The sequence below is a fragment of the Butyrivibrio sp. TB genome, assembly GCF_900110805.1.
GTDB lineage: Bacteria > Bacillota > Clostridia > Lachnospirales > Lachnospiraceae > Butyrivibrio > Butyrivibrio fibrisolvens_C.
Genome location: NZ_FOER01000018.1, coordinates 1 through 102,878 on the forward strand (window position 1 = coordinate 1; position 102,878 = coordinate 102,878).

The following is a 102,878-nucleotide window of genomic DNA, read 5'->3' on the forward strand; positions in this document are numbered from 1 at the left end:
AGCGTTTGAGACTGCCTCTTATCTGGTTGTCTTTTTCTTCAAGCGTTTGCTTTATGAAATCTCTTTCGAGTCTGTTGAACTGAGCATGTACTCCTCTTTCAAACTCAGCCATCTCGAAAGGATTCTTTGCAAAAGATTCCTTAATTTTTACAAGTTTTTCTTCCACTTCTTCCCAAATTTGTTTTATACTGTCCATAAGGACACCTCCTGCATTTTTTGTTTTTGCCAACAAATATGTTAACACAGAAGGTTGTCCTTTTTATTGCGTACAATTATTTTACCATTATCTATTAATCCTACAAAAACTTTACCCTAGCTTCCTTACGGGAATAGAAGTACATTCCTTTTAATGTCGAGACTGAGTATATATTATCATCTTTTTTTAAAGAAGTGTTCCCCAATGCGACGAAATGCATCTTTTAGATGACAGATTGCATATTGCCAACAAATTTAGCCTCATGTCATAGGCAAAGACAGCTTTTAACGATTCAAATTGCTGCGTATGTTTGATAAGTTCGAAGTTACAGTTACTAAAAAATCAGGGCTCTGCCTTAATACAAGGCGAGCCCTTTATACCGATCTTTATATCAGTCTTTTTTTAGTCTTCGTATCCGTTCGGATTATTCTTCTGCCATCTCCAGGAATCTTCGCACATTTCGCGGATACCATTCTCAGCCTTCCAGCCAAGTTCCTTCTCAGCCTTGCTTGCATCTGAATAGCAGGTTGCGATATCTCCGGCTCTTCTGGGAGCGATCACGTATGGGATCTTGACGCCGTTAGCTTCTTCGAAGTTCTTGACGATATCAAGAACGCTGTAACCTACGCCTGTTCCAAGGTTGTAAAGTGAAAGTCCTGTGCCGGGTTCAAGCTTCTTAAGAGCCTTAACATGTCCCTTAGCAAGATCTACTACATGGATATAGTCACGAACACCTGTTCCGTCCGGTGTATCATAATCATCACCAAATACGTTAAGGTGATCAAGCTTACCAACTGCAACCTGTGTGATATAAGGCATGAGGTTGTTAGGAATACCGTTAGGATTCTCTCCCATAGTTCCTGACTTGTGAGCTCCGATAGGATTGAAGTATCTAAGAAGTACTACATTCCACTCATTATCCGCCTTCTGGATATCTGTAAGGATCTGCTCAAGCATATGCTTGGTCCAGCCGTAAGGATTGGTGCATACTCCCTTAGGGCACTCTTCTGTGATCGGGATGATGGCAGGATTGCCATAAACTGTTGCAGATGAGGAGAAGATGATGTTCTTTACATTATGCTTCCTCATCTCATCAAGAAGAGTCAATGTTCCTGAGATGTTGTTTTCATAATATTCCCAAGGCTTCTGAACAGACTCGCCAACTGCCTTAAGTCCTGCAAAATGGATAACTGCATCGATCTTCTCATTTGAAAAGATCTTCTCAAGATCCTCACGGTTTCTGATATCTGCTTCATAGAAAGGAACTTTCTTGCCTGTGATAGCTTCAATTCTGTCAAGAACCTTCATTGATGAGTTACAGAGGTTGTCCATAACTACTACATCATATCCGGCGTTCTGCAGTTCAACTACTGTATGGCTTCCGATATAACCTGTTCCACCTGTTACTAAAATTGTCATAATGTTTACCTCCTGGGATACACAAAAAACATATGTATGCTCACTATTACCAAACTCGCTCTTACTATCCGTAATTATAAATAACACGAGTTGGCCGTTCAATAACAACATGTTATGCAAAGCTGTCAAAATGTTAACAACCATACAAACGATAATAGCCATAATATAATCGTCTGAGGCATCATCGCCTTGAAAATCATATTATGGCTACCTTAACTTAGGCTTTAAATAGGCCTAAAGTATTATCAAAGCTCGATTCCATTGAGCTTGCAAAGCTCTCTTGCTGACTCTACAGAATCAACACCTGTAGCGTTCTTGATAGGTGCGAACTCTTTCTCTCTTACTACTTCGTAAGGAAGACATGAATCCAGCATATGGATCATATCAAGAACAAGCTGCTCGAACTTGCATCCGTTTGGCTTCTCCGGCTTAACAAGCTGCGCATTTTCATCTATATGAGGGATCTTCTTCTCAACTACGTGAAGAGGAAGTTCCTTAGAAGCTATCTCCTCAAGAGCCTTTTCATTGAAAAGATAATTAAGGATTACTCCAAAGTTATAAGCAGGATCGCCGTTCTCATCCTTGGCATCCATCATCTCCTGTGAAAGCTCGTAATACTCTACGATTGAAGGTTTACCATCTTCAAGGCACATAACACCAACCTTCTCATCAGGAGCATTCTTCTTAACAACCTTGGCACCAACGCTTACTCCGCGCTTAACTGTAGCACCTACGAAGCAAGGATCACAGATTCTCTGAAGTACGTTATCTACAGCAAATACATCGATCCACTCGATTCCTTCTGCATGGATGACATCAAGAAGGCCTGCTCTGATCATTGATGAGAACCATCCTGCATTACCGTTAGGTGATGTAGAGATGCGGTCCTTGCCTTCCATGTATACCTTACCTTCATAGTCAGAAGCAGGTGCCATATCCTGCTTGAAGAATGTAACCTTATCTTCAGGATATCCAAAGAACTTCTTCTCAGTCAGGAACTTAACTGTAGCTTCATGGTTCTTCTCACTTGTCATTATGAAAAGATGAATATAAGCTCCACCTGCAGCATTAACGCTGTCCATAAGGTTCTCAAAAAGTCTCTGGAAGATATATACGTTCTTGGTAAGACCTATATCATACATTCCCTTTGGATTGTCTGATCCAAGACGTGTTCCCATTCCGCCTGCAAGAAGTACTGCTGCTGTCTTGCCGGCTTTGATAGTCTCAATACCGATTCTCTCAAACTCTTCTCTGCCTGCTTCTATCTCAGGAAGCTGCATAGCTGCAAGCGGGCTGAACTTGCCGCGGTTGCCGCCCTTTCCAAGCTCTGAGCACTTAGAAAGTACAGCAAAATCTGTTTCATCTATCTGCTGCAGAAGTGCCTTTTTGCTTTCTTCTGAAAGCTCATCGTAGTATTTAAGGACATGCTCCTGTCCGTATTTTGCCAGTTTCTCTTTAGCCTGTTCTAAATTCATTTTTTCACTCACCTCCAAATTGGTTGCTGTCCACCATATTTTATATAGTGCAGCACCACTTACTCCCTTTTTCAAAATTGCCTATTTACTTTATCACATTTTTCGTAAAGTTTCCACTTAAGAGTTGCGCATGTTTTTTGCATTTCATATAAAAAAAGCGATTGATGTGCAACTTTTACCAAAACACAACAACCGCTCTTTTATAATAATCATTTAATTAAAACTAATCGAAAATCCCATATGCTAATGAGATTTTAATATACAGCAACTACAGGAGGTACGAGTCCTTCAGGTGCTATAAGTTTACCGTTCTTGTCAAATGTGCAGTCAAGGCCTGCTATGTTGATAGTTGCCCCTGCTACCATCTTGCCATCTTCTGCGAAGTAGAAGAATCCGTCGCCTATCTGTACGAATCCGATAACCATATGTCCATCTACAGGATCCAGCATGTATGTGCCATCCTTGGTCTTGTTAAGACCTTTAAGGATCAGACCGTCTTTGCCTGCGATATAGAAATTAACACCATCGCTAAACATCTGCCCTGCTACCATCTTGCCGTCTGCGCCGAAGAAGTAGTCGCCTACAAATCCTGTCTGCATCAGTCCTTCTGCGTTGAAGAAGTAGCTTGCCTTATCAATTGTTACATTACCAACTGCTGCTGCATGTGTCTTAGGATCGAAATAGTATACTCCGCCTGTTGCAGGATCTGTATAGAATCCGCTGACTGCTGCGCCGTCTGCGCCGAACATATATTTTGCTCCGCCAACTCCAAGCATACCAGTCTGCATTACAGCATTCTCGTTGAAATAGTACAGATTATTATTTATAGTCTGAAGTCCTACTACTGCAGTACGTGTTTGAGGCTCGAAGTAATAGGTCTTACCTGAAGCAGCATCTGTATAGAATCCTGTGTATGCCTTACCTTCTGCGTCGAAATAATAGATACCTGTATCAAGTCCTAAAAGACCTGTTCTCATGATACCGTCTGTGCCGAGATAGTAGAGATTATCTCCTATGCTCTGAAGGCCTGTAAGCATTACATAATCGTCGTTAAAATATCTTGTGCCATCAGGAAGTGGTACAAATCCCTTTACAGCCTTACCATCAGTACCAAAATATGTCTGGATGCCTTCTCCTACTGTAAGAAGACCTGTCTGCATGATTCCTTCTGCATCAAAGTAGTATCTTGAATTCTCTATATCAGCAAGTCCTACTTTAGCATTACCACCATTGGCAGGATCAAGATAGTACTGATTGACGCCATCGTTCATCCAGCCCTTCCATACAAGGCCGTTAGAAGCATCACAGAAATACTTGCCGCCTGCTGCCGGTCTGACCCAGCCCTTCTGCCAGCGGTAATTGTTGTAATAATATGTACCCTTGGCTGTTGTAAGGAATCCTTCAGGGATGATCACTGATGAATAATCTGTGAAGAGATAGTCCATATCAACTCTGCCGTTTATACCCGGAACTGAACCACTGCTCGTATACTGCCATACGCCATAGCTGTAAGGCATTGTATTGGTATCAGAGTACTGAGCTACCCATTTCTGCCATGATACATCGCCAAGACGCTGTACGTACCAGTTTCTGCTTGCATATACCATTGGCATATATCCTGCATCAGATACTATAGTACAGAATGTATTGACGATCGCCTGCTGCTGAGCCATATTAAGAGCCTTCTGGCACTGAGCTTCGATATCAATTACTACAGGAAAAGATACCTGATAAGGTGCGATAAGCTGTAGTAACAGACTTGCTTCACTAGCTGCCTGCTCCGGGCTCATAGCATATGTATACCAGTAAACACCTACTCTAAGACCTGCTGCTGCAGCGCCTTGAAGGTTATTGATATACTGTGTGTCGATAGTTTTGGAAGTTCCTACGCGAACAAATGCAAATGTGATACCACTATTTGCAACTGCTGTCCAGTTAATAGCACCCTGATAGTGAGATACGTCTATTCCTCTTGCTATTACAGGCGCTGCCTGTACATCAACAACCGCCTGAGGCGCCGCAAGTGCTGATGCAAGAGAAATGACAATAGCTGACAGCATAGCTGTTAGCCGTCTGATGACTTTTTTTGACATTGTCCTCCTCCTTTAATAAAGCTTTTTCCCTAACTGACATATATTATAATTATACCGATAAAAGGCTTTCCTGTGAAGACTAAGGAACAAAGTCATGGAGGGCTACTATCAAACTTTTACAAAAAAGGGTCTGTGCACCTTGTCATGCACAGACCCTTGAAAATCTAAACTATACCTTTTCTATAACCTTATTTTTTGTATAATTTTTATACTATCTAAGATTATGCCCAAGGATTCTCTGTAGGATACTTAACTCCTGCAGGCTGGTTGTAACCGATCTCTTCTACAGGTACACCGATGTACTTGAATACCTCGAAGAGCTGCTTGCCCCAGTTACCGAATGCAACAGCACCGTGGTGAGGGAAGTTCTTCTCGATAAGTACGTGTCTGTAGAATCTGCCCATCTCCTTGATAGCGAATACACCGATTGAACCAAATGACTTAGTTGCAACAGGAAGTACTTCACCCTGAGCGATGTAAGCACGAAGCTTAGAATCAGCTGTGCTCTGGAGACGATAGAATGTGATCTCACCAGGAACGATATCTCCTTCAAGTGTTCCGTTTGTAACTTCGATAGGAAGGTTACGAGCCATGATCTTCTGGTATCTCATCTCATGGAATGAAAGCTTGCTTGTGCATGTATTGCCGCAGTGGAAGCCCATGAATGTATCTGTGTGCTTGTAAGGGAACTTGCCCTCGATTGACTCTTTGTACATATCCTTAGGTACAGAGTTGTTGATATCAAGAAGAGTTACAGCATCGTTACTGATAACTGTTCCGATGAACTCTGAAAGTGTTCCATAGATATCAACCTCACATGATACAGGGATTCCTCTTCCTGTAAGACGGCTGTTTACATAGCAGGGAACGAATCCGAACTGTGTCTGGAATGCAGGCCAGCACTTTGTTGTAAGTGTTACGAACTTTCTGTAGCCCTTGTGAGCCTCGATCCAGTCAAGAAGTGTAATCTCATACTGAGCAAGCTTCTCAAGAACTTCAGGCTTCTTGTTGCCTGATCCAAGATCCTTCTTCATATCTTCTACTACTTCAGGGATACGAGCATCGCCAGCGTGGTTCTTGAAGCTCTCGAAGAGATCAAGCTCTGAGTTCTCTTCGATCTCTACACCAAGGTTGTAAAGCTGCTTGATAGGAGCATTACAAGCAAGGAAGTTCATAGGACGAGGTCCGAAGCTGATGATCTTAAGGTTCTGAAGTGCATATACAGCCTTAGCGATCGGAAGGAACTCGTGGATCATATCAGCACAATCCTCAGCATCGCCTACAGGATACTCAGGGATATATGCCTTTGTATTTCTAAGTGCAAGGTTGTAGCTTGCATTGAGCATACCACAGTATGCATCGCCTCTTCCGTCCATAAGGTCGTTCTGGCTCTCTTCTGCAGCTGCGCAGAACATCTTAGGTCCGTCGAAGTGCTTAGCAAGAAGTGTCTCAGAAATTTCAGGACCGAAGTTTCCAAGGAATACGCAGAGAGCTTCGCATCCGTTCTTCTTAACATCTTCAAGAGCGTTAACCATATCGATCTCGCTCTCAATGATTGTAATAGGGCATTCATAGATGTCCTTAGCATCATACTTGTCTGCATAAGCCTTAACAAGTGCTTTTCTTCTGTTTTCTGCAAGGCTAGCCGGGAAACAATCACGGCTAACTGCTACGATTCCGATTTTGATTTCTGGAATGTTGTTCATTTTTTTGCCTCCTACCTCTTATAACATTAACTTTTTCTTCTCAAGCCAATTACCAGTTGTACGGTATTACATGTATTTATTATTAATACAACTGATATACTATTTGTCTTTAATACAAAATTATTTTACAACACATTTTGAATTTTTAATGTTTAATTATTGCTATTTAGTCCTCAATTTTAATTTTCTATCTATTCAACAAAAAAAGAGCCTGGAAACTGTATAAAATAACATGTCTCCAAGCTCTTTTTATGTGTACAACTTATTATTTTTTGTTCGCTACATCGGATCTTATAAGGGCTCTCTTGAGCTTAGCTTCTGCAAGCATGACATCCTTGTCACCAAGTTTGTCTTTGGTTGCAAGTCGCTCCTGAGCACGCTTTTTGGCATCCATAGCTCTCTCAAGATCGATATCCTCTTTCCATTCCCATGTTGTAGCAACAACACGGCACTCGCCGTCCATGACATTTATCATTCCGCCCATGCAGGCAGCTGTTTTTACTGTTCCGTCCTCGAATTCAACCTTAGCAGGTCCCATGCCAAGTGCAGAGCAATAATTAGTATGCTTTGCCATAACACAGACATCACCGTCTATGGTGCGAAGGATAATCCTTGTAGCCTGTCCGTCCAGCTTACTCCCGTCAGGAGTAGCTATCTGAAGATGAAACGGAGTTGCCATAGCTCATCCCTCCTTCATCTTATGATTTCTTTGCTTTTTCGAAGGCTTCATCGATAGTTCCGCAGAAGAGGAATGCTGATTCAGGAAGCTCGTCACACTCACCGTTAAGGATCATGTTGAAGCCTCTGATAGTCTCTTTAAGCGGTACATACTTGCCGGGGATACCTGTGAACTGCTCAGCAACGCTGAATGACTGGGACAGGAATCTCTGAACCTTACGAGCACGGCTAACTGTAAGCTTATCCTCGTCAGAAAGTTCATCCATACCCATGATAGCGATGATATCCTGCAGCTCTCTGTATCTCTGAAGAACCTGCTGTACGCCTCTGGCTGCTTCATAGTGATCCTTACCAACTATCTCAGGTGTAAGGATACGGCTAGTAGAATCCAGCGGATCAACTGCAGGGTAGATACCCTGAGAAGCAATCTCACGGGACAGAACCGTAGTAGCATCCAGATGTGTGAATGTTGTTGCAGGAGCAGGGTCTGTAAGGTCATCCGCAGGTACGTATACAGCCTGAACAGATGTAATAGATCCGTCCTTGGTTGATGTGATACGCTCCTGAAGTTCACCCATTTCGGTAGCAAGTGTAGGCTGATAACCTACGGCCGAAGGCATACGGCCAAGGAGCGCCGAAACCTCAGAACCTGCCTGAGTGAAACGGAAGATATTATCGATGAACAGAAGCACGTCCTGCTTCTTAACATCACGGAAATACTCAGCAACAGTAAGTCCTGAAAGACCTACTCTCATACGAGCTCCCGGAGGCTGGTCCATCTGACCGAATATAAGAGCTGTCTTATTGATAACTCCTGATTCGCTCATCTCACCATAAAGGTCATTACCTTCACGGGTACGCTCACCAACACCTGTGAATACTGAATATCCACCGTGCTCTGTTGCTACGTTGTGGATCAGTTCCTGAATAAGAACTGTCTTACCAACGCCGGCACCGCCGAACAGACCTATCTTACCACCCTTAAGATAAGGGCAGATAAGGTCAACGACCTTGATACCTGTCTCCAGGATCTCACTTGCCGTCTGCTGATCTTCATAAGCAGGAGCCTCTCTGTGGATAGGCCAATAGTCTGAAGCCTGAATCGGCTCCTTGTTATCTACAGGCTCACCAAGGAGGTTCAATACCCTACCAAGGCACTCTTCGCCAACGGGCATCTTAATAGGTGCTCCGGTATCTTTGGCAGGAGTTCCTCTCATAAGGCCGTCGGTACTGCTCATGGCGATACAGCGGACTTTGTCGTCACCTATATGCTGGGCAACTTCTACTACCAGACGTGTGCCATTATTATCAATCTCAATGGCATTCATCAGATCCGGCAGCTGTCCATCTTCAAATTTGATGTCCAGTACAGGTCCCATTACCTGGGTTACTGTACCTATATTTTCTGTAGCCAATGATTATCTCCTTTATATTTAGACAAAAGATGTTTACAGTTACACGCTTCATTCCAGCGTTATGAACCGGATCCCGATACGATCTCCGTGATCTCCTGCGTGATAGCAGCCTGTCTTGCACGGTTGTAGTACAAGCTGAGATTGTCGATCATGTCGGAAGCGTTGTTGGTAGCATTCTCCATAGCCATACGGCGTGCACCCTGTTCGGATGCGGCACTTTCGCACATTACGCTGAAGATGATACCTGCTATATATTCCGGTATTATCGCATTGAATGTCTCTTCAGAACTCGGTTCATACATGATAACCTCACGACCGTTTTCTGACGGTGGATCCGGTGTAAACGGAAGCAGCTGCCAGGTCGTAGGTACCTGTGACAGAACCGATTTGAAGACAGTTCCGGCCACATGGATCTCGTCGTAGTCGCCATTTTTATAGCCCTGACATACGAGTCTTGACATTTCGAAGCAGTCACTGACAGATACTTCACCTACCAGCGGGAAAGCATCGGATATGATCTCCCTGTTTCTCTTACGGAAGTATTCCAGTGCTTTCTTACCTACAGGAAGGAATGCACATTCCTTACCTTTGGTTTCCTGTTCGATCATCCTGAACATGTTGGCATTGTAGCCGCCTGCAAGTCCTCTGTCTCCGCCAAATACGATATATAACCTCTTCTTGATCTCTCTTTTCTTAAGATATACAGAATCAAAATCAGAGTTTGAATTAGCTATATCGTTGAGCGTCTTAGAAAGGACTTCGTAATAAGGACGGCTGTTCTCTACACGTTCCTGGGCCTTGCGGAGTCTGGAAGAAGCTACCAGCTTCATAGCTCTGGTAATCTGCATGGTGCTCTGCACTGATTTTATGCGGAGCTTGATGCTTTTCATCGAAGCCATGTCAGTTCTCCTTTCCGCTTATGCATTCTTTGTAAACCGTTTTGTATACTCAGAAAGTGAATCCTTAAGAGCACCTTCGATCTCATCATCCCATGCGCCTGTAGCGGCAATCTTGTCCATTACGGCCTTGCCCTTTTCATTGGCATCAAGGAAATCATAAAGACCTGACTCATATTCTGCTACCTGAGCTGTGTCAACTTCCTTAAGGTAGTCATTGTTAACGGCATAAAGAATTGCTACCTGCTTCTCAACAGGAACAGGAGTTCCTCTGTTCTGCTTGAGAACTTCCACAATTCTGGCACCCTTATCAAGACGAGCCTTGGTATCTTCATCAAGGTCTGATCCGAACTGTGCGAAAGACTGAAGCTCTCTGTACTGTGAGTACAAAAGCTTGAGTGTTCCGGCAACCTTCTTCATGGCCTTGACCTGAGCATTACCACCTACACGGGATACGGAGATACCGGGGTTAACGGCAGGTCGTACACCTTCGTGGAACAGCTCTGTCTCAAGGAATATCTGTCCGTCTGTAATAGAGATAACGTTGGTAGGAATGTATGCTGATACATCACCTGCCTGTGTCTCGATGATAGGAAGAGCTGTAAGTGATCCGCCGCCTTTAGCTTCAGAAAGCTTAGCTGCTCTTTCAAGAAGACGTGAGTGCAGATAGAATACATCTCCGGGATAAGCTTCACGTCCCGGTGGACGTCTGATAAGGAGTGAAAGCTCACGATAAGCAACCGCATGCTTAGAAAGATCATCATAGATGATAAGTGCATGCTTGCCCTGATTCATGAAATATTCACCAATAGTAGCTCCTGCATAAGGTGCAATGTACTGAAGAGGAGCACCTTCTGATGCAGTAGCTGCAACAACTACTGTATATTCCATAGCGCCTGCTGCTTCAAGATTTGCAACAAGGTTGGCAACTGTGGAATTCTTCTGACCTATAGCTACATAGATACAGATAACATCTTTGCCCTTCTGGTTGATGATAGTATCTGTAGCAATAACTGTCTTACCTGTCTGACGGTCACCAATGATAAGCTCACGCTGACCACGACCTATCGGGATCATTGAATCGATAGCTTTGATACCTGTCTGGAGAGGCTCCTTAACAGGCTGACGTTCGATGATTCCGGGTGCTGTATGTTCGATAGGATCGAAACGTACAGACGTAATATCACCCTTGCCATCTATTGGCTGGCCAAGGGCATTGACTACTCTTCCGAGTACATCATCGCCTACAGGAACAGATACAACTTTTCCTGTACGCTTTACAATATCGCCTTCTTTAATTCCTACATCGGAACCAAGAAGGACTATTGAAATGCTGTTTTCTTCCAGATTCTGTGCCATGCCGTAAGTACCGTTAGAGAATTCTACAAGTTCTCCGGCCATACATTTTTCCATTCCGCTGGCACGTGCGATACCGTCACCGACCAGGATAACAGTTCCTGTCTCTGCCTGTTCGATAGCGGCGGAATAATGCTTGATCTGGCTTTTTATTATCTGACTAATTTCTTCAGGTTTCAGCGCCATTTCTCATCCTCTTATTCCTGCGCTTACTGCGCATACTTACCCTTTCAGGGTTATACAACTGTATCTTTGATGATGGAATTAAGAGCATCAATACGCTCTTTTGCTGTGCCATCATATCGCTTGCCATCCATGTCGAGACGGATACCGCCGATAAGCGCGGGATTGACATAGCAGGTCATATCGACCCTCTTGCCTTTCATCTTCTCAAGCTTATCGTGAAGGGCAGTTTTCTGAGCATCTGTTAGTGCTACAGCACTTGTAACGGTTGCTTCCACAATGCCATGGGCTTCATTGTAAAGTCTGCGATACTCTTTGGCGCAGCCCTTAACTTCGCCCATATATCCCTTCTCACACATGAGTTTTAGGAAATTCAGAAGGTAAGGCCACATGTCAGCTCCGAATGCTTCATCAAGGAGTCTGACCCTGTCATCCTTACTGATACTGGGTTCTGAAAGAAGCTTTTCGTAAAGGGGATTTTCTTTCATGAGAGAAAGAACTGTCCCAAGCTGTTCCAAAACCAGATCCGTCTGATTTTCTTCCGAAGCAAGCTCATATAAGCTTCCACCATATTTCTTGGCTGTTTCGGTCATCATATAGACGTATCTCCAACATTCTGAATGAATTCGTCAACTAGGTTCTCATGATCCTTTTCGTTGATTTCGCGGCCGATAACCTTAGACGCGATGCTCATTGCCATAGAACCGATCTCGTCTTTGGCATCATTGATCGCGCGCTTTTTCTGCTGCTCAATATCCTTCTCTGCCTGTCTCTTAATTGAGGCAGCCTCTGACTGGGCATCTGCAACGATCTTCTCGCTTCTCTTAGTCGCAGTACTTGTTGCTTCCTTGACTATACGATCAGCTTCGTCGTTAGCTCTGGAAAGACTTGTCTCGTACTGAGCTTTGAGATCAAGCGCTTTGGCCTTGGCTTCTTCAGCCTCTTTTAAAGGCTGGTCTACAAGTCCCTGGCGCTTGGCCAAGATGTCCATTACAGGTTTGTACAGGAACTTTTTGAACAAAAGAATCTGAATACCCAGGTTGATCAGCTGAACAACAATTGTCTGCCAGTCCAGCGAAACCAATAAATTGTATGTTGCTTCCATGGTATTCTCCTTTTCTTGGTTTAAGTGTCCTTGTTCCTGACCTTATTAAAGCTGTCCAAGGAAAAGACCAGGTGCAACGAAGATCAGAAGAAGACCTGTAACGAAACCGTAAATACCTGTTGTCTCTGAAAGAGCGACACCGAGGATAAGTGTTGATCTGATCTCGCCTGATGCTTCCGGCTGACGTGCGATTGATGAAACTGCTGCTGCTGCCGCATTACCTTCACCAATACCAGGACCTATACCTGCTATAAGAGCAAGTCCGGCGCCAATACCACATCCTGCAAGTGCAATACCTTTAGCTAATACTGTTAAATCCATATTTAATTCCTCCTAAGAATTATTCGTTACTGTAATAGGTTTATTGCCTGTAAGTAACTTATTCTGATGCCTGTTTAATGAATATACACGTAAGTGTACAGAAGATAAACGGCTGGATCAGTCCGCTGAACCAGTCAAAGTAAAGTGATGTCACAGCCGGTAAACCAATCTCAAGGATCGGAATATTAGCTGCAAGCCATCCTCCAACTACAGGGATAAGTCCCAGCAGCGCAGCACTGGCAAGCCCCAGTGAAGAATAGATCAGGGTTCCGATAACCATACCCGAAAGTATGTTGCCGAAGTGACGGCAAGCCATAGATATAGGCGTGGAGAATTCACTGATGATATTCATAGGTAGCATTACCGGCATAGGATCAAGATATCCTTTGAGATATCCGCCGAATCCATTAGCCTTGATTTTGTGCTTGGTTATGAGTATCAATACAATGATCGCCCATCCGGCCTCTGTTGCCAGGTCAGCAGTCGGACTCCAACATCCTCCTACAAGACTTATCATGTTGCTGAAAATAGCAGTCCCGAACAAAGCGCCAATGAATGGAATATAGTAGTCGAACTTATCGCCCATATTGCCTCTTACAAAGTTATTAAGAAGCTCTACTATCCACTCTGCAATGGCCTGCCTCTTACTGATGCCGGTTACCTTAAGATTTCTTCCAAGGATCCAGCAGATAAAAGACAATACGATCAGAACTATCCAGCCCATGATCATGGTCTGAGTGATGTGGATCTCCCCAATCGGCGAGTTTTCTACTATCGTATAGATCCTCGCGCCATGAAGATCAATGTCCATAAATCAGGATTCACCTCCTTTTACTCCGGGCTCTGAACCAACCTTGCCGGTCAGGTTCAGTTTGCCGGTTATTTGTAGTATATAAATAGCTAGTTTCGGGAAGAGAAGCGGTATCAGAGCGCTTATAACATTGATAAAGGGTACAAAAACAGAAGCTACAATCCATAAGCCCTGAAGCCCCATTCTCTGAGTGTAGCCTTTCTGAACGCCTCTTCTTACTTCTGCACCTCCATTCTGTGCCGCGTTGAGCGATCTCTGGAGAGAAACTGCCATCCAGATAAAGCAGATCATTCCAATAAGAGTACCGCCAACTGCACCGATAACAATAGTCACATCAAACGCGTATAAGCCGGTAAATGAAATCAAAAAACCGACCACGATCTCAATGACACACAAAATCCCGCAACAGGCAAAAACTCCTTTAACGAGTCCTTTGATATCATCATCTAAATGCATGAAACTTCCCTCCCCTTAAAATGTCCTCTTGAATCTGTCATAAGTAAGTGTCCACATTATTATATTTCGGCTAAAAAGCCTTTTTAGTAATGTTTGGAAAAAGAATGACTTTTTGGTTTGTTCTTGTCAGGGCGTTTCTGACCTTTCATGACTATTTTGGTGTAAAACTTCCAGAAAGTCATAAAGCCTGCGCCAAGACCGAAAAAAAGCCCAACAAAATAAATCCACATTCCAAATCCGAAATGTGTATCAAGGTACCAGCATCCTGCAAGACAAAGCAGCACGGGCATGATCAGATCAAGCCCCAGCTGGCCAACATATACAAGATATTTAAATGCATTAGACCAATCTCGCATATATACCTTTCATAATAAAAATATAAAAACACGCATGTTCACCAATATTTTAACATAGTGGTTAATTTATGTGCAAGGCTGTCACAAAAACGACAGTCTGTGTTCAAGCAGTCGCACTTCCCACTTGGACGGGCCGGCATCCCCGAAGTCTTTACAGGGGCAGGCCTGTCCAAGTGGGAAGTTTTTATTTTAAATAAAAAAGCCATCCCAACTTACCTAGGATGGCTTTTCGTTATTTATACATGATTAACCTCATGTCGCGAGTGAAACGAGTGACTAATGGTTCAAATTGATGGAGCTCGCGTCATCAATTTGGGTTTGAAAGTGGAACACTTTCAAACTTTACTCTTCTTCTGTAGCTGTAGTCTTGATGTGAAGCTCTTCAAGCTGCTTGTCTGTTACAAAGCTCGGAGCTCCCATCATTACGTCCTGAGCATTCTTGTTCATAGGGAACGGAATAATCTCACGGATTGAATCCTCTGCTGCAAGGAGCATTACCATACGGTCTACTCCGGGAGCGATACCAGCGTGTGGCGGTGCACCATAGCAGAATGCGTTGTACATAGCAGGGAACTTCTTCTTAACGTCCTCTTCACCAAGCTTTACAAGTTCGAATGCCTTGATCATGATCTCAGGATCGTGGTTACGAACAGCACCTGATGAAAGCTCTACGCCGTTAACAACAAGGTCGTACTGATCTGCCATGATAGTAAGAGGATCAACCTCACCTTTTTCTGCCTTAAGAAGGATATCAAGACCGCCTGAAGGCATTGAGAAAGGATTGTGGCAGAACTCAAGCTCTCCTGACTCTTCGCCTATCTCGTACATAGGGAAGTCTACTATCCAGCAGAATGCATACTGCTCTTTGTCCATGTGTCCGGGAACAGCTGCACCAAATGTCTTAACAAGTACACCTGCTGTCTTAACTGCAGCACCCTTTTCACCAGCAGAAAGAACTACAAGTGTGTTAGGCTCAAGTGAAAGTGCCTTAACAACTTCATCCTTCTTAGGTGCTACGAACTTGGAGATACCTCCAACAAGTTCGCCATTTTCATCTACTCTGAACCAGTAACCCTTATTACCTGACTGAACTTCTACAGCTTCCATTGTCTTGTCGATGAACTTACGGCTCTCATGGAAGTTTGATACTACAACAGCCTTGATAACGCCGTCAGCAAATGGAGCGAAGTCAGGTGTGCGAAGAAGCTCTGTAACATCTGTAACTGTAAGGTCGATACGAAGGTCAGGCTTATCTGTTCCATATTTCTCCAAAGCTTCAAGATAAGGAATTCTTACAAAAGGAGCACCTGATGCTCTGTCATATGTTCCATACTTGGCAAAGATTGGAGGAAGTACATCTTCGATTATTGCAAATACATCTTCCTGAGAAGCAAATGCCATCTCCATATCAAGCTGGTAGAACTCTCCCGGTGATCTGTCACCTCTTGCATCCTCATCGCGGAAGCAAGGTGCTATCTGGAAGTAACGGTCAAAACCTGAAACCATAAGGAGCTGTTTGAACTGCTGAGGTGCCTGAGGAAGTGCATAGAACTTACCAGGGTGCTTACGTGCAGGAACAAGATAGTCTCTGGCTCCTTCAGGTGATGATGCTGTAAGTATAGGAGTTGTGATCTCCATAAAACCGTGATCTATCATAGAGCTTCTAAGAGCTGCAATGATCTGTGATCTTAAGATGATGTTCTTCTTAACTTCTGGATTTCTAAGATCAAGATATCTATATTTAAGTCTTGCTGTCTCATCTGCTTCACGGCTGTGATTGATCTCAAAAGGGAGCTCATTGTAGCGACAACGTCCAAGAACTTCTACCTTCTCAGGGACAACTTCAATCTCACCTGTCTCCTGCTTAGGGTTCTTGGAGCTTCTCTCTCTTACAACACCTTCAACTGATATTGTTGATTCCTTGGTTATAGCCTTGAACTGCTTCATCATATCAGCATTTTCTGCTACAACCTGTGTTGTACCATAGAAGTCACGGATTACTACGAATCCAAGTTCTGCTCCGACTTCTCTGAAATTCTCAAGCCATCCGCACAGCTTAACTTTCTTGCCTGCGTCTGACAGCCTTAATTCTCCGCATGTATGTGTACGGGACTGCATCTTTATTACCTCCATCTACCTTAGGTGTTTTATGTCATACTGCTACTGTTATCTATTACCACCTTATGTTACAGCCAAAACAATTATCGTTTAATCGTTTTTAGCTTTTTTATGTTCTTATTAAATGCCAATCTATAATATCAGAAAAAAATAATCATTTCAACGCCTCAGTATATTAGCGAAATATGCGTTAAAAAGGGTGGATTAAAGGCTTAAAATTTGTACAAATTTTCTTTTATTTTTTTGTTGCAAATTATGGATAGAGGATTATAATAGAATCACCTGTAAACAATTTTGTAATATTTTGTAATAGTTCTTTGAGGTCCCGGTTTTTATGTCAAGCTTTAAATTTGTAAGTATAATAGCCACAGTTGTACTAACAGCAGCGCTTTCACTGCTTGCGACAGGTTGCAGTAATGGTATGTCAACCACCAAGGCTGCACAGAGTGACAGTGCGACTTTTGTAATATCTGAATCCGTTGCCTCAGAATCCGGTTCATATTATGACAATTAAAGACACATTTCTAAGTCCGGATTACTATCCCAGTTTCTCATGTAAAGGCCCGGAGTGCCGTCATACCTGTTGTAATGGTCTTACCATCAACATGTCCCAGCAGGAGTATTTCAAGCTGGTTGGTTTGTCATGCTCTGATGAGCTAAGACAGGGACTGGATCTTGCGATTAAACCTCTTTCAAATCCCGATCCATACAAATATGCCGAGCTGTGCCATGACTTTTTTGGTAACTGCCGTATGCTTATGGACAATGGATGGTGCCGCCTCCAATATGAATGCGGCGAGGATGTTATGACCTATGCCTGTAGGTATTTTCCAAGAAGCCCTCGTCTTAACATTGCGCCAAGAGTGTCCTGCTCCTGCGGATGTGAGAAGACCATCGAGATGCTGATGGAATCTGAAGATGGAATTAAGACTACATCTGGCTTATATTCTTTTGACCTGGCTGGTGAGGAGAAGAAGTCGGAAGCCTATACCAAAGATGAACTTGAAAAAATGCAGAACTGCCTCTTTGACATTCTACAAAATAAAGAGCTATCTTTAGATACCAAGATTGCAGATATTAAAGACTTTCTTGAAAGTAATAAGTCAAAAGAAATATCCGGCTTAATAAGCCAAGAAAACGATCATGCGAAATCCATTGATATTATAAAACTTAAAAAGATCGCAGAATTCGTCAAAGATCAGTACTACACAATGTCAGATTACTGCGATGCATTCCTTAAGGCTGCACAAAGTGATGATCCATCAGCTGCATTAGGGGAAGGCAGCGACAAGCTTCATTCCACGTTCCCTGATCTTGACATGTGGATCTGTAAGATGTTTGTAAATGATATCTTCTATACGCAGTTCCCTTATATCGGTGAAGAGATGTCTATGAAGCAAGCAGGTACTTTATTTGAATGCGAGATACGTTTTTTACAGATGTTACTGTATTCAAATGCAGAGCATATTACAAGTAAAGATGATCTTGTGGATCTGTGCATGTACTTCTTCAGAATGACAGACTTTACGCCTTTCTCTCATAATGCAATGGTACTTATGAAGTAACTGACACATTTTTTGTAAGCGCGAAGACTGAATTACATTTTTATCTTGAAATAAACAATACGACATCAAAGGACTTCTATGATATACATTAGCATCATAGAAGTCCTTTAATGTTATATGTTTGGCAAGTGCGAAGTTTCACTAAGATTCTCTCATTTAGTCTATCTCGAAGCTTGCTGCTACTGTATATGTATCGTAGTCTCCGGCGCCTCTGTAATCTGTAACTGTAAGTACTACTCTGTATGTTCCGGAAGGTAACTTGCCATATACATTCGCCCAGTTGATCTTGTACTCAGTAGTATCATCTGATGCTATGGTCATAGCGATATCTTCAAATACGACATCATCTATCATATTCGCTTCAACCCATCCGGAGCCTTCAAGCTTTTCAATCTTATAAGACTTGGAATATTCAAGGCTTCCTGTAACACTTCCGCCACTCTGGGTAAATACTACAGTTGCTCCTTTGGAAGATACATCTTGTACTTCAAGAGTAAGACCCAGATCATCTATATTACCTTCAAATAATACAGCTGCTTCTTCATTCATTACATCTGCCTGACCGGATTCTTTCGAAGAATCAAAATCCATGCCACCAGCTTGTTCATCATCCAAAGAGTTCTCCGAACCTTCCATGGTCTTTGGTTCCAGTGCTATAGTATCAGATCCATCACTGTCTTCCTCGTCATAGCTACCAGCTGCTCCTTCCATAACTCCTTCACCCTCGTCAGAATCTTCTACCTTATACTCTTCTGCATCACTATATATATTTTCGCTCTCGTCTGCCGCCTCGTAAGATGAACTTGGAGCATCTACGTAGCTACTGTCAGCTGATTGATAGGACGGCTTAACATTGATCCATACCACATTGATAACTGCAAAGCCAAGGCATACCGCCGCTGCAACAGCCACATAGCTTATTATCTTCTTGCTATAGCTTCGCCTTTTTGATGATCTTATATCTGTAACCTTTGATTCATCTTCATCAAGGATTTCCTGTATATACTTATCATCTATGTCACTCATGGCCCTTAAAAGGTCTTCTTTGGATTTTTTCATATCGTGACACCTTCTTTCTCAAGATAATCCTTTAATTTATTACGGGTTCTTAATAGCGTCATCTTGACTTTGCTTTCTGAAAGGCTGTACTTATCTGCAATCTCGGATATGTTATATCCAAAATAATACCTTCTTACGAAGATCTTACGCGTAAGCTCTTTTTGATCAGATAAGAATTTATTAAGTATCTCGCTAAGCTCTCTAGCCTCCTGACTATTACCTGCCTTGTCATCAGCTATCACTTCCGCAAGCTCATCAAGTAGTACTCCCACCTGCGCATTACCTCTCTTATCTGCGTGCATCATATCGTACCTGTCAAGGGACAGATTCCTTACTATCTTGGACAAAAAGGCAGAGAATACATCAGGCCTTTGCGGAGGTATTGCATTCCAAGTCTTAAGATAGGTATCATTCTCACACTCATCCGCATCCTCAATACTATGAAGGATGCGCATGGATATACTCTTTAAGAGCCTTCCGTATTTATTTTTGGTCTGCACCAAGGCATCCTCGTTCCTTGCAAAGTACAGTTCGATGATCGCACTGTCTTCCATAAGATTTCCCATAAAAATTTGTCCCCTCTTACTATAATGACGGAATGAAAGTGCTATACGTCACTAATTCTTTCATCCATATATTTATGAACGCAGTCCCTGATCTTCTGCATAGCTTCCCGAGTTTTCTCATTATGACTTTCAAAAGAAAGCATCTGCTCGATGTATCCCTGCCTCATTGCTTCTGCTACGCTGGCAGGATATACAAGCCCATATACAAGTGATATATGCCCTACGAGATGATCAATAGATGTTACTGTATGGCATCTGTTGACATTAAGGTGAGCCAGAGAATCTTCCAGAACCTTAGGACTTATATCATCTGTATAAAAAGCTTCCATCGTGGTATTGTAGATCTCATCCATAGGGAAGTCGCAATTGACTTTTAGGATATCAATCTTGTCCGCATCCCTTAATATCTGTGAATACATAAGCTCTCTGTCTGTAAGTGCCTTGGGAAGTTCGTACACATTGTGGAGCCTTATAGCTTTCTCCATAAGCTTATCTTCGCTTGCATCATCTATATAATCACGGACGTAACCATCTATAAAAAGAATATCTGCGCTTAAAGCTGCGTGATTGACGGAGATAGAATCTTCGAAAGTATTAAAACGCCTTAGCTGTTCGAATCTTCCAACATCATGGAACATACCAAGAAGCCATGCAAGATCAACATCTTCCCGGCTTAACTTAAGACTTTTTGCAATCATATCGCAAAGGTCCGCTACCCTGTATGTGTGCTCAACCTTGAGCCTTACCTTAGTATCTGTAATATCATAATCAGCAACGTAATCGGCAAATACGCTTTTAACTTTTTCTCTGTCTATTATCATTTTCAAATCTTCTCTCAATCCTTAGCTTATAAAACAAAAGCACCGGAAGTTTCCAACCGGTGCCTTTTAAACTTCACTATATGATTTTAATTTATAGACCTATATCAATCAAGCTTTAGTATAAGCTCTAAGATTCGCTTGCCGCAGGTCTCCATCTCTTCTCTTGTCAGGAGCTTTTTCTTCTTGGCTTCAAGTAGGCGTTTAGGGAATCCGTTGGCCATCTTGACATCGTTGCCTGCTGCTACTTCCTTGTAGTGCTCGCCGTGTCCCCACCAGTCTGTTGTAACCATACCTTTGAAGCCCCACTCATCACGAAGGATGTCTGTAAGAAGCTCGTGGTTTTCTGATGCACGCACGCCATTGATCGCATTGTAGGAAGACATTACAGTCCATGGATCAGACTCTTTTACCACGATCTCAAAAGGCTTTAAGTAGATTTCGCGGATAGCTCTTTCGGATGCACGTGAGTCGCTCTCGTTTCTATTGGTCTCCTTGTTATTAAGTGCAAAGTGCTTGACAGATACAGCTATACGGTTGGACTGCACGCCTCTTACCATTGCTGCTGCCTGCTTACCTGCAAGAAGAGGATCTTCTGAGTAGTACTCGAAGTTTCTTCCGCACAGAGGACTTCTGTGGATGTTGATAGCGGGAGTAAGCCATACTGCGATATTGTTCTCTTTGACCTCTTCACCTGCTGCCTTACCAACTTCATATACAATCTCAGGATCCCAGCTGCATGCAAGAAGCGTAGAGCAAGGGAATGCTGTAGTATGAACCATGGCTTCAGGCTGTATTCGTAGACCTGCAGGACCATCAGCTGTCATAGCATTAGGAACGCCAAAGTCAGGGAAGTTACCAAAACCAAATGTATTGGCAACGCCTGTATTGGGCTGGCCTCCAAGAAGATCTGCAAGATCCTCGTCAGTAAACTGAGCTATGAACTCATCAAGTGATATCTTACCTTCTGCCACCTCAATAAGCTGGTGTTTTGGAGCTTCACCCCACATAGGAAGCGCATCTACGCGCCTTACCTGAGGCTTAAATCCCATGTTTTTCTCAGGATTTGCAGGAAGCTTTGTAGCATTTATATCTCTAGCCTTGAAAGTCTTGAGCTTCTCGAAAGTTCCGTCTGCACGAAGTCTCTTAGGAAGTGACACAGGCGCAAGACGCTCTGTAAGCTGCTGCGTAACAGTATCCTTAGCAAGTGTTACTACATTTACGCAGATAAGATTTCTTGAAGATGTTCCAAGGAAAATACCGTATTCACCCTTTTCAAGAACATATGCAGACTTACAAACCTTGCCTTCATCATCATATGATGCCATCTGGCTTACAGGGAATGAGATGCAGACAAGTTCTGACTCTCCGGGCTCAAGAACTCTTGTCTTCTTATATCCTGCAAGAACCTTGGAAGGCTTGCCAAGCTGACCCTGTGGAGGACAGAAATACACCTGAACAACTTCACGTCCCGGATATGAACCTGTGTTTCTAACACGTGCAGTAGCTGTGATATATGCCTTCTTGACATCAGATGACTTAAGCTCTACATTGTCAGGATCATCTTCGAATGTAAAAGCAAACTCTGCATCCTGTTCGCATACCTTACTCTTATCTTCTACTCTTGCTGCCGGATCTACGATCTGGAACGAAGTGTATGACAGACCATAACCAAAAGGATATACAACCTTATCAGCTGCTCCCGGAATGGTCTCAAAGTATCTGTAACCTACATATATATCTTCTGTATAGTTAACATAATCATTGGATTCATGGAATCCTTCTGTAGACGGATAGTCTGTAAGGTCCATGGCAAAAGTATCTGACAGCTTACCTGAAGGTGTTCCTATGCCGCATAAAAGCTCAGCTTCTGCAGCGCCGCCTTCCATACCTCCCTGGAATGCCAGAAGGACACTCTGGATCTTCTTCTCATCTGCAAACCACTTGGTATCTACAACTCCGCCTACGTTCAATACTACAACAACCTTAGAGAAAGCCTTGATAACTTTTTTGACCATGTCTTCTTCAGCCTTGGTAAGGTAGAAGTCGCCTCTTTCAAAGAGCTTCTCTGACTCTTCTACAAGCGGTGATACCCAGTCTTCCTTGCGGCCTTCAGCTGCCTTGGTTCCAGCTATCTTACGATCCCAGCCTTCACCTGAGAAGCGGCTTATGGATATAACTGCTACGTCAGCTTCTATCGCTGCCTTTGCAAGAAGATCCTTAGGAAGTTTAGGTTCTTCCAGCATTCCCGGAACTTTACCTTCTTTGTACTGCTTCTCTACATTATCTCTGTAAAAAGAAGCTGTTTCTTCGTATACAGATACGTATTCAGGAAGTGCTTTAAATCCGTCATAAATATTGTGAACGAAGGATACTGTTACATCTCCTGATCCTCCGCCGCCTTTAACAAAATCGAAAGTTCCTTTTCCAAAAAGAGCAACCTTGCTTCCCTGCTTTAATGGAAGTACAGACTCCTCATTTTTAAGAAGGACCATACCCTCTTTGGCCGCATTCTTGGAAAGCTCTATATGAGCCTTGCTCTCTGTAACCCTCTCTTTTCCCTCATAAAGAGGAAGATTTGGAAGGTAGTTGATTCTACTCCACTTATTCATGTAACGCCTCCATAATATTTATATAACGAGCTACTGCGACAAAGTGTCAATCACTCGTCCCAGCCCTCTGTATATCTGAAATGAACACATATGTTTCTTACAAATTCTCCATCTGAAAGCTTGAGCTCAGATTCATCTGATACAGAAGGAAGATGCGGTGAATCTTCTTCTGTAAGCTCAACTCTGATATAGTCATACAGCACTGCCTGAGCATCGTCTATAGCTGTATTGATATCCCTGCCTTCAAATGTCACCTTATCAAGATCCGGAAAATATCCCTCAAACTTTCCGTTTTCTTCTTTAATTACTGATGGATATATAAATGTCATATAAAAATCCTCCCTCTTTACTTAGATTCGATATCATATAAATAACTTTCTATATCCCTTATTTCATTCCTTAGACCAAAGATACGCATATGCCTGTGTTCTTGCAGCAAAAGGCTGTGTCTTTAACAGCTCTCTTACCTGAGCCTTGGTATACCAGCCGGGTTCTATCTCCTCAACACTTGACGTGCTCTTCCTGAACTCGCCTCTTGCTGTGCCAACAACGCATACGTTGACTTCGTTAGAGAAGCCGACCGCGCTGTAGGATCTACCAATATGATCATCTATGGATATAAGCTCAAGTCCTGTTTCTTCCCACAGCTCACGCTTTGCAGCCTGATCAGCAGTTTCTCCGGGATCTATTAGACCTGCCGGAAAGTTGTATATCCAGTCATCAACTGCAAGCCTGAATTCCTTATTTATAAGAAGTCTTTCATGAGACTCGTCCTGTATTATAAGTACAACAGCATCCGGATCATTGTTATGAAGATCATCTTCATCTTTGATATCAGGATTTCGACTTATGATCTCATATATCTTCTTCTCATGATCTATGGTTTCGTATTCTACATCATAGCGGGTGATAAATTTGCCCTGTTCGAGCTTCTTTATTGATTTATATTGCATCTTACATGCTTCCTTTAATCAATATTCATATTATGAGGTAGTTGTCAAAAGTTCCATCACTTCGAACCATTAGCCGCTCGTTTCACTCACGACATAAGGTTATTTATATAATAAATTACATAGCCCCATATACTATCTGGCGAAGTCCTCTGATAAAAGCAGGATCTGCGCCGCCGTCAATCTGTGACATATACATGATTATAAGATCTTCTTCAGGATCCACACAGAAATATGTTCCGGCTTCTCCTGTAACTTCTATAGCACCAGCAGATCCATTGGATGCCGCTTTAATAGGATCTATGAGTACATTATAATAGCAGCCATATCCATAACCATCTCTTCCAAATTCCCTTAGCTGATCATCTGTAAGATGATTGGATGTCATGAACTGATAGGTTCTTCTTCCTATAAGCTCTTTGCCATGGAAAGATCCCTTATTAAGCAGCATCTGGCAGAAGTGCTCATAGTCTTCTACTGTAGAATATAGTCCGATTCCGCCTGACTCATACCATGGCTCATCGAAGGGAGCTTCCATTTCGAATCTTTGAAGCGTGCTTGCGTCTGCTCTTGTAACCTTGCCATTAGCATCAGGTCTTCCCATCATTACTGCCTGTCTGAATGCCTTATCACCATCAATCTTAAAGTCTGTCTCTGACATGTTAAGGGGTGTGAAGATCTCTTTGGCAAGAAAATCTGAGAACTTCATTTCTGACACTATCTCAATTATAGCTGCCAGAATATCTGCACTAAGACCGTAATGAACAGATGTTCCGGGATCAAACATAAGGACAGATTCTGCAAACTTGGAAGTTATATCTATATTGCTTTTCAGTATTCCTGACCTCTTCTGAACACGGGCTTCGCGGTAAGCTTTGCTCATAGACTGCCCTGCCTGACCATAATCTCCGGGCAGGACTATTCCGGAAGTCATATTGAGAAGGTCCCTTACTATAATCTGCCTGTCAGGATTCTTGAATCCGCCTACAGATGCGACCTTCACATCAGCAAATGAAGGAATATAGGTGCTGACATTCTCCATTAGATCCAGCATTCCTCTTTCATACAGGATCATTGTCGCCAGAGCTGTAATAGGTTTGGTCATGGACATAATACGATAGATACTGTCTTTTCTGTCCATTCCAAAATTGTTCTCATAGACTCTTTTGCCATTGTGCTCTATTATAATTGTCGCACCGGGTATGCTGGCGGCGCGCTTTTGCATATAATCATCAAGCCTTGTAAGCTTTCTAATGTTCATTTAAATAATTCCTCCGAAACTATTGGTCATTAATTTCAATTTCATGATCATTGATCTTTTCAAGATTCTCATGAAAAATTATATTACAACCCTACCAACAAGGACAATCCCAAAAGATTCTACCTGTTTATTACTCTAAAAACTTCACAAATATGTAGTGGCCTATCTGTTTTTATAAACCAAAACAGATAGCAACCATACTATTGCTATCTGTCTTATGATTATATTATTTCTATTTTCTTTTTTCTTGCTATTTTTTGCTCTTTGTCAGGGATTATTTTTTCTTTTTCTTGTCTTTTTTCTTTTTCTTGTCTTTCTTCTTCCCTTTGTCCTTAAAGAGCTCATCAAGAGCCATATCGAAATCTTCTGCGCCCTCGGCAGGTACTCTGATGATTCTATTATCGCCTTCATCATCAAGTACATTAAGATCTACAAGTACAGGATGTTCTTCCTTGAAGCTTGTATCTATGCGGTCTTCTTCCATCGCGTCTGACTTCTTCATCTTAGGAAGAGAATACTTGCTTTCAAAATAGAATACAGCCTGCTCGAATTCCTGATTCTTCTCGGCTCTTACCATTTCAAGGTATCCGTGAGTATCGAAACCGTCCTCGCTTACCTGAATGATGGCTGCTGCGATATTGGAACAGTGATCTGCGATCCTTTCAAAATCGGTACCGATATCAGAAAGGTCGAATCCAAGATCTACAGTACACTTACCCTTACGAAGTCTTCTTACGTGACGGCGCTTAACTTCCATATGAAGTCCATCTATAACTTCTTCCAAAGGCTCAACGGTCTTGGCAAGCCTTACATCATTGTTCTCAAATGATTTGAAAGTAGTAGATACGATCTCTTTGACAGCTTCTGCGAAGATCTTAACTTCTTCCTGAGCCTTGCTGGAGAACTGTCTTTCGTTCTCACGCATCCTCTGAGTTACCTGTGCTATGTTAAGAGCATGATCTGAGATACGCTCAAAGTCGCTTATAGTATGAAGGAGTACTGACAATGTATGGTTATCTTCAGGTGCAAGATGATGCTGGCTGACTTTCATGAGATAGGTATCGAGCTGATCTTCATATCTGTCGATCTCTTTCTCAAGATGCTCTACCTCTGCACACTTCTCTCCATCAAACTCATCAATAAGTTCCATTGCAAGGAAAAGAGACTTCTGTGCCAGATTCTCCATTGTAACTGTAGCATTCCTTGCCTGCTCCAATGCAAATGGAGGATTGGAAAGGAAGCGGTCGTCCAGAGTAGTGATGCCGCGGCTTTCTTCCAGTTCTTTTTGTTCCCTATCATCAATAGGGATAGTACGAAGTGCCATAGCAACAAGTATGCCTGAGACAGGAACCATAAGAGGTGATGCCACAAGGTTTACAAGTGTATGTATGATAGCAGGACCTGAGTAACTTGCCATATCATCAAGGAAAGTAAAGTGAACGAATGCATTGATGAGATAGAATCCCACCATGAAGGTTCCTGCCTTGATAATATTGAAATACAGATGCATAAGAGCAGTACGCTTACCGTTCTTGCCAGCTCCTACAGAAGAAAGAATAGCTGTGATACAGGTACCAACTTCAGCTCCCATGACTACAGGGATACACATTCCATAGGTCATCATGCCTTCACCGGCAAATGTCTGTACTACACCGATAGTACCGGCGGATGACTGGATTATCATAGTAAATGCCATACCGATGATGAAGCCGATTATAGGATTAGAGAAGCTTCTAAGGAAGTTCTGGAACTCTACACTTTCCTTAAGAGGTGCAACTGCTTCAGACATCATGCTCATACCGAACATAAGAACTGAAAATCCAAGAAGGACTGTTCCGATATTTTTCTTTTTCTCAGATTTAGAGAACATTAGGAAGACAATGCCGACAAGTGCAAGGAAAGGTGTAAAAGAAGTAGGTTTTAAAAGATTAGTAAAGAAGTTACCACCTTCGATTCCGTTAAGAGACAGAATCCAGGCAGTTACAGTAGTACCAAGATTGGCACCAAGTATAACATTAACAGCTTGTGTCAGCTGCATGATTCCTGAGTTAACAAGGCCTACAACCATAACGGTTGAAGCTGATGACGACTGAACAAGAGCAGTGATACCTATACCAAAAAAATAGGCAATCCATCTTCTGGAAGTCACCTTGGCAAGGGCGCTTTCAAGCTTACCTCCTGCTGCCTTGGTAAGGCCTCCGCTCATAATATTCATTCCATAAAGGAACATCGCAAGTCCGCCGATAATGCCGGCGATCAGTTCAAAAATTTCTGTTGTATTCATTTGATCTCCGTTGTGGTCTTATCTTTGACCACCAATTATTTAATCCCTTCGCCTGATTTACACATTTATCATATTCGATGAAACTAAAAATTACAATAAAATGACGATCAAAATCTTAAACAGATATTCACTTTTATTTTACTAAATTTTGTTAATTTTGTCCTCTATTCCTATTATCATAACCCCCTGAGCCTTACCTTTTATGCCACAGTTTTGCAATAAGTCCTTCATAGATCTGTATAGAGCTTTGCGACCGTTTGTATTATGAAGTACCAGAAAATCGCCCTGCTTGGTGATACACATAGTATGAAGGAAATCGTGAAGACGGTCCTTATTATTAAATATAGTAATGATGCATACGTTGCACTTTCTTGCTATCTGGGCGTACCTTCTCTGATCAGTAGCCGTTTTTATATCAAAACCCCTTTTCCTAAAAAAATCCGCTATAGACTTAGGGCCTGTACCGAATTGCCCCGCCATGGTGATCCCGCTGTTTTCAAATATGGATATGAGATTAGGAAGTGAAGGGGATCCTTCACTTCCTGCTTCATTAATTGAAAGAGCCTTAAGCGCATTGTATACTGCAATTACTCCGCACCCGGATTCTGCCATGGTTGAGGCGCCGTAGTACATATCTTTATATAGATTCTGATCCTCTATGAAGCCTCTATCTCTATCTATCCTAGATATATGGTTTTCAAAAGCAGACAGGTTCTTGTCAAAGTTTCTATCAATGCATTTCTTCCTTGAATAGAAACGGAGCCTGTACTTGCCCTTCATTGGGACTGTGAACCACAGTCCCGTTTTTCCTATAGCACTAAATAAGTTAAAAAAAGGTCTTACTGCTCTTCTAACAAGGCTATTCATCGTCCTTACTCCATGCAATGGCACATCTTACAGCTCTGTGCCATCCCTTGAGAAGCTCTATACGCTTTTCATCTTCCATCTTGCATTCGAACTTCCTGCCAAGCTGCCAGTTCCTTGTGACATCTTCCTTGTCTTTCCAATAGCCAACTGCTATACCGGCAAGATATGCTGCTCCAAGAGCTGTAGTCTCAATGCATTTAGGTCTGTAGCTTGTAACTCCGCAGATATCTGACTGGAACTGCATGAGGAAGTTGTTGGCGCTGGCACCTCCATCAACTCTGAGCTCTTTTAAAGGACATGCAGCATCTTCCTGCATAGCTTTAATAACATCTGCTGACTGATAACATATGGATTCAAGTGTTGCTCTTATGAAGTGCTCTTTCTTGCAGCCTCTGGTGATACCTACTATAGTACCTCTTGCATATGGATCCCAGTATGGAGCTCCCATACCTGTAAATGCAGGCACAACATACACTCCCGATGTGTCCATGACATTGTCAGCATACTCTTCAGACTGGGCTGATGACTTGAGCATACGCATCTCATCCCTTAGCCACTGAATGGAAGCTCCTGCTACGAATACGCTGCCTTCAAGGGCGTATTCGACTTCACCTCCAATACTTGCTGCTATAGTTGTGATAAGACCATGCTCTGACTTAATAGCATCCCTTCCTGTGTTCATGAGAAGGAATCCGCCTGTTCCGTAGGTGTTCTTGACCTGTCCCGGTTCGAAACAGTTCTGTCCAAAAAGTGCAGCCTGCTGATCTCCTGCTGCTCCTGCTATCCTTATAGGACCACCAAGAACAGAAGGATCAGACTCGCCATATATGCAGCTTGAAGGCTTAACTTCAGGCATCATAGACATAGGAATGTCAAAAAGCTTCAAAAGCTCTTCATCCCACTGGCATGTATGTATATTAAAAAGCATAGTTCTTGATGCATTGGTATAGTCTGTTACATGGACCTTGCCTTTAGTAAGGTTGTAGATAAGCCAGCTATCCACATTACCAAAACAAAGTCTTCCTTCCTCAGCCTTCCTTCTTGCTCCCGGTACGTTTTCAAGTATCCACTGGATCTTGGTTGCAGAGAAGTATGCATCAGGAACAAGTCCTGTCTTATCCCTTATCTTATCGGACAGTCCCTGCTTTTTGATATTCTCTATAATATCGGCTGTACGCCTGCACTGCCATACTATTGCATTGTAGACAGGATCACCGGTCTCCTTGTCCCATACAATAGTTGTCTCACGCTGATTGGTGATGCCGATAGCTTCTATATCCTTGGCAGTAGCGCCTACATTGGCCATAGCTTCTATTGCAACAGCAAGCTGTGATGACCATATCTCTCTTGGGTTATGTTCTACCCAGCCGGGCTGCGGATAGTACTGCTGAAATTCTTTCTGCGCCATAGATGCGATCTTGCCTGATCTGTCAAACAAGATGCAACGAGAAGATGTAGTGCCCTGATCAAGGGCTAAGATGTAACTTTCCTGTGACATAGTTTTTTCCCCTTTACCTCTTTATTATGAAGCTGTCCACTTAAGCCTTACATAACGCCCCCGTTTATCCGGCCCAAGTGACACGCGTCCATCCGTAATATATGTTCCGCCGTATATATCTTCTTCTATTTCTACTTCATCTACCACTTTGAATCCAAGCTTCTTGCATAGATGAATCGATACTTCATTTTCTTTTTTTACAAGTGTCTGGACTTTATCAAACATAAGTACCTGTCTGCCATATTCCATGATGGCTTCGCAGGCTTCTGTGGCAAAGCCCTTTCTTTGCCATGGCACGCCTATAAAAAAGCCAAGCTCAGGCTCATCAAATCCGCCTCTTACGCTAAATCCCGCGCGGCCGATAAGCTTTCCATCTTCTTTACTTACAAGACTCCATACACCAAAGCCCATGAGAGAGTATACCTTTTCTATATAATCCTTCATGTACCTTTTTTCATCAGCAGGATCTTCGAAGAGTCCTTCCATGTACCTTGTCATGGACGGCTCTGCATATATCTCATATAGAGCGTCCACATCCTGGACTGTGGTCTCCCTTACAAGGAGCCTATCCGTCTCCAGTATGTCCCAAGGCTCCCTTGCCTGTCTTTGATACGCTTTGATCAAAGAATCTGCGTCTACATCATCTATCTCGCTGAAGATATACTGAGCTCCTTCAAATGATATACCCTGCTTAGACACAGGAGTTATCATTCCGCAGGCATAAGCACCTTTACTTTTTATATATGCAAAGTCATCCGGATCATCACATAGGAAAAGAACTTCTCTAACGCTTTGGGGAAGCTTGTCAGATTCCATAGCAGCCTTTGTGCTTCCTACGTACAAAGCCCATATATCCTGGATTCTTTGAGATGATATTGTCTCAAGCAAGATCCCATAATCTGCAAGATAAGCTTTCTCTTCTTCCAGCTCTTTAAATGATGAATCTGCATTATCATGAAAAATATAAACTACTCTTTTAAGCATATATGCTACTCTCTTCTGGAAACTATTTTACCACATCTGGTGTACTGATTCATTTGTAACCTGGTAAGTTGTAAGAACAAAACTTCTATATACTATTCTATCAAAAAAAGTATCTGTAAATGGTATCGCAACTGCGATATTATAACAAAAATATAATAATTCGCATCATATATACTTATTGTACATGTGCCAATCATAAACAAGAACTTTAAGGCAATATTTCTAAGAGATATATCAACTAACGATGATGGAAAATGTCTTCTACTGATTACCTTAATATTTTGTTAACAATTTGTTTTACGTTTCTTTACGCCAAATCATTTATTGGTCACACTGATGCGATACACTAATATTGTCAGATGAAGCAATACTAATAAAAAACTTTTTCATAATAATGCCAGGTAAGTGGGGACTTACCTGGCATCCTCCCTTTTATAGGGGTCTTTTTTATTAATCCTGTAACGTTCTGCTTTACCCTTCGATCGCTTCCGGTAATTCGTCGCTGCTCCAATTAGGATCATTGGTATATAGACTCTTGGTATCATAAGAATATATCATAATATAAATTCTTCCATCTTCGGTAATGATCGCTGTGTAACTTTCTGCTGTAGTTGGAATCGTACATTCTATATATTTACATTCTGTGCCATCGTATAATTCTTTTGCCGATGAAGTCACACATCCATCAGTCGTTCCATACCAAAATGGAAAATCATACTGATCAGATCCTATCAATTCTTTTATTGCAGAAAGCTCATCTTCTGTATATGTTTCAGCAGCAATATTATCATTTATATATACCGGCTCACCACGGGTATAGTCGTGGTCGGGAGATACATTCATTCCCATTAGTCCAAGGCCATAATCAGATCTTACATACATATGGTCACCATCAAGCACGAATATCATATATCCATCACTCATAGTATCATCCAGATCATCCTGACAGCATATTGCCATAGAATCGCTGACCCAATATGCCTTTCCACTTATTTCTCCATCATGGGTATAATAATAACACTCTCCATAAAAAGAAAATCCATACTCATTCTGATCTGTAATAGAAAATGACGCAGTCACAGAAGTTCTACAATTTGTTGCATTCCACTCGCCTTCGAAATCCTTTGCATTATCTATTTTCTTAATATCTTTATACAAAGCTTCCATATCTAAATTGCACAGATTATAAGTTGTCACATTTCGACATACATCATGAATTGTACCATCATCAGGTATCCTGCCTGTAACATATTCGCTTAGATCCTTGGAATAACTAAAGGAATCTCCGTTATCCTCAAATATCCTAACCTCTGTACGTGGGATAACCCCTTGCGGGCCGGCTCCTGTTTCATATAATATCCCAACGATCACTTCGACCTTCTCATCGTCATTTATATCCTTAAATGCAACAAAAGAGATTCCATCCACAAGCCCCGATTCTCTGATGTCATTTTCATAAACAGAAGGCATTTTATAAATAACACTATCGCCTTCCATAAGATAAAATGTTACATCCGCCAAAGGACTTATGTTGTCATCTGGTGAGCAGGATACAAATCTTACATCTCCCCATCCATTAAGCTGTATTTCAAATGATTGATCTTCTATGATCCTTGATGCATCAATTTCTACAGAAGTCTCATTCACATCCGGTTCTGCTTGAGTAGTATCTGATACTGCTTCGTTATTCTCATCTTGCATTTCTTCTATTATCACGCCTTTATTATCTAAAGTATCTACAGGAGATGCATTCTTTGAGCTACATCCAGCCAAAAAACATATTGCGCATGATAATGATAGTATTGTTATTTTTCTTCTCATATTTGCCTCGATTCTTAAAAAGTACAGACAAAACAATACTACATTATATATCAAAATCATAGTTAAATTATAATTAGTTGAAGAATTTCGAACACAATTATTTATTCGTGCGATTATACGATACCTGTGTCATATAAACCCTGTTCCCATCATAGAAAAATAGGTTAAAAAAATAAAAACGCTGCTGATTATAAAATGTAATTAATGAATTGGATTTATTCTAAAAAAATGCATGGCGATCTGGTCTGATCGCCATGCATTTTCTATTACAAGATATCGATATATTCTCCGGCAAGTGCCTTGTTCATACTACGTACTGCGCAGAACTTACCGCACATACTGCAGGTATCACTGTGATCATCTTCAGGAGCGCGGCTGTCTCTTATAGCTTTGGCAGTTTCCGGGTCAAGAGCTTCTAAGAACTGAGCATCCCAGTCGAGCTTACGCCTTGCATCAGCCATCCTGTCATCCTGGTCTCTTGCACCGGGAAGTCCCTTTGCAATATCCGCAGCGTGAGCAGCGATCTTACTTGCGATTATTCCCTGACGGACATCTTCTACGTTAGGAAGAGCAAGGTGCTCAGCTGGAGTTACGTAGCAAAGGAATGCAGCACCTGAAGCTGCGGCAATAGCTCCGCCTATGGCAGCTGTAATGTGGTCATATCCTGGAGCAATATCAGTAACAAGTGGTCCAAGTACATAGAAAGGTGCACCTTTACAGATAGTCTGCTGGACTTTCATATTGGCTGCAATTTGATCCATAGGAACATGTCCGGGGCCTTCTACCATAACCTGTACATCCTTATCCCAGGCTCTCTGAGTCAGTTCTCCAAGTCTTAGAAGCTCTTCAATCTGGCATCCGTCTGTGGCATCTGCAAGGCATCCCGGTCTGCAAGCATCACCAAGACTTACAGTTACGTCATGTTCTCTGCAGATATCGAGAATCTCATCATAATATTCATAGAAAGGATTCTCATGTCCTGTCATAGCCATCCATGCAAACACAAGACTTCCGCCCCTGCTTACGATGTTCATCTTACGACCGCCATCTCTTATCTGGCTGATGGTCTTACGTGTGATTCCGCAGTGAAGAGTTACAAAGTCTACGCCGTCCTCAGCGTGAAGTCTTACAACATCAATGAAATCCTGGGCAGTAAGCTCAGCAAGGTCCCTTTGATAGTGGATCACGCTGTCATATATCGGAACAGTTCCGATCATGGCAGGGCACTTACTGCACAGAAGCTGTCTGAAAGGCTGTGTATTACCATGGCTTGAAAGGTCCATGATGGCTTCTGCGCCAAGATCTACAGCACTCATAACCTTCTCCATCTCGATATCATAGTCCTTACAGTCGCGGCTTACACCAAGGTTGACGTTGATCTTGGTCTTAAGCATGCTACCAATTCCGCTAGGCTTAAGACCTTTGTGGGCAGGATTTGCAGGGATTGCTACCTGGCCTTTGGCAACCAGATCCCTGATATATTCTTCTGTCCTTCCTTCATCTTTTGCAACGATCTTCATTTCGGGAGTTATGATTCCCATGCGTGCTGCTTCCATTTGTGTGTGATACTGTCTGTTCATGAATTCTCCTAATCTATTATGTGTTATATGTTACAGAAATACATATTCAATTTCGAGCAAGCTCGAATCGAAATGACTTTTGGCCCTTACGTCATATTTATGAAATTGAAATATTATGTGAACTATTGCTATCTTCTGAATATGAGCGTTCTGATACATTAGCTGTCATATGCCACAAAGGACCTGACCCCTTGCCTAGATTTAGACCTGCAGCGATTGCTTTGCTCAGATAATTCTTAGCTTTTGAAATCGCTATTTCCATAGGATCTCCCTTGGCAAGGTATGATGCAATCGCGCTTGAAAGGGTGCACCCTGTTCCATGAGTATTGGGATTATCAATCCTTGGCGATGTATACCAGAAGTATGAATTATCAGTCTTATACAATACATCAGCAGATGACTCATCACCGCTCATATGACCGCCTTTTACAAGGACACAGCAGCCAAATGTTTCACCCATTATCCTTGCTGCTGCTAGCATGTCTTCTTCGTTAGATATGCTGGATAGTCCTGATAGTATCATTGCTTCAGGGATATTCGGGGTGATAAGATCAGCCTTTGGAAGTAAGAGCTTGCATAGACTATCGATTGCTTTTTCATCGATAAGTTTTGCTCCGCTTGTAGCGACCATAACAGGGTCTACTACGATATTCCGGGCATTATATTCAGAAAGTTTATCCGAGATTACTTTGATAAGCTCGCAGTTAAATGTCATTCCGACCTTGACAGCTTCCGGGTATATATCTGTAAATACCATATCGAGCTGATCAGAGAGGATATCAGGTGTGACCTGCATGATGCTCTTAACACCTGTTGTATTCTGGGCAGTTATCGCTGTTATAGCGCTCATACCGAATACGCCGCAGGCCAACATTGCCTTAAGATCAGCCTGGATTCCCGCACCGCCCGATGAATCGCTTCCTGCAATTGTAAGTGCTGTGTGTTTTATCATATTTTAACCTCATGTCGCGAGCAAAGCGAGTGACTAATGGTTCAAATTGGTGGAGCTCGCGACACCAATTTGGGTTTGAAAGTGGAACACTTTCAAACTTAACCTCATGTTTTTAACTCTATGTTTTATATCCAGAGTGATTTTTTATGTAAAAGAAATGGAAGAGATATTATGCCTTGGACCTGATAGAATCTGCATCATCAAGTAGAGCTGTAAGTGTATTGATGGCATGGGTCTTGTAAAGGACTGTGATAAGGAGCGCTGCTATAACAGTTCCTCCTACAGTACTTACAAGGAATGGAACGACATAGGTAAATAGAGCAGCTTCTTTTCCCATAACAAGGCTTGCAACAGGGAATGCAATGATGCCTCCAAGTATGCCTGTTCCTACAACTTCAGCTATATAAGTAGGAATAAACTTTCTGGATATCTTGTATACAAAACCGCAGCAAAGGGCACCTACCATACTTCCGGGGAATGCAAGAAGAGTTCCTGTTCCAAGAAGGTTTCTGATAAGAGATGTACAAAACGCTACCAGTACACCGTACCATGGTCCAAGGAACACAGCGCTCAGTACGTTTACCATATGCTGTATGGGGAAGCACTTGGATGCTCCTATGGGAAAAGAAAATGTAGACAGTGATACTGCAAGAGCTACAAACATTGCAGCAACAACAAGTTTTTTAACTTCAACTTTTTTCATGATAAAAAATCCTCCTTTGCCTTCCGGCTTAAAATATTAGTCTGTTTCTCTATATCCAAAGCACTGAAAATGCCTGATATTATAGCTACTCCCGCTATCCCGCTTCCTGTAAGAAGATCCATATTGGAATCATTGATACCGCCTATGGCTACAATCGGTATAGAAATGTTTGAGGTGATCTCTTTATAGGTTTCAAGGCTTGTAAGAGGCGTGGCATCCTTCTTGGTTGAAGAACCAAAGGCAGCTCCTACTCCCAGATAGTCAGCACCACATGTTTGAGCTATCTTTGCTTCCTCAAGGTTATGGGCTGTTGCACCTATTATGTAGTCTTTACCAAGGATGCTCCTTGCCTTGCTTACAGAAGTGTCGTCCTGTCCGACATGAACTCCTGCAGCCTTTACTTTAAGGGCAACGTTAACATTATCATTGATAATAAGAGGGATATTGTATTTATCACATACTGATTTTATAGATTCTGCTCTTTTAATATACTCATCATCTGATATATTCTTTTCACGAAGCTGGATTATTGTGGCGCCTCCAAGGATTGCCTTTTCTACGGCTTCTTCCAAAGATTTGCAATATAATGATTCTTTTGAAGCTTTATTACTATTACAAGAGTTATCTTCTAAGGAGGATTCACTGCAAGAATCGTTGTCATTTAAAATCCAGCTTCTATCTGTAATGGCATATAGATTAAGATCACTTTTATCGAATCGGTATCTCCAGGGTTTATCAAGAAGGCTGAGTTCATCAATGAGAGTATTACGATAATTCATCGTGCCTATATTCCTGCTTCCATATACCCTACGTTCAGCTTTCCTTGCACAGCTTTCATAATCCCTAATGCAGCTTTCTACGCTGTCTATATCAGTTATGTTCTCTTTTCTTCCAGTAGCAAGATAGGCCCCAAGAAGAGCAGACATCATACAGCCTGCACCTGTAAACTGCTTTTGGAAGATAGATCCTCCCGGATATTCTTTATAGAAATCGTCTCTTGCAGATACTACAGTTACTGTTTCTCCGGAGATTACAATGATAGCGTCAAGCTTTTTGGATATAGAGATAACTGCATCCTTACTAAATCCAAGGCCGGCATCTTCAACCCCGGAAACTGAATGAATCATGGATTGTAAATCTGCACCAGAACATCTTTGTGATGATCTTGAAGGCTTTAGATACGATTTTAATGTACTGGATATATCATCTGATTCATTTGATGGTACGGCTGCTATATCATATACTTCATCTGATTTACTAGATGTATCATTATCAATCACAGAGCAAAGGTTCATGATCTCCGAAGCATTGCCTCTTATGCAAGTAACATGAATCTTACTAAGCAGATCCTTAATATTTGCTTTTCTAAAAGTAGATGCGCCAACTCCGACAGGATCGAGTACGATTGGTATATTTTTAGTATTGGCACTAATCCCTGCAAGTCTGAAAGCTTCATATCTGTCTATAGATGGAGTTCCTGTATTTAGAACGAGAGCGTCAGAGGATGATGTTATCTCAGCTACTTCAAGTGGACTATCCGCGCCTATTGCAGCAGCACCTAATGCAAGTACTGCATTAACGGATATCTCAGCAGTTATATTATTAGTGATAATGTGAATCTGAGGATTGTGTTTTCGTATAAGACTTTTCATATTCATATCGCGGCTGGCTGAATATGTGCTAGATTCCTCATACCTGAGGATAGAAGGAAAGCTTTGTACTATAGATGTTCGCAGTTTTAGCTTACATACAACATTTAGTACCGCTTCATCCATAGAGATACTCTTTATTCAATAAAGAAATCTTATCGAATAAAAAAGCGCCATCTAATTGGATGGCGCTAAGTATTGCTATAGTTACAAGTAGAGTGCTACTTGTCGACGATTCCTACGTTGGCATTATCCAAATCAGGTACAGGGTCGTGTTCTTCACACCTCTCAGCCGGTAACCAGCTCCCCTTGTCATGTATTAAATTTTATACATAATTTCTTTACGTGCTACTGTAGTGTAGCACTAGTTATGGATTTTAGCAAGGAGCGAAAAATATATACGCTACTTATATCTTTCGACATTTTTCTTCCTATTAAGTATTTTTCTTGTTTGTCCTGCAACTTATCATCTGCTTTGGATAACGTTAATAGCCCTATGGCGAACCATAGGGCTAAATCTATCTAATACATGTTACATATTATAGATGTACTTATTTGCAACGCAAATTATCTTTCAGGAAGTTTCTCCGGTTCCGGATATGTTACGCCGAAAGTATCAACTGTAACACTCTTCATCTTCTGCTCGCTAACAGGTCTGTCGTTCCAGTCTGTCTGAGTCTCAGCGATAGTATTAACAACGTCCATACCCTCAGTAACCTTACCGAATGCAGCATACTCGCCGTCAAGATGAGGAGCATCCTTGTGCATGATGAAAAACTGAGAACCTGCAGAATCAGGGATCATAGTACGTGCCATAGACAGTACACCGGGTGTGTGCTTAAGGTCGTTCTTAAATCCGTTATGTGAGAACTCACCCTTGATTGAGTATCCAGGGCCGCCCATACCTGTTCCTTCAGGATCTCCGCCCTGAAGCATGAAACCTTTGATTACTCTGTGGAATATAACTCCGTTGTAGAATCCCTTATTTATAAGAGAGATGAAGTTATTAACTGTGTTAGGAGCGATCTCCGGATAAAGCTCTGCTTTAATAACATCTCCGCTCTCCATTGTGATCGTAACTATAGGATTTTGATTAGACATTTTATGATTCCTTCCTCTTTATATTATTATTTTCATATCACGGAACTTTAATTGCAACAGCACGCGGTATATTGCTAATCTCTACTTTCGTATGCTCACCGCCGTATTCACCGTCTCTTGTCCATGCAACGGGAATATCTGATTCGAAAGTGATATGGCTTAGTTTGAAGCTTATGAGATCATTACTACTAAACTTGTTGTTACCAAGAAGTGCTCCTACAAGATTAGGCAGCTCTATAAGACTCTGAGGTCTTCTTACAAGTGTAACCTCGTACTCGCCATCATCAAGCCTTACGTTCTTGCCGGTTATATTCTGAATGCCGCCAACCTGTATAGAATTAGTAACCATACCATAGATGAACTCATCTTCTATCACAGTACCATTACCATAGGTTATCTTCATATGATAAGACCTTATATCCTGAAGTTCTTTGACACTTTGAAGGATATAAGCGGCATGCCCCAGAGCATTTTTTAGTGTCTGGTCCGTAGAATACGATATATCTGTAAATATGCCAAAAGCAGCACAATAAACGAAATTCTTATCGTTCATCGTACCGACATCGCACATAAACTCACTACTTTTCACTACTATCTCAGCAGCCCTTGTCATAGACGAAGGGATCCCAAGACTCTTTGCAAAATCATTGGTAGAACCGGCCGGGACATAACCTATCGGCACTTTGACATTAGAATTCATCATGCCGGAAACCACTTCATCCAAAGTACCGTCTCCGCCACAGCACACAACTATATCATAGCCATCATCACGTTCACGGACACGTCTTTCGCCATCTCCCTGACTCTGAGTAGGATATGCAGTAACTTCATATCCTGCTTTGGTAAAAATATCTATCAGATCAAGGAGATGTCCTCTTATAGTAGCCTTCCCGGCATGAGGATTATAGACAAATAACATTTTTTGAGCATTCATATATTAATAGTCTGCCCTTTTATAATATTTTTCAGGCCAGTGAAGTAGCACCCTCAAGATAGTTGGCCATATCTGCTACAGCAGCAGCTTCGTCACTGCCTTCAGCGATAACGTCTATCATTTCACCACTCTTAAGATTAAGAGTCATCATACCCATTATGCTCTTGGCGTTAACTTTTCTTTCCTGTACTTCGATGTGAATAGTGCTGTCATACTTGCTTGCAACCTGTACAAGTTCAGCGACAGGACGTGCTTCAAGTCCGTGTGGCAGTTTGATTTCAATAGATTTTTTAATCATAACTCCTCTTTCCTCTGCGCTTTTTAAGCGTACTAAAACCTTACTTCTATCAGCCTCGCAGCTTATCTGCAAGTTCGCTGAGTTTACGAAGTCTGTGATTGACTCCGGATTTACCGACAGGTGGACGTAAATATCCTCCAAGCTCGGACAATGTTGCTTCCGGATGTTCGAGTCTAGCCTCAGCTATGGCCCTAAGGCCTTCTGAGAGTTTTGCGATACCGTAATGCTGCTCGATATACATGATGTCATCCAGCTGCCTTGAAGCTGCTGTTGCAGTCTTGGCAATATTGGCAGTCTCACAGTTAACGCGGCGGTTAACGGAATTGCGCATATCTTTCAGAATCCTGAGATTTTCAAGATTCATAAGACCTACGTGGGCTTCCATTATATTAAGAAGATCTACAATCTCCTCGCCCTCTTTGAGATATACTACGTAATACTTCTTCCGAGGTATCAGCCGACCCTTAATACTAAAGTCCTCAAGAACATCAAGAAGCTGATGTGCCTGATCTTCATTGTCACATACAAATTCCATATGATAAGACTTTGTCGGATCTGATATCGAACCGGAGCAGATAAACAGGTCTCTAAGGAAAGCTCTCTTGCAGCACTGACTGCGCAACAAAAGAGGACTCACTACTCCGTTTGGAACCCGAAGTGTCCCGTCCCCATCGATTTCCTTAAGCGCCATGAGTATCGTCTTCAAAATGCCGCTATCAAGATCTACCTTCTTGTAATAGCGCCCATTTACGTGTAACTCTCGTTCCGTCTCCAGAATATCAGTATCTATATTAAATGCTTTTTTTAATATTGTAAAGCATTTTCTAACCGAAAAAACGTTATCTGTTTGCATGAAGAGCGATAATTCCTGGCTTTGCGGATCTTTTTCCAATATGCACTCCATACGAAATATGACCGCAAGTCCGGCCAACTGGCAATGCCTTGCTTTTCCTGTATGGGTTATAAGCTCTTCTTTTACATCTGTAGAAAAAGACATATCAGTCCTTCCTCATTTCTGTCAGGCTTGGGGCGGAACAAAGCTCTTTCTGGCCTTGTCCACATCTCGGTGGAAAATCTTAAGTCCATAATTGCCCTTGCCATACATTCTGGCAAAAAGTTCATTGGCTATCGTAACGCTTCTGTGCTGGCCTCCGGTACAGCCTATAGCTATTACAAGCTGATACTTACCTTCCTTGATATATCCCGGGATCAGGAATGTAAGCATATCTTCAAGCTTGTCCACAAACTGTCCGCATTCCGGGAAGCTCTTGACATAGTCCTGAACCGGCTTGTCATTACCTGTCTGATGACTAAGCTCTTCTACATAATACGGATTTGGAAGGAATCTTACATCGAATACAAGATCCGCATCATCCGGTATTCCATATTTAAAGCCAAAAGAAAGGATCGTGACTATAAGATTATTATAAGATGCATTCTCTACGAAAATACGATTAAGTTCTATCCTTAGCTCCCTTGTAAGAAGTTTGGATGTATCGATTATATAATCCGCCTTCTCCTTAAGTCCTGAGAGAATCTCTCTTTCTCTTTTGATTCCATCTTCTATCCTGCCGCCTGCAGCCAGTGGGTGAAGGCGCCTTGACTCTTTGTACCTTTTGACAAGAACCTGATCGCTAGTCTCCATGAAGAGGACTTCTACAGGGACTCCCTTTTGCCTTAAGGAATCTATCATGGCTGGAACCTCGCGGAAGGCTTCGCCGCCTCTTACGTCCATACCAAGAGCCACCTTGGTAATATCGCTCTCCGGTACCAAGATCAGTTCTACGAATTTCTCTATTAAAGATATGGGGAGATTGTCTACGCAATAATATCCCGAATCCTCAAGCATGTGAATCGCGGTTGACTTGCCGCCGCCGCTCATACCTGTAACTATAACAAAGCGCATATAAATCTCCTTTCAAAATCGCTATACATTTTTGAATCAAAGATTCAAAAATGCCGTAATAGAGTAGGTTGAGTTCACCTTCGGTGAAGGCTCTATTACTACCCTTTACCCCTTATTCTTTACTCAAAATCTCCAAGAAGGATCACTTCTGTATCCAGCTCTACGCCGCTAGTTTCAAGCACTGTTTTCTGGACGTGTCTTATTACATCTATAACATCCCTGGAAGTTGCTCCGCCTTTATTAACTACAAATCCGCAGTGCTTGTCCGATACCTGTGCTCCGCCTATGGCAAATCCCCGCAGACCTGCATCTTGTATCAGCTTACCTGCAAAGTACCCTTCAGGCCTTTTGAAGGTAGATCCTGCACTTGGGAATTCAAGCGGCTGCTTGTCTCTTCTTCTTGCAGCATAATCAGCCATCGCTTCTTCTATGGCCTTTTTATCTCCATTAAAAAGAGTAAAGGTAACTCCAAGAACATAAAGCTTCTCATCGCCTATCCTGCTGCCTCTGTACCGAAGCTTCATGTCATCAACAGACATAGTCTCTACATGTCCGTCCTCAAACATAATATCAGCTGACTCTACGACATCCTTCATCTCAGACCCGTAAGCGCCTGCGTTCATACGAAGGCATCCGCCTACAGATCCCGGAATACCTGCAAGAGCTTCCATTCCTGTAAGTGAATGTTTCAAAGCTTCCTGCGCTACCTTGGAATTAAGGACTCCGGCGCCTGCCAAGATACGGTTTCCATCTACTTGAAGTGTGTCAAGCCCGCTCATAGATATGATAACTCCGTGATATCCATTATCGGATACCAGGAGATTACTTCCATTACCTGTGACAAAAAAATCTATATTCTCTTTTTTGAGAACCGTAATAAGCTTAGAAAGCTCATCCTTAGAACTTATTCTAATAAAATAGTCAGCAGGCCCACCTGTTCTGAATGTAGTGTGCCTGCTCATAGGTTCATCCCCAAGGATATTCTCCTTGGGGATGATTGCATTAATCTGATCAAGTATTTCCTGATTCAATATACTTCCTCCGATTGACGAAGATGATTGGTTCGTTATCAGGAGTTAATTTTCCTTGGAAAAACTAATCTCCGGGAGTTAATTTTCCTTGGAAAATTAATCTCCTACAGGCCCGGTTTTTGGGCCGAGAGTTAAATTTTCAAAGAAAATTTAATCTCCTATGACCATCTTCGCTGCGCCGCAGATACCTGCGTTGTTTCCAAGCTCTGCCAGAGCAAAAGCTGTCTCTTGGCAGCCTTCAAATACATACTCTTCAAATGATGGCTTTAAAAGATCAAAGATAATTTCTCCGCACTTTGATACTCCGCCGCCTATTACTATAACTTCAGGATTAAGGATTGTAGCACATATAGCCAGTCCTTTTCCCAGATAGTAACCATACTTCTTAGTGATCTCTACAGCAAGCTCATCTCCTGCCTTGGCAGCATCGAAGATTCCTTTACTTGAGAGCTGTCCGCGTCTAAGTACAGAATCCTTATCTGTTGCTCCCAGTATACGTGATGCAAGAAGTACTATACCTGTAGCAGATGCATACTGTTCGAAACAGCCCTTATTGCCGCATCCGCACTTTTTAGTCTCATTGTCTTCTATATGGATGTGTCCGATCTCTCCGCCGGAGCCTGCAACACCGTTAACAATCTTGCCGCCGATGATGATACCACCACCAACACCTGTTCCAAGAGTTACCATGAGCATATCGCTATGTCCGCGTCCACCGCCTCTCCAGGCTTCACCAAGAGCTGCTACATTGGCATCATTGCCGGCTTTGACAGGAAGCTCGACAAGCTTTTCAAGTTCTTCCTGAAGATTCTTTCTGCCCCATCCGATATTAACTGCCTGGAATATAACTCCGTTACTGTCTACAGCGCCGGGAGCTCCTACTCCGACACCTGCAATATCCTCCTTGTTAAGTCCCTTTTCTTCGATCTTAGCCTTGATTGAAGAAGCGATATCCGGCAGAATGTTCTCTCCATTATCTTCTGTTCTTGTGGGTATCTCCCAGCTCTCTTCAATGTTACCCTCATAGTCCAGAAGACCCATCTTTACAGTCGTTCCGCCTATATCAACTCCAAATGCATACTTCATTAATGTAATCCCATAACCTTCCTATAAAATTTAGTCATCGTCCTCATCTCCATGATGCTGGAGTGAATTCTGCACTCTATTATAAAGCTCCTGAGCAGCATTATAACCCATCTTCTTCTGACGGTGGTTAACAGCGGCAGATTCGCATATAACCGCCAGGTTTCTACCGGGTCTTATAGGGATTCTGTGACATACGATCCTGTTGCCAAGATATTCTGTATACTGCTCCTCAAGTCCCAGTCTGTCATACTCCTTGTCCTTGTCCCAGTCTTCAAGCTTGATGACAAGGTCTATAGCCTTACTGTCACGAACACTTGATACACCATAAAGTGTCTTGACATCTATGATTCCGATACCTCTAAGCTCGATGAAGTGTCTTGTGATATCAGGCGCACTTCCAAGAAGAAGCTCGTCACTTATTTTCCTAAGTTCTACTACATCATCGGATACAAGTCTGTGTCCACGCTTAATAAGCTCAAGTGCAGCCTCTGACTTACCGATGCCGCTGTCACCTGTGATAAGAACGCCTTCACCGTATACATCGACAAGTACGCCGTGGATAGAGATGCAAGGTGCAAGCTTCTCATTAAGATATCTGATGATCTCAGCCATAACAGCAGATGTAGGCTTTCTGGTCATAAGAACAGGAACCTGCTCTTCGTTGGCAATCTTAAGGAACAGATTGTCAGGTACCAGCTCTCTGCAGAAAATAACAGCAGGTATATCAAATGAAAGAAAATCTCTGTAAGCCTTCTCTTTCTGCTCCTGTGGAAGTGACTCCATATAGGTATACTCAACGAATCCTACAATCTGAAGTCTTGTTGCCTCGAAGTGTTCAAAATATCCGGCAAGCTGCAGCGCAGGTCTGTTGATATCCGGCTGTGTGATCCTGATTTTCTCTATCGGTATATCAGGTGTCAGGTTATCAAGTTTGATCCATTCAATGATAGTTTTAAGTTTAACGCTAGCCATAATAAGATCCCTCCATATATTAGGAAGTTTAGATACAATTGCCCTGACTTTTGTATAAAAGACAAGGCAATTCCAATCCCCATTAAATCAGTTTCAGTTTATCATACAGGCTTAAGCGTTTCAACATAATAGCAAGAATCAGAACTTGAGGCCTATTTATAAGCGCCTGTCGCGAGCAAAGCGAGCGGCTAATGGTTCAAATTGGTGACGCTCGCGACACCAATTTGGGTTTGAAAGTGGAACACTTTCAAACTTTCTCATGTCACTTGTCACCTAAAACAGTGATAGAATACCGTGTCCATATCTATAGTTACAGGTTCGTCTTTAAGTAGCACAGTTTTAAAATAATTCTCTAATAGATTTCTGTTATCCTCAAGGTATTTTCCGCCTTCTGGATACTTTTTCAGCACTCTGTCAAAAAGAGCATCTGCATTATCAAATACAAGTGGTCCCGGAAGTGCTATCTTGTCTACTCTATCGAAGTTCTCTGCTAAAAGCTCTTCAAACTCTACGTCTGCCTGCCTTCTTTCTTGTCTCTTTTTAAGAGCAAAAGAAATATCTAATCCTGCTTCAGTAAAGCACTTCTCCCAGAAATCATATTCCTTAACTGCTTCACCATAGTGATTAACTGAAAACATTCCACCAGGCGCAAGCACCTGTGCCACATTCTTGATAAAATATGCATCATCATGCAGATAAGATAAAAGATAATGTGCTATGATCTTTGAATACTTCTTCTCTCTTATCTTTTCCCAAGTTTCATCTTTTTCTAGATTACTGAAAATCACCTGTATATCAGAGCCTTCCGGAAGCGTCTTGCGGTTGTCTTCAAGATAATTATATAGATCATCAGCCCAGTTTCCGTGTATGTCTACGCCTTCCACGTTGAAATCCTTGGGAATACGTTCCCAGTTCTTTCTCCACAAAAGGCCATAGCTACAACCAAGGTCAAGAACAGTATCTTTTTCCTTAAATGATAGCGAATTAAAAATCTTTTCATACCACTCAATTCCGTCTGCAGCATGTTCCGCAGCATACCATCTGCGCTCATCCGCCCCCTGACTCATCTCCATCTTCCTGATGATGTCAGCGATATCATCCCAGTCAGGATTCTCATCAAATCTTGCAAGTGCAGATTTAATGCAATTTGCAGATTTTTGAAGCTCATATATTTTCTGATTCATCATTTCAAGCTGCTTTTCAAGGATTTCTCTTATAGAACTCTGATCATCATTTTCAAGACTGCTCTTAATATCTTCAAGACTAAATCCAATGTGCTTAAGAGCTATGATCTTTTCAAGAATAATTAGTGAGCTTTTATCATAGAGCTTATAATTTCCCTCAGTAAGCTCAACTGGCTTAAGAAGCCCCTTTTCATCATATACGCGAAGCGCCTTCGTCGATACTCCTGCCTGCTTTGCAATTTCTCCGGATGTCATTTTTTCTTTCATACTGCTGCCCTCCATTTAAAAAAACTCCATAACCATTAAGCAAAACACATGACATTAAACCTTCTTATCCTGTGCTGTTTAATGTTAAGGGCTGCCCCAAGGGCAAGGTCAATACTTTTTTGAACATTAAATCTTATTATATTCTGAATATGTGTCTATTCCTATAACAGTACCTTCTACAATATCGATAACATCAGCATAGCCTGCCTGTCGCATTAAGCGGTTTATTCCATCAAGCACTTCTTCCCTGGAGAAATCATGCTCTATAAGGAACTTTTCCTCCTTCTCAGATAAATATTGATAGAACATTGCCGCAGCAGCAATGCTATTCTTATCAGAATAATCAAGAGATTCCAAAAGGAGATTCTCAGCTTTATTTATCTCTCCGCGATCTATCATTTCAAGAAGCTCAGCAAGTTTTCTCCCGGAAACCTCATAGCCATTATCACGCTCCATCTCTACTGCAACATACTTTTTACCTAGCATTAATGAAAAAAGTACCCTTACCATTTCCTTAATGATGCGCATGATATAATCTTTTTCATCCTCAAATGTCATAATGCACCTCCGCTCTCATACGACAATACATCATTTTCTGTGCCTGGATGAAATAGCCGCTAAAGCCCTAAGTACAACAAAAGATATAATAAAAATGATACCAAAGAAAGCAATGGAGAGCTGAAATTCATTTCTTACAGAATATCTAAGCGCTATAAAGAAAAAGGGTACTGTAAACACCAATGAAGTAACTGCACTGACAAGAAGATCCCTACTTATGACCTCCGACTCCTTCTTTGAGCCGTTCCATGCACCTGCTCTGACAACAAGCGTCAGATATATAATGCCTCCGGCTAATATAGCTGCAGTTTCTCCAATTACCAGTTTCATGTCAGCATACGTTACCAATTGAACCAAAATTGCAGCTGCACATACCATAAAAACTGCAATAAAGCCATAACTGCTTGCTTTTACCGCTTCCTGTTTCTGAATATCAGTGTAATCAGCTACCGTTTTCAATGTTTCTTTTAATTCTTTATCCATCTCGCTTTTCCTTTCTCCATTAAGGAGCTCTTTAATGTCAATATCATAGTAATCAGCGAGTTCTATCATGATAGCAAGATCAGGCATATTTGATCCTGTCTCCCATCTTGATACAGTTCTCCCTGACACTCCTAATATTTCAGCAAGTTGCTCCTGTGTTAATTTTTTTCCTTACGAAGTTCGCGTAAGAATGCTCCTATCTTCTGTGAATCCATGTGTTCCTCCTCTCACTCACAGAATATAAAAAGTTGCCTGATTAGTACACGACATAAAGCGAGAAAATGCCGATTTCTCGATTAGACAGCCTTGTCTATTATTTCTAACTCAGCTCATTTAGATGACCTTCTCAAATAGCTGATCCATTCCCCCATAAATCGTTTCAAAATCTCCAAGCTTTGTAAAGCCATACTTCTCATACAATCCCTGTTCTCCACTCATAATAAATACTTTATGATAGCCTACCCCATTAGCATAATCACAGGCACAGTTAATCATCTGCTCAGAAATACGCTTTCCACGATATCGCTCATCCACAAACATGAAACCTATAAAGGGAGTATAGTTATAATCATCAGGCAGTTCATCCTTTTCAGCAACTGTACAATATCCAGCGATATTGTCATCATCCAGTGCGACAATTACTCTTTCCCAATTCTTAAAATCATTTTTCTCCATCTTATCAGCAAGAGCCTTTCCTGCTCTCCAGAAACATTCCCTCACTTATCTATTTATTGTTCTTATAAGTACTTTGAACGAAGGATTTCTAAAGCATCCTCCATAGATATCTGTAATCCAAGCTGCTCTATCCTTACAGGTTCAGATATAACTTCTGTCAGAAACGCTTCAATACTCTCGCGAACAAGTCCTTCGGTCTCTATGTTTACTTCAGGGTCAACTATCTGAAGAAGCCTGAACACATCGTTCTTATGCTTTTTATAGTCGCGTTCATTAACATGTTCCCCTTTTGATTTTCTTCGCTTCAGATCAACCCAGGCATACATTTTAAAAGGAATTATATAATCAGCACCTAAAACACTGATACCATCAACAACTCTTCGCCCTTTTAACATAAAATCATAAAAATCATCGTTCAATAGAATTGCCGATAAACTGGAAGTATCATCATCTATATGAATTGGTATAATCCCTTCTTCGACTTCAAGATTGTACCCAGGCTTTCTTGAAAACAGTTCTATCATCACAGGATATCCATCAATCGGCTCAGTGAATCTGTAAAAATGCATTTTATCACTGTTTTTCCAGCCGCATTTGTATTTGCCTTCCTTGATATATTCCCAAAAGTTTTTTTGCAAACTCTTCCTTTTTATCCTCTAAGATCAGAATCATATCAATATCTTTGGTCAGCCTGAAATCAATATCAGCCTCCGACATAAGAATATCGCAGGCTGCTCCTCCAATGACTGTGTAATAATCTTCAAATCCTCTGAATTTATCTCTAAAAGAATCAATTCCCGCTACCATTTATACTCCTCCAAAAAGCTTTGTAATTCGCCTTCAACACGTTCATCCGCATTGTCTGACAGGCTCATGGCAAGTGATACCGGATCTACTTCGCCGTTATTTGCAAATAGTCCCGGATCATATTTCCAAAGTTCTACTCTACTCGTCCTAATATCATCCTGCCATCTCGTATCTACCTCTTCAAAGCCGCTCACAATATCGCTGCCTTTAACGACAGCATATACATCCTCGCTTGGCGCAGCAAGCATACTATGTCTGCTTAGCATCGTTTCTCCGGCGATGAACAATCCTTCTTCTTTTGTAATCTTTGTATGGACAATCTTCTGCACAGGGTTGATCAGATAATCCTTTGCTACCTCAAATAGCTCACGCCCTCTATAGTTAGGAACCATCCTTATCTCTTTTCCTACTCGTTCTTCTCTGATAAGGTCCATCTGCTTAAGTTGCTCTGAAGCTCTGGTAATTGACATTTTCGTCAATCCAAGATCATCTGCAGCCTGCTTTTTTATGAAAAAGTCATTTTCACTTTGGTATAACAGATAAAGAAAAAGGCATTGCGTTGCTGGCATCATTTTGTCTGTAGACACAATCATTTTTCTTTTTAAGTTATTACTAAGCATTACCCCAAGGAAAGGCAAAAAAATCTGATCCGGTAATGAAATAAACGGAATCTCTTTTGCTATCAACGCATCTCTTTGTACTCTTGTGATGTCATCAAAGCAAAATGCCGCATTAAGCCCCGTCTTTTCCATATACTGAGAAAGCTGCTTTTTGAATGCCACAACGCCGAACTTCTCCCGGTCTGACAATTTGACAATCAAAAATGATGCATCTCCCATTACAGCACTATAGAAGACTCTTCCTGATACCATGTATAAAGGTAACCCTTTTAGTTTAATTTGTTCCAAATGACAGTTTATACCAAAGGCGTTTTTTAAAGCATTTTCCAGCATAATATCACCTCGATAACATTTTTCTTTTATAGTAACATTAAATATGTTATTGTTCAATATTTATGTTACTATCCTACAAATCTCAGTGATATCAAACCCCAAAACAACATCTATGCTTTTTTATTTTAATAGCAAAGTTCAGTCCTGTCATTTAACGTGTGGTTGATAAAATCAGCATTAGCTCGTAATGTAATCCAGAATTTCCAAGTCTTTCATTTTTCCGGAGGAAATCATACTCCTCCGAGTTCATTAACTTCTTAAAATCCATTACAATCCTAAACCCCATTCTGAACTCATCTAACCATACGCTCTACTATTTCTTTAGTCTCATCACTGAATCCATCAAGGTCCTTCATTGAGATAACCTCATAACCCACCAATGACGCCAGATGCACATGGAACATTCAAATGCTGATATCTTCTGACTTGTACCAAATATATAAGATAAAGAAAGAGGCTGCAAACCCAGATAAAATCTAAGTTTACAGCCATACACATTACTGCCGGCGACCGGGATCGAACCGGTCACCGTTATATTTTTACTCTATCTTTAATATAGTCTTTCCTTCGCACCATCACTTGTTGCAAAAGGTCCCGGGATCACATCTGCGCCGCGGTGACCACCCAGATAATCCACATTAAATGTGATAGGAGTTCCGTCAGGATTCTCGAACTTCTGTGATGGCTCAAAGGCTTCGCCAAGTGTATCTGTTGAGATCATGCCTGCCTTGAAATCCTTAAGTACGTCATAGATATTGGTATCAAGATAGTACTCGCCGTCTTTTTCTACAACATCTACATAGACCTTGCCGGAATCGTCTGTGAAGAAGTTCTTCTCGTTCTTCCATGGCTTTGCACCTTCGAAGTATGCATTTCCATCGATCCATACAGGCAGATGAGCGAAGTGGAATGGGTCATGCTTCATCATGTTAGGATGCTCTTCTTCCATATCGAATTTGGAGAGCCACTCATCATATACAGGATACTCGTCAAAACAGTATGTGCCGACTTTCCTGTTCTCTACAATCTTCTGATCAGGCTGAGAATCACTTAGAAGTACCAGGTCTTCTGACGGCCACTTCTGTATGAAGATGTTGTTGTAGAAGCGGTCATCTCCGTGGAGTATAGTCATAAAGCCCATGACTTCTGTTCTATGCGGCATGTGATATGGAGTATATCTCCATGATGTACCATCTCCCACCATGGTAAAAGAGCCTGCGCACAGATTATGAACCATAGCAACGCCCTGAGTTGCGATACGAAGTGATACATCTGACAGAAGGATATTGTTATCTATAAGTGTAGGCCCATGGCTTACTTCAACGAATATATCCTGGCAAGTCATACCGCCCTCAAGCTGCTTGGCAAAAGAAGGTCTCTCATTATCGTGAAGAAGGTTCTGAGTGATCCTGGTACCCTGAGCTTCCCAGTCACACCAGATACCCATAGTACAGTGATGTATGTGATTCCTTCTCATGACTACATCGATAGCTGCATGCATCTTGATACCGGCTATCTCTGCCCCGCCAAGTTCCATCATGTTATTGATATGATGGATATGATTGTCCTCTATGATACTGAAGACTCCGCCCATACGCCCTATGATTCCGCCCTGTTCGCAGTGGTGGATGTTGTTTCTCCTGATTATATGGCCGCCAATCTTCTCTTTAAGCCATCCATAATACTGACCACGGCATACAGAATCTCTCTCCATCTGAGTAGGGCTCTTAACATGCCTTGTAGTATAGAAGTTACTGTTCTCAGGATCGTAGTAGCGTCCTACGCAGATTCCGGCACATTTACTGCCCCAGATCTCGCAGTCTTCTATGATCCAGCCCTTACTCCAGTGAGGAGCGATCATTCCGTCCTGATATGCTGCAGGGGGTGCCCATGTTGTAGCAGCTTTATTAATATTAAACCCGCTTACTGTGATATAACTGATGCCTTCTTTACTAGGCATGAAGCATTCACGTCTTACATTGATCTCTACATTCTCTTTATTAGGATCAGCTCCTCCAAAGTTTGCATAAAATACTGTTTCATCAGTCTCTGTATCCTGCTGTGCGTACCACTTTCTTGTAGATCTTTCAGGATCCCATGAACAGTCATATACCTTAGCTTCTATTACTTCTTCAATGCTAAGAGCTTCATATAAGGCTTCATCATTTAGCCATACACAGCCTGTGTGCTTGTTGGGAGTAGCGAAGTACCAGTCGCCGTATACAAGTGTTGTATACGGATTGTATGATCCAAAGATCCCATTCTTTACTCTTGCGCTCCAGACATCCCCTTCATATCTGGTCCAACCTGCAACCTTCTCAGCACCTGTTATGATAGCTCCAAGAGGCTCAGCGCTCTTATACACGATCCTCTTATCTTCAGTTCCTGCATTTACAGGATCTACATACTCTCTGTATGTTCCCGGAGCTACAAGAACTTCATCACCAGGCATTGCAACCTTGGCAGCCTCGCTTATCCTTCTAAACGGAAGCTCTTTCGAGCCATTACCATCATGCTTTGCATTTACGTCAACATATAATGTCATATATACCTTCTCTCCTTGTGTCTATATGATTGGTATTTACTATACTATTTTATCCTTTCCGGATTGCATATGTACTTATATTTTTTACTCAATATATATCATTTTTTATTATCAACTAAATTTCATTGCTGATTTTGCAAAATACCTCATCAATACTTTTTATATCAAAACCATTTTTTAAATAACTAAATTAAACTTCGCACTTGCCAAACATATGTCACCCCTTGAGGCAGTGCCGATGTGGACAATTTATAATGCATTTTACTTTTCTTCTTTATGAAAGAATTCGTAAACTGCCAAAGCTTCTTTTTCCCTAAGTTCAGGGACCTTCATAAGTTCCTCTACAGAAGCCTCTTTAATATCCTTGATCGACTCAAAGTCTCTCATGAGAGCTTTCCTTCTGGCAGCTCCGATTCCGGGTATGTCGTCAAGTACAGATCTTACCTGGGCTTTACTTCTTAAGGATCTGTGATATTCTATGGCGAATCTATGAGCTTCGTCCTGGATCCTTGTTATAAGCTTAAAGCCTTCGCTGCGAGTGTCTATAGGCAGCTCTACATTGTTAAAATAAAGGCCTCTTGTTCTGTGATTGTCGTCCTTGACCATACCGCATACTGGGATATTGATACCAAGCTCATCAAGGACCTGGAGGCATATATTGACCTGGCCTCGTCCACCATCCATGAGGATCAGATCAGGGAATCTGGTGAAGCTTCCATACTGGGCATCTATATTTCTAAGCTCCATGTCCTGCCTTTCTTCAAGGCCGTGAAGAAGCCTTCTTGTAAGGACTTCATGCATGCAGGCATAATCATTAGGGCCTTCTACAGACTTGATCCTGAATTTTCTGTAGTCGCTCTTTTTGGGCTTACCCTTTTCGAATACGACCATAGATCCAACATTGGCAAAACCGCTTATATTCGATATATCATAAGCTTCCATTCTGACAAGATTCTTCATGCCCAGGATCTTCTCTATCTCTTTGACAGCGCCTATAGTCCTTCCTTCTTCGCGCTTTATCCTCTCCCTGTCTTTGGATAGAATAAGAGATGCATTCTCTGCAGCAAGCTCCATGAGCTTTTCCTTCTGACCTCTTTCAGGGACAGTGATATACATGCGGCTTCCCTTCCTTCCGGATAGCCACTTCTCTATCACTTCCTGATCCTCTATAGCAACAGGCAGCATGAGCTCTCTTGGAATAAAAGGAGTACCTGAATAGAACTGCTTCACAAAATCAAGCAGTATCTCTTCCTGCGGATTACCTCCTACATGCGTCATGTAGAAGTGCTCACGTCCTATAAGACGTCCATCTCTTACGAAGAATACCTGAATAACAGCATCGCTTTCATCAGAAGCTATAGCTATGATATCCTTATCCTCCATAGAAGAGTCAGTCATCTTCTGCTTCTGGGCAACGCTTCTGACATCACTTAGAAGGTCTCTAAAGTGCGCTGCCTTCTCGAAGTCCATCTCTTCCGAAGCCTTATACATCTTATCTTCAAGGTCTTTTAAGATGACATTATAATTGCCGGAGAGAAAGTCCAGAGCCTTATCTATATGCTGCCTGTATTCTTCCTGACTTACCTTACCTGTACATGGCCCGCAGCATCTTCCCATATAGTAGTTAAGACAGGGTCTTTGCTGGCCTATATCCTTGGGAAGAGACCTGTTGCAGGTTCTAAGACCGTATATTTTGTTAATAAGATCTATAGTAGACTTAACAGCCTGAGCGCTGGTAAAAGGGCCAAAGTATCTGGCCTTATCTTTTCTCATAAGTCTTGAAAAAAGAATCCTTGGATACTCCTCCTGTACTGTTACCTTGATATAGGGATAAGTCTTATCATCCTTGAGCAGCGTATTGTATCTGGGTCTGTTCTCTTTGATCAGATTGTTCTCAAGGACAAGGGCTTCAAGTTCTGAATCCGTAACGATATATTCAAATCTCGCAATCTTAGAGACCATCTGATCTATCTGGGGGCCGCGGCCTACTATTTTCCTAAAGTAGGACTGAACACGCTTGTGAAGATCTATAGCCTTGCCCACATACATGATTACATCATCTGCGTCGTGCATTATATATACGCCCGGACTGTGGGGGAGTTTTTTGAGTTCTTCTTTTACGTCAAATCTGTTTTCTTCCATATACTACCTCATGCCTCACATATTACCTATATGCAGAGGCTGATGAACACGTAAGCTTACTTCTTAATACAATAAGTGCACCTACACCACTAATTATCTTTCAAACTGTAATGCAGATGCACTATTTATCTTCGGTGCTTTTATTTCATTTTAAAATATAACTTTAGTTGTCAGAACCTTCATCAGACTTATCTGATCTGGAATCAAAGTCATCCGGAACATGTGAGAATCTTCCGCCTGACTGCTTGGAAGAATCTTCACTATCATCCTTCTTCTCATTAGACCACAGGTTCTCAGGCTGGTTAGCCCAGATGTATCTACTGTCTCTTGCTGAGTCAAATCCTCCCTGCCTTGTCAGGATATCCATAGGATCAGGCTCATTTTTCTTATCATCCTTGCCTTTGTTGGCATCACTGCCGTAAAGGGTGCTTGGCCTTTGAACATAGTCTGTATCTGCAATCGCCTGACCATCACTTGAAGGTAACGTATCAGCATCTTTAGATGTATCCTGACTTTCGCTTGTCTGGTCATTATTACTGCTATAAGATGACTGTCCGCTCATCCAGTTATGAGCATCATTCATGGCTTCGTCAAATGAGCTCTTGGTCTTAGGCTTTTCTGCGGCTATATCAGATGATGTCTTTCTTGATGAAAGAAGATCTATAGCACTTGGCTTCTTGGATTCATTAGAAGCTTCAGATCCAAGTCCTCCTAAAGACTGCATCGAAGAGTTATTGCTTGCTGCATTATCACTTTCTGCGCTGCTTTCTCCAACTCTTGCTGATTCCGGTCTTGTTGCATATATTCTGAGTCTTGACTGATTCTTCTCTTCTTCGGTAGGTTCTGAGAGACCTTCTACCTCACGGTAGATTCTCATGAACTCCTTACCTGAAATGGTTTCTTTGCTGATAAGATGCTCTGCCAGGCGATCCATAGTTGTCAGGTGCGCCTTTATTATCTCCTTAGCTTCTTCGTAGCAGGAAGCAAGAACTTTCATAACTTCCTTATCAACGTCAGCTGCTGTCTGGTCTGAGCAGTTGAGTTCTTTGCGGCCGTCAAGATATCTGTTCTGAATGGATTCAAGCTGCATAAGTCCGAACTTATCACTCATTCCGTACATAGTGATCATGGATCTTGCAAGCTCTGTAGCCTTCTCTATATCGTTCTGAGCACCGGTTGTAACTGTGTTGAAGATAACCTCTTCTGCAGCACGTCCGCCCAGAGCCACAACTATATCATCATGCATTTCATCTTTGGTACTTAAGAACTTCTCTTCTTCAGGAACCTGCATTACATATCCAAGAGCACCCATGGTACGTGGCACGATAGTGATCTTCTGTACAGGCTCTGTATTTTTCTGAACAGCACTGATAAGTGCATGTCCCACTTCATGATAAGATACGAGCTTACGCTCTTCCTTGGAGAGGATTCTGTCTTTTTTCTCCTTACCTACAAGAACCTGTTCTACAGCTTCCATGAGGTCTTTCTGGGATACGTAATCGCGCTTACCTTTAACAGCGTTGATGGCTGCTTCATTGATCATATTGGCAAGGTCAGAACCGACAGCGCCGCTTGTTGCAAGTGCAACCTCTTCAAGATCTACAGTTTCATCCATCTTGACATCCTTGGAGTGAACCTTGAGGATCTCTACTCGGCCCTTAAGATCAGGCTTATCAACGATGATTCTTCTGTCAAAACGGCCCGGACGAAGGAGCGCTTTATCAAGTATCTCAGGTCTGTTGGTAGCACCTAGTATGAGAACACCTTTACTTGAATCAAAACCGTCCATCTCGGAAAGGAGCTGGTTGAGTGTCTGTTCTCTTTCTTCATTGCCGCCTCCAAACTTGGAATCACGGCTACGACCTATAGCATCGATCTCATCGATGAAGATGATACAAGGTGCGTTCTTATTAGCTTCTGCAAAGAGGTCTCTTACACGGCTTGCACCAACGCCGACATACAGCTCTATAAAGTCAGAACCAGCAAGTGAATAGAAAGGAACATGTGCTTCACCTGCAACAGCCTTGGCAAGAAGTGTCTTACCTGTTCCGGGAGGTCCTACAAGAAGTGCTCCCTTAGGAAGTTTAGCTCCGATCTTGACATATTTGCCCGGGTTATGAAGGAAGTCTACGACTTCTACAAGTGACTCTTTAGCTTCATCTTCACCTGCTACATCCTTGAAGGTAACTCCGGTTTCTTTCTGAACATATACCTTGGCATTGGACTTACCTACATTGAAGATACCGCCTGCTCCCTTGGACATACGCCTAAAGAGGAACCCAAGAAGTATCCATAAGATCACTACAGGTAGTACATATGACAATATAAGTGAGATAATGTAGCTCCTTGAATCCGGAACTGTGGATGTATACTCGATACCTGCATCTTCAAGCTTCTGCTGAAGTTCAAAATCCGTTACTATACCGGTATAGAACTTGGTATCGGGAGTTGCTGTCTCTTCTTTTTTGTTATTCTTGTTATAAGCTATGATTCCATCTTCATTGGGTGTGATGGTGATCTTGTCAGACTCAATGACTACAGATTCTATCTGCTTATTATCAAGCATCTCTATGAACTGGTCATATCTGATCTCGATAGTTGAAGCACTGCTAAGAGCATTGGTCAGATAAGACACCACAAACATACATACAAGCGCTGCCAAAAGGAGCATCAGAAGGCTTTGTCTGTTGCCGGATGAGTTACCGCTGCCCTTATCTTTTCGTTCGTTATTGTTTTCGTTATCCATTAAGGTTATATCCTCGCTTTATTAAAATCTTCCCCATACTGAATTATAAAAGTTATTTGGATTAAGTGCAATTAAACTGCAATCGACAATTTCTTAAAGTTCGATAAAAAAGCTTTGATCATTAGAAATGTGCGTCGAGCCCCAGACTATAAAAAAACAAATATCAGATCTGGTGTCTTACTACGCCATACTCATCGTTGCTGCGCCAATATGGGCATTTCTTGGTGCGTCTTGTAAGGAAGTGGTACATCTCGTCCTCATCAAGATTTACACTGCAGCTGTAGGATTCATCTTCTTCATCATATTCATAATATGCACATGTATCACAGTCCATAGTCTAACCTCCGTCAAAAAGTTAATTATCGCATCAATTCATGGAAACTTTGCATCTTTTTCGCAATGATCAGATGCTGCTCAAATAAGATATCTCGAATAAAATATCTCATATATGATCTTACATTTTAAAAGTTCATCGCTTCATAATATCTGTCGCTAAAGCTGTCATCTTGTGACAGTTCTATCTCTTTTGCCATCCTTTGTATCATACATAATTCTTCCCGAGCTATCTTTGTACCATATAAAGATGCTATGCACAAGTACCTCGCAGTGCCAAGAAGCGATGTATTGCCGGCTATATATATGTTATCACCATTATCAGTGATACTTGCCGGGAACATCTTAAGTTCTTTGATCCTGTCAAAAGAAATACCTGCTCCAAATCCGCCTGATATTATAACATAAGGCTTACCTGCTTTATCTTTATTCCTTGCTAATCTTTCTTTAGAAGAAGGGAATTGATCATCCAGAGATCTTATTTTTTCATACAAAAGATCAAGACCTACATTAACTGCTGCCTTGGCCATCTGCACCTGTCTTATATCGTTTTGGGTTATGACGATGCCTGTTCCGCCTTCATCCCTACTGACAGGGTAGCCATTATCAAAATACTCTTCAGACAAAAGTCCTGTCTCATCCACAAGACCCTCTCTTACAAGGGCACTGATTATCTCAAGCACGCCCGTTCCGCAGATTCCTATAGGAGGTGCGTCTTCTATTGTTGTAACTTTGAGCTTCCCGCCTGCAAACTCTGCCCCTTTTATAGCGCCTGGGATACCCGGTATTCCGTAACGTATGCCATTACCTTCAAATACAGGCCCTGCTGCAGTAGATGTTACATATATCTTGTCCCCAAAACCTGCAGCCATCTCTCCGTTGGTACCAAGATCCAGAAAAATATATTCATGATCCATTTTCCATGGTCTTGTAGCATAAAGACCTGATAATATGTCTGCTCCCACAAAAGCGCTAAACCCCGGAAGGATAGTCACAGGTATATTGGAAATATTATCTTCTAGTTTTGGAAAAATATCCCCTGCTTTCAGATCTTCTATATCAAGATTTACAGGTGTATAGGGATATACTCCAAGTCTCTCACAGTTATATCCTCTTAGAAGATGCAGCATTGTAGTATTTCCTGCAATTGCTATTCTTTTTATTCTGGAATAACTGCATCCTGTCTGTGTCAGAAGCTTTTGTATGAGATCTTCTATATCGCTTACTACTAACTCCTTTAGTCTTTTACCCTTTTCTTTAGATGCCTTGATCCTTGATATTACATCTGTTCCGTAGCTTCTCTGATGATTGGTTCCTGTTACAACATGTACGATATTGTGGGACCAGGAATCTTCTGTAAATCCTGAGCCGGGTGCAAATATTGATGAATTTCCATTTTTTAACCCCTTGTCACGAGCAAAGAAAGTGGCTAATGGTTCAAATTGGTGAAGCTCGCGGCACCGATTTGGGTTCAGCTTACTTACATCTGTATTAACACCTCTACTTTCGATTTCAGAATCCGGAAGCTTTATAAGTGATACGGCTATAGTTGTAGTTCCAAGATCTATACCTATTCCATAGAAAAAATCCGTCTTGCTGATATTATCTGAATCTTCCGAATATGCTCTAATATCCGGTGATACAGCGATATCAGGATTGGCGACTTTGATCACTTCATTTTCAGATGATGTGCTTTCAGGACATACGATATTGTCCTCGTTATAGTCTTGGATAGCTATCCTGGCATCTTCTGTGAGAATGCTCATGCAGGCAAGACGATATCCTCTTTCTAAGTCTTCTTTTGGTATATGCTTTAGATCAGCTGTAGTAATACGAACTCCATCATTAAGAAACTGTACTTTGCATTTACCACAGGTTCCGGATCCCGAACAAGGACAACTTATACGAATATCATTGTCTCTTAGAAGATCCAAAAGCTTCTTGCCTCTTGGGGCATGAAGTACTTTCACGGACTTATTGTTATGATATATTTTTATCTCTACTTCTTTACTGATTCTCATTACTATGCCTACTTATTGATACCTTCGTGCATGAAACCTATATCTTTTATATATACTGAGGCAGGTGTCAAAAGTTCCTTTTGACCCTTACGTCATATGCTGCTTTTAAAGAAAAGGAGCAGATACAAATCTGCTCCTGCTGATATCATTATACTTCAAAGTTACATTTAAATAATATATTCGCTTAACCGATCTTATCACATAGATTATATAATACAGGATCATCCAAGTGATCAGAGCAAATAATTAAATATAGTTTTAGTATACATATTATCATTTACCATCATCAGATAAAGTCCTTAGATAGCTATAGATAGACATACCGTACTCATCCATAAAATGGGTCTGGAGATTGGTCTGGGACATGGCAAAGCGATCAGCCATATCTCTGAGTGAGTAGTCGTCTACATGTTCTTTTAAATAGTCCTGCATTTCCTGAAGATTATTACTTGTTACATAAGTCATTTCCTCACTCATAAGATACCTCCCTCTGTAATTGGATTTTCGTTAATATTATTGTACGTTACCGCATGCGCCTTCGCAACATCTTTTCGTACAATATTGAACGTCATTTTATCACCCAATCACAAAGGTGGTAACACTGCTGTTTTTCAAAACTATAGTAAGTTTAGTTCTGTCATCATTTAGCTGAGCATATGAACTGTCTGTTACATCAGCCCAGTTCTCACCACTTTCCATATCGCCGCTTGTTCTGATGATCTGTATACTATTATCATCTTTAATATTCAATTCAGATAGGTCTATCTCCCATTTGACATCCTCATCTCTTGTATTCATAGCAACTATAACGATGCTTCCGTCCTCCGGGTTATATGCTGCTGTTACCTGATTGGCCTTATCATCTGTTCCTAATATGCAGTATCCTGGCCTTATATATCTAGTGAACTGGCCAAAGGCATAGTATTTTTTGCTAAGCAAAAGCTCCTTACTATCATGATCAGCTATAGCTATCCCCCAGAAAGGGACACCTTTTGATACGATATCTTCTGCCTCTTTGATCGTGCAGGTGTCATATATATTGTCAGTATCCACATGGATATCAACTGCATCCCACATGATCCAGGCAGTAGGCATAAGGCCATTTATATCCTTGATTATCTGACCGGAGAAGCCAAGAGCCGCCTGCATTTTGGTATCTTCATTACCAATTGTATATGTTCCGTCCACTTCGCTCATCCACAGATTAACTCCTGCTTCCAGCGCAGTTTCTTTTAACAGGCTGTACTGAGTCCCCTGATAAGAATGTGTATCTATCCTGGTGACAACAGACTTGGCATCATCCGAAAGTGCATTATATGAATTAACTGCTGCATCAATGCTTGTCTCATCGCTTGCGCATATGATTATATCTATCCCTTTGGCTTTAAGCTCATCATTAAGCGCTGTCAGTATCCTGGACTGAGAATCTCCCTGCGAGAAGTGGCACCCTTCCTGCTTAGGGCTGTATGCGCTCCAATAATCTGTAGCAGGCTCGTTCATAGGATCGACGCTCTGAAAGGTAATTACGCCTTCCTTCATCCAATGCTCTATGACATCTGCCATATACGCGGCAAAAGCTGTGTAGGAATCCTCTCTGAGATTGTCCACCGACGGATCCACTCCTCCTGACGAACATCCACTGACTGTCATGAAATATGGCGGAGAATTGGAAAAAGCCTCTGCGATAAACTCATCTCCTGCCGCATCTGCTGCCGCCTTTAATACATTCATCTGGTTAGCATCTGCCTCCCAGTCATAATTCCAGGCATATCCGCATTCAAAATCCGCCCTGTCGAAATTGTCCTTATAATATGACTCAGGATTACTCTCAAGATCTATCTTCGTAACATCTGTGCAGTACCCAGGAACAGCAGAATCAGACCTTTGTATGTGCTGCTGATGAAGGAAGGGATCTGCTTCCTTGGCATCTTTGGATACAGCTCCCTTACACACATCGTCTCCTCCGCCCACATTATATCTTCCGATATTCATACCAAGTCCTTTTTCCTTGTCAAAAAAAGCCTCGGCTGTAAGCAAGGTTAACTCTTCACTATATCCTACCCTGTTGGCCCACCAGCATAGTGATGTCCCCCACCCCTGAAATTCACCATAGCCGTCTTTATTAGTGTCATTGAATTTCTGTGCATTTTGAAGCGACAGTTTAACTGTCTTGGAAATCTCCATACTTGTAACATCCTCCGCCGTAATATATGTGTCTTGTTCTAAATCCTTGCTGCCGGCACTATCTGATAAAGCCTCTGATCCATGCGCCTTATCACATCCTGTCAAAAGACAAGACAGTAGTGCTATAGATAACCCTGTTGACAATGATCTTCTAAATCCTGCCTTCATACCTTCTCCCTCCAAGTTAGAATCTCTAACTCTATTCTATCAACTCTTGTGTTTATGCGGCAATCACAATATGACAAGCTCTGCTGCCTGAAAGATATATATCAATTATCCGCAGTGATCTTCGGTTCGCTATCGCTTCATCTACGTTTCTTGTTATTTTTTGTACATAAATATGTGTTATAATGACAATCAAAAAGGAGGCAAGGTCTTATGAATACATTATCTGATAAAGAACTGGAAAATATCGTTGGAGGTATCACAGGCGCTTCCACCAAAAAGAGCACTTATTATGATCAGGAAGATCTTGTATGTAACAGCTGCTATTTCGAACCTTCCAAAAACGGATTAAAATGTCTCAAAGGTGATACATGTCCCAAGTGCCACAAAGGCACCTTAATCTACGCAAAAGGCTGACGCCTCTCCAGGATGACCCCTTTGGATAGAAGTAAAGGACCATTTTGTGACCCGGATTTTGGCGAAAGCGGTCCCATACCTCTGTCCAAAGGGGTCATCTTGCATGTTTGAAAAAAATTAAAAAAGTGCTTGCATATCGTGTTAGCATATGCTAATATAAATATCGTTAGCGATGGCTAACCATTCAGAGCTTAGCCGACAGCCCCTATGGGCACGGATCTTGCCAATCCGTATCGCCAACAAACATAGTCTGTAAATCTCCTACCTGAACCCCACCGTACTTGCCATACGGTGGGGGTTCTTTGTTCTTACGACATCAGAAAAGCTTTCGATCATTTTCATATAAAGTCATATGGTGTTAAAAGGAACTTTTGACACCTACCTCATATGATACTTATCTACCTACAATTCGCTTTTATAATGTAGATACAGGTTTGATTTCTGACAGTTTTTACTATTTTCCGACAATTTTAAATACTATATATAGCGCAGTGTCTATCTGATCAGCACTAATTATTGAGAATAAAAGTTAAAAGTTCTTGAACTTACAGTATATTGTCATAATAAGTCTGAATTTACAGACAATATAACTTTTTTTGAAAAAGTGATTGAAAATTTTAAATCTACATGGTATATTAAAGTTACTTAATACAAACGGAAACGACATAAGCAGAGAAAAAGTGGCTTGCGCTTCACTTGGACCTGCACACAAAATGTCAGATCGTATTCTCGATTCATAGAAGAATGGCTTTCGCTTCATTCGGATTGGGAATCAGGTTCAAACTCAAGAAAAGGTGGTGTGACTGCTGGATCGAATGATAAGGAACCGGAGAATGTGATCACCGTTTTCGAGAATATTAAGTATTAACAAAAGAGACGATGTAAATCGTCTCTTTTGTTATGCGCAAATATATATAGTCTTACTCTCTTATAAGCTCCGTATAAGCGTAGATAAAAGGACCTACACCCTTTGCTTCATTCTCAACTACAGGCTCTGAGAAGTAGTACTCCAAAGATCCATCTCTATGGTTTGCTCCTCCAAGTCCTGATACAAGGCAGATACCTCCAAGCTTTGGAGTTCCATCTTCATTTCTTCCAAGGTACTTTGCAGCAATTCCGTCAAAAGCCTTAACACCATACTCTCTGTACCTGGCATCTATATACCCAAGCCTTGTACCCTTAAGTATCGCATATGATATAAGCGCTGTTCCTGAAGTCTCAAGATAATTCCTCTCATCATCCGGAAGATTCACTATATCATAGAACAGACCGCTCTCATCCTGATATTTTGTAAGAGCCTCTACAAGATCCTTTAATAGCCCATGTAGATATTCCTGCTCTTCTTGTAGTACGTCACCCGCTGCCTCACATACATCAACAAGTGATGCTGCAAACCATCCAAGCGCACGAAGCCAGAAATTTGGACTGCAGCCTGTATCCTTGTCTGCCCAGTACATCTGCCTGCTTTCATCGTATCCGTGATAATAAAGACCCGTTTTGGGATCCTTCATATGTTTTTCTACATTATGAAACTGCTTGAAGCTATCCTCGCAGCCTTCAATAGATCCGTATCTTCTCTCATACTCCATATAAAAAGGCTGAGCCATATATAATCCGTCAAGCCATACCTGATATGGATATATCTTCTTGTGCCAGAAGTTTCCTTCTTTGGTTCTTGGCATAGTCTCAAGCTGCGCTCTTACAGTATCCATAGCCTTTCTATACTTCTCTTTACCTGTAAGATCATATAATTTAAAAAGACATGTGGCACTATTGATATTATCAAGATTGTATTCTGCTACGTCATAAGTCTTGATAGATCCGTCTTCCTCTACAAACCATCCAAGGAAACGATCTGCAAAATCCAGATACTTCTTATCACCACTAATGTCATATAGATTAAGAAGACTTGTGATCATGCAGCCATCTATATAGTTCCATTTATTGGGCTTACCGCTTAATATCTTCTCAATATTCCACATAGGATGCTCTGCATCTGACTTATCCATGAGCATATCCACGTATTCATTTAACATGCTGATCGTCTCAGTTCTATCCATAATCAGTCTCTCCCCAGTCTTTTTTGGTTGAAGACTTCCCATTTGCTTTGGGAAGTTCTATGTTGTCGTAGACAGCCTTAGCAGATATAATCCTCGATCTACCTTGTCTCTCGTCGTAGGGGCTACGCCCCTGGACACTCCTCGTCCGGATTACGCTCGAGGATTATATCTGCCAAGGCTGCCGGTTCACATTTTGCCTTCCCAAAGCAAATGGGAAGTATGGCCACCCCCGCACTCTATTTAGCAAGCATATATGTATATTATTTCGATTAGTCAATGTGCTAAAGTAACCGCTTACATTGCGCAATTTTACGCGCATTCTCGTTCGCTTCTGTAAGCAGTTACTATCATACCATACATGCTCTTTTAATTGCACCATACATATTTACAATCTTATAGCTATGCTTTTATATATTCTGCCCTAACAGTAGCAATATCCTCTAAATTTTTGCGGCACTTAAGCGAAACTTTCTCAGCGCAGCAGCCTACTTATTATACTCCGACATTACTATCTGTCCTTCCTTGAGGGTGGCGGGTACATCTATGATCCTTTGATTACTTGAGCCTCTGAATCTAAGCATCATATCTTTTTTGGCAAGTACAAACTCCCCATCAACCAGAATATCTGTCATTGACAAGATTGCATCCGTATAAACGCCGTGACACCTCTTATTATCTGGATCCGTAAGCTCTTCCCAGACATAACCTGAATAGATCCACACAGTTGCTTTTGGAACTTCCTTCTTGATCCTTTCTATGAAAGGCCTTAGAACCTCCTGATTCCTGATCTCCATAGGTTCACCGCCAAGGATCGTGATACCGGATATATATGCAGGCTTCAAGGACTCTATGATGTCATCTTCTACATCCTTAGTGAATTTAAGCCCGTATTCAAAATCCCAGGTCATCTCATTGAAGCACCCTTTGCAGTGATGAGTACATCCTGATACAAAGAGTGATGTCCTGCATCCAATACCATTGGCAACATCATTTTTTATAATCTGTCCGTAGTTCATATTTTAACCTCATGTCGCGAGCAAAGCGAGTGACTAATGGTTCAAATTGGCGAAGCTAAAGGCACCAATTTAGTTTTGAAAGTGGAACACTTTCAAACTCAACTTCACGCTACGCGTAGTTTTATTGTTAACGCACATGAGGCCGGATCTTAAATCCGGCCTCATGCTCCCCATACCACTATTTCCATACCGAGTATACCGCAACTCGTTACGAGATAATAATCCTTTGACCTGTGAATATCATAACTTATTCACAGTTTTGGGTATTCTTTTTTAAAAAGAGTTTTTAGATCTTTGCAAAGATCTTATTATACGTTAACTGTTTCTTCTGCCTCTTTTGTTTCAGGTACTAATGTTTCATTGGATACATGCAGAACTCTTTCCTTGATCTCCTGAGTACGTCCCTGATTCCAGTACTGAGTTCCGATGTAGCCGCAGGTACGTCTTGCAACATTCATCTTGTCCTGATTACGGTTGCCGCAGTTAGGGCACTCCCATACAAGCTTACCATCCTCGTCATTGACGATCTGGATCTCTCCGGTATAACCGCAGCACTGACAGTAGTCTGACTTGGTATTAAGTTCTGCATACATGATGTTCTCGTATATATACTGCATGATAGAAAGAACCGCATCGATGTTATCCATCATATTAGGAACTTCTACATAGCTGATAGCTCCACCGGGTGATAATGCCTGGAACTCTGACTCGAACTTGAGCTTAGAGAAGGCGTCTATCTTCTCAGCTACATGTACGTGATAACTGTTGGTAATATAGTTCTTGTCTGTAACTCCGGGGATCATTCCAAATCTCTTCTGGAGGCACTTTGCAAACTTATAAGTTGTTGATTCAAGTGGTGTTCCATAAAGTGAGAATGAGATATTGGTCTCTTCTTTCCACTTAGCGCACTTATCATTGAGGAACTGCATAACCTTAAGCGCGAACTCCTTGCCATCTGCATCTGTATGAGATACACCCTTCATGAACTTGGTACATTCATATAGACCGGCATAGCCAAGGCTTATTGTTGAGTAGTTACCAAAAAGAAGCTTGTCTATTGTCTCGCCTTTTTTAAGTCTTGCAAGTGCGCCGAACTGCCAGAGGATAGGAGCTACATCACTTGGAGTTCCAAGGAGCCTTTTATGTCTGCACATAAGAGCTTCATAGCACAGCTGAGTTCTTTCTTCCATCAGCTTCCAGAACTTATCCTCATCCCGGCCTGAAGAGCAGGCTACATCAACAAGATTTAAAGTAACAACGCCCTGGTTGAAACGTCCGTAATACTTGTGGGCACCATTTACTCCAAGACCCTCTGTATCAGGTGTAAGGAAAGATCTGCATCCCATGCAAGGATATACATCGCCGTTTTTGTACTCACGCATCTTCTTGGCGGATATATAATCAGGTACCATACGCTTAGCTGTGCACTTGGCTGCAAGCTGTGTGATGTGCCAGTATTTGGAATCAGGAGTTATATTATCTTCGTCAAGAACATATATAAGCTTAGGGAAAGCCGGAGTGATATAAACACCCTTCTCGTTCTTAACTCCCTGTATACGCTGTTTGAGCATCTCTTCGATAACTGCTGCAAGGTCGTCACGAAGCTGTCCTTCCGGAACCTCATCAAGATACATGAATACTGTGATGAATGGAGCCTGACCATTGGTTGTCATCAGAGTGATAACCTGATACTGGATCTCCTGAACACCGTCCTTGATCTCCTTACGAACACGCATCTCAGCGATCTCGTCAATCTTCTCGTCTGTAGCCTCAATACCGGCCTGCTCAAGTTCCATACGAACCTGCTTGCGGAATTTCTGACGGCTTACATCTACGAAGGGCACGAGATGTGAAAGTGTGATCGACTGTCCACCGTACTGGGAGCTTGCGATCTGGGCTATAGCCTGAGTTGCGATATTACATGCAGTTGAGAAGCTCTTTGGAGGCTCGATAAGAGTTTCAGAGATAACGGTACCATTCTGCAACATGTCTTCAAGATTGACCAGACAGCAGTTGTGCATGTGCTGTGCAAAATAATCTGAATCATGGAAATGGATGATACCCTCTTCATGAGCCTTGACTACTTCAGGAGGAAGAAGGAAACGCCTTGTGATATCGCGGCTTACTTCGCCTGCCATATAGTCACGCTGAACACTGTTAACAGTAGGATTCTTGTTGGAATTCTCCTGCTTAACCTCTTCGTTATTGCACTCGATAAGTGACATGATCTTATCATCAGTTGTATTGGACTTACGCATAAGAGCATGCTGATAACGATATGTTATGTATTTACGTGCAACATCATTGCTGCCGGCATCCATAAGTGCGTTCTCTACAAGATCCTGGATCTCTTCAACGTTAGCTGCACGTGTCAGATTATTGCACTTAGCTTCAACCTCTTTCTCAATGCGGATGATATCCTCATCAGAAAGACGCTTATCCTCAGTGACAGTGAGATTAGCCTTCTTAATAGCCGCAATTATCTTGCCACCATCAAATATAACCTCTTCGCCACTTCTTTTAATGATTTTCATGGAGCCCCTCCTAGTCCCTTTTTATTAATGCACAGCAAAAAAGACAAACCAGTCCCTATCACGGTTCCAAAACACCCGCCTGATCACTTCATGCTGATATAATCACTTAGACCATAGATCTAAGATTTTATTTATTTGGAAAAATAAATTGTACTTGAAAAATTTTGGAAAATATATAAGTAAAACTATCGTGAATTGATACTTAATTACTATATATTGTGTTTACACATAAATGTTAATACAAAATGTGGGCATTTTCAAGTGGTTAGAGAAACTTTATTCCGTGTAATATTGCACAAAATTAAGACGATTGATGTATAAAAAGCATCTGCCTTACAGGTCTCTTACCGCTTCCAGCCTATTATGCATGCGAAGTACATGATTTAGTAGATTTTTTTCAGTTATCGGATTACCGGACACAAAATATTGTGTTTCTATATCATGAAGCATACTATCCGTATCTGAAAATGAAACTCTGGCTGCCTCTCTGGCATTATATTCAAGGCCGCATACATCGGCCAGATGTCTTATAGTACCGACATTACCATCTATAAGATGGATATCGTCACCAAAAACCTTCTTGTAAGAAGGCTTGAAATAATTGAAATGTGTGCACCCAAGTACAAGAGCCTGATATTTGGACAAGTCAAAAGAAGCAAACTGTTCGTGGATATACTCGTCTACTTCAGGACCTTCAAACTGCTCATTTTCTGCAAATGTTACAAGGTGCGGCATAGCCAGAAGATCTACTCTGTGATCCTCATCAACTCTCTCAAGAAGATGTGAAAGCTTCTTCTCCCTTATAGTCACAGGAGTAGCGATAACAAGAATACGCTTTTTGGAAGAAGTCTCCTCCACTGCAGGTTTTACAGCAGGTTCCATACCAAGAATAGGAAGAGAAAACTCTCTTCTAAGATCCTCTACAGCTACGGCAGTTGCAGTATTACAAGCTATGACAATAGCATCTGCTCCCTTATCTATAAGGAATCTTGTGATGTGCCTTGCATAATCTTTGATCTGGTCCGAAGTCTTAAGACCATAAGGAACATGATCAAGATCTGCATAAAAAAGATATTCAGTTGCGCCAAGTCTATGGTATGCCTCGTGTAATACCGAAAGGCCTCCAAAACCCGAATCAAAAATTCCTATCTTCATACGATCACTCTTCTTTGCCTGCGAAATCATGCTTGAAATGTCACAAATGCTTGTATTTAAAGCCTTCTGGCATAGAAATAGAGGCAGTAACTGCTGCCTCCGTTTCTGTCCTCATTAATAATATTCTATTCCACAATCAGTGACAATGTATAAAAGTGCTGAAATGTTATTCTGATTAATCCTAACCAAAAAGCACTCAAAAAGCCGCGCATATGGGCATATTCCAAAATACACCAGAAAACGGTTTTACGTTAAGATTAATTTATTATTGTAGTTTTGACGATTCTGTCCTTTTTCTTTGTGTATCTTACTGTGTAATATTTTTCTGACATTATTAAAAACTTCCCACTTGTACATACATCCCGCCCCTGTAAAGGCTTTTGGGATGCCGGTATATCCAAGCACAAATCTTTAGTTACTTAGTCTCTGACAGATAATCCTTGGAACAATAGTAGTACTGGCCCTCGTAGTAAACCTTGGCCCAGCCATTCTCTTCACCTACAAGTGTAAGCTCTGTTCCGGCCTGTACTGACATAGCCTTGTTGGTATCAGTCTTCTCAGGGGACGTTCTAAGATTAAGTCCATTGGTAGTATATACGGTTGTTCCGGATACAGTCTCCTGTGTATTAGTTTCAGACTGCCCCTGAGACTCCTCTGCTACTGTGTTATCACCTGTATATGCAAATTCATCTCCGGCTTCCTTCTCATTTGCAGGGTCATTGACTTTATTAAATATGAACATGATAGCAATCACGATTATAAGAATAGCGGTAAAACCTGCAAGGATCTTGGTGATAACAGCCATCTTGTCCTGGCCGCCTTCCATATCCTCTTCGTATTCTTCATAATCAGCGCGGTCCTGATACATCTGATCTTCATATCCCTGGTCATAGCCTTGCTGACCGACTTGATATCCATCGTTGTAGCCTTGATCACCTTCATAGTATCCGCCGTTATCATAGCCATCTTCATAACTACCCTGATAATCTTCATAATATTCATCCTGATAGTTATCATCATAACTTTCATCATAATTATCAGAAGGTCTGCCAGAATATCCGGTTCCGTTATATCCTGACTGGCCACCATTTTGATAACCGTTTGGATAAGAAAATCTTTGATCCTGACTGTAAGAGCCCTGATTAATAGCCTGTTTCCTTTGATACTGGGCATTCCTTTGGTTATTAACTTCACGCCTTACTTCATTGACAGCTCTATTTCTAAGGATGGTCTCCTGATGAGCCTTTATATATTCCTGTTTCTCTTCAGATGTCAGGAAATTCATAGGATCCTCAATCTGAATATCGTCGGGATTCATTTCATCAGGTCTAACATAGGGTGTTCTTAGTGGTGCGGTCTTTGATGGCACACCTGCCTTATTATCAATACCGGCTTCATCTTTTTTAAAATCATTAATGTTGAGAATCTTCTCTGCCATAATCGTCCTCTTGTTCCTCTCCCAATATAGCTTCTACCCAAACCAACATCAGACACCCCTATACCTGATATCGGCCTTATATATAACTCCCGGTGCTGACTTGCTCATATATGATCAAATGCAAATAAGACAGTACACCAGCGACATGTCATATAAAAAAATAGAATAAACACTTTTTAATTATTTCCTTACCTGCTTACAACATATTTGCAGATAGGATTACCCATCGATGAAAACTTCTCTTCATATTCTGTCATAACGTTTCCTTCGTTCATAACAGGATCATTATGAAGATCATGTGTTACCTGATCAAGATGCCATCCTGCAGGCTCTACTTCTTCAAGTGCAAATGCAAAAAGATCTGTGTTGTCAGTTTTGAATTCTACAACTCCGTCTTTTTTCAAAATCTCATCATATCTGTGAAGGAATTCTCTTGAAGGAAGACGCCTCTTGGCATGTCTGTCCTTGGGCCATGGATCTGAGAAGTTAAGATATATCCTGTCGATCTCGCCCTTACCAAAAACCTCTGTCAGAACCTCGGCTTCCATTCTGATAAAACGGATATTGGGAAGCTGGAGCTCTTCCTGCTTCTGAAGGCCTCTAAGCATTACGCTTGAATATTTCTCGATTCCGATATAGTTAACATCAGGATTCATCTGAGCAAGTGTCATGATAAAACGGCCCTTACCCATTCCAACTTCGATCCTTATAGGATTATCGTTTCCAAAAACTTCGTTCCATTTTCCCTTATATTGTTCAGGTTCCTTGATGGACCATTCATTTTCAGCTATTTTTTCACGCGCTCCGGGTATGTTTCTAAGTCGCATATTTATTACATTTCCTTACTTTTTATTATGTTTGTGTACTTTCAAACTCACCAACTATTATGTATAATTTTACTAGTATATGTCAAACTTATTTGACAAACAAATTATTACCTGTTCGTAAACATTTGTACGGATCCTCAATATGCGCTTTTTCTAAGCCATAATGAAGGATGTACCAAAACGAACAGAATATATTACGAATGCGAAAGGTCAGATGAGCAATGTTTTCTGATTTTTATAAATATATTTATAGATATAATAAAAAAAATATTTTCTTTTCATCTCTAAAAAGCATCTTATTTGTGGCAGCGGCTTTGCTGTTTTTCTCTATGTCTGTGCCCGGATGCTATATAGAAGCAGCAGCGGCGCCCGATTATACTGCTGCCATGGAAGAACGCAAAAAGCTCGAGATCCAGTCCAATAATACTGACAACTGGCCGGAAGGTCCGGCAATAGGAGCTCAGGCTGCCATACTTATGGAAGTCAACACAGGTACTATCCTCTATGCCAAAAACATGGACGAAGAGCTGTATCCTGCAAGTACGACAAAAATGCTCACTTGTCTTATTGCTGCAGAGAATGCAGACATGAATGATATGGTAACCTTCTCTTATGATGCTGTTCATTCTGTTCCAAGAGATGGTTCCAATATAGGAATAGATGCAGGAGAATCAATGACTCTTGAGCAGTGTCTGTACGGAATCATGGTCGGTTCTGCAAATGAATGTGCCAATGCAGTAGCAGAACATGTTGCAGGATCTTTGGATGATTTTGCTGATCTTATGAACAAAAGAGCTGAAGAACTTGGGTGTACTCATTCTCATTTTGTTAATGCCAACGGTCTTTTTAATGAAGACCATTATACAAGCGCTCATGACCTGGCGCTTATAGCCGGTGCCTTTTTTTCAAACGAGCTTCTTTCTAGTATAGGCAATACTGCAAGATACCACTTCACACCGACTGATACTCAGCCTGACGACTTTTATATAACCAATAAGCACAAACTTATAAATGGTGAGATACCCTATGACGGCATACTTGGCGGCAAGACCGGTTACACCGATGAAGCCAGAGAGACACTTGTAACCTGCGCATCACGCAATGGAATGAAACTTGTATGCGTTGTCCTAAAAGAAGAGTCCCCTTATCAGTTTACAGATACAGCAACACTCTTTGATTACGGCTTCAATAATTTCCAAATAGTAAACGTTGCAGAGACTGATAATTACTACATTCCTGAAGACACGAGTTTTTTTGCCTCAGATAATGACATCTTCGGATACTCAGGCAATGTTATACAGTGGAACGATGATGACTCTATAATACTTCCAATCACAGCATCTATAGATGACTGCACTTCGGAAGTATCGACTGATGTTACAGGTCAGCCTTCGGGAACCATCGCAGTCGTGAACTACCTGTACAACGGCGTAAGCGTAGGAACTGCAAGGATCATTACCGGCAGCTCCCAGACTTCGTTCTCTTTCTCAAATACTAAAACAGATAGTAAGATAACGCCTAATCAGTCGATCTATGTTAACGTGAAGCTCATAATCATAATCGTATCTGTTGTAGCCGGAAGTATAATCTTCGTCCTCAACCTGCACGCTTTCATACAGTCCCTTCATTATGCAGGCAACGATCCCAAGGAGAGGAGAAGATATAAAAGAAGACAAAAACTTTTAAAACAGCACAAGCTTACTTATAAAAAGCCACGAAAAAGATAGTAGTTATAAAATTAAAGCCTGCGATTGCAACCACACAAATGCGGATGCAATCGCAGGCTTTCTTTTTTTACAAGTGTTTTGGGGCAGCGAACTTCTATATCAATATCTACTGATCTTTGCCGCTTTTTTTCTTCTCAGCATTATTCTTGACACGTCTTGAGTGAGCCTTGGCTCTAAGTTGCTTCTGCCTTATATCCTGCACTCCGTCGGCATCTACAAATTTGCTGGTCTTAACAGCATAGCAGCCGCCACCCTCAGCTTTTTTGACCCTTATCTTGGACTTCATAAAGCCGTGCTTGGGACATGTGGACAATGCATAATAGTGCTTGCCATTTGGTGAAAACCACCTGATCTTACGGCGAAGATTCTTGTGACACAGATAACATCTGGTACTGATAACCTCAGGATCTTTTAAAAGTTCTTCCTTATCAGAGAATTCTCTTGATATATACTTGGCGTAATTGTCAAAGACTATGTGGATCTCCTGGCGCTTATCCTTGGGAGTCACATAATTGTCAAAAGACACATAGCGAAGAAATTTGTCCGGAATCGCCTTAAAGATCTCTGCAGTATAACTTGCATCTGACAATGCCCTATGGAAAGCCTGATCCTTACTTAACTTTAGGAAGTCTATTCCATATTCAAGGGATCTTCTGGATTTACCATCTTCAAACGCCAGGGAAAAAAGCTTCTGAACATCCATGAACTCGATCGGCCCGTCTGACAAAGGCTCGAGATCATAATAATCCATGTTGCGCTGAAGCTCCGGAAGGTCAAGCGTTCCCCAGCTGCAGAATATAGGATCTTCTCCGCACCATTCAAGAAAGTCAGCAATAACTGTAGTAAAAGGATCCGCATCTTTAAGATCGTCCATTGTAAGATGGATGATCTTGCCGGTTATCTGGTGCATGGTCTTATAGACCTTTGGATGTATAAGCTTTGAAAAAGTTCCGGTCACTTCACGGTCTTCATTAAGCCTTACTGCGCCTATTTCAATTATCTCGAAGGGTAGCTCTTTAAGTTCCTGCTCCCTTACGGTCTCACCCTGATTCCACTCAAGGTCAAAAACAATATAATTCGACATAAATCATTTCCTCTATATAAGCATATATATTATACAGTGAACCTGTAGTATATGGCAAAGATTTGTCGTGCTGCAGAGCGAATTATTTTCAGACTTCAAACCTGGACAAAGCTGCGTTATTTATACTAAAAATATTATCGGAAAAATGATATTGACATTTTATATTGCGTGCAATATAATTGCATCATGATAATTGATCCTTTGACAGAGTATGCCGATATATATTCTGCCGTAATATTATAGCGCGGGCCTATCCCGCAGATTGGAGATTAAAATGGGATTCTATGATTACAGTGTACCTAATACCAAAGGTGAAGAAGTTTCTATGAAGGATTTTGAAGGCAAAGTTGTTATGGTTGTTAATACCGCAACCGGATGCGGATTCACACCTCAGTATGAAGATATCGAGAGTATCTATGAAGAGTTTCATGACAAGGGTTTTGAAGTTGTAGATGTTCCATGTAACCAGTTTGCAGGACAGACACCCGGTTCTGATGAAGAGATCCATAAGTTCTGCACACTTAAGTACAACACACAGTTCCCTCAGATGAAGAAGTCTGACGTTAACGGTGACAATCAGCTTCCTCTGTATGAATACCTCAAGAGCCAGAAGGGCTTTGAAGGATTTGGTAAGGGTGCAAAGGCACTGGCTATGAGCGCAATGCTCAAGACTATAGACAAGGATTACAAGAAAAATCCTAATATCAAATGGAACTTCACAAAGTTCATCGTTGACCGCAAGGGCGAAGTTGTAGCAAGATTTGAGCCCACAGCTTCTATGGACGATGTAAAGAAGTGTGTTGCATCTCTTATCTGATACTATAACCTTATCGTAAAGGACAGACTCCATTCCTTGGAACAGCGTTTGGACGGGTGTTCCAAGGAATGGAGTCTGTTTAATAGTTGAAATTGATATAGAAAAAGCGTCAGCATTTTGCCGACGCTTTTTCTATGTCTTAAAGTATTGTTACCTGCTTGTCCTTATCAAATGTGTGAGGCTCTTTGGTTACTGCTTTGTGACCGACTGCCAGAGCTATCTCGAATTCATAGCCTTCAGGAAGTGAGAGCTTCTTGGCAAAATAGTCTTTTTTGTCACCATGAAGAGCATCGTAGATGCATCCAATGATGAGATTGCCAAGGCCAAGTTCTGTTGCTGCAAGTGCCATATTCTCAACAGCGATTCCTGCATCTACGTGGCTCCATCTAAATCCCTTCTCGGCACTTATAAGAATAACTGTTGGCGCCTCGTAATAGAAATTGTGCTCTACTTTATCAAGATTTCTAAGAAGATTCTTCTCTGCTTCTATCTCTGCAAGAACCGGATTGTCTCCACTTACTACAGTAAAGTGAAGCTCCTGTCTGTTAGTTGCTGTAGGTGCATGAAGACCTGCTTCGATCACAGCATTAAGTTCTGCATCAGATAGCTTTTCTTCTGTATAGCCTCTGGTTGATGATCTTTCTTTGATTACTTCAAATACGCTTCCCATTATCTTTCCTCCCATGGATTTATGATTTGATCAAATATGAATGAGCCAGCACACTAGCTTTGCTCGCGACATGCGATTATTTATGATTATTTTACTCCTTCCACAGGTCGGATACGTAATACATTAAAGCTATACATGTATATACACTGTAGAAGATCCCGTTGTCATCAACGCCATTTTTCAAGATCTCTCTTGCCTTTTCTTTGGTAAGAAGTTCAAATCCGTCAAAGAGTTCTGATCCTTCAGCACCGTCCTGTGAGAGCTGTCCTTCTATATCGGACCTGATGATGACAGATACAAGAGCATTACTTTCATCAGTCATGCCGGGAGTACTGAATACAAGCGGATTTACAGTTTTTATAATATCTTTGTCTGTAAGTTCTATTCCGGTTTCTTCCTTGATCTCTCTGACTGCTGCCCTCATAGCAGGAGTCATATTTGAAAAAGTATCTACAGCTTTTTCATCATTACATTTGCAGGATGAACTATTGCTATCATAAGACTTAGCATCATCTGCATCTATCAAACCTGCAGGAACACTTAAAAGGAACTGCCCTGTAGGATATCTGTATTCTCTGGATAGTAAGAGCCTTGGCTCATCATATAGGCCATTGTCTATTATTACAAGACAGCTGACTGCATCCGGAATCATATTTTTAAATTCTTCTGAAGACTTGGTACATACAAGGCGCTCGGGAGATCTTCTGCTTGCATTAAGATAATGCCTGCCTTTTTGATATTCATAGTCATAAAGGCTTATATATCTGGACAGATACTTACCGGTAATGATATGGAGATTGATATCAGGATTAAGCTCAGATGCATCTTCAAATACTTTTTTGATCTTATCTATATAGCTATACTTAGATCCTGTGTTTGAACTATCCGGTGACTTGCTGCTATCATCACGTGAACCTTCATTATCATCTTTCCTGCAGTCGATGATATTAATATCACACTCTCCCATCTCAGTGAGCGCATCATAGAGAGCATCTAAATTAGTGCCGCAATAATCAGGAAGATGGAGCTTTTCTTTAAGAAGATCGTATATCTCTTCTTTATCAAGTTCTACCAACATGCTTAGATCAATCGTATAAACTTTCTGCATATCAAACCTCTCTATCTTTCATCGTGTACGTAAGTTTATGCTATCTGCCTGGACAAAGTAGTATCACCAGAGTTTTTGCAGGAGCGGCAGTATATAGTTCATTTTCACACTTTACTGCCCTGTCCAGGCAAAAGTCTTAATTAATTATATAACTCACCGTATTCAATCTCACCATCGACTATGATAATCTCGGTAAATGAATCATAGTGATCTTCTGTGTAATAGTACTGGCCATCATCTGTAAAAACAAGCCTTTTGGCACCTCTGCTACTCTCACCGTCTGTATCTATATCGCATTCTGTATAGGAGTTGTCAGGAAGAATCCCCTCACGATTACCAAATCTGTCGCCGCCAATGGCGCCGCCTTCCATGTAATCTTCAACAGAACCACCTTCCCAGCCAAGAGCCTTAGCTTCAGACTTAGTAATATAATTGCCTGGAAGATGATCATATGTATCAAGATATAGGACAACACTCTCGACATCATAATAATATCCATCTTCATCAAGCTGGTTAAGATCCCCCGCCGAAGTGACATTCTCATCTTCATCAGAATCACTAAGCCCATCGTCAATGCCATCTTCCAAATCGTCTTCATCAGATGCTTCTAAATACTCCAGCTCCCTAGTGCTATCTTCTGTACCTTCAACACCCGCACTCTTATCGGAATTCTCATCAACTTTAATATCTGTTGCCTTACACCCAGTAAGTACAAAAGCCAGAATAATAATTACTGATAATATCTTTTTTAAATTATACATATATATACCTTCTAGCTGATTCTCAATATCCTATCGTCTACATCCACAAAAAACGATAAATCTCCACTCTCTCACCAACTACCGCAAACATTTTTGCTGAACTACCCGAAGCTTCTATTCATTCCACTATATCGTGGCAACGAATACAGTCATTGTCGCAAAAATCCAGCTTTAAGAGTACAAAACATAGATGTGTCAATACCATCATATTCGCGAGGCCCTTCCTGCAGGACTTTGACAAATAAAATCATAAGCCGATTTTTGAAAATGTTCTTGATTTTTCTTAGGTAGTGCGAAGCTGCAGTATAGCATGTCCACGGAAGCGTAGCAGTACCTTAGAAAAATCAAGGTTATTTTCACATGATGCGTTGATTTTATTTGTCAAAGTCCTGCCGCGATCCCCCCGCGACTCTCACTCGGTACGGCACTCAATGAAGCTTCCCTTACCCTGCGTTACAGTTACCACTAGCTGTTTATCGATCCTCTCCTTAAGTTCCCCGACATGTGAGATGATACCCACAAGTCTGTTACCTTCAGAAAGTGACGCAAGTGAACTGATCGCCTGATCCAAAGTTGCATCATCAAGTGATCCAAAGCCCTCATCTACAAACATAGTATCCAGCTGGATTCCGCCCGCACTTCTCTGTATCTCATCAGAAAGTCCCAGCGCAAGAGATAATGAAGCCATGAAGGATTCACCGCCGGACAATGTCCTTACACTTCTGGTTCCGCCATTATAATGATCGATAACATCAAGCTCAAGTCCCGACTGGGATTTGATATTATCCTCATCTCTTCTTACAAGTTCGTAGTGTCCACCTGACATAGTCATAAATCTCACATTGGCCCTGTTTATGATCCTGTCAAAAAAGCTTCTCTGTATATAGGTTTCAAGCATGATCTTAGCTTTACCACTAAGATTACCATTAGCTGTCTGGGATATTATCTTCTTATATGTAAACTCATGTTCCAGAGTTTCAAGCTCTGTTCCAAGTGATAACAATTTGGTTTTAAGTTCTTTGTTGTTATCTATTCTATTTTTTACTAAAGAAAGAAGTTTGTTATTATCAGTATACTCTTTGTTAAGATCTGACCTTCTTTCCTCAAGCTCTTCGAGATTTTCAGATTTGCCCTTTGCAAGATTTTTGGATAGAGCAGCTATCTGACCTGTAAGATCCTGGACTTTCTTTTCGCAGTCTCTTGCTTTTGCATCAGCATCTTTATAAGCCTTATCTATTGCTTCTTTTTCAAGCTCCAGCTTTTTGATATGCTCAAGGGCTTTTTCTTTAGACTCATAAGTAAGAGATTTCTTTAATTCTTTTTCTCTGACTTTAAGTCCTGTTATCGTTGTCTCAAGTTCCTTTGAAGATAGCGCATTTTCATTTTGCATCTGAGATACTTCTTTTATCGACTTCTCAAATGCAGGTATTTCTGCAGTCAGAGATTCAAGAAGATCAGAAGCCTCTTTGAGGCTTTTAATAACTGCAGTTACATCTTTAAGATCTTTTTTGAGACTATCAAATTCAAGACCGAGACTATCTGAAAGACCTTCAGGAATCTCATACTTTTCTTTGGAGGATCTTAACTCTTCCTCATCGCTTAAAATAGCTGCAATATTACTTATGTTAGAACTAATATCTGCCTTATCTTCATGCCTTGATACATCACCTTTATCAGAAGCTATGTTCTTATCTTCACTTCTTGATATATCGCCGTTATCAATAGCTTCAATATTATCTTTATGTTCATCTTCGATATCTTCAATAAAGCCTTTATTTATATAGCTTTTAATATCATCAATGATCGTATCAAAGAGCTTGTTAACTTCCGCTTTTTTGGCAGATGCGCGGCTCACCGCCTTTTGCATCAAGGCTCTTTGCTTTTCTGCTCTATTCATAGCATCATCAACATCTTTTTGAAGCGGAACTTCCTGCTTCAAAACTGCCAGATGTGGATGAACAGTGGATCCGCACACAGGACAAGGCTCACCTTCAGATAAACCTTCAGCCAGTATTCCGGCCTGAGCATCAAGGAAAAGGCGGTTTTTGGATTCATATTCTCTTTGAATCAGTTCGTATTTTTTTGCCTGATCCTGATATTCCTTCTGGAGATCTAATAGTTCCTCTTTTTCCTTAGGATATTCATTCTTAATAGCTACAACTATATCCTGAACATCCTTGCCCTTATTTTTAATTTTGCCAAGTTCTTCTTCGGCTTTGATCTTCCTTGCAGGAACATCTTTGAGTTTTTGCTGGTCCTTCTTTTTAGTAGCATATTCTTTCTCAAGTTCTGCTGCCTTGTTTACCAGCTCTTCTTTGGATTTTTTTAGTGCTGATAACTTCTTTTCAGCTTCAAGGATACTATTTTGAGTCTCATCGAGCTTGTCATAGGATGATAGATTTTCTTTCTCAGAAGATATCATAATAGCAAGGGGTTCGCTCTTTTTATAATCTTTGGCTTTATTCTTCAGATCTTCTTTGGCACTTTCGTATTCCGGCTTTGCTTTCTCAAGTGCAGCTTTGTTCTTGTTAAGAAGATCTTCTGATTTCTTCCTCTCAGTTGCGACTCCGATAGATCTATTCAGATCTGCAAGGCTTTTTCTAAGCTCACTTTCTTTTTTGCTAAAAAGCTTAAGATCTTCCTTGTCCTCTTTATCTATATCATCAATAAAAGCTTCTATCTCATTAGTTTTACTGCACTCAAGAAATCTCTTTTGCTCTTCCTGATCCTCGCTTCTTACCTGGATCTGGGCTATTTTTTCGGTAGCGATAGCCGATTTTAATTTATAATCATCTTCGGCTTTATTAGCCTCTTTTTTCAAAATCTCCTGAAGCCTTTGATATCTGCCGGTCATGAAGATCTGCCTGAATATCTTGGACCTTTCGGTGGTATCTGATAAGAGCAGTTTCATAAAATCGCCCTGAGCTATCATGGCGATCTGAGTGAACTGATCCTTGGACAGTCCTATTATCTTCTCAACCTCTTTGGTAACTTCGCTTGTTTTGGTGACAGCCTCTCTCCCGTCAGGAAATTCTAAAAGTGCATCGGCTTTCTGGGTTGTAATTCCGCCGCCTCGAAGGGCAGGCCTTTCGTACTCCGGATTTCTTCTGATCCGGTACTCCTTGCCATGATATGAAAAAAGAAGTTCAACATAAGTCGGGACTTTAGCATCAGAATATTTACAGCGAAACATCCTGGGATCACGGCTGCTTCCGCTGGGTTCTCCGTATAACGCAAAACAGATTGCATCAAAGATCGTAGTCTTGCCGGCACCTGTATCTCCTGTGATCAGATACATACCTTTTTCGCCAAGCTTGGTAAAATCTATAAAAGTCTCATCCTTGTAGGGACCAAAAGCTGAAATCGTAAGATTTAGCGGACGCATCAGGCTCCTCCTTCCCAGAGCTTCTCAATCTGTGACTGAACATAAGTTGACTCTTCCAAAGTAAGATCACGTCCATTTTGCAGATTATAAAACTCCTGGAATAGGTCAAGAGGAGATTTCTTCTCGACTTCATCTGGAATCTCACTGTTATAAACAGCCCTTGTACGAAGGTTATCATAATCAAGCTTCATGATATTGGGATATATGGAGCGGAGCCTTCCCAGAGCATCCGGAACATCATCCTCATCAGTAAGTGTCACATGAATATAATCATCAGTATTTGTATCTGCATAATTTTTCTTTGCTGTAAGATCAAGGTAAGTCCCTTTTATCTCTCTCATATCCCTTTGCGGGATAAGTTCTGCAAGCTCAATATCAATATTGCCCTTTTCTTTAAGGGTGATTATTGGAACACTTTTATTTTTCTTACATTCGGAAAAGGAGTATTTGAGCATAGTTCCGCAATATCTTATATGCTCATTACCACCGATTATCTGGGGAGTATGGATATGACCAAGTGCGACATAGTCAAATAAATCAAAGCTATCTGCACTAATCTCATCTACTCCGCCTACACTTATCTCTTCAGAATCACTTCTGGTTGCACCAGTTACAAACTGATGAGCCATGATTATATTGCGGGCACTTTTATCAATCTGCAATCCAGATAAAACATAATCTATCGCTTTCTGATAAGATGTTATGTCATCTTTGGATATTCTAGCGCTGATTGCATCCTTAGAATCAATATCCAAGTCACTGTTCTCATCAGGACATATATCATTAGCATTTATATCGCCGGTATTGTTATCCGTGCTTTTATTATCTTCAGTTATACTATTAGTTTTGTTTTCAACACTTCTCATATTATCAGAGCTACCGGTATCATCTGCCATATGCGCTCTGACAATAGAAGGCTTTAAAAAAGGTAGCATATACAGGTGAACCTGACCATACTCATCTTCCAGATCCATCCTTGGAACAGTTCCGTCAAAAGTTCCGCCAAAAAAGATCCCACTTTTGTTCATAAGCTTGGAGCCAAAAGATAGTCTCTCCTGGGAATCGTGATTGCCGGAAGTAATATATGCTTTTATGCCCTCATCTGATAATCTTGTGAGAAATGAATCAAAAAGTGCAACAGACTCTGCCGGTGGAATAGGTCTGTCATATACATCACCGCTTATCATGATTCCATCTACATCTTTGGCTATGGCAATTTTGATTATATTGTCAAGCATATACTTTTGATCTTCAAAAAGATCAAATTCGTATACCTTGATCCCAAGATGCAAATCTGATAAATGCATTAGTCGCACTTTTCTATCCTCCCAAAAAAGGCCGCAATAACTGAAGGTCCCCTAAATTCCCCACTTTTTTACAATTGTTTAGCTTCTTACAAAAACACTCTTACATATCCCGTTTAAAAATGGAATATGATTATAATAGCTTCACTAACCCGAAAAAAAGCGCCGACTAAATGTCGGCGCATAGATCTTAGTTCTCTACGAATCTTCTTTCAAGTTCTTCAAAATCGTAGGTGTTCTGCTCAAAATCAGCATCTTGTACGCCTGAAGCGTTTTCAGTATAGCCGTTCTTAATAGCACTGATCATCCATCCAACTATATTATCAATTCGTCCTGACTTTCTGGATATTCCATAAGCGTAACGAACCTTCTTCATATCCATGCCTGCAGCTTCAAGGATTGCCTTTGCATCACTTGCAGTGATCTTCTCACTAAAGAGCTGCTGCATCTCATCGATCTGCTCGAAGATATCCTTCTTGGGAGCAGCCTCTACTTCCTTAGACTTTTCGTGTCCTACTCTGGAAAGTTTGAAGCAGATACTTACTACCTTTCCGCCTCGTCCCATTCTTACAGGCTTGTACTCTACACGGATACTGGACTTTTTGTTAAGCTCTTTTTTAGCTCTTTCAAGTGCGTATCTTCTGAAGTCCGTATAATTGGACATCTTGTTGATACCGCTCTCTTCAGCTTTTCTTTCAATCTTCTCATAGTCAGGAGATTCTTTTTTCAGAGCCTTGGCAATATCAGCATTCTCCTGAGGATCGATGATTCCGAGCATGAGCTTGAGATCAGTGAGTTCATAGGTCACTTCATAAGGACCTTCTGAATGACTGATCGCACGCTGATAATCCATCTCAGCTTTGAGAACTTCGTAAAGTCTGTATGTATATATACTTGTGAATGTCAGAGACTCCGACAGGTTCAGAACAGTATAGTTGTTCTTAAGACCTGTAATATATTTCTTGATCTTACTGTTGTAGCGAAGTGTCAATCTCCCATCATGAAAAGAAACATCAGTGATAACATTTGATGCTTCTATCTTCTGTTCTTCCTTGTCTTTGTAAATAATACGCCAGTCAAGGAGTGATGCCTTATTCTTCTGAGGCTCAACCAGTGCAACAATCTGATCATAAAAAGAACCATTGTTACGGCCAAGCGCTTTACGCAAATATGTTCCGGGAATAATCGCTTCCAGACTTCCATCGTCCAGTTCTTTTGCCATCAGGATTCCAATAGCAAAAAGCTTCTGGCCAAGGAGTGTAGATTTACCCTTTGCGGTGATCAGAGTATTGGACTTCTTGTACGTAACATTGCTGAGCATCGTACTGTTTTCAGTATTTTTCGTCTTAGATTCCAATTTTCTCTTACTAACCCCCCTATTACATTCCAATTTAGTCTTACTTTTTAAGTAAAATCATTATACTCAAAAGAATCCCCTCCCGCAATAGCATTCCATTTTTCTCGTACTTTCGAAATCTTCCAAAATTCGACAGGTCTGATTCCAAAATTCGGCAGGTGTTAATTAATTCATTCCAAAATCAGACAGATGTATACCAATTTCATTCCAAAATTAACCACAACTAATTCTAAAAAAAAATTTTTAAAAATATTTCCCGGTGATCTATATTCCAAAATACACCACATTAAATTCCAAATAGAACATTAATACATTCCAAAATACACCAGAACATTAATATAGACATGCATTCAATGATAATTTAAGCAATTACATTTTTAGCAATTCGATGTACTTTATTCCAAAAATGCACAAGATACGACCAAATTGGAATGAAGAATCCAGTTTTTACCATACTTTAAGGCGCCAAAATTCCAATTAATTCCATATCTTTTTTCCAAAATTCACCACATCTTCTTAGCATAATAAACGTATAGGCCCCGGATCCATTAATTTTTCATTTTACGGCGGTTTTTTATTCCAAAATTCACCATCTCTTACGTATTTTTATTCCAGATATCACCAAAACTTAGTGTTTTTTATTCCAAAAAACAGCATAATTTACGGTGGACTTATTCCGAATTTCATCACATCTTTTGATTTTTATTCCATATTTACGCACATCTTTATCCCCTTTTTTCCAAAAAATACCATTTCTTTCTTCTTGAAATTCCATTTTCACCCACAAGTTTTATCAAAATATTCCAAAAAAAAGCAAAACTTTGGCTTTTTTAAAAACCCGCAAGACCTGCTCAGTTCTGGATTCCAGAGGTAAACCCATATTTTCCCGCCAAAAACAAGCTCTTTTTCCAAAAATCACCAGAACTTAACCCTTCCGGAGGCTTCCAAAACTCACCATAACGTTTTCCGCAGATCACCAAAAATTTATCCAAAAATAAGCTCTCTTTTTTCCAAATTACACCATATCTTTATCGGGAAAAGCCTTAAAATGCGCGGTTTGAGAGCTGTCCTAAAGAAAAAAAGAATTGTTGTATTAATCTTTAATTAAGCAACAGTGACACATACGCATCCGTATATTTTTAAAAAATCTGTTCGGCACTTAGGAAAGGGGTGTGGAGAAGCGAAAGCTATCGAAAAAGCGAACAAAGCGCAGGGCCGGGTTTAAATACAAGAGGGCGCGGGGCGCAGTATAAATATGCACAAAATTTACATTATGCAGGGCGGCAGGATAATAAACAGGGGCGCCGGGGGCGCCATAATATATCAGCCAAAATATACATTGATATGCTATGAGGGGGATCATGATAGGGGGCGGCCGACGGAGCAATAATTAGAAAATATGTTAAAATCTGTTTAGGATTAAAATTATGCCTATAACTACTTTTTATAAAAATTGGTGAGGAACCTCATGGAAAATGATAATTCAATGCTCATCGGTCATATCAAAGATCTGGCATCAAGAGCATATCAAAACGATTACACAACGCACACTAATTTCCTAGGGCTTTCAGAACTTGCAGCTGTGCTTGATGAAATTAATAAAAGCGGCGGTTCTGCAGCAAACCAGGTTTACAACAGCGTAAAGTTTACATTATATGGCGGCTATGAAGACAGTGAAAGAAATGTCCTTTGTTTTCTTCCTTCTTATCTCGATGCTGAAAGTTTAAAACTTCAGGAAGATGAAGGAGGTTCCATCGTATCCTGCCTTAAAGTTGTGCCGGTAAATGCAAAATTTGCAGATAAACTTACTCACAGAGATTTTCTTGGGAGTTTAATGAACCTCGGAATCGAAAGAGATATCATAGGTGATATCCTCGTTTCAGAAGATGGACAGGTTGCATATTTATTCATATTAAAAGATATGGAAGAATTAATATGTAAAGAGCTCATCCGAATAAAACACACCTGTGTTAAATGCATACCGGTTTCTAATAAAGAATGTGATATAAGACCTTCTTTTGAAGAAATATCTGGATCTGTTGCATCCGAAAGACTTGATGCCGTGCTTGCACTCGTCTATAGAATATCCAGAAGCCAGGCTCAGGAACTTGTGTCAAGACAGCTGGTCTTCATCGACGGAAGATGCGCCTTCAGTGCAGGTTATGATCTCAAAGAGGGCTCAAGAGTTTCTGTAAGAGGTCATGGTAAATTCAAATATCTCGGACAAACAGGCAGCACCAGAAAAGGACGACTCATGATCAAAGTTGCTGTATACAAATAATACTGGTGCTACTATTACCATGTACCTGCTATGACACGCATAAGGATAAGTGATGCCAGGATAATGCTAGTCCATGTTGTTACTACTAATTCAAGTACCAGTTTGTGGATCTTTTTTTCATTCTCTTCATTGATCCCTTTGTTTATCAGTTCATATAGACGGTCAGAATATCTAAGGTATTCATCATCATCATATTTTTCATGAAGATAACGTTTCAGATGTTCAAAGAGCTGCTTCGTATCTCTTCCTCCGTCCCACATGAAAAAAGGCTCCTTTATTGTAAAGATCTCGTTATCACCAATAAGAACTTTAAAGTCTGTAAAAGTCGTTTTATTATCAATACGAATAAAATTGTACCTTACTGCTCTGAGCTGATCGAGCTCAATTTCTTTGTGCTGGTGTTTTAAGATAAGCTTTGTATCAGTAAGCTCTGCCTTTAGGTATTTGTAAATATGTGATGATTTCAACGTGTAAAACGCTCCTTTGAGATTCTTGAATTAGTTTTTTTGTAAATTATAATTTCTTCCAATTATATGGCAACAGCCTTGGAATTAGAAGCTTTGTTTTGTTATAAGACTATTTTAATTGATGCGGAAATTCGAATATATGGTCAGATAGGCAAAATAGAAGTGTATAAAACCTTAAAACCACTGATTATATCAGTGGTTTTCTTTTACCGATAATACTGATGTTGCTATTGCCGAAGAACAATTATTTATCAATTAAATATTAAAAATTTTAAAGTTATCTATTGACATTATTGGAAACTGGTTTTAATATTTTAATCAGTTTTGAGATGCTTAAAAATATTTAATTAAAGAAACTTTATCACGTAGTTTTTTGAACTACATAATGAAGTACAAGGATTCTAAGATACGATTCCTTTCTTAAATTAAATACAAACAATCTTTTCTTTATTATAAGGAGGAAACTAATATGAATTTTGAAGACGTTAAGAAGATTATTGTAGACACACTTGGATGCGACGAGGATAAGGTTACAGAAGAGGCTTCTCTTACAGAAGATCTTGAGGCAGATTCACTTGATCTTGTAGAGCTTCACATGGCACTTGAAGATGCTATCGGCACTAAGATCCCTGATGAAGTTATCGCTAAGCTTGATACAGTTGGCAAGGTAGTTGCTTACCTCAAAGAAAATAAGGTAGCTTGATTAACTACCGGCAAACAAAAATTGCAGCACACTTCTTTGCATCAATATACAAAGAAGTGTGCATAATAATACACTTCTATCAGATACTATTGAAAGGATTTTATTCTAATGAGTATACAGGATAAACTTTTCATTACATGTCCTTCATGTGAAAGAAGACAGCTCATCCCCAAATGGGAGAAGCTCCTTTATGTATGTCCCGTATGTGGCAAGTACCTTCCATTAAGTGCAGATACAAGACTTAAGGCTGTGTTCGATACAGGTACGATGTCACTTATGGATGCAAATATGTCTCCGGCAGATCCGCTTAATTTCCCAGAATATGAAGAAAAAGTAATTAAACAGCAAAAAAAGACTGGCATGAAAGAATCCGCTGTCTGCGCAAAAGGCCGCATCGGCGGTATTAAAGCCGTATGCGTTGTTCTTGATTCACACTTTTTCATGGGATCTATGTCCAGCGTTGTTGGAGAGAAAGTTACAAGAGCAATTGAATATGCAACTAAAAAGAAAAGACCTCTTATCATCTTCTCAGCAAGTGGCGGTGCCAGAATGCAGGAGGGTATCTACTCTCTTATGCAGATGGCTAAGACAGCTGATGCTATCGAGGAGTTCTCAAGGCAAGGTGGTCTATATATAAGCTATCTTACACATCCTACTACAGGCGGTGTCACAGCTTCTTTTGCCACACTTGGAGATATAACTCTTGCTGAGCCCGGAGCTCTTGTAGGATTTGCAGGTCCAAGAGTTATCGAACAGACAATTGGCAAGAAGCTCCCCAAGGGATTCCAGAGAGCAGAATATCTTGAGTCCCACGGTTTTGTAGACAAGATAGTTGAGAGAAAAGATATGCGCGCAACCTTGATCGATCTTCTAAAGCTCCATCAAGGCAGCGAACATCATGGTATAACTCTTCTTCAGAGAAAGGAGGTAGCATTTAATGAATAAAAATCTATCACCACTTCAGAGGGTTTCTATCGAACGTTCAATTGACAGACCTCATATTGAAGACTTTATAGAGCATCTGTTTTCAGATTTCTTTGAGCAAAAAGGTGATCATCTTTTTGATGAAGATAAGAGTATCTTCGGCGGTATTGCCCGTTTTAACGGACGTCCCGTAACAGTCCTTGGTCATCATAAGGGACATACTGTGCAGGAGAACATGGACTACAATTTCGGAATGCCTCGTCCTGAAGGCTATCGTAAGGCTCTTCGTATCATGCAGCAGGCAGATAAGTTCCACCGCCCTATCATCACTTTTGTAGATACACCAGGCGCTTATCCCGGCAAGGAAGCTGAAGAGCACGGTCAGGGAGAAGCTATTGCAAGAAACCTTGCTGCTATGTCACACCTTAATGTTCCTGTTATCACAGTTGTAACAGGTGAGGGTAACTCCGGCGGAGCTCTTGCAATAAGCGTCGCTAACAGGGTCATTATGCTTGAAAATGCTGTATATTCTGTACTCTCACCTGAGGGCTTTGCTTCTATCTTATGGAAGGACTCAAGCCGCGCTGAAGAAGCCTGCGATCTTATGAAGATGACTTCCTATGACCTTAAAGATGCAGGATTTTGCGATGAGATCATTGAGGAGCCGGAAGGCGGAATGCAGGTAGATTCTGAAGATGTATATGAGAGACTTTCTCTTTCTATAGAAAAGGCTCTTACAGCATATTCCAGAATGAATGCCAAGGATATAATTGCCGACAGGCATGAAAAATACAGGAATATAGGTGAGGTTAAGGAGCCTGCATCTTTTTTCCGCAAAAAGGCCTGAAAGGAATATTAACTAATAATGCAGGGAATTAAGATATTATCCGTTGCCGGTTGTCATCCAAAAAAGAAGGTTACAAACGATGATATAGCCAAAATCGTTGAAACCGATGATGAGTGGATATCCACAAGGACCGGTATACGTTCAAGATATTTTTGCGAAGATGATGAATCCTGTGTATCTATGGCTATAGAGGCTTGTGGCACAGCCCTTCAAAGATCCGGAATATCCAAAGAAGATATAGGATGTGTCATCTGCGCTACTATTTCTGGAGACTATGCAACTCCATCTGTTTCATGTATGGTGCAGCAGGCACTTTCACTTCCGGAAGATATTCCGGTACTTGATGTTAACGCAGCATGCAGCGGTTTTATATATGCTCTTTGCGTAGCCAGGGGGCTTCTTGAAGCAAGTGGAAAGACATATGGTCTTGTAATAGGTATGGAAGAACTCTCCCGCCTTCTTGATATGACAGACAGAACTACCTGTGTACTATTTGGAGACGGCGGCGGCGCTGCTGTTATAAAAAGAGATCCTAATGCTCTTTTTCGCCAAACTCTCGGTGCAAGAGGCGGCAAAGAAATATCCTGCCTTGGTGCAGGCAATGCAAACAGCTTCATTCAGATGGATGGAAAGGCTGTATTCAGATTTGCAGTATGGGCTATGCCAAAGTGCATAGATGAGCTTCTTAAGGCAGATGATGGATGTGACATATCTCTGTCAGATATAGACCATGTGGTATGCCATCAGGCTAACTCCCGTATAATCGATCACGTAGTCAAAAAGTCCAAGGAAGATCCGTCTAAATTTTATAAAAACATGGATCATTTCGGTAATACCAGCGCAGGATCTATCCCTCTTGCCTTGTCAGAATTATATGAAAATGGAAGCCTTAAAAAAGGTGACAGGCTCATACTTGTAGGCTTTGGAGCAGGACTTACCTGGGGCGGTGTGATGATCACATTTGGTGACTGATTATAAATAAATTTTGGATTTTAGAATAAAAACAGCTTTTGGTCTATATAAATGATATACGGATATAAAGGGAGGAAAGGTATGAATTATTTAAATAATATATTGGGAACAAAATATCCCATAATTCAGGGGGCTATGGCCAATATAGCAACAGGCACTTTTGCAGCAGCCTGCTCTAATGCTGGTGGTCTTGGAATCATAGCTACAGGTGGCATGAATCCTGAAGTATTAAGACAGGAAATTGCTACATGCAGATCTCTTACAGATAAACCATTTGGTGTAAATCTCATGCTCATGCATCCGCAGACAGACGAGTTCGTAAGAATCGTATGTGAAGAGAAGGTTCCATTCGTAACAACAGGTGCAGGTAATCCCGGTAAGTACATGGACAGCTTCAAAAAGGCAGGAATCTTCGTAATGCCTGTAGTTGCTGCTCCTATCCTTGCAAGGCACCTTGAAGACTGCGGAGCTGACGCTATCATAGCAGAAGGCTGCGAATCAGGCGGTCACATCGGAGAGATGACAACAATGACTCTGGTACCTCAGGTATGCGACATTGTAAATGTCCCTGTAATAGCTGCAGGCGGCGTTGCTGACAACAGGCAGATGCGTGCAGTACTTGAACTTGGCGCATGTGGCGTACAGGTTGGTACATGTCTTCTTGGATCTATTGAATGTCCTATTCATGACAATTATAAAAATGCCATCATTAAGGCCAAGGGAAGCGATACTATCGTTACAGGCCGCATAGGCGGAACTCCTGTACGTGTTCTTAAGAACAAGATGGCTCGTGAATATGTAGCTCAGGAGAAAAAAGGTGCAACTCTTGAAGAGCTTGAAAAGTATACTCTTGGTTCTCTTAGAAGAGCTGTATTTGAAGGAGATACTCAGACCGGCTCACTTATGACAGGCCAGACCTGCGGTCAGGTTAAAGAAATAAGACCTGTAGCAGATATCTTCGCTGATCTATGCGCAGGAATTGATTTTAGCGCTGTCAAAGAAGCTATGTAAAAAATAAAGTATGAATGCCTGTAGAAACTTGAGGAAAATATATTTGTATTTTAATTCTATGATTTATATTTAGTTGATCTATAGTAAACGACTTTAGAAAGGATTATATATGAAAAAAGCTATATTATATGCGGGTCAGGGCGCTCAGCATGCAGGTATGGGCAAAGATCTGTATGAGAAGTATACAACATTTGCAAAAGCTTTTGACTGCGCAAACGATGTTCTTGATTTTGATCTTCATAAGCTTTGCTTCGAAGATCCTGATGGAGACCTTATCAAAACTCAGTATACACAGCCTTGCATGGTTGCATTTGCTGCAGGTATGACAGCTCTTCTTAAAGAAAACGGATATGAAGCTGACTATGTTGCAGGTCTTTCACTTGGCGAATACTCAGCTTTAGAAGCTGCAGGAGTTCTTAGCGCAAGGCAGGCGATCGAACTTGCTGCATTTAGAGGAAAGGCAATGGCGAAGGCTGCAGAAGGTATCGACTGCGGCATGAGCGCTGTACTTAACCTTGAAGAAGGTGTTCTTAATGAGTGCTGTGAAAAGGCAAGCAAAGAAACAGGCGAAATAGTTATGATCTGTAACTTCAACTGCCCGGGACAGCTCGTTATAAGCGGTCAGAAGGCTGCTGTTGATAAAGCAGGCGAGTATGCAAAGGAGGCAGGTGCCAAGCGTGTTCTTCCTCTTTCTGTAAGCGGACCATTCCATACAAGCTTCATGAAGAGTGCAGGTGATGCACTTTCAGACAAGTTCAAAGAAATCTCTTTTAGCAAAGAGTCTATCACGGTTCTGTACGATTATCTGGGCAAAGAAAATGAAGAAGGACTCTCAATAGAGGATCTTTTGGTAAAGCAGGTTCAGAGCCCTGTTCGTATGGAAGAAATCATAAGACGCTTATTTGAAAACGGCGTTAGAGAATTCGTAGAGGTTGGTCCGGGACATGCACTTTCCGGATTTATCAAAAAGACTGCAAAAGCTATTGGCGTAGATGATTATGTTATCTACGCCGTAGAGACAGCTGAAGAATTCGAAGAAATGCTTTCAAAGAAAACTTTAAGTGCGTGATCTGGATCGTTATAAGAAATTGATAGATTATCAGAAATCATGTATTTACAGATTGGAAATCTGATTTGTTATTGATAAGAATTTAAGATGAGGAATAACGAATGAGTGAAACAAAAAGATGTGCCCTGATCACAGGTGGAAGCCGCGGCATAGGAAGAGCTATCGCTGTCTCAATGGCAGGCGAAGGATATGATCTTGTGATCGGATACGCAGGTAACAGCGCCAAGGCAGACGAGACAAGAGAACTTTGCTTCAATGCTGCCAGCACAAATGGTAAAGAGATAAGAGTTATATCAGTTCAGGGAGATGTAGCTACTCAGGAAGGAGCTAAAGCTCTGGTAGAAGCTGCCATGAACGAGTTTGGAAGAATTGACGTACTTGTTAATAACGCAGGTATTACAAGAGATGGTCTTCTTATGAGGATGAGCACTGAAGATTTTGATGATGTTATAGCTACTAATCTTAAAGGTGCATTCCTTATGACAAGAGAAGTTGCAAGGCCTATGATGAAGCAGCGCTATGGCCGAATCATCAATTTATCAAGTATTGTAGGTCTTCACGGCAATGCAGGTCAGGTCAACTATTCTGCAAGTAAGGCTGGCCTAATCGGTCTTACCAAGTCTACTGCCAAGGAGCTTGCATCAAGGAATATAACCTGCAATGCAATAGCTCCCGGATTCATAGGCACAGATATGACCAAGGAGATGACAGATGCTGCCAAGGAGGCAACTCTTGCTACTATCCCTATGAAGAAGGCAGGCGAACCTTCTGACATAGCCAATGCTGCACTTTTCCTTGCATCAGAGAAGTCATCCTATATCACAGGTCAGGTACTTGGCGTTGATGGCGGTATGGGATGCTGATATTACTTGGTTTTTATTACTAATATTGGTTTTGAGAATTTAAAAGGAGTTTTTATGCGTAGAGTAGTTGTAACAGGAATAGGAACAGTTAACCCTACCGGCAACAGCGTCATGGAAAGCTGGGATGCTATCAAAAACGGCAAGTGTGGAATTGGTCCTATAACTTATTTTGACACAACAGATTTTAAAGTTAAGGTTGCCGGTGAAGTTAAGGATTTCGATGTTTCAAAGCGTCTTAACAAGCGTGAAGCAAGACGTATGGCCCCATTCACACAGTATGCTCTGTATGCCGCAGAAGAAGCAATCCTTGATTCTGGTCTTGTAAAAGAGGGTCAGAAGGATGCTGAAGGTAAAGAGATACCTTTTTATGAATCAAAGGTAAGTGAAGATGAAGCTGCAAGATGCGGTGTTATCATCTCAAGTGGTATCGGCGGAATCGGTATCATCGAACAGGAACATACAAGAGGTCAGGAGAAGGGTTGGGAGCGAGTATCTCCTTTCTATATTCCTATGTCTATTTCAAATATGGCGGCAGGAAGAGTTGCTATAGCTCATGGTCTTAAGGGTATGTGTACATGTCCTGTTACAGCCTGCGCAGGCGGATCTAATGCTGTAGGCGATGCCTTCCACAGAGTAAGAGACGGTTATGAGGATGTTATGATATGCGGCGGTGCTGAAGGCTCTATCACTCCACTGTCTATCGGCGGATTCTCTTCTATGACAGCACTCTCCTATTCTGAAGATCCTGAGCGCGCAAGTATTCCTTTCGATGCTGACAGAAACGGATTTGTAATGGGTGAAGGAAGCGGCGTACTTGTGATCGAAGAGCTTGAGCATGCCAAAAAGCGTGGCGCCAGGATCTATGCTGAGATCGTAGGATACGGTGCTAACTGTGATGCATACCATATCACTGCTCCGGATCCAGAAGGTAACGGCGCTGCAGATTGTATGAGACTTGCTCTTAAAGATGCCGGTATCGAAGCTTCAAATATCTCTTATATCAACGCACATGGTACATCAACTCATCTTAATGATGCAGGCGAGACCAAGGCTATCAAGAAGGTCTTTGGCGAGGATGCATACAAAGTTCCTGTATCCAGCACTAAGTCTATGACAGGTCACCTTCTTGGCGGCGCAGGCGGCGTTGAGGCAGTATTCTGTGTTAAGGCTGTTGATGAGGGATTCATCCCTGCTACTATCGGTTACAAGAATCCTGATCCTGAGTGCGATCTTGATATCGTTCCTAACGAAGGAAGAAATACTGATGTTAAGTATGCAATGAGTAATTCTCTTGGATTTGGCGGACATAATGCCTGCCTTATATTCAAGAAATTTGAGGACTAAGCTGTAATATTACAGCTTAATGGTGGTAGTTGTTAATTTTTGAATTTAGTTTTGCGAGGTTATTATGTCATTACCAAAAGAACCAAGAGAAAATCCAAATATACTTTCTGCTAAAGAAATTTCTGAAATCCTGCCGCACCGCTACCCCTTTGCTCTTGTAGATGTTATTGAAGACTATGAGCCGGGAGCGTGGGCTATTGGAAGAAAGTGCGTTACTATGAACGAGCCTTTCTTCCAGGGACACTTCCCGGGTGAACCTATAATGCCGGGAGTACTCCTTCTTGAAGCTCTGGCTCAGACAGGTGCTGTTGCCCTTTTGTCTATGCCGCAGAACAGGGGCAAGATCGCTCTTTTTGGAGGAGTTAATAAGGCACGTTTTAAGAAGCAGGTTGTTCCGGGAGATGTAGTAGAGCTTAAATGCGAACTCATCCGTCAGGAAGGTCCTCTTGGAATTGCAAGCGCCGAGGCACGTGTTGGTGGCAAGATCGCTGTTAAGGCTGAACTTATGTTTGCAGTGTCTATGGACTGATTATATAACTAAATGCTTTAAAAACAATTATTGTAAAGCTTCTTTTTAATCTTCAAAACTGTTATACTTGTAGTACAACAAATTTTTTAATTAACATAATAAATGAATTGTTCTATGACAATTGTCTTATAGCCATTGTTATAGAACGGTTCTTTTATGAGTATTTTAGTATAGCAGGAGGCACAGATGGATAAGCTTGGCAAAGCTCTTTCAGACATTTACAGTAAATCAGGATACATTTTTATATGCAGATCTTTTCAAATTTTGAGACCCGTGAGGCTACTCTTACAACAGTTGAGACTTTTAGTATGGAATGTATCAACGCTCTTAAGAATCCTACCATAGCTGAGTTTGCTCATATGATGAATATTTCTGCACCTAATGCTGCATATAGAGTTAACAGCCTTTTGCAGAAAGGTTATATTGAGAAGATTCAGTCCAAGGAAGATCAGCGTGAATACCATATACGTCCGACCAAAAAATATATAAATTACTCCAACATCTATGAGTCATATCTTAAGACTATAGATGAAAGATGTAAGGAACGCTTTTCTAAAGAGGACTATGACAAGCTTCAGGAGATGCTTAATATAATCGATACAGAACTTATGCCTGAGCTTAACTTAGAGCATATCAAGAAATCCTCCAAAAAGAGTAAATGACTTAAGAGAGAAGCTATATGATCCCTTCAGATTCTCTTCGTCATGAAATCCTAGAATATTCCCTTAACAAATATAATACAAAGCCAATATATCCGTGGACTCTGCTGCCTGAGTATGCAGTTCTAAGGCATGAGAGCTCACTTAAGTGGTACGCTCTTTTTATGAACGTGGACGGACAACGCCTGGGACTTACCCCCGGGCGTATTTATGATGTCATAGATTTAAGATGCCGCAAAGAGGACATTTCATCTTACCTTGGCAAAAGAGGTTTTCTTCCGGCGTATCATATGAGTAAGAAGGACTGGATCACAATACTTCTTGATGGAAGCGTTGATCTTGAAAAGATAATTGAGCTTCTTGATATAAGCTTTGAGATCACAAGGGATCATAAGGATTTTTCATCTTCTTCAGATTATAATAAGTCTTTTGATATAAGTAATGATTCAAAGTATAACAGGTCTTTTTATGCTGATAAAAATTATGACTATAATATATCAAAAGATATAGAGATTCCGGCAAAGGTTACTTTTACAGGTACTTACAAGGATCAGCCCCTTTCTTTTGGCGGAAGAAGGCGTGCTGATGAAAGTCTCCCTCCAAAGATCGCCCAGATGAAGGAGCTTTATAATGTCCTTGATTCAAAGCCGGGAGCTGATGGCTACTATTTCTATAAGCAGGGCAAATTCATGGAAGACTATGAAGAGCCTTATGACTTTCACGGAAGATTCACAAGATATTTCCCGACTTATCATGTTATGAATAATGATCAGCTGCAGGGATATTTTGACTTTAGAAGGCGCTTTAGAAACGGGGAGATAGACGCATATTCTGTGTCAGGATCTTCTATTACTTCTTTATCCTTTGTTTATGTATATTTATACGAAATATTATGTAATATTGGTATATCAGATCCTGAGGAAGGTTTTAGGAAGCTTTTGTATATAGACGAAGTATTCGGTGATAAGGATCCTTCGATGCACGAATATATACAGGACTGGCTTAAGGACTATGTGGTCTATTATAACCTTCCTGAGAGCCTTATTGATGGAATCTATGACAAGAGCTTTGATGACAGCCTGTCTACTATTTTGACATATGAAAACTATATAAGGGATGTAAAAGGCGATAAAATAAGTTCGCCTTCAGAAAATATCATAAATGATGATAAATCATCCAAAGATTCCGCTTTTGAATTATCAGAAGATGATATACATAAGATATTTGAAGCCATAGATGCATTGTCCTCGGATAGTCTGAAGGGATCACTTTTTTACAAAAAAAATCCCAAAGACATGGAAGAGATCACTGTAAGAGCATATAGAAATGTATCACTCTTCTATCAGGAACACAATAAGCCTATGCTCCTTGAAAAGTGCTTTGGGGCAAAGGGAGTGTATCCATATCACATGTTCAGGAAGGCTATATTCTATGATCATATCCACTATGAAGATTATGAATATGTCTTTAGTGATGCAAGGATCTATAGGTGCAGGGACGGCCACTGGAGCCTTGAAACCTTCTATAAGGCTGATAGTAAGAGCAGCGACCTTGGCGCTATCTGCAAAGAGATAGACAGGATCTGCCGTAGGAAGTTCTCCTTTGGACATCCCTTGCAGCAAAAGCTCAACCTCCCTCTTATAATCCAGGCCATATCAGATGCTGCAGATACTTATATCAAGGAAAAAGAAGAAGCTGCTAAGCCTAAGATACATATAGACTTTGGCAAACTCTCCGGAATCAGAAAAGACGCTGCATACACTAGAGATCAGCTCATCACCGAAGAAGAAATGTCTGATGAAGATGAGTTTATGAAGTTTGAAGATGAAGTATTGGCTAGTAATATAACTGAATCTGTGCCAAATAAGAGCGTTGCATTATCTGATTCTAAATTACAGATAGGCGTAGATGACATTGATATTAGGGAAGTTATTTCTAACGATAATATTTCTAATGATAAAACTGTAAGTAATGATCAGCCATCCGGTAACTTACCTATCAGTGAACATCAGATGAATATTGTTAATCTCCTTCTTGCGGGCAAAAATGTCATTGAATATGCTGCATCTAATCATCTAATGTTAGCCGTAGAGATCGATGCCATCAACGAAACATTATACGACGAAATAGGTGATACTGTCATAGAATTCGATGGGGATACGCCTGAACTTGTTGAAGATTATATAGATGATATAAAACAAATCCTTGGGATTAGATAGTAGAAGAAATGATGTAAAGGTATAATTCTAGGATTGTGAAGAGACTTTGAAATTTTTTCTGTAAATATGGAACTTCTATGATAATTTAGATGTATGAAGGGTGTAGCCAGATTGTGCTAACCATCCTCTTTTCATCTCCACAAACTGTCGATTTGCTTAACCGTTTATACTGTAATAGACGATACGCTTTTTCTGTGCCTCATAAAAAGAGCCTATTTTACCTGAAAAAGCGAATAAATATTCAACGTAGTTCCTTTTTCAGTTTTCGAATAACATACTTTTCGCCTGTTCTCAGATCAGTCTTTTCTTCCGTATCGAAAGCATACTTGAATCCACATGATTCAAACATCTTGGCTGACGCAATGTTTTTCATCCTATGACCGCCTCTAAACTCTTTTGCTCCACATCTGGAAGCTTCGTCACATAAAGCATTTAGAATCTGCTTCCCAATCACCATATTCAGCTTTCTTTAAGACAAGATCATGTGTTTCCAATCTCACTTTTTTCACGTTAAAGGCTCCTTCAAAGCGATTTAATAAACTCCAAATCCTTTTTGAGAACCGCCTCAACTGGCATATCAAGCCAGTTCTTACCAGATTTTGAAACAGAATCTACATAAGCCTTATTGCTAAAAACTCTTTCCACACGCTTAACAACATCGTCCATTGTTGCTACGTTTCTAAGTGTTTCATCAGAAAAGATATACTTATCAATACAATCTCTAAGTTGCTCCTTGTCCACCTCATCGCTTAGATAGCAGATATCAAATACATCCTTATATCTCGTTGATCTACTTGCAAATCGCACAAGTGATTTCAGTTTTTCTGTAATCATCTGCGCTTTGGAATTAATCAAAAGACTAACTGCATCTTCCTGAAATCCTATATCAAAAGCATATTCTTCCTGCTCCAATGATAAATCAGCATGAACACCTATATCCATTTTTAGTGATAAAACTGTATCATTTGAATCCGTTATAGTTATAGTAATCCTTTTTCCTTTGTAGTCTTGATGGTTAAGTTCAGTTATCTTGCCATCTATAGCAATGGACAGTCCATCAATACAATCAAGACGTTTAACAAACTGCCTTATGGATTCATCAGATATCGAATATCTGATAAAATCAAGATCTATATCCTGCGTAGCGCGTCTGGCATTCTTAGAAAGACTTCTCATTACAACTCCGCCCTTGATGGTTGCATTCCTCGCCATTCCGCTTTTTGCAATTGCCTTGAGTACTATATCCTGACAGAGCTTAGATTCTGCGTTTGCTTCGCTATACCCCTCTGTTTTTATCTTTTCTACCTCATCCCTTAAATTCATGAAATCAAAGAACCTCCATCTGTATCTGATTCATAAGTGTATTACCATTTCGGAACATGTAGGCATAATCCTCAACAAGTCCAAAATCCATCTCTTCTGCTATACGCCTATAATTTTGTATTATCTCCTTGTACAAATCAAATGGTATGCCTTTTCTAAAGCGCATAAGTTCTATGAGCATCCTCTCCCTGTCATATATCCTAATACTCGAGTTATTATACTTCATCTCAATTATGCCCGGCTCAAAAATATCATCTTTGAGAAAAGACTGTATTACTCTTTGATCCTTAATCCTTGAATCCTCTCGCCGAGTTGCAAGATGAAAATGATCTGGTATCACATCAGTAAGAGAATGGTAATAAAACGCACTTTTTCCGGTAAACACTGCCCTCGGAAATTTGCTAGTTATTATATCAAGATCCGAAACATTTCTTACAGTAGAATATACTCCCTTTTCTTTCATAAAGAGTTCTCCATTGCTCAGCTCTTTCTTTATCTTATAATCCGATCCATATTTTTCTATACATTCATTATAGGTAAGAACCATGTCGATCCTCCTTTTCTGAAGGTTTAGCATTTTAAAGTAATTATACACACATCTCGGCAATGGTGTGTATTTTTGCTTTAATAATACAACACCGCGTAGAATAAATCAATTACACATTCAAGTAAAAATACACACTTTTTCTCTTTGTGTGTATTTTTACTTGAATGTTTTATTTAAAAATAATGGAAATGCCATTGTTTCAGCCAACGCATTCCCATTTTATGCAAGAAATATACAGATTGTTAAAGAATTTGTAAGTATTTTATGCTGGAATATTATGGTTCAATGCCCTAAAATCAAGTTACTGCTATGAATGAAAACATATTGAATCTATAGAATCATTTATAAAATCAATCTCAAAGTAATTTGTTGGTGCAAATATTCCATCCATTACAGTTTCATCTTTATATGTTATTTTTCTGGATTTGTCAGAAGGATTTGTTACTGTAACATCACAATAATTCAATAGATAAGAGCAAATAGCTGTAGCGTGAGAAACAATCAGTGCGGATTCTCCATCTTGAATTTTTCCAAGAATTGAATCAATCGCAATTTTCATTCTATTCTTAACATCATTTAATGATTCACCATTAGGATTTCGATAATCATGGTCTAAATACTGCTTTAGCCAGAAATCTTCGAACGCCTCGCCAATGATTCTTTCATGTAATTCACTTACTACAACAACGTTATCTGTAATAATTTTGGCAGTATCAATCGCTCTTTTATATGAAGAAGAAAAGCAATGATCAACTCTTTTCATAACTTCTTTCTTAGACTTGGCAAGAGCTATGCCTTCATCAGAAAGAGGGATCATTGATGTTTCTATTTTTATCTTTTCCGGTATAGAGTGTCTCATTAAGTAAATCTTTTTTGACATAATCATCCTATATATTAAAAAAATTATTTCTTTGATGATACTATATCCAAACGCCTAAAAAAAGAGGATTCCTGAAGAATCATCCTCAGAAATCCTCTTAATATCACTAATTTTGATCTTCCGATAATCTTGTGAAACTAACTCCTCGCATTCTGTTGATGCAGCACCATGCGTCAATTGGCCTTATCTCACTATAAAAGCTTTGTCCAGCCCCGTCTGTGCGGAATTCTCCCCTCGCATCTTCGAAAACAAGGGTGCGGTTAGTGTAGTAAACAAGCTTACTGATAAGTTCATCGGAATCTCCTTCTTTGTCTGTAAGAGTTTTTTCCATAACGCTCATAAGCGTGTTTAGCCTTTCTGGTGTGGTGAGCGCTGTTAAGCTTGTGATGTCGGCGCTGTAATCGTCCAAAATAATTTTCTTCTCATTTTCCGTTATGGTTGATCGGAAATAGAGAAACTCCTGTGTTGTTGCTTTGGGAATTAGTCTTCGCGAATCTCCCCACATTGCTGCAGCAGTCTCAGATCTTTTATCTATTCCGAAATAACTGATCTGTTCCGTAATATCCCTCGCTTCATAATCTTCCATAAGTATAACCGTGTCAGCATATGCCAGATACTCCGCCGAGCCTCCGATGACTAAAATTATGGACATTCCAACTTTTTTATTCAGTTCCTCAATTCTATCTGTAAAAGGAATAATGGGTTCATCGGGAACTATCTTTCGCATGACCTTGTCGCGAATCATAAAATTCGTGGCGCTCTTATCTTCATCGATCAAGATCAGCTTAACGCCGCAGCCGATTGCCTCAACTATGTTTGCGGCTTGAGATACGCTTCCGCTGGCATGCCTTGTACTGAAGTGGCTCAAATCTATATTGCCACTTAGTCTGTGAAAAAAAGGCTTCAGATTCACATTTTCAACAGGGCGCCCGTCCTCTGCGTTTGTCTTTAGTGCCGACCTTTCTGAAAGAACATACTCTCTTCCGTCTCCCGGTGTATGATCATAAATCCCGAGTTCTATTGCATCCAGCAACGTGCTTTTGCCAGAGTATCCGCCACCGGTTATTACAGTTATTCCCTCTTTAATTCCCATACCGGTTATGAAATCGCCATCATCTGTTGTAATACTTACTCTTAAATTATCAGGCGATTCAAATGGTTTTGCATCAGTCATAGGCTCATCTGTACCGTTATGCCTGGGCAATATACTTCCGTCAGCCACAAAGGCGCACAAATGATTGTCCTTCATAAACTTACGGATACTTCTTTGATTGATGAATGTCTTCTGCCAACTTTCAAGCTCCTCCTTGTTGATATTGGCAAGTGCTGCATCAACATGTTCGAGTATATCCTTCACCGCACGAAATGCAGACTTCGAGTTGACAGATGTGCCATTTATCAGCGGCACATTAAAGCTCATCTGAAGAACAAAACTATCAAGCTCACTGTTATAAAAGCAACCGCTTTTTTTGCCCATACAGCCATCTGGTGCCTGAATAGCGAACTTTGCCTTTTCTCTGGCATCTTTTTTGTCATTTAGGTATTCCTTACCTAGCTCCGACATGACAGGAAAAAGGTGATATAAAATGTAGTTGGAAGTCGGTATCGCAAAATCTTCTTTATCGTAACCAAAATATTCTCGTGAAATACCGATACATAAAAACATCTTTTCCGGATTTCTAAAACCAGTCCCCCTAAACCAAAAGCTGAGCTCTTGGTACGCAAATACCTTTTCTTCATCTTCATTGCCGGCATGAGTGTTATACAGCCAATGCAAACAAGACTTGTTCTTCCCTTGGCAACTCATAATTACTGACTTAAATTTGTTCAATCGATCATCCTTCTTTCTCTCTGAATTTGTAACCAAAAGCAGAAAAGGACGATTCTATTAAACAAAAAACGCACCCGAACTTGTCGGATGCGCGTTAAATCACTTTATTATAACTTCGGTGTGATTAACATGTCATAGACTGTATTCGGTAATAAAATCGTCTTATATGATTTTCTCATGTTAATCACCCCTTTCATTGGTATTTGCTATTTGATTACGTGGATATAATATCTTAAATTCGCTAAGAGTTCAAGATATAAAATTTTCATAGACAGTGTAAATTTACTGTAGGATTTAATGGGTTAAAGGAACCTTGATATGCCTTTGCCTTGTTGGCATCATAAGAATAAGCGAAATTTCATCCGCTCATTTTAGGCTATCATCATGAAGTTTGAGTGTCAATAATAGTCCACTTTCCATCGTACTAAACTAATGTAATTGCTACCGTACGCCACCCTTGACCGAACCCGACAGAAACGCTGCTTGGCTTTGCCGACGGTGAAGATGATAAGAACAGCTAATACTTCCCACCGTCGGGGACAACATCGTAGCGTTTCTGTCAGAACCCATCAAGGGCAAGCCCTGCTACGCAGGATGGCTGGTTA

General features: G+C 40.9%; 90 protein-coding genes and 1 riboswitch. Of the genes, 17 read left to right on the top strand and 73 right to left on the bottom strand.

Annotated elements, in window-relative coordinates:
* The 16 genes from BMX21_RS12300 to aspS all read right to left on the bottom strand — a co-directional run.
* The coding region (locus BMX21_RS12300; protein WP_143057256.1) for a hypothetical protein at positions 1-196 on the bottom strand (196 nt) is incomplete at its 3' end.
* A 402-nt stretch (positions 197-598) separates the two neighbouring features.
* Positions 599-1,615, bottom strand: coding sequence for a UDP-glucose 4-epimerase GalE (gene galE, locus BMX21_RS12305; protein ID WP_022754118.1), 1,017 nt, complete (start codon positions 1,613-1,615; stop codon positions 599-601).
* A gap of 245 nt (positions 1,616-1,860) precedes the next feature.
* Positions 1,861-3,090: a UTP--glucose-1-phosphate uridylyltransferase gene (locus tag BMX21_RS12310; protein WP_092044810.1), complete on the bottom strand. Its 1,230-nt coding sequence runs from the start codon at positions 3,088-3,090 to the stop codon at positions 1,861-1,863.
* 254 nt (positions 3,091-3,344) lie between these two features.
* A complete protein-coding gene (locus BMX21_RS12315) occupies positions 3,345-5,183 on the bottom strand; it encodes a GH25 family lysozyme (RefSeq protein WP_092044813.1) in 1,839 nt (612 codons plus the stop codon).
* 221 nt (positions 5,184-5,404) lie between these two features.
* Positions 5,405-6,889 (bottom strand): L-fucose/L-arabinose isomerase family protein, encoded by a 1,485-nt coding sequence (locus tag BMX21_RS12320; protein WP_092044816.1) that lies wholly within the window; start codon positions 6,887-6,889, stop codon positions 5,405-5,407.
* 265 nt (positions 6,890-7,154) lie between these two features.
* Positions 7,155-7,568: an ATP synthase F1 subunit epsilon gene (atpC, locus tag BMX21_RS12325; protein ID WP_022754114.1), complete on the bottom strand. Its 414-nt coding sequence runs from the start codon at positions 7,566-7,568 to the stop codon at positions 7,155-7,157.
* 19 nt (positions 7,569-7,587) lie between these two features.
* Positions 7,588-8,982: a F0F1 ATP synthase subunit beta gene (gene atpD, locus BMX21_RS12330; RefSeq protein WP_022754113.1), complete on the bottom strand. Its 1,395-nt coding sequence runs from the start codon at positions 8,980-8,982 to the stop codon at positions 7,588-7,590.
* Positions 8,983-9,041: 59 nt separating this feature from the next.
* The gene (gene atpG, locus BMX21_RS12335; protein ID WP_022754112.1) at positions 9,042-9,881 is read right to left on the bottom strand and encodes an ATP synthase F1 subunit gamma; all 840 of its coding nucleotides are present in this window, start codon (positions 9,879-9,881) and stop codon (positions 9,042-9,044) included.
* Between the two features lie 18 nt (positions 9,882-9,899).
* On the bottom strand, positions 9,900-11,420 hold the full coding sequence (gene atpA / locus BMX21_RS12340; protein WP_092044819.1) for a F0F1 ATP synthase subunit alpha: 1,521 nt from the start codon (positions 11,418-11,420) through the stop codon (positions 9,900-9,902).
* 50 nt (positions 11,421-11,470) lie between these two features.
* Positions 11,471-12,013, bottom strand: coding sequence for an ATP synthase F1 subunit delta (atpH, locus tag BMX21_RS12345; RefSeq protein ID WP_022754110.1), 543 nt, complete (start codon positions 12,011-12,013; stop codon positions 11,471-11,473).
* Positions 12,010-12,522 carry a F0F1 ATP synthase subunit B gene (gene atpF, locus BMX21_RS12350; protein WP_027203646.1) on the bottom strand — a complete coding sequence of 171 codons (513 nt, stop codon included), beginning with the start codon at positions 12,520-12,522 and terminating at the stop codon, positions 12,010-12,012. Before atpF ends, atpH begins: the two co-directional genes overlap by 4 nt.
* A gap of 45 nt (positions 12,523-12,567) precedes the next feature.
* Entirely contained in the window at positions 12,568-12,843 is a 276-nt protein-coding gene (atpE, locus tag BMX21_RS12355) for an ATP synthase F0 subunit C (protein WP_022758206.1), read from the bottom strand.
* Positions 12,844-12,901: 58 nt separating this feature from the next.
* Positions 12,902-13,654, bottom strand: a complete 753-nt coding sequence (locus BMX21_RS12360; RefSeq protein WP_027203647.1) for a F0F1 ATP synthase subunit A — start codon at positions 13,652-13,654, stop codon at positions 12,902-12,904.
* A gap of 3 nt (positions 13,655-13,657) precedes the next feature.
* On the bottom strand, positions 13,658-14,110 hold the full coding sequence (locus BMX21_RS12365; RefSeq protein ID WP_027203648.1) for an ATP synthase subunit I: 453 nt from the start codon (positions 14,108-14,110) through the stop codon (positions 13,658-13,660).
* 83 nt (positions 14,111-14,193) lie between these two features.
* Complete coding sequence (locus BMX21_RS12370) at positions 14,194-14,466, bottom strand: AtpZ/AtpI family protein (protein WP_022754105.1); 273 nt, start codon at positions 14,464-14,466, stop codon at positions 14,194-14,196.
* Positions 14,467-14,808: 342 nt separating this feature from the next.
* Positions 14,809-16,584 (bottom strand): aspartate--tRNA ligase, encoded by a 1,776-nt coding sequence (aspS, locus tag BMX21_RS12375; protein WP_242952916.1) that lies wholly within the window; start codon positions 16,582-16,584, stop codon positions 14,809-14,811.
* A 334-nt stretch (positions 16,585-16,918) separates the two neighbouring features.
* Between aspS and BMX21_RS12380 the strand changes: the two genes are divergently transcribed.
* A complete protein-coding gene (locus tag BMX21_RS12380) occupies positions 16,919-17,098 on the top strand; it encodes a hypothetical protein (protein WP_022755657.1) in 180 nt (59 codons plus the stop codon).
* Positions 17,088-18,149 carry a flagellin lysine-N-methylase gene (fliB, locus tag BMX21_RS12385; protein WP_092044825.1) on the top strand — a complete coding sequence of 354 codons (1,062 nt, stop codon included), beginning with the start codon at positions 17,088-17,090 and terminating at the stop codon, positions 18,147-18,149. Before BMX21_RS12380 ends, fliB begins: the two co-directional genes overlap by 11 nt.
* 156 nt (positions 18,150-18,305) lie before the next feature.
* Here the strand turns inward: fliB and BMX21_RS12390 are convergent, their stop codons facing one another.
* From BMX21_RS12390 to BMX21_RS12565, 38 genes are all read right to left on the bottom strand, one after another.
* A complete protein-coding gene (locus BMX21_RS12390) occupies positions 18,306-19,208 on the bottom strand; it encodes an immunoglobulin-like domain-containing protein (RefSeq protein ID WP_092044828.1) in 903 nt (300 codons plus the stop codon).
* On the bottom strand, positions 19,205-19,774 hold the full coding sequence (locus BMX21_RS12395; protein WP_022755654.1) for an RNA polymerase sigma factor: 570 nt from the start codon (positions 19,772-19,774) through the stop codon (positions 19,205-19,207). Before BMX21_RS12395 ends, BMX21_RS12390 begins: the two co-directional genes overlap by 4 nt.
* Positions 19,775-19,815: 41 nt before the next feature.
* Positions 19,816-20,595, bottom strand: a complete 780-nt coding sequence (locus tag BMX21_RS12400; RefSeq protein ID WP_092044831.1) for an HD domain-containing protein — start codon at positions 20,593-20,595, stop codon at positions 19,816-19,818.
* Positions 20,596-20,699: 104 nt separating this feature from the next.
* A complete protein-coding gene (locus BMX21_RS12405; protein WP_092044834.1) occupies positions 20,700-23,204 on the bottom strand; it encodes a glycoside hydrolase family 3 protein in 2,505 nt (834 codons plus the stop codon).
* A 50-nt stretch (positions 23,205-23,254) separates the two neighbouring features.
* A complete protein-coding gene (locus BMX21_RS12410; protein ID WP_092044837.1) occupies positions 23,255-23,533 on the bottom strand; it encodes a type II toxin-antitoxin system HicB family antitoxin in 279 nt (92 codons plus the stop codon).
* Positions 23,534-23,596: 63 nt separating this feature from the next.
* Complete coding sequence (locus BMX21_RS12415) at positions 23,597-24,157, bottom strand: NUDIX hydrolase (protein WP_092044840.1); 561 nt, start codon at positions 24,155-24,157, stop codon at positions 23,597-23,599.
* A 115-nt stretch (positions 24,158-24,272) separates the two neighbouring features.
* Complete coding sequence (locus tag BMX21_RS12420) at positions 24,273-25,415, bottom strand: serine hydrolase domain-containing protein (protein ID WP_092044843.1); 1,143 nt, start codon at positions 25,413-25,415, stop codon at positions 24,273-24,275.
* A gap of 274 nt (positions 25,416-25,689) precedes the next feature.
* The gene (locus BMX21_RS12425; RefSeq protein ID WP_092044845.1) at positions 25,690-27,699 is read right to left on the bottom strand and encodes a Na/Pi cotransporter family protein; all 2,010 of its coding nucleotides are present in this window, start codon (positions 27,697-27,699) and stop codon (positions 25,690-25,692) included.
* A 141-nt stretch (positions 27,700-27,840) separates the two neighbouring features.
* Positions 27,841-28,566, bottom strand: coding sequence for a hypothetical protein (locus tag BMX21_RS12430; protein ID WP_027203656.1), 726 nt, complete (start codon positions 28,564-28,566; stop codon positions 27,841-27,843).
* Entirely contained in the window at positions 28,559-30,064 is a 1,506-nt protein-coding gene (glpK, locus tag BMX21_RS12435) for a glycerol kinase GlpK (protein ID WP_022755646.1), read from the bottom strand. The genes BMX21_RS12430 and glpK overlap by 8 nt, the downstream gene beginning before the upstream one ends.
* Positions 30,065-30,088: 24 nt before the next feature.
* Positions 30,089-31,048, bottom strand: a complete 960-nt coding sequence (locus BMX21_RS12440) for a GNAT family N-acetyltransferase (RefSeq protein WP_092044848.1) — start codon at positions 31,046-31,048, stop codon at positions 30,089-30,091.
* Positions 31,049-31,519: 471 nt separating this feature from the next.
* The gene (locus BMX21_RS12445; protein ID WP_092044852.1) at positions 31,520-32,869 is read right to left on the bottom strand and encodes a hypothetical protein; all 1,350 of its coding nucleotides are present in this window, start codon (positions 32,867-32,869) and stop codon (positions 31,520-31,522) included.
* A gap of 266 nt (positions 32,870-33,135) precedes the next feature.
* Positions 33,136-34,449, bottom strand: a complete 1,314-nt coding sequence (gene thiC / locus BMX21_RS12450) for a phosphomethylpyrimidine synthase ThiC (RefSeq protein ID WP_074753778.1) — start codon at positions 34,447-34,449, stop codon at positions 33,136-33,138.
* 97 nt (positions 34,450-34,546) lie between these two features.
* Positions 34,547-35,401: a bifunctional hydroxymethylpyrimidine kinase/phosphomethylpyrimidine kinase gene (thiD, locus tag BMX21_RS12455; RefSeq protein WP_092044855.1), complete on the bottom strand. Its 855-nt coding sequence runs from the start codon at positions 35,399-35,401 to the stop codon at positions 34,547-34,549.
* A gap of 169 nt (positions 35,402-35,570) precedes the next feature.
* Entirely contained in the window at positions 35,571-36,104 is a 534-nt protein-coding gene (gene thiW, locus BMX21_RS12460) for an energy coupling factor transporter S component ThiW (RefSeq protein ID WP_092044858.1), read from the bottom strand.
* Positions 36,101-37,879: a thiamine phosphate synthase gene (gene thiE / locus BMX21_RS12465; protein WP_092044861.1), complete on the bottom strand. Its 1,779-nt coding sequence runs from the start codon at positions 37,877-37,879 to the stop codon at positions 36,101-36,103. The genes thiW and thiE overlap by 4 nt, the downstream gene beginning before the upstream one ends.
* 91 nt (positions 37,880-37,970) lie before the next feature.
* Positions 37,971-38,073, bottom strand: a riboswitch (TPP riboswitch).
* A gap of 247 nt (positions 38,074-38,320) precedes the next feature.
* On the bottom strand, positions 38,321-38,854 hold the full coding sequence (locus BMX21_RS12470) for a peptidylprolyl isomerase (RefSeq protein ID WP_022756067.1): 534 nt from the start codon (positions 38,852-38,854) through the stop codon (positions 38,321-38,323).
* A gap of 37 nt (positions 38,855-38,891) precedes the next feature.
* Positions 38,892-39,788 (bottom strand): diacylglycerol/lipid kinase family protein, encoded by an 897-nt coding sequence (locus BMX21_RS12475; RefSeq protein ID WP_092044864.1) that lies wholly within the window; start codon positions 39,786-39,788, stop codon positions 38,892-38,894.
* A gap of 31 nt (positions 39,789-39,819) precedes the next feature.
* Positions 39,820-40,086, bottom strand: coding sequence for an HPr family phosphocarrier protein (locus BMX21_RS12480; RefSeq protein WP_022756069.1), 267 nt, complete (start codon positions 40,084-40,086; stop codon positions 39,820-39,822).
* Positions 40,087-40,135: 49 nt separating this feature from the next.
* On the bottom strand, positions 40,136-41,083 hold the full coding sequence (gene whiA / locus BMX21_RS12485) for a DNA-binding protein WhiA (RefSeq protein WP_092044867.1): 948 nt from the start codon (positions 41,081-41,083) through the stop codon (positions 40,136-40,138).
* Between the two features lie 21 nt (positions 41,084-41,104).
* Positions 41,105-41,992, bottom strand: coding sequence for an RNase adapter RapZ (gene rapZ / locus BMX21_RS12490; RefSeq protein ID WP_092044870.1), 888 nt, complete (start codon positions 41,990-41,992; stop codon positions 41,105-41,107).
* A gap of 119 nt (positions 41,993-42,111) precedes the next feature.
* Entirely contained in the window at positions 42,112-43,023 is a 912-nt protein-coding gene (gene murB, locus BMX21_RS12495; RefSeq protein ID WP_092044872.1) for a UDP-N-acetylmuramate dehydrogenase, read from the bottom strand.
* 150 nt (positions 43,024-43,173) lie between these two features.
* Entirely contained in the window at positions 43,174-44,109 is a 936-nt protein-coding gene (locus BMX21_RS12500; RefSeq protein WP_022756073.1) for an ROK family glucokinase, read from the bottom strand.
* A 30-nt stretch (positions 44,110-44,139) separates the two neighbouring features.
* Positions 44,140-45,081, bottom strand: a complete 942-nt coding sequence (hprK, locus tag BMX21_RS12505; RefSeq protein WP_022756074.1) for an HPr(Ser) kinase/phosphatase — start codon at positions 45,079-45,081, stop codon at positions 44,140-44,142.
* A gap of 269 nt (positions 45,082-45,350) precedes the next feature.
* Complete coding sequence (locus BMX21_RS12510) at positions 45,351-46,532, bottom strand: MerR family transcriptional regulator (RefSeq protein ID WP_092044874.1); 1,182 nt, start codon at positions 46,530-46,532, stop codon at positions 45,351-45,353.
* A gap of 126 nt (positions 46,533-46,658) precedes the next feature.
* Positions 46,659-47,090 (bottom strand): DUF6483 family protein, encoded by a 432-nt coding sequence (locus BMX21_RS12515; RefSeq protein ID WP_092044877.1) that lies wholly within the window; start codon positions 47,088-47,090, stop codon positions 46,659-46,661.
* A 30-nt stretch (positions 47,091-47,120) separates the two neighbouring features.
* Positions 47,121-47,702, bottom strand: a complete 582-nt coding sequence (locus BMX21_RS12520; RefSeq protein WP_242952917.1) for a helix-turn-helix domain-containing protein — start codon at positions 47,700-47,702, stop codon at positions 47,121-47,123.
* A 204-nt stretch (positions 47,703-47,906) separates the two neighbouring features.
* The gene (locus BMX21_RS12525) at positions 47,907-48,248 is read right to left on the bottom strand and encodes a GNAT family N-acetyltransferase (RefSeq protein WP_080655964.1); all 342 of its coding nucleotides are present in this window, start codon (positions 48,246-48,248) and stop codon (positions 47,907-47,909) included.
* Between the two features lie 62 nt (positions 48,249-48,310).
* Positions 48,311-48,775 carry a hypothetical protein gene (locus BMX21_RS19700; RefSeq protein ID WP_242952918.1) on the bottom strand — a complete coding sequence of 155 codons (465 nt, stop codon included), beginning with the start codon at positions 48,773-48,775 and terminating at the stop codon, positions 48,311-48,313.
* Positions 48,776-48,821: 46 nt separating this feature from the next.
* On the bottom strand, positions 48,822-49,055 hold the full coding sequence (locus tag BMX21_RS19705; RefSeq protein ID WP_242952919.1) for a hypothetical protein: 234 nt from the start codon (positions 49,053-49,055) through the stop codon (positions 48,822-48,824).
* Positions 49,049-49,927: a MarR family transcriptional regulator gene (locus tag BMX21_RS12535; protein ID WP_143057257.1), complete on the bottom strand. Its 879-nt coding sequence runs from the start codon at positions 49,925-49,927 to the stop codon at positions 49,049-49,051. The genes BMX21_RS19705 and BMX21_RS12535 overlap by 7 nt, the downstream gene beginning before the upstream one ends.
* 631 nt (positions 49,928-50,558) lie before the next feature.
* A complete protein-coding gene (locus BMX21_RS12540) occupies positions 50,559-52,553 on the bottom strand; it encodes a right-handed parallel beta-helix repeat-containing protein (RefSeq protein ID WP_092044882.1) in 1,995 nt (664 codons plus the stop codon).
* A 261-nt stretch (positions 52,554-52,814) separates the two neighbouring features.
* Positions 52,815-54,695 carry an excinuclease ABC subunit UvrC gene (gene uvrC, locus BMX21_RS12545; protein ID WP_022755291.1) on the bottom strand — a complete coding sequence of 627 codons (1,881 nt, stop codon included), beginning with the start codon at positions 54,693-54,695 and terminating at the stop codon, positions 52,815-52,817.
* Between the two features lie 163 nt (positions 54,696-54,858).
* Positions 54,859-57,441, bottom strand: coding sequence for an ATP-dependent zinc metalloprotease FtsH (ftsH, locus tag BMX21_RS12550; RefSeq protein WP_092044885.1), 2,583 nt, complete (start codon positions 57,439-57,441; stop codon positions 54,859-54,861).
* Between the two features lie 163 nt (positions 57,442-57,604).
* Positions 57,605-57,775, bottom strand: coding sequence for a DUF6472 family protein (locus BMX21_RS19405; protein WP_022755289.1), 171 nt, complete (start codon positions 57,773-57,775; stop codon positions 57,605-57,607).
* A gap of 127 nt (positions 57,776-57,902) precedes the next feature.
* Complete coding sequence (locus BMX21_RS12555) at positions 57,903-59,795, bottom strand: ASKHA domain-containing protein (protein WP_092044888.1); 1,893 nt, start codon at positions 59,793-59,795, stop codon at positions 57,903-57,905.
* Positions 59,796-60,068: 273 nt separating this feature from the next.
* Positions 60,069-60,272, bottom strand: a complete 204-nt coding sequence (locus BMX21_RS12560; protein WP_022755287.1) for an AraC family transcriptional regulator — start codon at positions 60,270-60,272, stop codon at positions 60,069-60,071.
* Positions 60,273-60,371: 99 nt separating this feature from the next.
* Positions 60,372-62,147: a glycoside hydrolase gene (locus tag BMX21_RS12565; protein ID WP_092044891.1), complete on the bottom strand. Its 1,776-nt coding sequence runs from the start codon at positions 62,145-62,147 to the stop codon at positions 60,372-60,374.
* 210 nt (positions 62,148-62,357) lie between these two features.
* Between BMX21_RS12565 and BMX21_RS12570 the strand changes: the two genes are divergently transcribed.
* Positions 62,358-62,561, top strand: a complete 204-nt coding sequence (locus BMX21_RS12570; RefSeq protein WP_027203677.1) for a bacteriocin — start codon at positions 62,358-62,360, stop codon at positions 62,559-62,561.
* A 920-nt stretch (positions 62,562-63,481) separates the two neighbouring features.
* Here BMX21_RS12570 and BMX21_RS12575 read toward each other — a convergent pair.
* The 6 genes from BMX21_RS12575 to trmB form a co-directional block, all read right to left on the bottom strand.
* Positions 63,482-64,621 carry a glycoside hydrolase family 88/105 protein gene (locus tag BMX21_RS12575; RefSeq protein ID WP_092044893.1) on the bottom strand — a complete coding sequence of 380 codons (1,140 nt, stop codon included), beginning with the start codon at positions 64,619-64,621 and terminating at the stop codon, positions 63,482-63,484.
* Positions 64,622-65,106: 485 nt separating this feature from the next.
* Entirely contained in the window at positions 65,107-65,637 is a 531-nt protein-coding gene (gene nrdG, locus BMX21_RS12580) for an anaerobic ribonucleoside-triphosphate reductase activating protein (protein WP_022755283.1), read from the bottom strand.
* 308 nt (positions 65,638-65,945) lie between these two features.
* Positions 65,946-68,171, bottom strand: a complete 2,226-nt coding sequence (gene nrdD, locus BMX21_RS12585) for an anaerobic ribonucleoside-triphosphate reductase (RefSeq protein ID WP_092044896.1) — start codon at positions 68,169-68,171, stop codon at positions 65,946-65,948.
* 333 nt (positions 68,172-68,504) lie between these two features.
* Positions 68,505-69,326 (bottom strand): glutamate racemase, encoded by an 822-nt coding sequence (gene murI / locus BMX21_RS12590; protein ID WP_027203680.1) that lies wholly within the window; start codon positions 69,324-69,326, stop codon positions 68,505-68,507.
* A 415-nt stretch (positions 69,327-69,741) separates the two neighbouring features.
* Entirely contained in the window at positions 69,742-70,764 is a 1,023-nt protein-coding gene (locus BMX21_RS12595; RefSeq protein WP_022755280.1) for an SH3 domain-containing protein, read from the bottom strand.
* Between the two features lie 188 nt (positions 70,765-70,952).
* Positions 70,953-71,591, bottom strand: a complete 639-nt coding sequence (trmB, locus tag BMX21_RS12600; protein WP_022755279.1) for a tRNA (guanosine(46)-N7)-methyltransferase TrmB — start codon at positions 71,589-71,591, stop codon at positions 70,953-70,955.
* Between the two features lie 302 nt (positions 71,592-71,893).
* Between trmB and BMX21_RS12605 the strand changes: the two genes are divergently transcribed.
* Positions 71,894-73,318 (top strand): D-alanyl-D-alanine carboxypeptidase family protein, encoded by a 1,425-nt coding sequence (locus BMX21_RS12605; RefSeq protein ID WP_242952920.1) that lies wholly within the window; start codon positions 71,894-71,896, stop codon positions 73,316-73,318.
* Positions 73,319-73,424: 106 nt separating this feature from the next.
* On the opposite strand, the gene BMX21_RS12610 is transcribed toward BMX21_RS12605, so the two are convergent.
* Complete coding sequence (locus BMX21_RS12610; protein WP_022753349.1) at positions 73,425-74,402, bottom strand: 3'-5' exonuclease; 978 nt, start codon at positions 74,400-74,402, stop codon at positions 73,425-73,427.
* A 274-nt stretch (positions 74,403-74,676) separates the two neighbouring features.
* Between BMX21_RS12610 and BMX21_RS12615 the strand changes: the two genes are divergently transcribed.
* The gene (locus BMX21_RS12615) at positions 74,677-75,219 is read left to right on the top strand and encodes a glutathione peroxidase (protein WP_092044899.1); all 543 of its coding nucleotides are present in this window, start codon (positions 74,677-74,679) and stop codon (positions 75,217-75,219) included.
* A 139-nt stretch (positions 75,220-75,358) separates the two neighbouring features.
* Here the strand turns inward: BMX21_RS12615 and BMX21_RS12620 are convergent, their stop codons facing one another.
* The 6 genes from BMX21_RS12620 to BMX21_RS12645 all read right to left on the bottom strand — a co-directional run bounded on the left by BMX21_RS12620 (position 75,359) and on the right by BMX21_RS12645 (position 83,804).
* Positions 75,359-75,889 (bottom strand): nitroreductase family protein, encoded by a 531-nt coding sequence (locus BMX21_RS12620; RefSeq protein ID WP_022753347.1) that lies wholly within the window; start codon positions 75,887-75,889, stop codon positions 75,359-75,361.
* A gap of 91 nt (positions 75,890-75,980) precedes the next feature.
* Positions 75,981-76,997 (bottom strand): barstar family protein, encoded by a 1,017-nt coding sequence (locus tag BMX21_RS12625; protein ID WP_022753346.1) that lies wholly within the window; start codon positions 76,995-76,997, stop codon positions 75,981-75,983.
* 140 nt (positions 76,998-77,137) lie between these two features.
* Complete coding sequence (locus BMX21_RS12630) at positions 77,138-77,758, bottom strand: ribonuclease domain-containing protein (RefSeq protein WP_092044902.1); 621 nt, start codon at positions 77,756-77,758, stop codon at positions 77,138-77,140.
* A gap of 412 nt (positions 77,759-78,170) precedes the next feature.
* On the bottom strand, positions 78,171-81,143 hold the full coding sequence (locus BMX21_RS12635) for an AAA family ATPase (RefSeq protein WP_092044905.1): 2,973 nt from the start codon (positions 81,141-81,143) through the stop codon (positions 78,171-78,173).
* Complete coding sequence (locus BMX21_RS12640) at positions 81,143-82,450, bottom strand: exonuclease SbcCD subunit D (RefSeq protein WP_092044908.1); 1,308 nt, start codon at positions 82,448-82,450, stop codon at positions 81,143-81,145. The genes BMX21_RS12635 and BMX21_RS12640 overlap by 1 nt, the downstream gene beginning before the upstream one ends.
* A 187-nt stretch (positions 82,451-82,637) precedes the next feature.
* Entirely contained in the window at positions 82,638-83,804 is a 1,167-nt protein-coding gene (locus BMX21_RS12645) for a replication initiation protein (RefSeq protein ID WP_022753342.1), read from the bottom strand.
* A gap of 1,468 nt (positions 83,805-85,272) precedes the next feature.
* Between BMX21_RS12645 and BMX21_RS12650 the strand changes: the two genes are divergently transcribed.
* Positions 85,273-86,085, top strand: coding sequence for a YlmH/Sll1252 family protein (locus BMX21_RS12650; protein ID WP_022753339.1), 813 nt, complete (start codon positions 85,273-85,275; stop codon positions 86,083-86,085).
* A 14-nt stretch (positions 86,086-86,099) separates the two neighbouring features.
* Here BMX21_RS12650 and BMX21_RS12655 read toward each other — a convergent pair whose 3' ends face one another.
* A complete protein-coding gene (locus BMX21_RS12655) occupies positions 86,100-86,552 on the bottom strand; it encodes a hypothetical protein (protein WP_022753338.1) in 453 nt (150 codons plus the stop codon).
* A 469-nt stretch (positions 86,553-87,021) separates the two neighbouring features.
* Between BMX21_RS12655 and acpP the strand changes: the two genes are divergently transcribed.
* The 11 genes from acpP (at position 87,022) to BMX21_RS12710 (ending at position 97,692) form a co-directional block, all read left to right on the top strand.
* Positions 87,022-87,255, top strand: a complete 234-nt coding sequence (gene acpP / locus BMX21_RS12660) for an acyl carrier protein (RefSeq protein WP_022753337.1) — start codon at positions 87,022-87,024, stop codon at positions 87,253-87,255.
* 108 nt (positions 87,256-87,363) lie between these two features.
* Positions 87,364-88,200, top strand: a complete 837-nt coding sequence (accD, locus tag BMX21_RS12665; RefSeq protein ID WP_022753336.1) for an acetyl-CoA carboxylase, carboxyltransferase subunit beta — start codon at positions 87,364-87,366, stop codon at positions 88,198-88,200.
* Complete coding sequence (locus tag BMX21_RS12670) at positions 88,193-89,026, top strand: acetyl-CoA carboxylase carboxyltransferase subunit alpha (RefSeq protein ID WP_022753335.1); 834 nt, start codon at positions 88,193-88,195, stop codon at positions 89,024-89,026. Before accD ends, BMX21_RS12670 begins: the two co-directional genes overlap by 8 nt.
* Positions 89,027-89,044: 18 nt before the next feature.
* The gene (locus tag BMX21_RS12675; protein WP_092044911.1) at positions 89,045-89,998 is read left to right on the top strand and encodes a beta-ketoacyl-ACP synthase III; all 954 of its coding nucleotides are present in this window, start codon (positions 89,045-89,047) and stop codon (positions 89,996-89,998) included.
* Positions 89,999-90,079: 81 nt separating this feature from the next.
* Complete coding sequence (locus tag BMX21_RS12680; RefSeq protein ID WP_022753333.1) at positions 90,080-91,009, top strand: nitronate monooxygenase; 930 nt, start codon at positions 90,080-90,082, stop codon at positions 91,007-91,009.
* 109 nt (positions 91,010-91,118) lie between these two features.
* Complete coding sequence (gene fabD, locus BMX21_RS12685) at positions 91,119-92,078, top strand: ACP S-malonyltransferase (protein ID WP_022753332.1); 960 nt, start codon at positions 91,119-91,121, stop codon at positions 92,076-92,078.
* A gap of 101 nt (positions 92,079-92,179) precedes the next feature.
* Positions 92,180-92,941, top strand: coding sequence for a 3-oxoacyl-[acyl-carrier-protein] reductase (fabG, locus tag BMX21_RS12690; protein ID WP_022753331.1), 762 nt, complete (start codon positions 92,180-92,182; stop codon positions 92,939-92,941).
* Between the two features lie 54 nt (positions 92,942-92,995).
* Positions 92,996-94,285 carry a beta-ketoacyl-ACP synthase II gene (gene fabF / locus BMX21_RS12695; RefSeq protein ID WP_092044914.1) on the top strand — a complete coding sequence of 430 codons (1,290 nt, stop codon included), beginning with the start codon at positions 92,996-92,998 and terminating at the stop codon, positions 94,283-94,285.
* A 64-nt stretch (positions 94,286-94,349) separates the two neighbouring features.
* Entirely contained in the window at positions 94,350-94,814 is a 465-nt protein-coding gene (fabZ, locus tag BMX21_RS12700; protein ID WP_092044918.1) for a 3-hydroxyacyl-ACP dehydratase FabZ, read from the top strand.
* Positions 94,815-95,059: 245 nt separating this feature from the next.
* Positions 95,060-95,476: a MarR family transcriptional regulator gene (locus BMX21_RS12705; RefSeq protein ID WP_092044921.1), complete on the top strand. Its 417-nt coding sequence runs from the start codon at positions 95,060-95,062 to the stop codon at positions 95,474-95,476.
* 17 nt (positions 95,477-95,493) lie between these two features.
* Positions 95,494-97,692 (top strand): TerB N-terminal domain-containing protein, encoded by a 2,199-nt coding sequence (locus BMX21_RS12710; protein WP_092044925.1) that lies wholly within the window; start codon positions 95,494-95,496, stop codon positions 97,690-97,692.
* Between the two features lie 241 nt (positions 97,693-97,933).
* Here the strand turns inward: BMX21_RS12710 and BMX21_RS12715 are convergent, their stop codons facing one another.
* From BMX21_RS12715 to BMX21_RS12735, 5 genes are all read right to left on the bottom strand, one after another.
* A complete protein-coding gene (locus tag BMX21_RS12715) occupies positions 97,934-98,149 on the bottom strand; it encodes a GNAT family N-acetyltransferase (RefSeq protein ID WP_022753326.1) in 216 nt (71 codons plus the stop codon).
* Between the two features lie 65 nt (positions 98,150-98,214).
* Positions 98,215-99,015: a nucleotidyl transferase AbiEii/AbiGii toxin family protein gene (locus tag BMX21_RS12720; RefSeq protein WP_092044928.1), complete on the bottom strand. Its 801-nt coding sequence runs from the start codon at positions 99,013-99,015 to the stop codon at positions 98,215-98,217.
* A gap of 4 nt (positions 99,016-99,019) precedes the next feature.
* On the bottom strand, positions 99,020-99,562 hold the full coding sequence (locus tag BMX21_RS12725; RefSeq protein ID WP_022753324.1) for a type IV toxin-antitoxin system AbiEi family antitoxin domain-containing protein: 543 nt from the start codon (positions 99,560-99,562) through the stop codon (positions 99,020-99,022).
* A 307-nt stretch (positions 99,563-99,869) separates the two neighbouring features.
* Positions 99,870-100,442, bottom strand: coding sequence for a histidine phosphatase family protein (locus BMX21_RS12730; protein WP_176757289.1), 573 nt, complete (start codon positions 100,440-100,442; stop codon positions 99,870-99,872).
* A gap of 106 nt (positions 100,443-100,548) precedes the next feature.
* Entirely contained in the window at positions 100,549-102,273 is a 1,725-nt protein-coding gene (locus tag BMX21_RS12735) for an ABC-ATPase domain-containing protein (RefSeq protein ID WP_092044934.1), read from the bottom strand.
* Positions 102,274-102,878: the final 605 nt, after the last annotated feature.

Excerpts from the sequence above, each read along its gene's own strand:
- galE (WP_022754118.1), bottom strand. The coding sequence starts at position 1,615 with ATGACAATTTTAGTAACAGGTGGAACAGGTTATATCGGAAGCCATACA.
- BMX21_RS12310 (WP_092044810.1), bottom strand. The coding sequence starts at position 3,090 with ATGAATTTAGAACAGGCTAAAGAGAAACTGGCAAAATACGGACAGGAG.
- BMX21_RS12315 (WP_092044813.1), bottom strand. The coding sequence starts at position 5,183 with ATGTCAAAAAAAGTCATCAGACGGCTAACAGCTATGCTGTCAGCTATT.
- BMX21_RS12320 (WP_092044816.1), bottom strand. The coding sequence starts at position 6,889 with ATGAACAACATTCCAGAAATCAAAATCGGAATCGTAGCAGTTAGCCGT.
- atpC (WP_022754114.1), bottom strand. The coding sequence starts at position 7,568 with ATGGCAACTCCGTTTCATCTTCAGATAGCTACTCCTGACGGGAGTAAG.
- atpG (WP_022754112.1), bottom strand. The coding sequence starts at position 9,881 with ATGGCTTCGATGAAAAGCATCAAGCTCCGCATAAAATCAGTGCAGAGC.
- atpA (WP_092044819.1), bottom strand. The coding sequence starts at position 11,420 with ATGGCGCTGAAACCTGAAGAAATTAGTCAGATAATAAAAAGCCAGATC.
- atpH (WP_022754110.1), bottom strand. The coding sequence starts at position 12,013 with ATGATGACCGAAACAGCCAAGAAATATGGTGGAAGCTTATATGAGCTT.
- atpF (WP_027203646.1), bottom strand. The coding sequence starts at position 12,522 with ATGGAAGCAACATACAATTTATTGGTTTCGCTGGACTGGCAGACAATT.
- atpE (WP_022758206.1), bottom strand. The coding sequence starts at position 12,843 with ATGGATTTAACAGTATTAGCTAAAGGTATTGCACTTGCAGGATGTGGT.
- BMX21_RS12360 (WP_027203647.1), bottom strand. The coding sequence starts at position 13,654 with ATGGACATTGATCTTCATGGCGCGAGGATCTATACGATAGTAGAAAAC.
- BMX21_RS12365 (WP_027203648.1), bottom strand. The coding sequence starts at position 14,110 with ATGCATTTAGATGATGATATCAAAGGACTCGTTAAAGGAGTTTTTGCC.
- BMX21_RS12370 (WP_022754105.1), bottom strand. The coding sequence starts at position 14,466 with ATGCGAGATTGGTCTAATGCATTTAAATATCTTGTATATGTTGGCCAG.
- aspS (WP_242952916.1), bottom strand. The coding sequence starts at position 16,584 with ATGCAGTCCCGTACACATACATGCGGAGAATTAAGGCTGTCAGACGCA.
- BMX21_RS12380 (WP_022755657.1), top strand. The coding sequence starts at position 16,919 with ATGTCAAGCTTTAAATTTGTAAGTATAATAGCCACAGTTGTACTAACA.
- fliB (WP_092044825.1), top strand. The coding sequence starts at position 17,088 with ATGACAATTAAAGACACATTTCTAAGTCCGGATTACTATCCCAGTTTC.
- BMX21_RS12390 (WP_092044828.1), bottom strand. The coding sequence starts at position 19,208 with ATGAAAAAATCCAAAGAAGACCTTTTAAGGGCCATGAGTGACATAGAT.
- BMX21_RS12395 (WP_022755654.1), bottom strand. The coding sequence starts at position 19,774 with ATGGGAAATCTTATGGAAGACAGTGCGATCATCGAACTGTACTTTGCA.
- BMX21_RS12400 (WP_092044831.1), bottom strand. The coding sequence starts at position 20,595 with ATGATAATAGACAGAGAAAAAGTTAAAAGCGTATTTGCCGATTACGTT.
- BMX21_RS12405 (WP_092044834.1), bottom strand. The coding sequence starts at position 23,204 with ATGAATAAGTGGAGTAGAATCAACTACCTTCCAAATCTTCCTCTTTAT.
- BMX21_RS12410 (WP_092044837.1), bottom strand. The coding sequence starts at position 23,533 with ATGACATTTATATATCCATCAGTAATTAAAGAAGAAAACGGAAAGTTT.
- BMX21_RS12415 (WP_092044840.1), bottom strand. The coding sequence starts at position 24,157 with ATGCAATATAAATCAATAAAGAAGCTCGAACAGGGCAAATTTATCACC.
- BMX21_RS12420 (WP_092044843.1), bottom strand. The coding sequence starts at position 25,415 with ATGAACATTAGAAAGCTTACAAGGCTTGATGATTATATGCAAAAGCGC.
- BMX21_RS12425 (WP_092044845.1), bottom strand. The coding sequence starts at position 27,699 with ATGAATACAACAGAAATTTTTGAACTGATCGCCGGCATTATCGGCGGA.
- BMX21_RS12430 (WP_027203656.1), bottom strand. The coding sequence starts at position 28,566 with ATGAATAGCCTTGTTAGAAGAGCAGTAAGACCTTTTTTTAACTTATTT.
- glpK (WP_022755646.1), bottom strand. The coding sequence starts at position 30,064 with ATGTCACAGGAAAGTTACATCTTAGCCCTTGATCAGGGCACTACATCT.
- BMX21_RS12440 (WP_092044848.1), bottom strand. The coding sequence starts at position 31,048 with ATGCTTAAAAGAGTAGTTTATATTTTTCATGATAATGCAGATTCATCA.
- BMX21_RS12445 (WP_092044852.1), bottom strand. The coding sequence starts at position 32,869 with ATGAGAAGAAAAATAACAATACTATCATTATCATGCGCAATATGTTTT.
- thiC (WP_074753778.1), bottom strand. The coding sequence starts at position 34,449 with ATGAACAGACAGTATCACACACAAATGGAAGCAGCACGCATGGGAATC.
- thiD (WP_092044855.1), bottom strand. The coding sequence starts at position 35,401 with ATGATAAAACACACAGCACTTACAATTGCAGGAAGCGATTCATCGGGC.
- thiW (WP_092044858.1), bottom strand. The coding sequence starts at position 36,104 with ATGAAAAAAGTTGAAGTTAAAAAACTTGTTGTTGCTGCAATGTTTGTA.
- thiE (WP_092044861.1), bottom strand. The coding sequence starts at position 37,879 with ATGGATGAAGCGGTACTAAATGTTGTATGTAAGCTAAAACTGCGAACA.
- BMX21_RS12470 (WP_022756067.1), bottom strand. The coding sequence starts at position 38,854 with ATGTCTAATCAAAATCCTATAGTTACGATCACAATGGAGAGCGGAGAT.
- BMX21_RS12475 (WP_092044864.1), bottom strand. The coding sequence starts at position 39,788 with ATGAATGCTCAAAAAATGTTATTTGTCTATAATCCTCATGCCGGGAAG.
- BMX21_RS12480 (WP_022756069.1), bottom strand. The coding sequence starts at position 40,086 with ATGATTAAAAAATCTATTGAAATCAAACTGCCACACGGACTTGAAGCA.
- whiA (WP_092044867.1), bottom strand. The coding sequence starts at position 41,083 with ATGTCTTTTTCTACAGATGTAAAAGAAGAGCTTATAACCCATACAGGA.
- rapZ (WP_092044870.1), bottom strand. The coding sequence starts at position 41,992 with ATGCGCTTTGTTATAGTTACAGGTATGAGCGGCGGCGGCAAGTCAACC.
- BMX21_RS12500 (WP_022756073.1), bottom strand. The coding sequence starts at position 44,109 with ATGAAGTATGCATTTGGAGTTGATATAGGCGGAACGACTGTAAAGATG.
- hprK (WP_022756074.1), bottom strand. The coding sequence starts at position 45,081 with ATGGCTAGCGTTAAACTTAAAACTATCATTGAATGGATCAAACTTGAT.
- BMX21_RS12510 (WP_092044874.1), bottom strand. The coding sequence starts at position 46,532 with ATGAAAGAAAAAATGACATCCGGAGAAATTGCAAAGCAGGCAGGAGTA.
- BMX21_RS12515 (WP_092044877.1), bottom strand. The coding sequence starts at position 47,090 with ATGACATTTGAGGATGAAAAAGATTATATCATGCGCATCATTAAGGAA.
- BMX21_RS12525 (WP_080655964.1), bottom strand. The coding sequence starts at position 48,248 with ATGGAGAAAAATGATTTTAAGAATTGGGAAAGAGTAATTGTCGCACTG.
- BMX21_RS19705 (WP_242952919.1), bottom strand. The coding sequence starts at position 49,055 with ATGGTAGCGGGAATTGATTCTTTTAGAGATAAATTCAGAGGATTTGAA.
- BMX21_RS12535 (WP_143057257.1), bottom strand. The coding sequence starts at position 49,927 with ATGGTATCAGGAAGAGTCTTCTATAGTGCTGTAATGGGAGATGCATCA.
- BMX21_RS12540 (WP_092044882.1), bottom strand. The coding sequence starts at position 52,553 with ATGACATTATATGTTGACGTAAATGCAAAGCATGATGGTAATGGCTCG.
- uvrC (WP_022755291.1), bottom strand. The coding sequence starts at position 54,695 with ATGGAAGAAAACAGATTTGACGTAAAAGAAGAACTCAAAAAACTCCCC.
- ftsH (WP_092044885.1), bottom strand. The coding sequence starts at position 57,441 with ATGGATAACGAAAACAATAACGAACGAAAAGATAAGGGCAGCGGTAAC.
- BMX21_RS19405 (WP_022755289.1), bottom strand. The coding sequence starts at position 57,775 with ATGGACTGTGATACATGTGCATATTATGAATATGATGAAGAAGATGAA.
- BMX21_RS12555 (WP_092044888.1), bottom strand. The coding sequence starts at position 59,795 with ATGAGAATCAGTAAAGAAGTAGAGATAAAAATATATCATAACAATAAG.
- BMX21_RS12560 (WP_022755287.1), bottom strand. The coding sequence starts at position 60,272 with ATGAGTGAGGAAATGACTTATGTAACAAGTAATAATCTTCAGGAAATG.
- BMX21_RS12565 (WP_092044891.1), bottom strand. The coding sequence starts at position 62,147 with ATGAAGGCAGGATTTAGAAGATCATTGTCAACAGGGTTATCTATAGCA.
- BMX21_RS12570 (WP_027203677.1), top strand. The coding sequence starts at position 62,358 with ATGAATACATTATCTGATAAAGAACTGGAAAATATCGTTGGAGGTATC.
- BMX21_RS12575 (WP_092044893.1), bottom strand. The coding sequence starts at position 64,621 with ATGGATAGAACTGAGACGATCAGCATGTTAAATGAATACGTGGATATG.
- nrdG (WP_022755283.1), bottom strand. The coding sequence starts at position 65,637 with ATGAACTACGGACAGATTATAAAAAATGATGTTGCCAATGGTATTGGA.
- nrdD (WP_092044896.1), bottom strand. The coding sequence starts at position 68,171 with ATGAAAATCATTAAAAGAAGTGGCGAAGAGGTTATATTTGATGGTGGC.
- murI (WP_027203680.1), bottom strand. The coding sequence starts at position 69,326 with ATGAAGATAGGAATTTTTGATTCGGGTTTTGGAGGCCTTTCGGTATTA.
- BMX21_RS12595 (WP_022755280.1), bottom strand. The coding sequence starts at position 70,764 with ATGGCAGAGAAGATTCTCAACATTAATGATTTTAAAAAAGATGAAGCC.
- trmB (WP_022755279.1), bottom strand. The coding sequence starts at position 71,591 with ATGCGACTTAGAAACATACCCGGAGCGCGTGAAAAAATAGCTGAAAAT.
- BMX21_RS12610 (WP_022753349.1), bottom strand. The coding sequence starts at position 74,402 with ATGTCGAATTATATTGTTTTTGACCTTGAGTGGAATCAGGGTGAGACC.
- BMX21_RS12615 (WP_092044899.1), top strand. The coding sequence starts at position 74,677 with ATGGGATTCTATGATTACAGTGTACCTAATACCAAAGGTGAAGAAGTT.
- BMX21_RS12620 (WP_022753347.1), bottom strand. The coding sequence starts at position 75,889 with ATGGGAAGCGTATTTGAAGTAATCAAAGAAAGATCATCAACCAGAGGC.
- BMX21_RS12625 (WP_022753346.1), bottom strand. The coding sequence starts at position 76,997 with ATGCAGAAAGTTTATACGATTGATCTAAGCATGTTGGTAGAACTTGAT.
- BMX21_RS12630 (WP_092044902.1), bottom strand. The coding sequence starts at position 77,758 with ATGTATAATTTAAAAAAGATATTATCAGTAATTATTATTCTGGCTTTT.
- BMX21_RS12635 (WP_092044905.1), bottom strand. The coding sequence starts at position 81,143 with ATGCGTCCGCTAAATCTTACGATTTCAGCTTTTGGTCCCTACAAGGAT.
- BMX21_RS12640 (WP_092044908.1), bottom strand. The coding sequence starts at position 82,450 with ATGCATTTATCAGATTTGCATCTTGGGATCAAGGTATACGAATTTGAT.
- BMX21_RS12650 (WP_022753339.1), top strand. The coding sequence starts at position 85,273 with ATGGAAAATGATAATTCAATGCTCATCGGTCATATCAAAGATCTGGCA.
- acpP (WP_022753337.1), top strand. The coding sequence starts at position 87,022 with ATGAATTTTGAAGACGTTAAGAAGATTATTGTAGACACACTTGGATGC.
- accD (WP_022753336.1), top strand. The coding sequence starts at position 87,364 with ATGAGTATACAGGATAAACTTTTCATTACATGTCCTTCATGTGAAAGA.
- BMX21_RS12670 (WP_022753335.1), top strand. The coding sequence starts at position 88,193 with ATGAATAAAAATCTATCACCACTTCAGAGGGTTTCTATCGAACGTTCA.
- BMX21_RS12675 (WP_092044911.1), top strand. The coding sequence starts at position 89,045 with ATGCAGGGAATTAAGATATTATCCGTTGCCGGTTGTCATCCAAAAAAG.
- BMX21_RS12680 (WP_022753333.1), top strand. The coding sequence starts at position 90,080 with ATGAATTATTTAAATAATATATTGGGAACAAAATATCCCATAATTCAG.
- fabD (WP_022753332.1), top strand. The coding sequence starts at position 91,119 with ATGAAAAAAGCTATATTATATGCGGGTCAGGGCGCTCAGCATGCAGGT.
- fabG (WP_022753331.1), top strand. The coding sequence starts at position 92,180 with ATGAGTGAAACAAAAAGATGTGCCCTGATCACAGGTGGAAGCCGCGGC.
- fabF (WP_092044914.1), top strand. The coding sequence starts at position 92,996 with ATGCGTAGAGTAGTTGTAACAGGAATAGGAACAGTTAACCCTACCGGC.
- fabZ (WP_092044918.1), top strand. The coding sequence starts at position 94,350 with ATGTCATTACCAAAAGAACCAAGAGAAAATCCAAATATACTTTCTGCT.
- BMX21_RS12705 (WP_092044921.1), top strand. The coding sequence starts at position 95,060 with ATGCAGATCTTTTCAAATTTTGAGACCCGTGAGGCTACTCTTACAACA.
- BMX21_RS12710 (WP_092044925.1), top strand. The coding sequence starts at position 95,494 with ATGATCCCTTCAGATTCTCTTCGTCATGAAATCCTAGAATATTCCCTT.
- BMX21_RS12715 (WP_022753326.1), bottom strand. The coding sequence starts at position 98,149 with ATGGTGATTGGGAAGCAGATTCTAAATGCTTTATGTGACGAAGCTTCC.
- BMX21_RS12720 (WP_092044928.1), bottom strand. The coding sequence starts at position 99,015 with ATGAATTTAAGGGATGAGGTAGAAAAGATAAAAACAGAGGGGTATAGC.
- BMX21_RS12725 (WP_022753324.1), bottom strand. The coding sequence starts at position 99,562 with ATGGTTCTTACCTATAATGAATGTATAGAAAAATATGGATCGGATTAT.
- BMX21_RS12730 (WP_176757289.1), bottom strand. The coding sequence starts at position 100,442 with ATGTCAAAAAAGATTTACTTAATGAGACACTCTATACCGGAAAAGATA.